Source organism: Enterococcus sp. AZ103 (genome assembly GCF_051714685.1).
GTDB classification, from domain to species: domain Bacteria; phylum Bacillota; class Bacilli; order Lactobacillales; family Enterococcaceae; genus Enterococcus_A; species Enterococcus_A alishanensis.
In genome coordinates, this window is record NZ_JBIOSI010000001.1 from 2,360,963 (window position 1) to 2,476,305 (window position 115,343).

The window sequence follows — 115,343 nt, forward strand, 5'->3', positions numbered from 1 at the left end:
CCAACTGCTTGTGTTTGTTGATTATTCATTTATATCCTCTCCTAACTTGACAGTAGGTGGTTTCACCATCACCACAGCATCTAATATTCTTTTATCTTCGCTGTTGGTAGCTTCAACTGAGATTGTGACAACATCTTTCATTTTGTCGACTTTAATAACTTCAAACTCAAAAGTTAAGGTTTCATAATGATAAACTGGATCAATAAAATTAATTGAAAAATTCACTATATGTGAACCTGGACCTGGCAAATGCTTTGAAATCGCACTAGTAATCAATCCCATAATCATCACTGATGGCACAAGTGGTTTATCATATTCACTTGCTTTTGCATATTCATGTTGAATATATAATGGATTCGCATCATTGGTTAATCCCAAATACAACAATAATTGATTGTCCTCAATCGATTCTGTTAAGGATAACGAGTCCCCTTCCTCAATTTCATCGATCATTTTCCCGACTTTTCGAGTTTTCATATTATACAAAGCTTTTTCCCTCCGTTGATTAATCTAAATATATTTTAGCGAAGTTCTTATTAAAAAACAAGCGAACTCTTTCACTAACGACTGAATCAATTTAATTTAAATTTTTCCTTAATAAAAAATCAGCTACCCAAAAAGAATAGCTGAAATCATTTTATAATACATTTCTTGTAGTAGTGCTTAATAGATTTTCATAGGCCTGCTCAAAACGTTGTACATCACCAGCACCCATGAAAATGACGACACCATTTTCGTAATCCAATAATGGAGACATGTTATCTTCAGAAATAACTTGTCCGCCTTTTTGGATTTTTGCGCCTAAATCTTCAATCTTAACTTCACCAGCTGTTTCTCTAGCGCTAGAAAAAATATCTAATAAATAAACGTGATCTGCCTTATCTAAAGCTTCTGCAAAATCATCTAGCAAAGCAATTGTCCGAGAAAAAGTATGAGGTTGGAAAACCGCAATAAGTTCTTTTTCGGGATATTTTTGGCGGGCTGCATCAATAGTAGCTTTAATTTCAGCAGGATGATGCGCATAATCATCAACGACTATCATATCTGCAACTTGTTTTTCAGTAAAACGGCGTTTGACACCAGAAAAAGTCAACATTTCAGCTTTTACTTTATCCATGTCTAATTTTTCAAAATAGCTGACAGCAATAACTGCTAATGCGTTTAAAATATTGTGTTTACCAAATGATGGTACTGAAAAACGACCGATAAATTGATCTTGATGATAGACATCAAAAGCAGAACCATTTGTTGTGCGGACAATATTTCTAGCTTGAATATCATCATCTTCTGTTAAACCATAATAATAAATCGGTACATCTGCCTTTAATTTACGTAAGTATTCATCATCGCCATAAGCAAAAATTCCTTTTTTTACTTGATTGGTTAAAGTTTGGAATGCTTCAAAAACGTCATCAATGCTTTTGAAATAGTCTGGATGATCAAAATCTATGTTGGTCATAATCGCATAATCAGGCGCATAAGCCAAAAAATGACGCTGGTATTCACAAGCTTCAAATGAAAAGAATTTTGCATCTGGTTCACCATGACCAGTACCGTCACCAATTAAATAGCTAGTTGGCGCAATTCCACTTAACACATGTGAAAGTAAACCAGTCGTACTTGTTTTACCATGAGATCCCGTTACCGCCACACTTGTATAAGGTTGGATAAACTTCCCAATAAAATCATGGTAGCGAATAATTTCTAAGCCTAACTCTTTGGCTTTAGCAATTTCTTCATGGGTATCAGGAAAAGCGTTCCCTTGAATAATCGTCATCCCAGCCTTAATGTTATCCGCGCTGAAAGGTAAAATTTTAATATGGGCTTTTTCTAAATCTCGTTGGGTAAAGAAATATTTCTCTACATCTGATCCTTGCACTTGATAGCCTTTTTCATGAAGAACTAAAGCTAAAGAGCTCATTCCAGAACCTTTAATACCAACAAAATGATATAGCGTTTCTTTATTATTCATTATTTCTCATCCTTATGTACTTTTTAATTGCGATTCACATTATCATATATATTCAAAAAAATAGCAAATGATTATTCATTTTCTAAGCTATTAAGCGAAGTTTCCCATTACATTTGCCGCAAACAAAGCGATTTGTGTCAATTTTTCTTTGGCGGCTGATTTTTTGGCCGCATTTTTTGCAAAGATAAGTTTTTTCTTTACCTGTGCTAACAGTCGGTGCAAAACGGCTGCCATCAACTTTTTTAAGTAATTGCTTAAAGTCTTGATCTTGATGCTTATAACCTCGCTTGGTTAAATGCAAGTGATAATGACAAAGTTCATGTTTAATTACTTTAATAAATTCTGCCAGGCCATGTTGTTCCACAATCAGAGGATTGAAATCTAAATGGTGATCCTTCAAATGATAACGACCACCGGTAGATTTTAAACGGCGATTAAAAATTGCCTGGTGTTTAAAAGGTAAGCGGAAAGAAGTCAACGAGACTTCTTCCACTAATTTTTGCAACTCATTATTTGTCATTTTTCTTAAGCGGAATCATTGATAAACTGATTCGCCCTTTCTGTACATCTACACCATCAACCCAGACGGTTACCACATCACCAACTGAAACAATATCGGTTGGATGTTTAACAAACTTAGTACTTAGTTTCGAAATATGAACCAAACCATCTTGTTTTACACCAATATCTACAAAGGCACCAAAATCGATTACGTTTCGAACGGTTCCTTGTAGTTCCATGCCGGCTTTTAAATCTTCCATCGATAAAACATCTTGACGGAGTAAAGGTGCTGGCATTTCATCTCGCATATCTCGCCCTGGTTGAATTAGTGCTTCCAAAATATCTTGTACCGTTTCTTTACCAATGCCTAATTCTCGACCTAATTCATTTATAGACAAAGCCTTTATTTTTTTCGTTGCTTCTTCGCTACCTAAATCGGTTAAGGATACATCCGCAATTGTTAAAATGCTCTTTGCAGCTTCGTAACTTTCCGGGTGAATACTAGTATTATCTAATACATTCTTTCCTTCAGGAATTCGTAAAAATCCAACTGCTTGCTCAAAAGCTTTTGGTCCTAAGCGAGGTACTTTTTTTAATTGGTTACGAGCAGTATAAGCACCATTTTCATCGCGATAATTCACAACATTTTGAGCTGTAGTTTTATTTAGACCAGACGCATATTGTAACAATTGCGGGCTTGCTGTATTTACATTAACACCTACTTGGTTAACTGCCGTTTCAACAACGAAATCTAATTGCTCAGACAAGCGTTTTTGACTAACATCATGTTGATATTGTCCAACACCAACTGCCTTCGGGTCAATTTTAACTAATTCAGCTAAAGGATCTTGTAATCTACGAGCGATACTGACTGCACTTCGTTCTTCTACTTGTAAATCAGGAAATTCTGTTCTTGCCACATCACTAGCAGAATAAACTGAGGCACCAGCTTCATTAACAATCACATAAAAAACTTGTTCTTTGACTTCTTTTAATTGCTCAGAGACAAATAATTCCGACTCACGACTAGCCGTTCCGTTACCAATCGCTACCATCTCAACTTTGAATTTTTCAATTAATTTTCTAAAAGCTGGTGCTGCTTCTGCTCTTTTTGCTTGTGAAGCTGGCTTATGAGGATAAATGACTTCGATTGCTAAAACTTTTCCAGTTCCATCAACTACTGCAAGCTTACAACCTGTTCGATAAGCTGGATCAAAACCTAAAACTACTTTATTTTTTAACGGTGATTGTAACAATAAGTTACGTAAATTCTCGCCAAAAATATCGATTGCTTGTTCATCCGCCTTCTCGGTTAATTCATTACGAATTTCTCGTTCGATTGCTGGGCCAATAAATCTTTTATAGCTATCTTGATAAGCATCTTTTAAATAAGTTGCGGTAATTGATTGAGGATTCATTTTTAATTGCTTGTCAAAATATTCAAAAATAAATTGTTCATCAACAACTATACTGACTTTTAATATTTCTTCTTTCTCGCCACGATTTGAAGCTAATACACGATGTGAAACCATTTTACTAATCGGCTCGGAAAAATCGTAATACATCTCGTAGACACTTTTTTCGTCTTTGTCAGCATCTTTGACTTTACTTTCATAAAATCCTCTACTTTTAGTATAATCACGAATCCAAGTGCGATAATCCGGATGATCACTAATTTGTTCTGCTAATATTTCGTGAGCACCTTGCAAAGCTGCTTCTGCTGTTTCAATCTTTTCGTTGATATATTTATTTGCTTCTGCAAATACATCACCTTCTAACGGCATTGACCATAAATATTCAGCTAATGGTTCTAAACCATTTTCTTTAGCAATCGTCGCCTTTGTCCGTCGTTTTTGTTTATAAGGACGATATAAATCCTCTACTTTTTGCATCTTAACAGCTGCTTTGATTTCTGCAGCTAAATCATCGGTTAACTTACCTTGTTCTTCAATGATGCGAAGAACTTCACCTTTTCGTTTTTCCAAGTTTTCTAAATAAGTAAAACGTTCTTCAATCTCACGGATTTGAACTTCGTCTAGACTTCCAGTCCGCTCTTTTCTATAACGGGCAATAAAGGGGACGGTATTCCCTTCTTGTAACATAGTTAAAACTATCTCAATCTGACCCTTTCGATAAGGTAATTCCTTATCAACTAATTGGACAATTGCTTGATTTAAATTTTCTGACATATTTGTACTCCATTCTTCCAAAATCTTTTCTATTTTATCACATTTTTATTCCTTTTGGCGCATTTGTCTTGAAGCTGAAATATTGGGCCATTCGGAAAGGAATAATCCTAGTAAAGTCAGACAAATACCAAAAAAGGTTTTCAATGATAAAGGTTCATGTAAAATAATGACCGATGAGATAGTTGTTAACATAGGAATTGAGTAGATATAAATAGATGAACGTACAGGACCCAACATCTTAACTGAAAAATTCCAAGTAACAAAACAAGTTGCTGAGGCACCTAGCCCTAAGAAAATAAGATTCCAAAAATTTTCACCATTGGCTAAGCGCGAAAAATCAAAGTGATCGATTGATAGCAATAAAACAGGCAACATAGTAATTAATCCGTAAAAGAATATTTTCTTGGTCATACCAATCGTACTATAACCGAAGCTACTGATTTTTTTAACAAACAAAGAATAAATTGCCCAAAAGAAAATCGCGATAAAAGTTAAACCATCTCCAATTGGATTAACTTGGATAGCGCCATTCAAACTGATTAATGAAATTCCTATTAATGAAAAAATAAACCCCATAATGAACATCTTGTACAGCTTACCTTGCTTTAGTACAAATCGACTCAACAAAGCAGTCATAAATGGGCTTAATGAACCAATAATCCCAACGTTCATAGCAAAAGTATAAGTCAAAGCTACATTTTCTAAGTAATAATAAAGGAAGACCCCAGAAATTCCTGCACAAATAAAATAAAATTCTTCTTTCCAATTTTTAAAAGGAATGATTTTAGGTGAAACAATCGCTAAAGCAATAAAACCTAATAGAAAGCGAATAAACAATATTTCAATTGGTAAAAAGCTTTTTAGTAAAACTTTAGTCGAAACAAAAGTTGTCGCCCAGATAATGACTGTTACGCCTGCAGCTATATGTCCTTTATATTTTTCCACACCATCACTCCTTATTAAAACTTAAAGACACTAGTAGTTTTCTATAAAACTCACCAGCGCCTTTAAATACTCGGTTGCCAGCCATGACCGGCATTTGAAATTTCAAAATCCTTTACTATTTTTTCTTGATTGAACACAACGCCATGTAGTGAACCGCCAAAAACAGCACCACCATCAATCCCAATTTTCCCATCACTTTGCCATAAATCCGTCGTAGTCATATCCCCATAAAGCATTGGTGTAACCGTATGACCAAAAACAATTGTTTTGCCCGTTTGATTTTTTCCTTTAATAAAAGGTTCTCTTATCCATAAAAAATCATGAGGCGAACTTTTTTTCCAATCTTTTTGTACTAAATCCACTCCTGCGTGAACAAAAATATATTTTTCCCACTCAAAATAAAATGGACGCTCTTGTAAAAAAGTAATCAATTCTCCGTAACGACTTTTAATCATCATAGCCATTTCAGTAGGTGAATATTCTTCAATTGCACCAGGGTGTAAAAGGCTCTCCATCGTTTCCTTGCCACCATTATGAAAATAATTGGGGCCCCAATCCTCTGGCGCTGCTAAAAATTCTAGAAAATATGCTTCATGGTTTCCCATTAAATAGATAACATTTTGTTCCTCCACTAATTTTTTTCCTAGTAACCAACAATCCTTGCTTTTCTTTCCGCGATCATTCAAATCGCCGATTAATATAAGCTGTTGCTGAGTTTGGTAGTTTTGTAACATCTCTTGAAAAAGGTGATATTCGCCGTGAATATCACCGATAGCAAACACTTCAGTTGGATTGTTTAATTTCATTTTCCAGATACCACAAAATAATTGCCTTCAATATCAACAAAATTAAAGACATATTCTCCACCAATTTGTGTTAAATCTCCAAGTTGAACTGCTTTTTCCTGTAAATCTTTATAAAGTGCCATCACATCATCACTACTGAAAATTAATGCTGGGCTTGGTTCGCTTACCTCATCAGAATTATTTTCAATAAATGTCCGATCATAAATCATAAAGTGGACAGCACCATTTGGTACCACAGCAATTTCTGCAACTGGTGAACCATCAATTTCATTTTGACTGATAATGACAAAACCAAGCTTCTCCCAAAATGCTGCATATTTTGCTACATCGTTAGCATATAAAATAATCGTTACTTGTTCATTAAACATATTTTCACCTCGCCTCAGTTTAACAAAAATACATCAGGTATGCATCAAAAAAACCAGTGGTTCATCTGATAAAAATCAGACAATTCACTGGTTATTGTTCGTTTGGCGCAAAATTAATTTTTAATCCTGGTCGATCTAAAGCAATTTCAGTTACTTCATAAATCAAACGTTCAATAATTTTAAAAACTGGAATAGCAATTTCGTTGGCTTCTTTTTTTGATAAATCAGACGGCTTCTTAATTTCCCGATTCATGATGTGGATGACTTGAGAGACACTCCCACCAACAATGAATTCTTCAAAAGGAAAAGTAAAGAAAACTCTGACACCAACAATGCTATTTTCTTGTGGGTAGCTCGGATCAGTTGTATTAAGAATATCAAAATTAACATCTAATTTTTGTTCCACCTCTTGGCCCACTGGTGGTATTCCATAATTAAATGATTCGACTGTTTCTGGCTCACGTTGTAATTCCATGACGCACCTCCTCCATAAAATTATAATCAATAATCTAGAAGATGGAAACTAGTTTTCGTAAATTATTTACAACAAAATTTGCTGGAACCTCTTCAAACTGATCTAAATCATAAAATACTGTGGCAATATCGGCATTTTTTCCGGCTAAAATATCGAGTTTTCGATCACCAATCATAACCGTTTCGTGTCGATCTAGATGAAATTCTTCAATCAATTGATTAATCGCTGTTGGATCTGGTTTACGCGGAAAACCTGATTCAGAGCCAATTATTGCCTCGACATAGTCCGCTAAACCATCACGTTTTAGCAAATCCCAAGTATCATCACTACGTCGATGTGTCAAAATAAAATGTCTGCCGCCTCGTTGTTTTAATTGCTGTAAAGTTTCTCTCGTATCTTCAAAAGGGATGGCTTGATTTAAATAAGATTTTTCTACTCGATGAAAATCTTTGTCAAAATTTGTATCAGTTAATCCTTCTTCTTGAATCAATTGATGGATTGATTCTTTTTTAATGCGAAGATAAACAGTCTCTTTTGACAAATCTTTATGGTAAGCAGTTAATGTTTCCATCAAAGCTTGCATCATCACTGGATAACTATCATAAAGTGTACCATCAAAATCCCAAATATAATTTTTCATAAAAGCCCTCGCTAAGTTTACATAATTTTTTTATGGGTAATCTTCATTTGCTGATCGAAATCATAAATCATAGCTGTCGCATTAGGAATATCAATTTGGTTCACCTCTAGCGGTGGTACTTCTTCAATATAACGAATCAATGACCGCAAACTATTTCCATGACCAACAACTAAAACTGTTTTTCCAGCTTTTAATTCTGGTACAATTTCATCTTGCCATAGAGGGATGACGCGCTGCTCAGTCTGGTGCAGACTTTCTCCTTTTGGAATCAGGCGGGGATCGAGATTATTGTAACGCCGATCAAAATGATTTATTTTGACTTGTGGGGGCACTTCATCATACCCTCTTCGCCATTTTTCCACTTGCTCAGCCCCATACTCAGCAGTCATTTTAGCTTTGTTTTTTCCAACTAAGTCACCATAATGACGTTCGTTAAGCCGCCAAGTTTTAAATTCTGGTACCGCACTAGCATTATTTTGTTCTAAAATGAGTTCTGCTGTCAAAATGGATCTTTTTAAAACTGATTCAAATGCAAGATCAATTTGATAACCTGCCTCAGAAATTTTCTTCCCAGCAAGAATTGCTTGTTCTCGTCCTTTTTCAGTTAAATTAACATCTAACCAACCGGTCCAATAATTTGCAAAGTTTGCTTCACTTTCACCATGACGTATTAAAATTAATGGCATAAAATAACCCTCTTTAAACTTTTTTGATAAATTGATTTTGACAATTTTTACATGTCACTTTAATTTTCCCTTTGCCCCGAGGTGCGCGCATTTCTTGTTTACAATTTGGACATTTAAAATACTTAAATTGGCGCTGACTTTGTAACTTTCTCCACCATTTAATCAATTTCTGATTTTCATTACTCCGAGGATAGATTTTTTTGGAAAAGAAACGATAGAAAATGATCCCTAAAATAAATAATCCTAGTAAATCACCTAAATAAAATGGTATCCAGCGTTTAAAAAGTGATAGTATCAGCCAAATGATTAACAAAGTTTTATTGAGTTGATCAAATCGACCATAGCGTCCTCGCATCATCTGTTGATATTTTTGATTTATTTTCATTAATCTTTGTAGCCAAATATTTCTCATAATTGTCCATCCTTATATTTTTCTTCCAGCATAAATCCTTTCAATGAACTCAAAATGAAATATTTCATGAAAATTAGCTTTTTTTATAAATAAAAAAAACGCCAAACATCTTTATGATTTAGCGTATCTCTTCTTTATTTGTTATATATTTTTGGTCCTTTACGCATATTTTTGCGATCATTTTTTGGTGCCGCCATGTCTTTAGATCTTCCGCCACCTTGTTTCTTTTTGATTAATTCTAACATCTTTTCTTTTTGATTCATTTTTTACACCGCCTTTAAAGGTAGAACTACTATATCATAAAAAACCTTATTAGTTTTAAAAAAAATTTAATCTTAATAATTAAAAAAAGACTGCAGCAGCAGCCTTAATTACTATTTTTCATTTTTGGGGCCCACCAACATTAAGATACCACTAATAATATTGACAAATAATAATGTACATACACCTAACGCTGTTGTGTTTGGACGAACACCTTTATAAGCGCGCCAACTCGTAATAGTCATTGGTATCATCCAAGCTAGAGGAATAAGCAACCAAGCACAACCAATCGTCGTTAAAATATTAAAAATAAATGCAATTAACAACATGGTATCTCCCTCTTGATCAGGATAATTTACTCCTAAAATATCAGAGAATATCTCTTCGTCTTCTGGTTCAGTATAAACTGGTTTTTTTTCAGATAATGTGATGACGGCCCCCTCACCTTCACCGTAAATCTCAACCTCTTCTCCAACGATTGGAACAAAACTAAATTGATGACGCTTAAATTCCATGATGCTTTGATCATCTAACCCGATAAAAATTTTATCCTCTTCAATTTTTATAATTTTTGCCACTTTTCTTCCTCCTACCAAAAAAATATCTGATACCTAATTATTAATAAATTAAATTCCCAAAAAAAATTTAGTTAAAATAAGTATCTTTATAAATGTAATTGTGACACAGTAAACCATCATCTTCAAGTTAGTTTTAAAAAAAGCAGCTAAATATATTAGCTGCCAGAAAAATTATTTTATTTTTTTAATAATGTCACAGATTCCACATGATTTGTTTGTGGAAATAAGTCCACTGGTTGGATACTGGCCGCTTTATAACCTAATGTTGCATAATGTTTCAAATCTCTAGCTAACGTTGCAGGATTACAAGAAATATAAACAATTTTTGCAGGGTTTATTTCAGCTGTTGCATCAATAAAACTTTCAGTTAAACCTTTTCTTGGTGGATCAACGAAAATAACATCTGGTCGGATGCCTTTTTCTACCCATTTATGCATGATATCTTCAGCTTTACCTGTTCGAAAAGTGACATTTTCAAGCTCATTTTTTAGGGCATTGAATTTTGCATCATTAATTGCTTGCTTAACAACTTCTACACCGTAAACATGATGTACCCGATCAGCAAAAGATAAACCAATTGTTCCAATACCACAATAAGCATCAATCACAGTATCTGTTGGCTGTAAATCAGCTAAATCAATGGCTAACTGATATAATTTTTCTGCTTGCTCCGTGTTGACTTGATAAAATGATTGAGCCGAAATGCGATATGTTTTTCCTAATAAATTATCAAAAATATATTCTCGGCCTAGCAATAAGTTTTCTTGACGGCCTAAAATGACATTGGTTTTCTCCGTGTTTACATTTTGAACCACCGACACAACTTCTGGCAAAGCTTTTTGGATTTCAGTTGCTATTTCAACACCTTTAAAGAATTTTTCTTTTCGGGTAACTAAGACAACCATCATTTCATGGGAATAATGTCCTCGTCTAATAACGATATGACGCAAAAATCCTGTGTTCTCCTCTTCATTATAAGGTTTTACATTAAATCGACGTAATATATCTCGGACGACCAAAATAGCTTCGTCGATTTTTGGATCTTGAATAAAGTAATCTTCAATTGGCAATAACTCATGGGAATTTTTGCGATAAAAACCAGTTGCTAGCTCGCCATTGATATTTCTGACAGGAATTTGTGCTTTATTACGATAAGCATAAGGTTTTTCCATCCCGATTGATTCTTTTACTTCAACTTCTGGTAAGTGAGCAATTTTGTCCATCACATGTTTAATTTGATTTTGTTTAAATACCAATTGACTCTCATATTTCATATGGCTCAATGGTGCAATTCCGCTGCGTAATAAATCATGGTTTTCTACAGGGACACGTTCTGGACTTTCTGACAGGCGATTAATTACTTTTCCATAGCCAAATTTTTTACCAGTTTTTACTACTAATAATTCAACTTCTTCACCAGGTAGTGCATTTTCTACAAACAATGCAAAGCCATCAATATGGGCCACACCCATTCCTTCATAAGTTAAATCATCAATCACTGTTGTGTAGGTTTCATTTTTTTTAATCAATATTTTTCTCCTTCGTTGTTGAATGCTTCAATCATTTTAATGAATCTGCCGTCAAATTGCAAGATGAAAAAACGACTCTGTCCAAACAGAGCCGCTAATTGTTATTTTTGATCATCTGGAGTATCTTTATCTTCTTCTTGTAACTTTTCAAACTCTTTAACTAATTCTTGACCTGCCTCTTGCTCTTCAAGTTCATCTTCTCCTTGAATAGCAGCATCAGAAATTTCATCAGTGTTAGCAAAAAATTCAATATGTTGATGCAAATTTTCAAAACGCATCGGTGCGTCACCACCATACTCGCCATCTAAATTAATCATCATTCGTTTATTTTCATCTTCAACAGATGCTTCTAAAAAACTAGTTTTAACATAAAGAACTTTCGGATCATTCACATGTTTCCCACCATTAATTACTAAAGTAATCAAACGGACAATTTCAAATAAATTAGCTGTTTTTACGACAATCAAAGAAAACTTTCCATCATCTAACATTGCATCTGGTGCAATTGTTTCAAAACCACCAATAGAATTTGTCAGTCCCAAGAAAAACATTGAAACATCACCCTGATATTCGCCGCCCTCATATTTCAAATCCACTTTAATGGGTTTGATTCGGGGTAACATTTCCGCACCTTTAGCAATGTAAGCTAAATAACCAAAAATACTTTTTAGCTCTGAAGGCACTTCGTAAGTTAACTCGGTTAAGTAACCAGCAGCTGCAATATTTATAAAGTAAGTATCATTCGCCTTACCAATATCCATTTTGACAGTCTGTTCTTTTTGGATCACTTCAGCTGCGGCTTTTACATTGTTGCGGGGAACTTTTAAAGCTCTAGCGTAATCATTGGTTGTACCGGCTGGTATGATCGCAATTTTAGGACGTTTTTCCAAACCTGCGATACCATTGACAACTTCATTGATTGTGCCATCTCCACCTGCAGCAACAATTAAACTAAATCCTGCTTTGGCAGCTCGAGTCGCTTCATTTTTGGCTGAATCAGGCTCTGCTGTCGTGGCAAAGGCGCTGGTTTCATAACCGGCTTGTTCGATTGCTACTAAAATATCGGCAAGGTTATTCCGTAAAATTTCTTTACCGGATACTGGATTATAAATTAATCGTGCTTTTTTCACAGTTGGGCTCCTTCTAGCGTTTGGCTAATTCTTCTTGCAACAATTTGTTTACCACACCTGGGTTGGCTTTTCCTTTAGTAGCTTTCATGATTTGCCCAACCAAGAAACCAACAGCACGATCTTTACCATTTTTAAAATCATCGACTGATTGTTGGTTGTTATCTAAAACTTCATTAATCATTGGCAACAATTGTGCAGGATCTGAAAGTTGAACTAAGCCTTTCTGTTCAACAACTGTTTTTGCATCGCCGCCATTTTCAATTAATTCCCGGAAAACTTTTTTAGCAATTTTAGAACTGATCGTTCCATCATTGATTAAAGTAATCATACCAGCCAAATTATTTGGTGTTAATTTTGTTTGATTTAATTCTATTTTTTCGCTGTTTAAATAAGCGGAGACTTCGCCCATTAACCAGTTAGAAGCTAATTTAGCATCTGCACCTTCTGTTAAAGTACTTTCGAAGAAATCAGACATTTCTTTACTTTGGGTAAGTACCATTGCATCATATTCTGGTAATTCTAATTCTTCTATATAGCGAACACGACGAGAAGCTGGCATTTCAGGTAATTCTTCCCCTACTTTTTTAATCCATTCATCATCAATGACAAATTTAGGAATATCTGGTTCAGGGAAATAACGGTAATCACTAGAACCTTCTTTAACCCGCATTAAAACAGTTTTGTTGGTTCCTTCATCATAACGGCGTGTTTCTTGCTGAATTGTACCACCAGATAATAAAACTTTGGTTTGACGTTGCACTTCAAAAACTAAACCTTTTTTTACAAAGCTAATTGAGTTTAAATTTTTCAATTCTGTTTTTGTTCCAAATTCTTCTTGTCCATAGGGACGTAAAGAAATGTTAGCGTCACAGCGCATTGAGCCTTCTTCCATTTTAACATCAGAAACACCAGTAAATTGAATGATTGATCGTAAAGCATCTAAATAAGCATACGCTTCTTCTGGCGAACGCATATCGGCTTCAGATACAATTTCAATTAATGGTGTGCCTTGACGGTTCAAATCGACATAAGAATATCCACCGATACCATGCATATTTTTACCAGCATCTTCTTCTAAATGAACTCGTTCGATCCGGATTTTCTTCTTTTTACCATTTACATCAATTTCAATCCAACCATCATGACCGATTGGTTCATCAAATTGAGAAATTTGGTAAGCTTTAGGATTATCGGGATAAAAATAGTTTTTACGGTCAAAATGCATATGTTTTGAAATTTGGCAGTTTAAAGCTAAGGCTGCTTTCATACCAAATTCAATCGCTGCCTTATTCATTACTGGTAAAACGCCAGGATAACCCCAGTCAATAATATCAGTATTAGTATTTGGCTCTGCACCGAAATGAGCTGGTGCTGGAGAAAAGATTTTAGAGTTTGTTTTTAATTCTACATGGACTTCAAGCCCGATGACTGTTTCTAAATTCATTAATCGTTACCCCCTAAAATCACAGGTTTTTGTTTATGGAAATCTGTTGCTTGTTCAAAAGCGTAAGCCGCTTTATACATCGTGTTTTCGTCAAAATGTTTACCAATTAATTGTAACCCAACTGGTAGACCTTCAGAAAATCCTGCTGGAATTGACATTCCTGGTAAACCTGCTAAATTGACTGGAATAGTCAAGATATCGTTCATGTACATAGTAATTGGATCATTGATATTTTCACCGATTCCAAAGGCAACAGTTGGTGCAGTTGGCCCAATGATTAAGTCATAATCTGCAAAAACTTTATTAAAATCTTCTTTTATCAAAGTACGAACTTGACCAGCCTTTTTGAAGTATGCATCGTAATAACCAGCAGATAGTGAGAAAGTCCCTAGCATAATCCGACGTTTCACCTCTTCACCAAAGCCTTCAGTCCGTGAATTGACATATACATCTTCTAAATCTTCTACTTTTTCTGAACGGAAACCGTAACGAATACCATCAAACCGTTGTAAGTTTGAACTTGCTTCAGATGAAGCAATAATATAGTACACTTGTACGCCATATTTTGAATGAGGTAAACTAACTTCTTCAACTGTGGCACCCAATGCTTTAAAAGTTTCAACGGCTTTTTGAATTGATTCTCTGACACCCGCATCAATTCCTTCACCTAAATATTCTTTCGGTAAAGCAATTTTCATTCCTTTAATGTCACCAGTTAAACCAGCTGCAAAATCTGGGACAGAAGCACCAGATGATGTACCATCTTTTTCGTCATAGCCAGAAATAGCATTTAAAACTAACGCATTGTCTTTAACATTACGTGTAAATGGTCCAATTTGATCTAATGATGAAGCAAAAGCAATTAAACCAAAACGAGAAACCCGGCCATAAGTTGGTTTCATGCCGACAATGCCGTTAAATGATGCCGGTTGGCGAATTGAACCACCAGTATCACTACCAAGAGAAGCAGGTACTTGTCCCGCAGCAACAGCAGCTGCTGAACCACCAGAAGAACCACCAGGAACTTTAGAATGATCCCAAGCATTTTTCGTTTTTTTGAAATAAGAGGTCTCAGTTGAACCACCCATCGCAAATTCATCCATATTTAATTTTCCAACTGGGATCAAATCATTTGCATAGATTTTTTCCATTACTGTTGCATCATAAATTGGGTTGAAGTTAGACAATATTTTTGACGCAGCAGTTGTTAAAATATCCTTGGTTACGATATTATCTTTGATTCCAATCGGAATTCCTGCTAATACATTATCTTCGGAAATACCTTTCAGGTCGATAGCTTTCGCTTCTTCCAATGCTTTGTCTTCATTTAAAGTAATAAAAGCTTCAACCTTTTCTTCAGTTGCCTTAATCCGATCAAAGGTTTCTTTTGTCAAATCAGTAGCTGTAATTTCTTTTGAAACTAGCAGGCTGTGTAATTCTTCAATTGATTTATCAAATAATTTTTCCATTATGCGCCTGCCCCTCCATCATCAATAATTGCTGGTACTTTAATGAATCCATCTTCAGATTCTGGTACGTTTTTCATTAGTTCTTTTCGCGACCAACCATCATGGGCCACATCTTCTCTCATTACATTTACTGTTTCGACAACATTTGAAGTTATTTCGACACCTTCAGTATCTACTTCACTTAGTTGTTCTACCATATCAATAATTTTTCCTAATTGATCAGTAAATCCAGTTAATTCATCAGCGGAAAAAGAAAGTTTTGCTAATTTCGCAACATGCTGGACTTGTTCTTCGTTAATTGCCATAATATCCCTACTTTCAATGTGTTTGCTAATATTGACTCATTTTATCATATCTTTTTAAGAATGCGCACTTTTTCTCGTCGAAAAAACGATAGCGAGTCTATGATACTTAATAGTTCTTGCTATCGTCAACTGTCTTTCTGAAAAAAATATGAGTTTTTGTTAAGTTTGTGCATCCTTTAATGCATCAACCAGCTGTGACTCATTCCAAACAGTCACACCTAAATTTTGCGCTTTGGTTAATTTACTACCCGCGTCTTCACCTGCTACAACAACATCAGTTTTCTTCGACACACTCCCAGTGACATTACCACCTAATTGTTCGATTTGTTCTTTTGCTTCTTCTCGAGTAAACTCAGTCAATTTACCAGTTAAAACGATTGTTTTTCCTTTAAATACTGAATCGACTTCTTCTAAATCAGATTGACGAACACCTAGATAAGTTAAATTCACCCCGTATTTTTCTAATTCCGCCATTAATTCATGGACTTCTTGATTTTCAAAATAAGTAATTAAACTATCCGCAATTGTCTCACCTAAAGTATTTAAGGTGATGACTTCTTCCTTACTAGCTTTTGCAATATGAGCTAAATCGCCAAAATGTTCTGCTAAAATACCAGCTGCCTTTGCACCTACATGACGAATACCTAAACCAAACAATAATCGTTCAACTGAATTATTTTTACTTGCCTCGATGGCGTTTAAAATATTTTCAGCAGATTTATCTTTGATCTTATCTAGTGTCAGGAGCCGCTCTTTATCTAAGTTATATAAACCAGCTACATCAGTAACTAAGCCCTTGTCAAACATTTGTGCTAACACTCTTGGTCCCAAGCCATCAATATTCATTGCATTTCGAGAAACAAAATGACTCAAACCTTCTTTAATTTGCGCTGGACACTTTGGGTTAATACAACGTAGAGCAACTTCTTCATCTAAATGAACCAATTCGCTGTTGCAAACCGGACAATGGGTTGGAATCTCATAAGGTTGACTATCATCTGGTCGTTTATCTAAAATCACTTGTGCAACTTCAGGAATAATATCTCCCGCTTTATAAATACGCACCACATCATTGATCCGAATATCTTTTGCTTTAATATAATCACTATTATGAAGACTTGCTCTGGCGACTGTTGTTCCAGCTAAGCGAACCGGCGTCATGATTGCAGTCGGTGTTACTACACCTGTTCGACCAATTGTCCATTCAATATCATTTAAAGTTGTTTCAGCTTCTTCTGGTGGGAATTTATAGGCTGCTGCCCAACGAGGCGCTTTGACGGTAAAGCCTAATTGATCTTGCAAAGAGAATTCATTCACTTTTATTACAATCCCATCAATGTCATACGCTAAATCAGCTCTTTTCTCATGGTAACTTTCAATATAAGCCCAAACTTCATCAATCGTGTTATAAACTTGATGCTCTGGATTGACTTTGAAACCCAAACGACTCATTTCATTCAAAGCATCATCTTGAGTTGTAGCAGCCAGCGGACCAAAATCAGCTAAAGTATAAAGAAAAGTACTTAAATTTCTACTGGCGGCTACTCGAGTATCTAATTGACGTAAGCTTCCAGCTGCCGCATTTCGCGGATTGGCAAAAACTTCCTTGCCTTCCTCTTCTCTTTTCTGATTCAATTTAACAAAAGAAGCTTTCGGCATGTAACATTCTCCACGAACTTCGATTGACAAAGCCTCAGGTAAAGTTAATGGAATAGATTTTACAGTCTTCAAATTCTCAGTAATATTTTCTCCAACAGTACCGTCTCCTCTAGTTGCCCCTTGGACAAAACGGCCATTTTCATATTTTAAAGAAATGGATAAGCCGTCAATTTTTAATTCACAACAATAACTAACTGGATGCCCCACTGCTTTTTGAACTCGTTCATCAAAGGCCACCAATTCTTCTTTATTAAAAACATCGTTCAAACTATAAAGTGGCGTCTCATGGACAACTTTTTCAAATCCAGCTAAGATCACACCGCCTACTCGTTGCGTGGGTGAATCCTCGGTAATTAAGTCAGGATATTGAGTCTCTAAATCTACCAATTCTTGATATTTTTGATCATAAACATAGTCTTCCACTGAAGGTTTATCTTCTACATAGTATTCATGCGCATATTGATTTAATTCTTCTCGCAATACTTTGCTTTTTTCTTCGGCTTGTTGGAAAGTCATTTCAGCCATAGTAACCTCCTGTTATTTTGCTTAAGTAATTTATTGACACATTTTTAATTAAATTTTTTCAATTGGAGCAAAGGCGGCCAATAAACGTTTAATTCCTTGTTGGGGAAATGCAACATCTAATTCTATATCTTGAGCATTTCCACTAACTTTTACGACAGTACCAGTTCCCCATTTTTTATGGGCAACCTTATCACCTAATTGCCAAGCTACATTTTCTCCACCAGAAGCTTGTTTACTTTGAACTGCTGGTTTGGTAGCATGCTGATACTTGGGTTTTTGATAAGATTGGAATGGACTATTTGATTGTGTTGGTTGCGCCTGAATACCCGTTTGGTTTAATAGACTGTCATCAATTTCTGCCACAAAACGAGAGGGAGAATTGTATTGAGTCTTACCATATAAAGTTCGTGAAAAAGCATTAGTCAAGTACAATTGGTTTTCTGCTCGTGTAATCCCAACATAGGCCAAACGACGTTCTTCTTCTAATTGCGCTTCTTCCATTAAAGAACGACTTGATGGAAAAATTTTCTCTTCCATTCCGACTAAAAAGACCACTGGGAATTCTAATCCTTTTGCGGCATGTAGTGTCATTAATGTTACTTGTGCGCTTTCTTCTTGATAATCATCTAAGTCTGAAACCAAAGCTAAATCATTTAAAAAGACGGCTAGTTTTTCTTCTGGTTGATCACCATCCTCAACAGCTTGCTGAGATCGTTTATCAAATTCTTGCGTAACAGATCTAAATTCCTCTAAGTTTTCTAGTCGCGATTCTGCTTCTAAAGTACGCTGATTTTTCAGCTCGGCTAAATAACCGGTTTTTTCTAAAATTTGATCTACTAAATCCGTCACTGGCAAATAAATAATCATTTCTTGGAATTGTCGAATCATTTCTCCAAATTCAGCCAAATTGCGACCAGCTTTACCTGATATATTAGCTAAATCGACATTTTGAGCAGCTTCTACCAAAGACCAGTCATGAATAGCTGCAAACTCCCGTAATTTATCAACTGAGCTTGGACCAATTCCCCGCTTTGGTACATTGACAATTCGCTCAAAACTCACCGCATCTCTTGGATTATTAATAATATTTAAGTAAGCAATAATATCCTTGATTTCTTTGCGATCATAGAACTTGTGACCACCCACCATAGTATAAGGAACATTAGCTTTAACTAAAGTATCTTCAATTACACGAGATTGTGCATTGGTCCGATACAACACTGCAAAATCATTAAAATTACGATTATTTTGATGCATTTGATTACGGATTTCACTAACGATAAACTGTGCTTCATCTCGTTCACTGTCAGCACGATAATAAGTAATTTGTTCCCCTGATTGATTATCAGTCCACAAATCTTTTGGCCGCCGATTAGAATTGTTTTGAATTACTTCATTGGCTGCCTGTAAAATATTTTGTGTAGAGCGATAATTCTGCTCCAATAAAATCACACTGGCATTAGGATAATCTTTTTCAAAATCCAAAATATTTTGCATGTCAGCACCACGCCAACCGTAGATACTTTGATCCGCATCACCAACAACGCATAAATTTTTGAAACGAGCGGATAAAAGATTAACCAAAGTGTATTGAGCATGGTTCGTATCTTGATACTCATCCACATGCAAATAGTGGAATTTATTTTGATAATAAGTTAAGACATTTTCATGTTCAGAAAACAACCGAATTGTATTCATAATCAAATCGTCAAAGTCCATACTTTGATTGTTACGCAAAGCTTTTTGATAAGATTCATAACACCGAGCGACAATTTCTTCAAAAAAAGAGCCTTGCATTTCAGCATATTGATCCGGTGTAATTAACTCATTTTTCGCATTACTGATCGTCCCTAAAATTGAACGGGGATCATATTTTTTTGGATCAATATTAAGATCCTTTAAAATACGTTTCATCAAAGAAAGTTGGTCAGAGCCATCTAAAATTGTGAAATTCCGGTCATAACCAATCGCATCGACATCTCTTCTTAAAATTCGCACACACATGGAGTGAAAAGTTGAAACCCAGACATCTTCCCCACCTTTTCCTAAAATAGCATTGACCCGCTCTTTCATTTCTCGAGCAGCTTTATTGGTAAAAGTGATCGCTAAAATATTCCAAGGATTAACGTCTTTTTCTTCTATTAAGTAGGCAATACGGTGAGTTAAAACCCGCGTCTTCCCACTACCGGCGCCAGCCATAATTAAAAGCGGGCCTTCTGTATGAAGCACCGCTTCTTTTTGCTTTGGATTAAGTCCAGTTAAAAGTTCTTGCTTATTTGGCATGCAAAACTTCCTTTCATCATTTCAATCTCACCTATTATAACATCTAAAAAAGAGGGATAAAACTGACAACCCTTAACTTATGAAATATTCTCTTGAATTTCTGAAAAAACAGAGCTAAATTAAATAAGGCATTAGGAGGAGAAACAAATGAAAGAACACGAAATAAAAAAATTAGATCATACAAAATTAGAATTCATTTTAAAAGGATTAATCATTGGTGGTATTTCTGGGATCATCGTAAGTCTCTTTCGATTATTGATTGAGGTAGCAGGTGAAAAAATTGTTGGGATTTATTTATTTTTGCAAATTCACCGTTGGTACATCATTCTCTGGCTGATTCTCATGATATTTTGTGCACTTTTCGTTGGGAAAATTGTTCAATCGGAGCCAGATATTAAAGGCAGCGGGATTCCGCAAGTTGAAGGAGAACTACAGGGGGAAATCCATCAAAATTGGTTCGCTGTCTTATGGAAAAAATTCTTAACAGGTGTCCTCTCAGTTGGCTCAGGTTTATTTCTAGGTCGAGAAGGTCCGTCTATTCAACTAGGAGCAACAGTTGGCCAAGGATTTGGGCATTTTTTTAAAGCCACCCCAGCTGAAAAGAAAATTTTCATTTCCAGTGGTGCTGCTGCCGGATTATCAGCTGCCTTTAATGCACCCGTGGCTGGACTATTATTTGTTCTCGAAGAAATTCATCATAGCTTTTCACCACTCATGTGGATTACATCCTTAACTGCTGCATTAAGTGCCAATCTTATTTCATTAAATTTTTTTGGTTTAAAACCGGTTCTATTTTTTTCTGAAGTCCCTTCGTTACCTTTAAAATATTATGGACATTTAATTCTTTTAGGTGCCTTACTAGGGATATTTGGCTTCATCTATCAAAAGGTACTATTGTCCTTAGCTAGTTGGTATCAAAAAACACATTTACCAGAATTTTTATACGGATTGATTCCTTTTATCCTAATTATTCCCATTGGAATTTTTTTCCCTCACTATCTTGGTGGTGGGAATCAAATTATTATTTCTTTAGGTCTAAACAACTTCTCGATGCAATTTTTATTAGGCTTATTTCTTTTGCGTTTTGTTTTTTCGATGATTTCTTATGGAGCAAGCTTACCAGGAGGAATATTTTTACCGATTTTGACATTAGGAGCTATTATAGGCGCCATATACGGCACTTTAATTCATCAATTTTTTGGCGTTGAAAGTATCTATATTCGTGATTTTGCAATTTTTGCAATGGCAGCATACTTCACCGCGATTGGAAAAGCACCATTGACCGCCATCATTCTAGTTACAGAAATGGTCGGCAACATAACACATTTGATGCCTTTAGCCGTTTGTTCCTTATGTGCATATATTATGAATGACTGGTTAGGTGGTAACCCGATTTATGAATCTCTGTTGGAACGCTTGGTTAAACACAATAGTCCCAGTATTACTGGTATTAAAACAGTTTTTGAATTTCCTGTTAATGCCGAGAGTAATTTAGATGGTATCTTGGTTCGCGATTTTAATTGGCCACAAGAAATGTTACTAATCTCGATTCTACGTGGATCAAATGAACTTTTAACTCATGGTGATACCGTCATGAAAGCCGGCGATATTTTAATGATTTTAACCGACGAAGGTAATCTATCTAACATCAGAAAATCAATTACAACCTATTCGCAACTAAACCAATGACCGTAATCATTGGTTTTTTTCTTAAAAATGTTTATGGACGTTTTTGAATGTTTTTGATTGATTAGGTCATTTAATTGTGCTATGATGTTTTTGAGGAGGAATGGAAATGCTTACAGAAGAGCGACGAAAAAAAATACTAGAATTATTAGATGAACATAATGTTGTGAAATCTCAAGATTTAATGAATCGTTTACAGGCTTCAGAGTCAACCATTCGTCGTGATTTACAAGAATTAGAAGATGATGGTCATTTAAAGCGAGTTCACGGTGGTGCCACGAAAATGCAATTTTTAGATGATGAGCCTGCCTTCTCTGAAAAATCATTCAAAAACATTCAACAGAAACAAGCAATCGCAAAATTAGCCAGTCAAGAAATTGATGATGGCGATATTATTTATTTAGATGCTGGAACAACAACAATCGAACTTATTCCTTATTTAAAAGATATTGTCGTCACTGTTGTGACCAATTCAGTTGGTCTGGCTGCAAAATTAGTTGAACATCAAATCAACACAATTGTTTTAGGCGGCCGAATCAAATTAAAAACTGATGCTGTTATCGGCTCTCAAGCGATGGCGCAATTAAGTCAATATCGTTTTGATAAAGCATTTGTGGGCACCAATGGTATTTCAGAAAAAACCGGCTACACCACGCCAGATCCTGAAGAAGCAGCACTAAAACGACTAGCTATCCAACAGTCCGAAAAAGCATTTATTTTGGCAGACTATTCTAAATTTAATCAAACAACATTTGTTCAAATTACTAAACTTTCTGAAGCAATCATTCTCACTGATCGATGTCCGACTGAACTTTACACTGACATCGCTAAACAAACTACTATTAAGGAGGTTTCTGTATGATTTATACAGTGACACTAAATCCTTCTATTGACTATATTGTACATGTAGATCAGTTGAAGATTGGCGATATCAATCGCATGAAAAATGATTTTAAATTACCTGGCGGGAAAGGAATTAATGTTTCACGAATTTTGGCAAGGATCAATGTTCCTTCTACTGCCTTAGGTTTCATCGGCGGCTTTACTGGAAGCTTTATTAAAGGTTGGCTAAAAGAAGAGAATGTTCAAACCAATTTTACTGAAGTCAGTGACGATACGCGTATCAATATAAAACTAAAAGCAGTTGAAGAAACTGAAATAAATGGCTTAGGCCCAGATGTTTCAACTGCAGAAATGTTACATCTAAAACAAATTTTAAAAGATGTCACCAAAGATGATGTAGTTGTCTTATCTGGTAGCAAACCAGCCAGTGTGCCAACCGGTTTTTACCAAGAATTAATAGAAGTGATTAAGTCAACTGGTGCTGAATTTGTGATTGATACTACTGGAGCAGATTTAATGGATGCTTTACCAAGCGGTCCACTTTTAGTGAAGCCTAACAATCACGAATTGGCTGAATTATACGAGACAACTTTTGATTCAGTGGAAGATATTTTCCCGTACGGTGCAAAATTGTTAGCTACTGGTGCAAAACACGCACTTGTCTCAATGGCAGGTGATGGTGCTTTACTATTTACTGACGATGCCGTTTACTCAGCTAATGTATTAAAACGTTCAGTAAAAAATTCAGTTGGTGCTGGTGACTCAATGATTGCTGGTTTTGTTGGTGCTTTTGTTAAATCGAAAGACCCAATTGAAGCATTTAAATGGGGCGTCGCTTGCGGCAGTGCAACGACATTTTCAGATGATTTAGCCACAGCTGATTTCATTCAAGAATTATTACCTGAAGTTATTATTACTAAGGTAAAATAGGAGGAGAAAAAATGGATATCAAAGATTTATTAGTAAAAGATGCAATGATCATGGATTTAAAAGCAACTGATAAACAAGGCGCAATTGATGAAATGGTCCAAAAAATGTACGATGCAGGTAGAATTTCTGACGTAGAAATTTACAAAGAAGGTATTCTTAAACGAGAAGCACTCACTTCAACTGGTCTAGGCGATGGTATTGCAATGCCTCATGCTAAAAATAGTGCTGTAAAAGAAGCCACAGTTTTATTTGCTAAAAGTAAAAATGGCGTAGACTACGAAGCTCTTGATGGCCAACCTAGTTATTTGTTCTTCATGATCGCTGCTCCAGAGGGCGCAAATGATACGCATTTACAAGCTTTAGCTTCTCTTTCGAAATTATTAATTGATCCTGATTTTGTCGCACAATTAAAAGAAGCTAACACACCTGAGGAAGTTCAAAATTTATTTGATACTGCAGAAAAAGCTAAAGAAGCAGAAGAAAAAGCTGAAGAAGCGGCAGAAAACGAGTTAAAAGATTTTAATCGTCACTATATCGTTGCTGTTACAGCCTGCCCTACTGGTATCGCCCACACATATATGGCAGAAGACGCTTTAAAGAAAAAAGCGAAAGAAATGGGCGTTGATATTAAAGTTGAAACAAATGGTTCGGAAGGAATCAAACATCGATTAACTGATGAAGAAATCGCTCGTGCTGATGCCGTTATCGTTGCAGCAGACAAAAAAGTAGAAATGAATCGTTTTGCTGGAAAAGAATTAATCAACCGTCCGGTTTCAGATGGCATTCGTAAACCAGAAGAATTAATCAATCTTGCATTAAGTGGTAATGCACCAACTTTTAAAGGCGATGGATCAGAAACCGCGTCTCAATCCACAGAAGAAAGTGGATCAGTTGGACAAAATATTTATAAAGATTTGATGAACGGCGTTTCTCATATGTTGCCATTCGTAATTGGTGGCGGAATTATGATTGCCTTGTCATTCATGATTGATCAATTTATTGGCGTTCCTTCTGCTGAATTAGCAAACTTAGGTAACTATAACCAAGTGGCTAGTTGGTTCAATCAAATTGGACAATCTGCCTTTACCTTCATGTTACCTGTGTTAGCCGGATTTATTGCTTCAAGTATTGCTGACCGTCCTGGTTTAATCGGTGGTTTCGCTGCTGGTTTCTTAGCTAATCAAGGTGGTGCTGGTTTCTTAGGTGCTTTAATTGGTGGTTTCTTAGCTGGTTATGTGATTGTCTTCTTGAAAAAAGTCTTTAAAGGCTTACCAAAATCATTAGACGGTATTAAAACAATCTTATTCTATCCATTCTTTGGATTACTGATTACTGGATTTTTAATGTTGTTAGTCAATGTACCGATGAAAGCTATCAATGATGGTCTAAATGGTTTCTTATCTGGTCTAGGTGGATCAAATGCAATCTTACTTGGCGCTTTATTAGGCGGCATGATGGCAGTCGATTTAGGTGGACCAATTAATAAAGCTGCATATGTATTCGGTACTGCAACGCTTGCTTCAACAGTTGCAACTGGCGGTTCAATCGTCATGGCAGCAGTCATGGCTGGCGGTATGGTTCCTCCTTTAGCAATTTTCGTGGCAACTCGTTTATTCAAAAGTAAATTTGAAAAAAGCCAAATTGATGCTGGTCTAACAAATATCGTAATGGGCTTATCATTTGTAACAGAAGGTGCGATTCCTTTTGCTGCAGCCGATCCAATTCGTGTTATTCCAAGTTTCGTAGTTGGTTCTGCTTTAACTGGTGGACTAGTTGGTGCTTTCGGTATTAAATTATTAGCCCCTCACGGCGGAATCTTCGTTGTTTTATTATTAAGTCATCCAGTACTCTATTTAATCTTTATTGCGATTGGCGCTATCGTCTCTGGTGTGATCTATGGATTAGTTAAAAAACCAGCAGCTTCAGCTGTAACTGAATAATCAAAAAAGCTTGAAAAATGTAGCGACTCTAGTAGTTCAAACTAGGTCGCTACAAAATTCAAGCTTTTTTATATGTCTATAATACGCATCTGCTTTTCCTTAGTTTCAAATTTTTGCGGGATAAACAAGACTTTCAAGTTTTGACTTTCATGTTTAAGTAATAAAGAGATGCCCTCAGCTTTTTGTTTTACTTCTTGAATAGAAATACCTGGAATAGCTTGTTTCAATTCATTCAATGGAAATTTTTCGATTGATAGTCTTGGTACAAAAAATTGCAGTACTGGTAAAAAATCTTTTAATTGTAAATCTGTAATTTTAACATCTAAATAGTCTTCAATATAATACCGATAAGCGCTTACTCCCTGATCAATTGTGAGTTCTGGATAAAGTACTTTAAAGTTCATCATTTGTTTGTTCTCGTTATCAATCCAAGGAAAATAGGCCAGTGCATTCAAACTCCCCTTCATTCTAGTAACAGAATAATCATCCTTTAAATAATCATAGGTTCTTGTTACGAAAAAAGTCGCTTTCTTCTTTTCGATTGGTTGAAATAAATCATTTTGATACTGCACCGTTTGAACGGTTGACTGTTCAAAGGCAAATTCAATAAAGGGTTGTTCTAACACTCCTACCCCATTGGTATAAGAAAGTTGCGCAATACCCAGCTGGTTACGAAACATCTTTTGATAATGGAGATTGCTGACTTCAGCCCAATGTAATGGATTTTTAAAAATTTCGATAAAAATACCTTCACCTAATTTTTCAGCTCGATCAACTTGCTGTATTTCTAAAAGTAATTGTTGCGGAAAAAATTGTTGATATGCTGGTCCAAAGAAAATGCGCCAACAGGAAGTTAAACAAAAGCCTTTATAAAAAACATCGTATCCTGAAAATTGATTACAGTCGATAATTATTTCTCCATCAATTGTCTTCATTTTTGGTAATTTATCAATTTCTTCACTCGCTTGAAAAGCTTGTCGTTTTTGCAGATCACTGACATTATGATATAGAAATTCATCATAAGACCGCATATAGCCAAAGACGCCATAATCCTTTACCCGCCCTTTTAAGTAATCAAAATAGATTAACTCCCAATATTTAAAGACTTGATGCTCTATTAACGTTTTTTCAACTAAACTATGACCTAAAATATGCAACGTCGTCTCTTGTGGTCCGTTTATTAAGCATATCCGACAATCTTCTTTATCATGTAGCAAATCAATCATTTGATGTAAATCCATTAAATCAAAAGGCTGTCTTACGCCATCAACGACCATTTCAACAGGTTCCAGCAATAAGCGAGACATAATTACCCAATCTCTGACAAATTCTTGGAGTTTGCCATCTTCTAAATGATCTAGGTGGTTTACACAATACAATAATTCCGTCTTTTCCATTGCTGATACCTCCTTTTACTACTTATAGTATAGCGTAATTTATTAAAAGTTCCTAAAAAAGTAATGCCCATTTTTTTGGTAGTTGTTTTTTTAAATAAACGTGCTAAACTAATATTGAAATTATGGAGGTGAAATCATGGGCTTAAAATTTGAAAGAACCAATGATTTAGATAAACTTTTTGAAAATTTTGCTGTTGACCCTGAAAAAAAAGTACAGAGCAATAAAGATGTCGAAAAATTTTTAAAACCAGAAGACAAAGATAAAAAAGAAAATAAAAAAAAGTAAGTCAGTTCGACTTACTTTAGTAGAAGACTGGCTAAATGTCAGTCTTTTTATTTTAGATAGCTTTCAATTGCCGTCCAAGCAGCCTCTTTTCCTTCTTTTGTTTCAGAAGAAAAAATAATGAAATCATCATTTCCATCAAAATCTAATTTTTTCTTGATGCTACTTGTGTGCTTATTCCATTTTCCCCGAGGAATCTTATCGGCCTTTGTAGCAACAACGATCACTGGAATATTATAATATTTTAAAAATTGGTACATCTGAATATCTTCAACACTAGGGTCATGACGCATATCCACTAAAGAGACAACTGCCCTCAATTGTTCCCGACTGGTAATATACGTTTCAATCATTTTTCCCCATTTTACTCGCTCTGTTTTTGAAACCTTCGCATAACCATAACCAGGAACATCTACAAAATATAAACTATCTTCAATTAGGTAAAAATTCAATGTTTGAGTTTTGCCAGGTTTACTGGAAGTTCGCGCCAAGTTTTTTCGATTAATCAGTGTATTGATAAATGAAGATTTCCCTACATTTGAACGTCCTGCTAAAGCAATTTCTGGTAGTTGACTTTCAGGATACTGCTTGGGAGCAACGGCACTGATAACAATTTCTGCATTATGAACTTTCATCATTTTCTCCTTTATGCAATGGTATAAATTTCATTTTAACATGGATATTTTCAAAAAAATAGCGTGGCTGGATATAAAATATCTGCCACGCTGTTTTTTTTAACCTGCTTTTTTATTATCGCTATGATATTCAACGATTGGTTTTCCGTTTCCTTCAACAGCATCTTTAGTGATAATCACTTTTTTGATGTTTTCATCAGAAGGAATATCGAACATGATGTCCATCATAATATCTTCAATGATTGAACGTAATCCCCGTGCCCCAGTATTTCGTGCAATGGCCTTATCTGCGATTGCATCCAAGGCTAAAGGTTCAAATTCTAACTCTGTGTCATCGTAAGACAATAGTTTTTGATATTGTTTCACTAAAGCATTTTTTGGTTCCGTTAAAATTCTGACCAAATCTTCAGTCGTTAATTTTTCTAATGCCGTTGTCACAGGCAAACGACCAATAAATTCAGGAATTAAACCAAATTTTAATAAATCTTCAGGAATAATTTGCTGCATCATACTAGCATTTTCATCTAATTTTTTATTGTTGCTACCAAAGCCGATTGTTTTTTCACCTAAACGATTTTTAACAATTGCTTCGATACCATCAAAAGCACCACCAACAATAAATAAAATATTGGTTGTGTCAATTTGAATAAATTCTTGATGAGGATGTTTGCGCCCGCCTTGTGGTGGTACACTAGCAACCGTACCTTCTAAGATTTTTAATAAGGCTTGTTGTACACCTTCACCAGAGACATCTCTAGTGATAGAGACATTTTCACTTTTACGTGTAATTTTATCAATTTCGTCGATATAGATGATGCCTTTTTCAGCTCGTTCAACATTATAGTCAGCCGATTGTAATAACTTAAGCAAGATATTTTCTACGTCTTCACCAACATAACCAGCTTCAGTCAAACTTGTGGCATCAGCAATCGCAAACGGTACATTTAATGAACGTGCCAACGTTTGTGCCAAGAAAGTTTTACCAGAACCAGTTGGTCCAATCAGACAAATATTACTTTTTTGTAATTCAACTTCGTCTTTATTCTCAGTATCCGTATTTACTCTTTTATAGTGATTATATACAGCAACTGATAATGCCCGTTTTGCGCGATCTTGTCCAATTACATATTGATTTAAAATGTCCAATAATTCTTTGGGTTTTGGAACATCAATAAATTCACGAAGCGCTTCTTCATGAAATTCTTCATCAATAATTTCTTTACAAAGATCAATACATTCATTACAAATATAAACGCCAGGACCTGCGACAATTTTTTTTACTTCTTCTTGGGTTTTTCCGCAAAAAGAACAGCGGACTGTTTCACCCGAGTCAGTACTTTCATACATGGCCTTCACCTCTTGATTCGATTACTACAAATAATCTTTGCAGTCTTCCACTATCATAACATAAAGGTGCTAAAAGACAATCATTGCTGATTCTATTTACTCATTTATTAAGAAAAAAACCAAAAGATTATTATTTTAGTAGAATATTTTTTCCTATCTGTTAAAGCTCACTTTTATTCAGAAAAAACCACTTTCAAATTACCCTTAAAATTAATATTTCATAATTCTTTTTCTAATAGATAACGATTGTTTGATTCTCCTATTAAGTGAAATCCACAGGACAATAAAACATTTCTTGAAGCTATATTTGATGGATCAATTTCTGCTGTAATACGTTTTGCATCTTTTAAACGGAAAATTTTTTCTATCAAACAAAAAATCATTTTTTTACCATAGCCTTTTCCTAAAAAAGTCGGATTGCCAATCAAATAATCAATGCCATATGTTCCGTTTAAAGGTATCCTGCCAAAATCTTCATCAAGACTATCATTAGCTTTATAGTATTGGCAGAATCCAAAAGGTTGATTATCTCAAAATACAATCAAATGAGTAAGCCAATTAAACTGCTCTTCTCTTTGCCTAAGTTCCATTGCCAATCGTCAATCGATACATCTAGTTCAGGTATTTCATACCATTTTTTCACGTGTTCGTAATTTAACCACTCTTCTATCATTGCTAAATCTTCATCTTCAACTAATTTAAAAGATATCATTTTATTTTAAACTCCTTTTTCTACAAAAAAACCAGCTTAGAATTGTTAATACCGCAAACAAGAATGCAAAACTTAAAAAGGGCTGATTAATTGCTTTTGATCCGGTAATCAAAGCAATCAACTTTAGTAAATAAGGTGCCGACGATCCCCCTAAATTACATCCGACTAATGCAACTGACATACAGAGTGTCTCTGAACCTGATCGACAAACTTCTGAAACCAAATGAAACATTAAAGAAATCAATAATGGATATGCCGCACCTGCTAAAACTGCACCAACAGTAATAACCATTAAATTATTGGCACTATAGACTAAAAAATGAGCCATGGTCATCATAATTAAACCAAGTGACGCTGTGAAGTAACGAATTGAGATAAAAATACGACCAAAAAAAACACCTAAAATCATTCCCGCTACAGTCATCAATGTCTGTACCCGACTCGCATCAACCATATTCCCAAAGTTAAAACTAGTGACAATACCCGAAATGCGAATAATAATAGCCGTTTGAGCACCTACAATAACAACTAAAAAAACAGCAATCAAAATCACGTAAAAATTGACTGATTGCTTTCTATTATCAATTTCAACATCTGAATCTTTTTTCTTATTATCAGGATAGGAAAACATAAATAGTAACAAAATCGGCAAAGCCAATAAATAAATTAAAAAGACACTTTGCCAATTGAATAAAATTAATTGACCAGCCAAAAAAGTTAAAATGGCTTGCCCACCACTTTCAAATGCGCTACGTAGCCCCATTAGATAGGCACTTTCTTTTCCTTTGAAGTTGATTGAGATTAGACTGACAGCTAAAGAATTAATCAGACCAAGACCCACACCTAAAATAATTCGCGAAAGGAAAACGGCAGAGAAATCATTTAGAAAAAAAGGTAACACTCCCGCCACTAAAACTAGACTTAGTCCCAAAATGACAGTCACTTTTTCACCAATTTTGTTGGAAATAAAACTGCTTAGTAAGACCATAATCATCACTGAAAAAGATGGTACAGTAGTCATCAGTTCAATTGATGAAGCAGAGATATGATCAAAATAACCTTCAATCGCGGGGATCGCTGGGGAAATGGATAAAGACGAAACCAGTATCAGAGAAACTGATAGGATTCCTATTTTCAGTAAAAAGTTTTTCTTTGTTACCATCTACACAACCAACTTCCATTTTAAACTTTTTATATTTCAATTATAACCAAAAAAAGGCAGCCAAAGCCACCTAACTTTTTAAAAACCATATCTTACCGCTAAGATTCGTAAAACTGCTAGCCACAGTATCACTAAAATACTACCAATAACAATCAAAATTTTATTTTGGGCTACATTTATCGTTCCTTCTTTTGTTGAAAAAAGTGGAATAAATACAAAACTTATCGGAATAAAATAGCGCCCCTGTACCCCTTGAATAGCTTTTTTAGTATCTACTGGGTTCCAGATTTGATATAAAGCAAAGAAAGTTAAGAGTGTAAACAAAATTAACGCTACTCCTAGAACAAGCTTTTTAGGCCATCTAAAAAATATTGCTTTTTGATTAGGTAAGAAGGCTGAAACTATCAATAAACTATAATACAGGATTGCCCAATGCCAACCAATAGGTGTGTTCAACCACCCAAAATTACCCATGTAGGATAGTAAAATATAATTACCTTTATTTCCGAAAATAAAATTTTTGATTAAATTGTTAAAGAAAATACCTGGATTACTTAAAAAATGACGTAATTGTAGATTAGGATTAGCAAAATCCCGATAAAGAATCTGTTGATCCACCATCAAAGAATTCCATAAAAGATAAAGCCCTATAGATAAGGCAAGAATAACACTTCCCCAAACAACTTTACGGCGGATATTCATATCTTTGTTAGGTATTAAAAAGAATAACAAACCTAATACTATATTCGTTGGTTTCATAGTGACAGCAATAATTAATAGTAGACCTGCTATCATGATTTTTTTTGATGAAAGCCTATTAGACGATTCTTCTATTTCTTCTGTCAATTGCTTTTTGGCTGCCAATCTTAAAACATAAGCTGAAAATAAAAGCGCAACGCCATTTGTTAAACCATCTCCTGAAGTGGATGCAGCAAGAAAAATAGCCAATGGATTTAATCCAATTATTGCCGCTGCCCATTTAGAAAAAGGAAACAGACTAATTGCAATTGCTATCAAGACAATATAGCATACTAAATTAAATGCCCTTGCCAAATAATATTGCGCTAAAGGAGAAGTGTTAAGTACTTTTCCAAAAAGAATCCCCAATGTTTGAGGAATGAAATTAATAATCGAATAATTTGTTATACCACCTGTTGGTAAAAAAACTTTACCTGAGGAAGGATAATTGTCTTCCTCAGCTTTCTGGTAATCAAATTTATTTTCCGGATAATTTCCTACCGTGAAAGATAGTTTAACAATTTTTTCTACTCCTTTTGAGGCATAAAAACCAAATTCATTCCACGACTTGGCATTTTCATTCTCAACATTATTTTTATTATAAATTACTGGAACCACTTCGTTTCGGGAAAGCGCATCAGCTTTTAAATAATGGCCCAATTCATCTGGTGCCTGTAAAGGAGGAATGAATTTCACAAAAGAACCTCCGAAAATGATTGAGAAAAGAATGAATACGAAAACAGCTATATGAACATTTTTTATTTTCTTTGCGATTTGTCCTAACATAATTAATCGCTCCTTTAGAATCTTTAAATAATAAAAAGATTATACTAGTTTTTATAACACCAACAAATGAAAAACCACCAGCTGAAAACTGATGGTTTACTATTTTTTAATTACCGTACCAACCGATACCTTCATAATTCCAGCCATTTGAAACTAAGTGGTCACGTTCATTTGTATCTAATGTATAATGATGGGCTCCTGCTTTGGCGTTTTTATTATACAGACGATGTAAAGCAGTTTCTCCACCAGAGCGCCAAGAAATCCCTTCATCTTTCCATCCTTGAGCAACTAAATTGTCACGTTCAGCCGCAGACTTTGTATAATGATGATCTCCAGCGTTAGCATTATACAAACGGTACACATTCTCACCTTCATTCGGTGCATTCCAGCCGCGGCCTTCATAATTCCAGCCAGCTAGAATTAAGGAGTTTCTTTCTGCGCCGTTTGAAGTATAGAAATGTTCACCACTGTTAGTATTATACATTCTATACATTGCTGTTGTGCCTTCAGGGCTCTCAAGATCAAGAGGCATACTGTAATCACCAATATAATCTGCAGAAATGTCGAATCTACCGGAAACGTTGGGGAAACCTAATTGAGAAGACCATTGCCATGCACCATATTGCGTATAATAATTTGTTGTAGTCAGAGTATAAGGATACGCAGCTACCCAAATATTTTTCTCACCAATACTTTGACCATTCACACGTCCAGAAGTTAGCCAGTATAAGCCAATATAATGTTTGGTATTGTTAAAGCCTAACTGTTTTAAGCGGTTAGCAAAAGCAATTGAATTGGCCGTATGGTCTCCTTTACCGGCAATATTGGGTTCTTCCATATCATTAATCATTACAGTGCTCTTATCTAAACCTAATTCATTTGCAAATTGCGCATAATAATCTGCTTCTGCGGCAGCAGCAGCATCACTTGTGAACCAGCTATAGTGGTAAGTTGATACAAGTAAACCAGCTGCTTTGGCATTATCAATCTGTGATTTTGCATATGGATTACGATAAGAAGTCGCTTCAGTTAACTTGACAGTTACGCCTGTTACACCGTAAGCCATCATAGAACGATATTGATCCACTGAAATTGTTCCATTATGTGAAGAAACATCAATAAAACTTTTTGATGGTGTATTATTATCAGTCGCAGCAACCGATGGTAAAGTTGCTCGAGTCGTAGCTGAAAGAACTTGTGGAAGCAAATCAGATCGTCCGCTTGGCGCCATGTAAAGACTGCCATCTTCACCAATCAATGAAGCTGGGTTTACTGATTCTTGATTATCTTGATCCTGTTCAGCTGATGCTGTAACAGAATTATTTTCTTCAGATGTACTTACTTCTTCAGCCAAAGCTGGTGAAGCAATGTTTAAAGCCATCATTGACATTAAACTTAAACCTATCCATTTTTTTTTCATTATAATCTCCTTTGGTAAACATTTTAACCTAGTCTCAGTTTACCAAAAAAGACTAATGAAATGAACAAAACTATTTATCTTTATTTTTACAATTTGGTTACATCACTATTTATAACAAAAAAAATCAAAATCCAATGAAGTATCTGGATTTTGATTTTTTTAGTTAACTTACTCGAACCATAATAATATCGCCTTCGATTTTCACTGAATCCTCTTCAGGAAAGACCCCCATATCATTAAAGTCAGGTAAAATTTCTTGATATTCTTCCTCTGAAACTCTTTTAATTGGCGTTCCTGTGATATCAAAGAAGTTTGCTACGCGATGACTCACACCAACGGGACTGTTCACATCCCAATTATAAAAACTATGACCTAATACATCTCCCATCATTAATCCTCTAGAGATAGGAAATTGTTTTTGTCCAAAAATTGCTAGTTTGTAATCTAAATAACTCCCTTTGATATCTAGAGTATTAATTTTACTTCTAAGTTGTTGATTAAACCTTGACGCTTCAGTATAAATGATATTTTCTTGATTCGCCAAATAAGCCGATTGCTTCATTTGCTTAAATGAAATTATGACAATGATAATTGCTACTATAGTTTTTACATATTTTAAATTCAGTTTATTATAAATATAAAAATAGACATAGCCAACAGCCAATGGATAATATGGTACTAAAGATCTGATGGGACCAATCGATCCAAAGATAAAGATACTTGAATGAATGGCGAAATATAATGAACTTAACAATAAGAATAACCAGATCCGATTTTTCTTTGCAAAAAATAAAGCTAAGTAAGATACGATTACAACTAAGACCATTAATTTACCAAAATAAATTGATTGCGCACCACTGTAAAGAGAATAAGTATTATTAATAATACTTGAAAAAATTTCTGAAACTGGCAATTTCCCCCATAAAATAACTGACTCTACATAAGGATTTTTTTGAGTGCCTAATAAAAATAAAGTAAGATTATACATCAGTTGATTCATAATAAATATGACTAAAAAAGACCCTATATATGAGGCAATTAATAATAAACCGTCTTTTAGAGAAATTCTTTTTTCAGAACTATCCACTATTGCGATAATCATAATAATTGTAACAACTACAAACGTAATCCAATTAGATGGATACACTGAAAAAGCACACACACCTAGAATAATATTAATTGCCAAAAATAGTTTCTTTTTCTCTGACATAAATAAGTAGAAAAAATAAACAGATAATATGACACATAGATTTGATAAAGCTACTTCAAAACTTTGCAAAATAAAATTATACTGTTCCAATAAAATAGCCGATGAAACAAATGTTGCGGGAATAATCCAACTTCCTTTTTGACGGCTTTGATATATGCGATCCAAGATGTAAGAAAATAAAATTGACATAAGTCCCAATATTAAATAAGTTAAAATATTAATTAAAAACACATTAATCGTATAACCTGAAATAAAACGTTTAAAAAAATAAAGTCCGTATCGACCCATTTCTGCCCATTGTATGAACCCATTCATAGGTGCCAACAACATAAACTCTTCCGTATCAATTGAAAAATTATAATAAAATATTTTCGCTCCAAAAGACACCAATATCACTAAGTATGTAAGTAAAATTAGCGCTTTATTGTTTTTCCCAAAAGCTTTTAAACGACCCAACTCACTTAGTATCATTTGTTTCCCCCTTAATTATCAATCTGTTCCCTTACATAAAAACAAACAAGTAGTGCATAATAACTGCTCACACTACTTGCTTATTTTTCTTTTAATTAAGAATTATTTTTCAACAGCAGACTCTGTTACTAATTCAACTGCTTTTTTAATTTTAATATCATGTTCTAACATATCTTCAGTTAAAACATTGCGGATTTGATCTTCAGGCATTTGGTACATTTCAGCTAAAGATTTAATTTCTTCATCAAGTTCGCTTTGTTCAACTGTGAAGTTTTCGGCAGCAACAATAGCTTCCATTACTAAGTTTGTTTTCACACGGTTTTCAGCTTCTGCTTCAAATTGTGTGTGTAAATCTGCTTCAGTTGAACCAGTTAGTTGATAATACATTTCTGGAGAAATACCTTGACGTTGCATGTTGTTAAGAAACTCGTCCATTGAACGGTGAACTTCATCGTGAACCATCACGTATGGCAATTCAACGATTTCAGCATTTTCGACAGCTGCTTTAATGGCAGCTTCTTCTTTTGCTTCTTTCGCAGCAGCAGCTTTTTGTTCTGTTAATTCTTCACGATATTTTGTTTTTAATTCGTCTAATGAATTAACTTCTTCATCAACGTCTTTAGCAAAATCATCATCTAGTTCAGGTAATTCTTTGCCTTTTACTTCATGAACAGTTACTTTGAAGACTGCTTCTTTACCAGCTAAGTCTTCTGATTGATAATCTTCTGGGAAAGTAACAGTTACGTCTAGGCTATCATCAGCTTTGTGACCTACTAATTGTTCTTCAAAGCCTGGGATAAATGAACCAGAACCTAATTCAAGACTATAGTTTTCACCTTTCCCGCCATCAAACGCTTCTTCACCAACAAAACCTTCAAAGTCAATGACTACAGTGTCGCCATTTTCAGCAGCGGCATCTTCTTTAATCACTAATTCAGCTTGTGCTTCTTGTTCACGTTTGATACGTGCGTCCACATCATCTTCTGTTACTTCTGTTTCTTGTTTTGGTACTTCTAAGCTTTTGTATTCGCCAAGTTTTACTTCAGGTTTGACAGTTACAGTCGCTTTAATTACCCAATCTTGTCCTTTTTCCATGCTATCCACATCGATATTAGGTTGTGAAACTGGTTCAACACCAGACTCTTTGATTGCTGCTTCATAAGCTACAGGTAAAATATCATTTAACGCATCTTCATAAAGTGCTTCTTCACCATACATTTGGTTGAACATTTGACGAGAAACTTTTCCTTTACGGAAGCCCGGTACGTTTAGATTTTTTTTGACTTTATTAAAAGCATTTGTTAATCCTTTTTCAATTTCTGGTCTCGCGATTGAAAAAGTTACTACACCTTCATTGGTGCCAGTTTTTTCGAAATTTACAGTCACTTGATTTCCCTCCGAATATTAAAATTTGCATACTTGTTAAGTTTACACTACTGAATAAAAATTGTAAATATAAAGCTTAGTTCTCAACTCTTTAACTCTGATAAAAGCTTTGCCATTTTTTTAATTTTTCTCGTATTTTTTTGATTTCTGAGTCATCATTTTTATCTGACGATAAATAGCTGTTTACCCATTCGGCAGTGTCTGAATAAAACACCTGTAAAGGATAAAGTAATGCTTGCTCCACATAAACTTCCTCAATTAAATTTTGTAGCAGGTATGGATCTTGATGCTCCAATTTCTCAGCTAAGCTCGCAATAATATCATTCATTAACTGATCTCTCAGATCAGTACCAATTGTTTTTGGATTTAATTCTATTATTTGATCATTCAAATCGAGATAATCAAAGACTTGATCAACTTCATTTTTCGACAATTCTTCGAATAAATAATTTCTAGCCAACAAAGTAACTTTATCCTCAGATAAAATTTGTTTGCCTAGTTCGATTAAATCAGCCAAAGATAAGTTCTCGCTTTTCTTTATTGTTTCTATTTGAACAAGTACCGGAGCCTTTAATTCTTCCAGCAATTCATCCAAGCTGTATAGTTGATCATCAGTACATTCTTCTGGAAACATTTGAGCTTGCTCATCTATTACATAAGAAAAGTCATTGACTTGCTCTTTAGTAATCAATTGCTGCTTATATCCCTGCCAGACCCAAGCTCGGGCTTTTTCAAATTGATAATTTAATAGTAACAACTGTAAAAAATACTCAAAGCGCTGATAATCAATCAAATAATTATCTAACATTTCCTCTGCATATTGGATGGCAAGTTCAATATTACCTTTTTGAGATGAAATCGTCGATAACATAAAATTTACTAACGGATCTTTATTTATTTTATAAGCCTTTTCAAAAGATGAGAATGCTTGATTCATATCACTATTTTCTAAAGCCAAGTGTCCAGCTTTACAATAAAATTCAAAATTTTTAGGAAATTGTATTTCTGACAACCTACCCTCTCCTTTCATTAATATAAATTCCGAATGATTAAAACTTTTTCAATTGGCCCCTTGGCATTCATTTTTTCAGCTTTTTCTACTAACGAGTGTCCCGTAAAAACTTCATGATTTAAAGGATCTTCTATCTCAAAAATTTTTGTTTCTTCTATACTTAAAGCATTTGGTGAAATTTCTTGTATGCTATCCCAGCCAGTATCTAAAAAAATTTTTGTTTCATCATTTATGCCATCTTTATTTTCTAATTCCGCCAAAAATTTTTTTAGCTCTCCAATGGTTAAATTTTCAATTTCCATGACAACCTCCTATTGATTGATTCATTTTATTTTAACTGATTCCATCGAATAATTGGAGATTTTTCTCTTAAATTTAGTTAATACCTGACATAATTTGGAAAGTTCTTTCACAATCTCATCTATACCAATTAAAAAATAATCAAAATAAGTATTTGACACTTTTATGATTATAGTTTATATTTATCAATGTTTCCGGCAGCAATAAATTAAATCTTTATTAGATAGACCAATAAGATAGCGCCAGGCCTTTACAAGGTGACGAGGAAGAAGCTTATCGAAAGATTCGGCGGATGGCTTCAGGGTTGCTAAGCTCTACAAAATGCGATAAAAACTTTTTAACAGGAAAAGAACAAAGACGCATTTAATTAGCTCGGAAACATATATTGTGATGAAAGTAGGAAAAACATTATGTGTGGAATCGTAGGAATCGTAGGAAATAACAACGCAACTAAAATTTTAGAAAACGGCTTAGAAAAATTAGAATATCGTGGCTATGACTCGGCAGGCATTTTCGTCGCTGATGAGGCAAACGATTATTTAGTAAAATCTCGCGGACGTATTGCTGATTTAGAAGCAAAAATTGGAGAAGACGTTCAAGGTAATATCGGAATTGGGCATACTCGCTGGGCAACACATGGTGAACCAACAGAGTTAAATGCCCATCCTCATACTTCTCAGAGTGGACGTTTTGTCTTGGTTCACAATGGTGTAATTGAAAATTATGATGATTTAAAAGCAAATTTTTTAGCTGAAGACACTTTTTATGGAGAAACAGATACTGAAATTGCTGTTCATCTAGTGGAATACTTTGTTGAACAAGGATTAACTACAAAAGCAGCCTTCCAAAAAGCCTTAAAAGAAATTCATGGTTCCTATGCTTTTGGTTTAGTCGATAAAAATGACCGGGAAACAATATATGTCGCAAAAAATAAAAGTCCTTTACTAATCGGTTTAGCAGATGGTTTTAATGTGGTATGTTCCGATGCAATGGCAATGTTAGAACAGACCAATCAGTTTTTAGAAATCAACGATGGTGAAATGGTCATTGTAACCAAAGATGCTGTATCAATTGAAGATTACGCAGGCAATCAAATTGCACGGGAACCTTATACTGCAAAAATCGATTTAGCAGATATGGAAAAAGGAACTTACCCTTATTACATGTTAAAAGAAATTGATGAACAACCTGCAACAATGCGTCGAATGATTGGTGAATATACTGATGAAAATGGTCAAGTCGTGGTAGAACAAGATTTATTAGATAGTCTACTAGCAAGTGACCGGATTTATATTGTTGCGGCTGGTACAAGTAACAACGCCGGTCATGCCAGCAAACAAGTCATTGAACAATTAACTCGTATCCCGGTAGAAGTTCATTTATCTAGCGAGTTTGGCTACAATATGCCACTACTTTCAGAACGACCTTTCTTCATTTACTTAACACAAAGTGGTGAAACTGCTGATAGTCGTCAAGTTTTAGTTAAAACAAATGAATTAGGTTATCCTTCTCTAACAGTGACCAATGTTCCTGGCTCAACTTTATCACGTGAAGCTGATTACACGATGCTTTTACACGCAGGACCTGAAATTGCTGTTGCTTCAACTAAAGCGTATACCGCTCAAATCGCAGCATTAACTATCTTATCTAAAGCGTTAGGTGAAGCAAAAGAAATTGCTGAAGCACAAGATTTTGATTTGGTGCAAGAATTAGGAATTGCAGCCAATGGTATGGATGTTATGATTTCTGAAAAAGCTATGATTCAAGAAATCGCAGCTGATTACTTAGCTACGACGCGCAATGCTTTTTATATTGGTCGCGCTGAGGATTATTATGTTTCGATGGAAGTTGCTTTAAAACTAAAAGAAATTTCTTATATCCAAGCAGAAGGATTTGCAGCCGGTGAATTAAAACATGGGACAATTGCCTTAGTTGAAGAAGGAACACCGGTTATGGGAATTATTACTGATCCGATAACTGCTCCACATACGCGTGGCAATCTGCGAGAAGTTGAAAGTCGCGGTGCGCACACCTTAGTTATTGTCTCTGAGGAATTAAGTAAATCAGGTGATCAAATTATTTTGCCAGTGGTTCACCCATTATTACGTCCGCTAGTATCAGTTATTCCTGGACAATTAATTGCTTATTACGCAACCTTAGAACGAGGACTTGATGTTGACAAGCCTCGAAACCTTGCTAAGTCAGTAACAGTTGAATAAAATTACAAGCAGCCGACAAAATAAAATGTCGGCTGCTTTTTAAATGTCAGTTAGTATTTGAATTTCTTGACTTAATTTTGCCCAATGATTAGTGGGTCCGTGACCATGTCCAACAAGTATTTGCTGTTCAATTGCGCCATGAATAAAAGCTTTACCAATTTTTATTGCTTCCATTAAATCAGTTCCCTTAGCTAATTCTGCAGCAACACAAGCTGAAAATGTATCTCCCGTACCGTGTGTTCTGATCGTATCAATTCGTGGACTAGTTAGCCAAAACGATTGTCCATCAGCTAATAAGATATAATCAGCCGCTTCACTATTTTGACTATGACCGCCTTTAATAATAACGTTTTGAGCACCGATTTTTTGAATCTTTCTAGCAGCCTGTTTTATTTCTCGATTGGTCACAATTTTTTGTCCAATCATTACCTCAGCTTCTGGTAAATTTGGGGTAACTACTGTGGCAATCGGAATTAAATTTTCTATGATAGTTCCTACCGCTTCGTCTGTAAGTAATGGATGACCTCCTTTAGCAATCATCACAGGATCAACAATTAACGGACCAAAATCTACTTTTTTTAATTGCTTTACTACAGTTAACACTCTTTCTGTATCTCCCAGCATACCTGTTTTCGCTGCGGTTATCTTGAAATCAGCAGCCAAAGATTGAAATTGTTCTTCGATAAATACACTAGGAATCAACATACTATCTTGAACACCATAAGTATTTTGTGCTGTTAACGCAACAATAATGGACATACCAAATGTCTTTCTTGCTTGAAAGGTTTTCAAATCTGCCTGAATACCGGCACCGCCACCTGAATCTGACCCAGCAATCGTTACTACTTGAGGGGTACTATTTTCCATTTACCTGCTCCTTATTATCTTTAAATTTATTTTTCAATGCTAAAACTTTCGCTTCAATATTTGGACTTTGCATAATTTCACTGACTATGGCTACACCATTAATTTTTGAACCTGACAATTCTTCTAAATTATTTTCTTTTATCCCTCCGATTGCTACAACAGGAAGCTGTATGCATCCAGTGATCTCTTTTAAAGTATTGATTGCAACCAATGAGGTGTCCTTTGTTTCTGTTGGAAAGATTGCTCCAACACCAAAATAATCAGCACCTGCATCCTCAGCTTCAGTAGCAGCTTCCAAGCTCTTAACAGAGACACCTAAAATTTTATCTCCAATCAATTGCCGACAAATTTCTACGGGCATTTCATCATCGCCAATATGTAAACCCGCCGCATCAACGGCCAAGCAAATATCTAGGCGATCATTTATGATTAATGGAATTTTGTAGTGATCAGTAATTTGCTTAACTTTTAGGGCACGCTGATAAAAGTCACGCGTGCTTAATTCTTTTTCTCTTAACTGCAGCAAAGTAACTCCACTTTTACAAGCTTGCTCAATTATTCTAAAAAAATCCTTTTCTGTTAAACCAGATGAATCTGTTACTAAATATATGGAATAATCTATCAATTTAATACCTCTCCTTTTATTTTTTCCCACCATTTGCTATCTTCAGATAATAAAGAAAGTTGATTCAATGTTTCTTGACGAAAATTTGCAAGTCCTTGTGTCTTTTGTTTAGCAACTTCTCCAGCAAGATTAAAATAAGTAATTGCCGTTACACTTGCTTTTACTGGTGATAGCCCTTCTCCTAATAATGCACAACATAAAGCTCCAACAATATCGCCAGTTCCAGTAAAACAGTCCAATTCAGCTACACCGTTACTCAATAGAAAACAAGTTCCATTTTGGCATACTAAGTCTTTTTCACCAGTAGCAAAGAAAACTGTCTCAGGGTATTTATCAGTCAATTTTATCATCCCATTTTGCAGTTCCTTTAAACTTTCTAACGTTTGTTCGCTTACATTTACATCAACCCCTCTTGCTTCGGAGCCTAATTCACACAAACTACGCATTTCTGAAATATTTCCTTTAACAACTGTCGGTTGATTTTTTAATAATCTTTTCGTGATTTCAATTCTTAATGGACTAGCAGCCGCCCCTACCAAATCAACAACAATCGGTACATCAATTTCATGAGCATATTCAGCTGCTAATATTATGTTTAGCTCACGAGTTGGTGAAATATGTCCTAGATTTAACAATAAGCCATCACTAACGTTTAAAAACGATTTAAATTCTCGTGGATCATCTGCCATAATCGGTTTTGCGCCAACATATAATAATGCGTTAGCCACCGACTCACAAGTAACCTCATTGGTGATGCATTGAATTAATGGTGCTGATGTTAAAGGAAAAGCTGATTCGACAAATTTTGTAACTTTCAAATTAAATTCCTCCTTTTTTTATTATTATTTAGAAAAAAACTCTCTTTGCAGTTGATAAAGACAAAGAGAGTTTTACAAAAAAATCCCAATCAAAAAATGATTGGGATTGGTTTTGCTATCATTGACATTTCCCTGCACCAGTACTAACTGTCTCAGGTTCAATGGGTATTATCTCAGCCTAGGGCACCCCAAATGTTTCTATTCAATTGTAAAAAATTCTAACATAGCCTTATAAAAATAACTAGTATTTTTTAATCTAAGCCTATTTCCGCACGAACAACTGCCGCAATTTTTTCAACATAATACTCAACTTTTTCAGTCGTTGGCGCTTCTGCCATGATTCTTAATAAAGGTTCGGTACCAGAAGGACGCACTAAAATACGTCCATCTCCATTCATCTCAGCCTCTGTTTCATCGATGACTGTTTTGATTGCTGGAACGTCCATCGCACCGTATTTATCCTTCACTCGAATATTTACTAGTTTTTGCGGATAAATCGTAACTTCATCAGCCAATTCAGACAATTTTTTATCAGACTGTTTCATGATATTCAACAATTGGATCCCTGTTAACATACCATCACCTGTTGTGTTGTAATCTAGAAATAAGACATGGCCTGATTGCTCTCCACCTAGGTTGTAATCATTTTTACGCATTTCTTCAACTACATAGCGATCGCCAACATCAGTAATCACATCTTTCAAACCTAAAGCCTCGATAGCTTTATGGAAACCAAGATTGCTCATAACAGTTGTTACTACAGTATCTTTTTTCAAGCGTTTTCTTTCGGATAAGTATTTGGCACAAATATACATGATTTGATCGCCATCAATAACCCGACCTTTTTCATCCACTGCAATTACTCGATCGCCATCTCCATCAAAAGCTAGACCGACATCAGCTTCTTTTTCTAAAACGAATTCAGCTAATTTTTCTGGATGAGTTGAGCCAACACCATCATTAATATTTAATCCGTTTGGTGAAGTACCCATAGTATAAAAATCAGTTTCTAAATCAGCGAACAAACGGTTAACACTAGTTGAAGTTGCGCCATTTGCAGCATCAATACAAACTGTGATACCTGATAAATCATTTGGTACCGTTTGGACCAAAAATTGAGAATATTTTAATAAACCTTCATGGAATTCATCTAATGTTCCCAAGCCTTCTGCAGAAGGGCGTGGTAATAAATCTTCCTTTGCATCTAGGAGTGCTTCAATTTCAGCCTCCTGATCATCGACTAATTTAAAACCGTCTCCCCCAAAGAATTTAATACCATTGTCTTCGGCAGGATTATGAGAAGCCGAGATCATGACACCAGCTGATGCCTTTTGTGTTCTTGTTAAGTAAGCCACACCTGGAGTAGAAATAACACCTAATTGAAATACTTCAATTCCTACAGATAGTAAACCTGATATTAAAGCCATCTCTAATAATTGACCAGAAATTCTAGTATCTCTACCAACTAAAACTCTCGGTCTGCCTTCTCTTTCTTCATGCTGACTCAAAACGTACCCACCGCAACGTCCTAATTTAAAAGCTAACTCTGGCGTTAGCTCCTTATTAGCGATACCGCGTACCCCATCTGTTCCAAAATATTTTCCCATAATAACCTAAATTCCTCTCTTTTCAATTTGATGATTGGACCGTTTGAGATTGACTCGTTTCGGTACCAGTTTGGTTGCCTGAATCAGATGATTCTGGCTGCTGCTGATTTGGATCTTCATTTTGAACACTGGAAGAGCTCCCCGCGTTCTCTTCTGTATTATCACTAGATTCCGTATTTCGATTTATCGTAATTTGAACACTGACGTTTTTAGGTGAAACACTAAAGCCATCAGTTGGAATATCAACCATTTTCGTTGTATCGTGATCTAAACCATCAATGTTTATTGGCACACCAATTCTAGTCACATTTTCGACTGAGGATTCAGCACCAGTAATGTTGGCCGTCGACCGAGTTAATTGAATATTATAACCATCAATGCCATCTGGTCGCGTACCTTCCTCAATCGGATATAAATCAACTGATTTAGTTATTTGTGCCATATCATATGTGACGCTAACCGTTTGAGGATTTGATTCAATGGGTAAAACTTCACCATTTACATTCAAGGCTTGTACCTGCGCTTCTACTTTATCTCCATCATTTGTTAATTGGCTACCATCAACAGAAGCGACAACACGATCAATCTCTTTCATTGTATCTCGTCCGCTAGTAATTTCAACTTTTCCAGGATCAATCGTTAATTGGTCAACAGTCAGATCAGTTCCCGTTGAATTTGCATTTAAAGAAGGTGTAATTGAAAACTCTTTGGTTTGTCTTCTTTCAATTGTCGCTGAAATAGTTGTTGGATCAATCGTTGCCGTAACAGCGGTTGGTAAGTTTTTAGTCTTTAAACGTACCTCATGCGTTCCCGAACGATAACTTTCTAAGTCTGCTTCAATTGTAAAATCTCTAGTGTCTGCATCAACTTCTTTATTCAGTTGAATACGATTGGCAGAAGTCAATTTTACAGTTACAGTACTAGTATAGCCATGAACAAAATACTCATCATCATCATAAACCAAATTTACTGGTACATTTTGAATCACTTCTTCATACGTATCATCTGAAGAGAAAAAGCGATTAACATTTGAGCTATTCACATTAAAGAAGAGGACTAAGCTAAAGGCTAATGAAATTAATAATATAGGCAAATTTTCTTTTTTAAATTTCAACCGCATTATTTACCTCCTCTCGAAAAACCATCGATAAAGGATTGCAATAAGGTTTTCTTGTCTTTTTCAGCTACTGGAATTAGTTCTCGTTTTAATATTGTTAAATATTCTTCTTGAGACAAATCATGTAATAAATCATTATTTAAGGTAATACTGACTCCGCCTGTTTCTTCAGAAACGATAAAAGTAACCGCATCACTTACTTCACTAATACCGACTGCTGCACGATGTCGGGTCCCAAACTCTTTTGGAATCAGCATACTATCAGACAAGGGTAAATAAGCTGATGCTGCCGCAATTTTTCCGTTCTTAATAATTACAGCACCGTCATGCAATGGTGTATTTGGAATAAAAATATTGATTAGTAATTCACCAGAAATATCGGCATCAAGATCTATTCCCGTTTCAATATAATCATCTAAACCAGTGTTTCTTTGGATAGTTACCAGTGCGCCGATTTTTCTTTTTGACATGTACTGAATTGCTTTATCAAAAGCTATGATCATTCTTTCATCGTCGCGTGCTTCTTTTTTACTTGTTTTAAAAAGTGTCGTCCGACCTAGATGTTCTAACCCCCGTCGAACTTCTGGTTGGAAAATCACGATGGCAGCTATTACACCGTAAGTAATCACATGATTCATCAGCCAAGACAATGTGTGTAAGCCGATTAATTCTGCTACGATCCAGATTCCGATAAATACAGCGACACCTTTAATTAATTGATCTGCTTTTGTTCCGCGAACCAATTGGAACAATTTATATATTAAAAACCATACAACAAGAATGTCCAGTAGGTTTACAAAGATGTTCCAAGTAGAAAGGTTTTCAGAAAAGAAGCTTGTCCAATAATCGGCTGTAAATAATTCAACTAAACTATTTGGCATAAGGAACCTCTCTTTCTATTCAATTTCTTTACAAGTATAACATAGCAAGTAGAATCTTGTAGTGTTTTAAACGCTATCATACTGCCTTTGAGAAAAAAATAATTATTATGGTAAAATAAATTTTTCGTAAGTTTTTAGTACAAAGTTATAGGTTTTTGACGGTATTTTCTGTACACTATGGAGGAAGGAGGGAATATAAATGGATATTTCTGTTATCAAAGGTGAACTAGTCAACGACTTTAATGGAATCAAGATTGGTTCTGATCAAGCACCAAAAAGAATTGTAGAATTTATGAATTTACGTTGCCCCTACTGTAAAAAATGGTTTGATGAATCCAGAGAATTGTTAGATGTAGCGGTAAAAGAAGGAAAAGTCCAACGTATTATTAAATTATTGGATAAAGACAAAGAAAGTTTGCAACGGGGAAACGTGATGCATGAATATATCAAAAATGCACCGGTTGCTCTAGAGCAAATTAGCCAAGCATACGCTACTCAAAATACTTGGGGTGAACTTTCATTGGAAGGTGTTGCAGCTTTTGCTGAGAACACTTTAAAACTAGAGCAACAACCAAATGAAGGAACTCAAAGAGAGATTCGTAATGAGGCCGAACAAGCAAACATCAAATTTGTACCGACTATTTTAGTTGAAGACAAGATTTTTGATGAATCAGTTAGTGAAGCTGAATTACGCGACTATTTAAATCTATAAAAAATTCAGCTATACAATAGAATGTATAGCTGAATTTTTAGCTTATTTTAGTTCTTAATTCTTCTGCAAACTCATTGATTTTTCGAATGCGATGATTGATCCCAGACTTAGATATTGATCCTGAAGGAATCATCTCACCTAATTCCTTTAAACTAACTTCTGGATGTAACAATCTTAACTCTGCGATTTCTTGTAATTTTCCTGGTAAAGCCTGCAAACCAATCGTATTTTCGATAAATTGGATATTGCCAATTTGCTTTGAAGCGGCGTCAATGGTTTTATTCATATTAGCCGTTTCACAATTAACTAAACGATTCACTGAATTTCTCATATCTCGCACAATTCGGATATCTTCAAATTTCAACATAGAATTAGTTGCGCCAATCAGTGTTAAAAAATCAGCAATTTTTTCGGCACCTTTTAAATAAGTAATATACCCATTTCTTCGTGCCAAAGTTCGGGCATTAAGGTCAAAACGATTCAACAAATCACAAATATCTTGATTATGCTCTTCATAAATTGATGAAATCTCTAAATGGTAGCGACTGGTTTCCGGATTATTAACGGATCCAGAAGCCAAAAACGCCCCACGTAAATAAGCGCGAATTTTTTCATTCGTATCGATAATTTCCTTAGCGATATGAGCCTGAAACATATAACCATCCATAATATTCAAATCAGCCAAAATATTTTGTGTGCCATGTTTTAAGCGAACAATATAAACGTTATTCTTTTTTAACTTCATTTTTCGCCGAACCAAAAGCTCACTTTTAACATTATAGTGATCCTTTAATAAAGTATATATTCGGCGCGCAATCGCGGCATTTTCTGTCTGAATGTTTAATACAAATTGATGATTATTTAAACTTAGAGAACCATTCATTCGAATTAATGCGGCCAATTCAGCTTGTGCAACCTCTTTTTGAACGGCTAAGCCCGTCAATTCTTTTTTTACTTCTGCTGCAAATGACATTTCTTAGCCTCCTCACTAAATTTTAGCACCAAAAACGATTCTAAATAGTTCTTCCACCACTTTTTCGCCATCATGAAAAACACCACCATTTCTTAATTTTAAGAAATCAGTGGAAACTACCCGACAGCCTTCTTCTCTTAAACCATTGAAATCATGAACCACCTGAACCAAATATTCATCATAAATTTCTGGATCCATATAATTTTCTGGGACTTTTTCAGTATTAACTAAAACTGTATCGATAAATTTTGCATCTAGATGTTCATGCAGAACGCGCACATGATCAGCATCACTAAAATGTTCCGTTTCACCTCGTTGGGTCATAATATTGCAGATATAGACGACTTCTGCAGCAGTTTCTTTAACCGCATCGCCAATTTCCTTAATGACTAAATTGGGCAAAATACTGGTAAATAAAGAGCCTGGGCCCAAAACAACCATATCGGCTTCTAAAATAGCCTTAACAACTTTACGAGAGGCTTTTTCTGCTGTTTTATTATTTTTATCTGTCACATATACTCGATGAATTGTTTTGCGATCTTTGGCAATTGATGACTCACCAACTGCGGTCGTTCCATCTGTAAACTCAGCGTGTAACACTAAAGGTTCTTCTGACGAAGGATAGACGTGCCCGTCTACATGCATCATATTAGTTAACAGTTGAATAGCTTCATAAGTACTGCCACGCATTTCTGATAAGGCAGCAATCAACAAATTTCCAATCGTATGATTGGCTAAAAATTTATCATCTTGGTTAAATCGATATTGGAATAAATCATTATACAATTTTGGCATATCAGATAGAGCAGCCAAAACATTCCTTAAGTCACCTGGGGGGGCCATATCAATTGAATTTCGTAACTCACCTGAACTGCCACCGTCATCAGCCACCGTCACAACTGCTGATATTTCGGCACTTTCATTTCTCAAACTTTTCAAGATAACCGGTAAGCCAGTGCCACCACCGATTACAACAATTTTAGGTTTACGAATCCGATAAGTTTTTAATTTCATGAACGATTCACCGTCTCTTTGCGCTTATCCTTATCACGGTGAGTAATATTTACTTTGTAATCTAGTGCCCTTAAAGCTTGACCAATTCTCTGGCTCAGAGCAACCGAACGGTGTTGTCCACCTGTACAACCAATGGCAATCGTTAAAGAACTTTTCCCTTCTTTGATATACCCCGGCATAATGTTTTTTAAAAGACGGTAGAAATCCTGGTAGAAAGATTCAGTTTCCGGAAAGCTCATCACATAATCATAGACTGGTTTATCTAACCCTGTTTGCGGCCGTAATTCCGGAATATAATGAGGGTTTGGTAAAAAACGAACATCCATTACAATATCGGCATCAATTGGTAAACCATACTTAAAGCCAAAAGAAACCATTTCAACATGAAACCCTAAATCAGTATTGGTTTTAAATTCAAAATTTATTTTTTCTCTCAATTGTCGCGGCGTTAAATCTGTAGTATCAATTACCATGGTTGCCCGCAATTTTAAATCTTCTAAAATTGCCCGTTCTTTACGAATACCTTCTGTAATTAATCCTTCCATCGCTAGTGGATGGGTTCTGCGGGTTTCTTTATAGCGTGAAACTAATTCAGCATCTGAAGCATCTAAAAATAATGTACTGGTATCAATCATGCCAGTGTTTTCAATTTCAATTAACATATTTTGAATCTCTTCAAAGAAATCCCTGGATCTTAAATCTACAACTAAAGCTATTTTAGTAACTTTGCCACTCTCTTTAATTAATTCCCAAAATTTTGGTATCAAACTAGGGGGCATATTGTCTACACAAAAATAACCCATATCTTCAAAGCTCTGTATCGCAACGGTTTTTCCAGCACCACTCATTCCTGTTATGATGACTAATTTTAAATTATCCGTCATAGCGATCACATCCTTTCATCTCATCTTTAGAAGTATAACATTCCTGGCGTATCATTACTATCTATTTTGATCACTAAAAAACAGATCTCCTAAAGAGAAGATCTGTCTGCCAGTGCCCGCTCAATTGTTCGATCTGCTAAGATACTTTGGGCATCAGTCACTGAGTAGGGGACATCTGCTGTCATTTCTTGTACTAACGACAATTCTGTACAGCCTAGAATAACTTCGTGACAGCCTAAATGATCAAAGACATCAGACAAAATTTCTAAATACAAGGCACTATTGATATAATCATTTTCTTTTACATCTTTGTAAATCAAATGATTAACCTTTTCCTGTAACTGTTTATCTGGTTTCATGACTTCAAAACCTAGATCCGTCAATTCTTTTTGATAAACACCAGCGTACATGGTTCCTTCAGTTGCTAATATTGCGACTTTTCCGCCATTTGGCTGTTTCATTTGTAACGCTTTCGCAGCTTCTCTCGGCATATGAAGTAATGGAATTTCTGTTGCAGCTTGTAATTCTTCATAAAAATAATGAGCTGTATTACAGGTTAAAACAATAAAACTTGGCTGCAATAAATTTTGTTGTCGGATATCATCTAATAAGTTTATCCGCGGATCAGCTTTTTGGTTATCCAGAATGAAAGCCGTTCGATCTGGTACTGTTGCGTGATTAAATAATACATAGTTTAAATAATCTTGGTCTTTATGGGCAGTGATCCGATGGTTAATTAAGCGAACGAAACTTTCAGTCGCCATCGTTCCCATGCCTCCTAAAATACTAAAAAAGTTTTCCAAGTTTATCCTTCTTTCTCTTTAAAGAATTCATCAAAACGCCCTTTATATTTATAAAACATATATTTCATCAGCACCCATCGACGTAGACCCATATCTTCTTTGTAAAAGACAGTAGTTCCCCACCGATTATCTTTTAGTAATTTTTCAGCAAGTTTTTTGTCCTCGTTGTTTTTGGCGTACTTTGTAAACACATCATTTGGTACACCCATCCATAGAACAGCTTTATCTGGTTCCGCCATACCGTAATCAGTATGTTGGAAAGGGATCTCAAAAATGCGATCTTCAGTTACATACTGCGCAAGATTAAATCCATTCAAAACAACAAAAAAACTACTGCGTCCCTGACGTAAATTAATCTCAAATAATTTATATTCCCCGTCACGAGAATCATACTTCATGTCAAAATTAGCAAACCCAGTATAATTTATTTTTTCTAGAAAGCTTTTAATCGTTTGATAAATTTTTTCATTGTACTCCGGTAAAATCGCAACGTAATTCCCGACAGCTTCAGGAGAAGGATCTTCTAACAAAGGATGACCTAAGCACATCATACGAACATTATGATTTTGATCCACATAAGCATTCAACACCCGCATATTGCTGTCATCACCAGGAATAAAATCTTGTGCAATCATTTCACTGGTATAACCATTTTCATAAATTCGTTTCAAAATAACGTCAAATTCATCACGGTTATCAAAAATAAAGGCTTTTTTTCGTCCTTCAAAATCGACTGACAACCATTCAACACTATCTGCTGGTTTTAAAGCCACCGGAAAATCAAATGGCAACGCTTGTGTCAGTAATCCATCTTCTAACATATCTTTGGTAATAATGAAAGTTTTTGGATAAGGCAAATGATATTCCTCGCAAATATCATAGAAACTAACTTTACTCATTAATCGCTCTAATAATGAAAACTCAATGTATGGACAAACATACCACTGGGACAATTCATCTTTGTGTTGAGAAATGAGTTCTGCATAACCATCACCACATGCAATTAACAAATAGCGCGTATTGGAATCATTATATTTTTCTTTTGCTAAACGACGCATTTCTTCAATAAAAACTGGATCTTTTGCGAATCCTGAAATTGTATGAATCGTTACAATTTTGCTATATTTTGTTGGTGCCAATTGTAAGCCAGCATATGCTTCAACATGAATACCATAAGCTTCATGAAATGACCGCGCCATGCCATAAACATTAATGTCACTACCTAATAAAATCGGCACAAATTTTTGTTGTTTATTCATTTGATTACCCCTCTAAACTTAGTCCTTCCAATAATACCACAAAGAAAAATGCAAGCAAAGAAGAGCTGTCCTTCCCGCTTGCATTTTTAAAATTATTTATCTAACACACGATTTAAGTAATAGCCGGTGTAGCTTTCTTTCACTTTAGCAATTTCTTCAGGTGTACCAGTTGCTAAGATAGTTCCCCCACCATCGCCACCTTCAGGACCCAAATCAATCACATAATCAGCTGATTTAATCACGTCTAAATTATGTTCAATCACTAATACCGTATTACCTGCATCAACAAAGCGTTCTAAAACCTTCAACAAACGAGCAATATCATCAGTGTGTAAACCAGTAGTTGGCTCATCCAGAATATAAAAGTTTTTCCCATTAGAATTTTTATGGAGTTCGGAAGCTAATTTCATCCGCTGAGCTTCACCACCTGATAAAGTAGTTGCCGGCTGTCCCATTGTCACATAGCCTAAACCTACGTCAACAATTGTTTTTAGTTTACGATGAATTTTAGGAATATGCTTGAAGAATTCAACTGCATCTTCCACTGTCATCTCTAAAATATCAGCAATATTTTTTCCTTTATAATGGACTTCTAAAGTCTCAGAATTATAACGTTTCCCATGGCAGACTTCGCAAGGCACATAAACATCTGGTAAGAAATGCATTTCGATTTTGATAATGCCATCACCTTTACAAGCTTCGCATCGACCGCCCTTTACGTTAAAACTAAATCGCCCTTTTTTGTAACCACGAATTTTAGCTTCGTTAGTCTTGGCAAACAAATCACGAATATCATCAAACACACTAGTGTAGGTTGCTGGATTACTTCTTGGTGTCCGTCCAATTGGACTTTGATCAATATCGACTAATTTTTCAATTTGATCATAACCAGTAATCTTTTTAAATTTACCAGGTTTGTTAGAATTACGATTTAATTTTTGTGCTAAGGCTTTTTTCAAGATTTGGTTAACTAAAGTAGATTTCCCAGATCCGGAAACACCAGTTACTGCAACGAATTTACCTAAAGGAAAGGCCACATCGATATTTTTTAAGTTATTTTCCGCTGCACCAGTCACCTTGATTTCCTTGCCATTTCCTTCGCGGCGCTCTTTAGGAATTGGTATTGATTTTTTGCCAGATAAATACTGACCAGTTAGAGATTTGGAATTTTTTGCTACTTGTTTCGGTGTTCCAGCAGCCACAATTTCTCCACCTTCATCACCTGCTCCTGGACCAACATCAATTAAATAATCGGCTGCCCGCATCGTATCTTCATCATGCTCCACCACAATTAGTGTATTTCCTAGATCTCTCATTTTTTGTAATGATTGGATCAGACGGTCATTGTCTCGTTGGTGCAAACCAATCGAAGGCTCATCTAAAATATATAAAACGCCTGATAAATTTGAACCAATTTGAGTTGCTAAACGAATTCTCTGCGCTTCACCACCTGATAAAGTTCCAGCTGCTCGACTTAATGTTAGATAATCTAAACCAACATTTTTTAAGAAACTTAAGCGGTCACCAATCTCTTTCAGAATTGGTTGAGCAATCACAGTTTCTTGGTCACTTAGTTTAGCAGCCTCGAAAAATTCTAATGTCTGATTAATCGCACCTTCACTAACTTGACCAATATTTCTTCCGTCTACTTGAACTGACAAAGCTTGTGGATTTAAACGGTAACCACGACAAGCTTGACAAGTTAATTCAGTCATATAAAGTCGCATTTGCTCTCTCGTGAAGTCACTATTTGTTTCGCGATAACGACGATCGATATTTGCGATAATTCCCTCAAATGGAACTTCTACATCACGAACACCGCCAAAATCATTTTCATAGTGAAAATGGAAATTTTCACCTTTAGAACCATTTAATATAATGTCTTTATGTTCTTCCGGTAAATCTTCAAATGGTGTATCCATATCAATACCAAAACTTGTTGCTGCTTGTTCCAACATTTGCGGATAATACTGAGAGCTTATTGGATTCCATGGAATCAAAGCCCCTTGCCGTAAAGTTTTGGTTGTATCAGGAATCACTAAATCTAAATCAACTTCCAATTTTACGCCCAAACCATCACATTCAGGACACGCGCCAAATGGTGCATTGAAAGAAAATAATCTTGGTTCTAATTCGCCAACGGTAAAACCACAATAAGGACAAGCATAATGTTCGCTAAATAACATTTCTTCTTCTCCGATAACATCAACTAAAGCATAGCCGTCTGCTAATCTCAATGCTGCTTCAAAAGAATCAAATAATCGTGAGCGAATACCCTCTTTGATAACAATTCGGTCAATCACAATCGCAATATCATGTTTTTTGTTTTTCTCTAATTCGGGAGCATCGGTTACATCATAGACTTCGCCGTCTACCCGCATTCGAACATATCCTTCCCGTTGAATCATTTCAAAGACTTTTTTATGTTGGCCTTTTTTCTTGTTAATCACTGGAGCTAAGATTTGAATTTTTGTTCGATCAGGTAAGTCTAAAACTTTATCTACCATTTGTTCAACTGATTGGGAAGTAATTTCGATATGATCATTGGGACAAATTGGATGCCCCACGCGTGCAAATAAAAGCCGTAGATAATCATTTATCTCGGTTACTGTACCAACTGTTGAACGTGGATTTTTACTAGTCGTCTTTTGATCAATCGAAATGGCTGGACTTAAGCCATCAATACTATCGACATCAGGTTTATCCATTTGTCCTAAAAATTGACGGGCATAAGCAGATAAACTTTCAACATATCGTCGTTGGCCTTCTGCGTACAAAGTATCGAAAGCCAAAGAACTCTTACCGGAACCAGAAAGACCTGTCACTACCACCATTTTATCTCGTGGGATAGTGACATCAATATTTTTTAAATTATGGGCTCTCGCACCATGGATTACAATCTTATCATTTGCCATAGTTTACTCCTGTTTCTTATAAATTCATTGTTTTATTAAGAATAATCTTTTCAACCGAAAAAAGCTCAATTTTTACTCAGCTGCTTTTAATTCAAGAATTGCATCTCGTAAAGTCGCTGCCGTTTCAAAGTCTAAAGCTTTTGCGGCTTCACGCATTTCATCTTCCATTTTAGCAATAAATTCTTTTTTCTCTGTCTTAGATAATTCGTCAAAAGAAGTTGTGTCATAAGAAATTTCTTGATCTTCAGCAACTTTACTAATACTTATCAGTTCTCGTACTTCTTTGATAATTGTTTTTGGAACCATATTGTGATCTTGATTGTATTTTTCTTGAATTTCCCGACGACGAGAGGTTTCATCCATTGCTTTTTGCATCGAATCAGTGATCTTATCAGCATACATGACAACTTTACCAGATGAATTTCTTGCTGCCCGTCCAATAGTTTGCACTAATGAGCGCTCGCTTCTTAAGAAACCTTCTTTATCAGCATCTAAAATAGCCACTAATGAAACTTCCGGCACATCCAATCCTTCTCTCAACAGGTTAATACCGATTAACGCATCAAATTTTCCCAAACGTAAATCTCGGATAATTTCCGTTCGTTCTAACGTCTTAATATCACTGTGGAGATACTTGACCCGCATCCCTAACTCTTTAAAGTAATCTGTTAAATCTTCAGACATCTTTTTCGTTAAAGTCGTAATAAAGACCCGCTCATTTTTCTCAGCACGTTCATTAATCTCTCCAACTAAGTCATCGATTTGACCCATGATCGGTCGAACTTCTATAACTGGATCTAATAATCCCGTTGGTCGAATAATTTGTTCGATTACGGTATTTGTTTGCTCATATTCATAAGGTCCAGGTGTGGCAGAAACATAAACAATCTGATTCACTCGTTCTTCAAACTCTTCTAAGCGTAGTGGACGATTATCCAACGCAGATGGTAAACGGAATCCATAATCTACCAACATTTGTTTTCTAGCCCGGTCGCCATTATACATTCCGCGAACTTGTGGCATCGTTACGTGAGATTCATCAATTACTAATAAGAAATCATCTGGGAAAAAGTCAATTAAAGTAAACGGTGGCTCTCCTTCAGAACGGCCATCCATATGACGTGAATAATTTTCAATCCCAGAGGTATAACCCATCTCCCGCATCATTTCAATATCATAATTTGTCCGTTGCTCTAAACGTTGGGCCTCAAGTAGTTTATTGTCTGCTTTCAAAACTTCCAATCGTTCATCTAATTCTTTTTGAATGTTGGCAATCGCTTTTTCTAGATGATCCTCGTTTGTTAAAAAGTGAGTAGCTGGGAAGATTGCAACATGCTCTGTCTCACCAACAACCTCACCAGTCAGTGCGTCAACTTCACGAATGCGGTCAATTTCATCACCGAAAAATTCAATCCGCAATGCCCGTTCATCTCTTGAAGCTGGGAATATTTCGACAACATCTCCTCTTACGCGAAAACGCCCCCGTTGGAAATCTATGTCATTTCTTTCAAACTGAATATCAATTAAATTACGCAATAATTGATTCCGGTCCATCTCCATACCAACTCGCAATGAAACAACTTGTTCCTGATATTCCTTTGGTGAACCTAATCCAAATATACAAGAAACTGAAGCAACCACTATCACGTCATTTCGTTCTAATAAAGAACTTGTCGCTGAATGTCGCAATTTGTCGATTTCATCATTAATAGAGGAATCTTTTTCAATATATGTATCACTGGAAGGGACATATGCTTCTGGTTGATAATAATCATAATAACTAACAAAATACTCGACCGCATTATTTGGGAAAAATTCTTTAAATTCCCCATACAACTGTCCAGCTAAAGTTTTATTATGAGCAATGATTAAAGTTGGTTTATTTACTTCTTTTATTACGTTAGAAATTGTATAAGTCTTCCCTGTACCTGTTGCACCTAAAAGGATTTGAGCCTTTTTTCCATCAACAATCCCTTCAGATAATTGGTTAATAGCTGCTGGTTGATCACCAGCCGGCTGATATTTTGAATGCAGATCAAAGGTGTTTTCGGTCTGTCTATCGATCATCATATACGCCCCTTTCAAAATAAAATCTCAACAACAAATTATATCATACCGAACATACTTTCGCTATTTTTTACTCTTGAATAGTTAATATTTTCTTTATTGCCGATAATCTAACATCAGATGTAAGAAGTTTCTGATTATTTTTTATTTTGGGTTCTAATTTACTTGTCATTTATCCTTTTCCTACAATATAATAAGTGAATGCAAAAGATTTAGGAGGAAACATATGAAAAAGAACAAATTTTTAATGTATCTGTTTTTCATGTTGGTAGGGATTCTAACATTGGGATTTGCTTCAACTAATGAAGCAGCAGAAAAAACTTATAAAATTGGAACAGATTTAACTTTTGCTCCATTTGAATTCCAAGATAGTTCTGGTGAATACGTCGGAGTTGATGTTGATCTAATAAATGAAATTGCCAAAGAAGAAGGCTTCAAAATAGATTTACGGCCACTTGGATTCGATCCATCCATCCAAGGTGTGCAATCAAATCAATTAGACGGTATGATTGCTGGCATGAGCGTAACGAAAGAAAGAGAAAAAACTTTCGATTTCTCTGATTCTTATTTTGATGGTGGGATTCAGATGGCCGTTCAAGCGAGCAATAATGACATTCAGTCTTATGATGATTTGTCAGGCAAAACAGTAGCAGCCAAAGTTGGTACGCAAAGTGCTAGCTTTTTAGAAGAAAATCAAGATAAATATGGCTACTCAATCAAAAATTATGATGCTGCCGATGCTATGTATAATGCCCTTAACAATAATAACGTTCAAGCAATATTTGATGATTATCCAGTTCTGGGCTACGCTATCACTAGCGGCCAAGATTTTAAATTAGTAGGTGATCAACAAGAAAGTAATCCTTACGCCTTTGCGGTAAAAAAAGGTGAAAATAGTGAACTTTTGAAAAAATTCAATGCTGGACTTAAAAAATTAAAAGCCAGCGGAAAATATGATGAAATTTTAAATGAATATATTTCAACTGGATCAGATAATGCTACAACTACCTCTAGTTCGATTTCTGAAATGAAAAAAATCACACCATTAAAGGATAGCTACACAGTTGTCAGTGACTCAGCCTTTGCGCCTTTTGAGTATGAAGATGCTGACGGTGTTTATAAAGGAATCGACGTTGATTTACTAACTCGAATTGCTGAATTACAAGGGTTTAATTTAGATATGAAATATATCGGCTTCTCAGCGGCATTGCAATCCTTAGATTCTGGTCAAGGCGATGGCATGATTGCTGGGATGACTATGACTGATGAAAGAAAAGCAAATTATGACTTCTCTGATTCGTATTTTGATAGCGGTATTCAACTTGCTGTTGCTGAAGATAATGATGACATCAAAAACTATGATGATTTAGCTGGAAAAACCGTCGGTGCTAAAGTTGGTACGGAAAGTTCTGACTGGTTACAAAGCCATGCCAAAGAATATGATTTTGACGTCAAAAACTTTGATACTGCCGATCAATTATATGATGCAGTTAAAGTTGGTTCAATTGATGCTATGATGGATGATTATCCTGTTATCGGTTATGCCATTAATCAAGGACAAGCCTTGAAAACGCCAATTGAACGAGAATCTGGCGGACAATACGGTTTTGCCGTTAAAAAAGGTAGTAACCCAGAATTAATCGAAATGTTTAACGAAGGCTTGAAAGAATTAAAACAAACCGGAGAATATGATGAGATTGTCAATACCTATATCGGCAATGAAAGCTCATCAGAAAATAGTAATGCTGACAGTGTAGATGAGTCTACCATTTGGGGTCTAATCAAAAATAATTATCCTGCCTTATTAGAAGGTTTATGGAATACCATTGTTTTAGCTTTGGTTTCATTTGCTTTAGCTTTAATTGTCGGAGTGATTTTTGGTTTGTTCCGAGTATCTCCAATCGGCTGGTTAAGAACAATTGCTGGAATCTATATCGATATCATCCGGGGAATTCCAATGATGGTATTAGCCTTCTTCATTTTCTTTGGCTTGCCCGGAATGACTGGTATTACCATTCCCGATTTTGCCGCAGGAATAATTACCTTAACCCTGAATGCCAGTGCTTATATCGCCGAAATTGTTCGCGGCGGGATTAACGCTGTACCAGTTGGTCAAATGGAAGCCTCCCGTAGTCTCGGGTTAGGCTACAATAAAACGATGCAAAAAATTGTCTTACCTCAAGCAGTCAAAATTATGATTCCTTCTTTTATTAATCAATTTGTTATTAGTTTGAAGGATACAACAATTATCTCGGCCATTGGGGTAGTGGAATTACTACAAACTGGTAAAATTATCGTGGCACGAACGACGCAAAGTTCTTATGTCTACCTAATTATTGCTATTATGTATTTGGTCTTAATCACGATTTTAACAAAATTTGCCAATCGCTTAGATAAGAAGGTGAAATAATGAGTGAAAAAATAGTTGTAAAAAATCTCGTCAAAAAATTTGGCGACAATACCGTTTTAGATGATTTAAATTTAACCATTAAAGAAGGCGAAGTGGTTTGTATTATCGGCCCTTCTGGCTCAGGAAAAAGTACATTTCTTCGTTGTTTAAATCGCTTAGAAGATCCAACTTCTGGGCAAATTTTAGTAGATGGTCAAGATTTAACTTCAAAAGAAACCAATATTAATGCTGTCCGCCAACACATCGGAATGGTGTTTCAACATTTTAATTTGTTTCCTCATCTATCTGTTTTACAAAATATTACTTTGGCACCAATGGATTTAAAAGGCACTTCAAAAGCAGATGCTGACAAACGAGGTGAAGAATTGTTGGCACAAGTTGGACTAGCTGAGAAAAAAGATGTTTATCCTGATAGTTTGTCCGGTGGTCAAAAACAACGTGTAGCGATTGCCCGAGCGTTAGCTATGAATCCTGATATCATGCTGTTTGATGAACCTACTTCTGCTTTGGATCCGGAGATGGTTGGAGATGTACTACAAGTTATGAAAGATTTAGCCTTGCAAGGGATGACAATGGCTATCGTAACCCACGAAATGGGCTTTGCAAAAGAAGTTGCCGATCGAGTTATTTTCACAGACGGTGGTAAAATTTTAGAAGACGGTACTCCAGAACAAGTCTTCGGCAATCCTCATAACGAACGAACCAAAGATTTCTTGAATAAAGTTTTAAATGTATAAAGTAAAAGTACGCCGAGTAAACTCGACGTGCTTTTTTTCATATTAAAAAAAAGAGTACTGCATCTCTGCAATACTCCTTCACTATCAAATTAAGCTTCGATTTCTGAAACAATACCAGAACCAACTGTACGTCCACCTTCACGAATAGAGAAAGTTGTACCTTGTTCAATGGCAACTGGGTGAATCAAATCAACTTCGATTGTCACGTTATCGCCAGGCATTACCATTTCAATTCCTTCTGGAAGCATAATATTACCAGTAACATCAGTTGTCCGGAAGTAAAATTGAGGACGGTAATTATTGAAGAATGGTGTATGACGTCCACCTTCTTCTTTACTCAATACATAAACTTCAGCTTTAAACTTAGTATGTGGTGTAATTGAACCAGGTTTAGCAATAACTTGTCCACGCTCGATTTCATCACGTGTAATACCACGTAATAAGATACCTACGTTGTCCCCTGCTTCACCATAATCTAAAGTTTTACGGAACATTTCTAAACCAGTTACAATTGCTTTTTGAGTTTCTGGTTTAATTCCGACGATTTCAATTTCATCGCCGACAGATACTTTACCACGGTCGATACGACCAGAAGCAACAGTACCACGACCAGTAATTGAGAACACGTCTTCCACAGGTAGTAATAATGGTTTATCAGTGTCACGTTCTGGAGTTGGAATATATTCATCAACAGTATCCATTAATTCCATGATTACTGCTTCTTGTTCAGGATCGCCTTCTAAAGCTTTTAAAGCAGAACCTTTAAGAACAGGAATATCATCACCTGGGAAACCATATTCAGATAATAGTTCACGAACTTCCATTTCAACTAAGTCGATTAATTCTTCGTCATCTACTAAGTCAACTTTGTTTAAGAAGACGATTAAGTATTTAACACCCACTTGGCGTGATAATAAGATATGTTCACGTGTTTGTGGCATAGGACCATCAGTTGCAGATACAACTAGGATTGCGCCATCCATTTGGGCAGCACCAGTAATCATGTTTTTAACATAGTCCGCGTGTCCTGGTGCATCGATATGTGCATAGTGACGTTTTTCAGTTTCATATTCAACATGGGCTGTATTAATAGTAATCCCACGTTCTCTTTCTTCTGGTGCTGCATCAATACTTGCATAGTCTTGAGGATTTGCTAATCCTTTTTTACCTAATACTGTTGTAATTGCTGCTGTTAGTGTTGTTTTACCATGGTCAACGTGTCCAATTGTACCGATGTTAACGTGTGGTTTACTTCTATCATAATGTGCTTTTGCCATAATAATACAGACCTCCTAAGAATTTTAAAAAGTTCTCTCAAACTTCACGGATTCATTATAAATCTTTTTTTTTAAAATGAAAAGATTTACACTCCTTACTTTTTGTAAGAACTATAAACACATAATACATCAAAAATGGTCAAAGTCAAGCAATTGCATCAAAAAATTGCATTGGACGAAATTGACTTTTTAAGTAATAATGAAAATAAAGTATGAAAAGGAGAAAAACATGAAATCATTTCAAGAAAAACTAGCTGAAATTCCTATACATATTAAACAAAGTTTTAGTGTTGGTTTTGTTTATTTCGTTGTTGCTGGAAAATATCAACACTTTCCAGCTCGCCAGTGGTCTGAAAAGCAAATATTAGATTATTTTAAAAACCGATACGATGAACTAGGAGAAATTATTCCTCATGACTCAGATTTACTAAAAGAATTAAAGTTACCGAATCATCCCGAAGTTTTTATCGTGATTCCCTATAGAAAGGACAAAAATAATTGACTCTATTAAAAGTTGAAAATATTTCTTATCGTCTATCAAATGATAAAATCATCTTAAGTGATATAAATTTAAACGTTGATACACAAGATTTTATTACGATCACCGGACCTTCTGGCGGCGGTAAAAGTACCTTATTAAAAATAATTGCTTCATTAGTAACACCAACTGTTGGAAAAATATATCTTGAAGAACAATTACAAACCGATTATCTTTATACCGACTATCGTAAAGAAGTTTCCTATTGTTTCCAACAACCTACATTGTTTGGAGAAACTGTTGGCGACAATCTCCGCTTTCCTTTTGAAGTTCGTAATTTACCTTTTAATCAAAAAGCTGCCGTGGAGAAGTTAAAAGCTGTCGCTTTACCCGCGTCTTATTTAGATAAAAAAATTACTGAACTCTCTGGCGGTGAAAAACAACGAGTTGCTCTAATTCGCAATATATTATTTTCGCCAAAACTGTTACTACTGGACGAAGTAACAACCGGTTTGGATGAAGACAGTAAAAAAATTGTCCATCAACTGATTGATCAACTGCAACAAACTGGGGTCACCATTATCCAAGTGACCCACGACGAAACAGAAATTTACCAAGCAAAAAAAGTGCTTTGGATTAAAGGAGGAAAATTAGCTTATGAACCTAGCCGTGGATAATACATCATTATTTATCGCTTTTGCCCTCGTATTAATTGCTGTATTCATTAGTATGCGAGAAAAACTCGATCTATCAAAAGATATTCTTTTCAGCATCACACGAGCTATTATTCAATTAGTCATTGTTGGCTTTGTTCTTAAATATATTTTCCAAGTTGACAATACCATACTGACATCCCTAATGAGCTTATTTATTGTCCTAAATGCTTCGTGGAATGCCCATAGAAGAAATCCGAATCAGCATAAGAAGTTTTTCCATTCTTTGTTAGCGATTTTTGTTAGTACTTATGTGACCTTGGGTGTTTTATTATTGGCAGGCGCGATTAATTTTATTCCTTCACAAATTGTTCCGATAACTGGGATGATCGCTAGTAATTCAATGATTGCTATTGGTTTATGTTATCGCAATATGCAGGCAAAATTCCAAGATCAACGACAACAAATTTTAGAAAAACTGGCTCTAGGAGCAACCATCAAACAGTCCTCTCAAGATATTTTGAGACATAGCATTAAAACTGCTATGCAGCCTACGATTGATTCTGCCAAAACTGTTGGCTTGGTTAGCCTACCTGGAATGATGTCTGGTTTAATTTTCGCTGGTGTAGATCCCGTGCATGCGATTAAATACCAAATCATGGTTACTTTTATGCTACTTTCAACAACCAGCTTAGGTTCCATTATTGCTGGTTATACAGCTTACACCCATTATTACAATCACAATCATCAATTAAGGGATTAAAAAAATTGCCAGAAGTGACGCGAAGACGTCCTTTCTGGCATTTTTTTAGACTAACAAGCTATACAACATTTTATTTTGACTTAAATCAATGTACTGAGGATCAAATTTTTTCAAATTAGTCAGTAACTTATCTAAATCAGCTGCATTTTGTAATAAAATTCCTAACAAAACTGGACCAGTTCCACGATTGATTTTTTTAGTATATTCAAAACGTGTAATGTCATCTTCAGGGCCTAGAACCGATTGAACAAATTCCTTAGTTGCACCAGGTCTTTGAGGGAAATTCACTACAAAATAATGTTTTAATCCCTCATAAACAAGTGACCGCTCATCAATCTCAGCCATCCGATTAATATCATTGTTTCCACCACTGATGACACAGATAACCGTCTTCCCTTTAATTTCTTCTTTCAACAGCTCCAAAGCTGCTACACTTAAAGCTCCTGCTGGTTCGGCAACAATTGCTTGTTTTCCATATAGTGATAAAATAGTCGAACATACTAAACCTTCATCAACAGCGACTAATTGATCGACTTGTTTTTTTGCATGCTGATAAGTCTGCTGACCAACTTTTTTGACTGCTGCGCCATCGACAAATTTTTCAATTTCAGATAATTCAATTGGTTCACCTTGATCAAAAGCTGCTTGCATAGAAGCTGCCCCAGCAGGTTCCACTCCAATAATTTTTGTAGAAGGTTCGGTATTTTTTACATAAGATGAAACACCACTGATTAATCCTCCGCCACCAATCGCACAGACGACATAATCAGGTTTGAAGCCTTCTTGCAACGCATCTGTCATCATTTCTAAAGCCAAAGTACCTTGACCAGCAATAATTGCCTGATCATCGAAAGGATCAATAAAAGTTTTTCCATTTTCTTCGGTAAATTGTCTTGCAGCTGTAGCAGCTGCATCAAAAGTATCCCCTACTAGGTGGATCGTTACGTCATCCCCACCAAAGAAGCGAACTTGTCCTACCTTTTGTTGAGGTGTAGTGACTGGCATAAAAATATCAGCTTGAGCTTTCAATTCGTGACAAGTAAAGGCCACCCCTTGAGCATGGTTTCCAGCACTAGCACAAACAACTCCTTTCGCTAAATCTTCGGCAGAAAGTCGTTTGATTGCATAATAAGCACCACGTAATTTAAAAGATCGAACTTTTTGTAAATCTTCCCTTTTTAGTAAAACATTGGCTTGATATTTTTCTGATAAATATCGGTCATGTTGCAATGGCGTTCGTGTTACAGCGTGTTTAATTGTTTGAAAGGCTTCACGAACATCTTGATCAGTTACTAAATCCAAAAGCTTCACCTCTAATCTTTTTGAGTAACAAACGGCATCATTTTTCTTAGCTCACTACCAACGGCCTCAATTTGATGTCCAGCATTTTTTTCACGCATTGCTTCAAATTCTTTAAAACCATTTTTATTATCATCGATAAAGCCTTTAGCAAATTTACCGTTTTGGATATCTGTTAAGACAGCTTTCATGTTTTCTTTCGTCGCATCAGTAATTACCCGCGGACCTGAAACATAATCTCCGTATTCAGCAGTGTTAGAGATGGAATGACGCATTTTTTTGAAGCCACCTTCATAAATTAAATCAACAATCAATTTCATTTCATGACAAACTTCAAAGTAAGCCAATTCAGGCTGATACCCTGCTTCAACTAATGTTTCAAATCCAGCTTCTATCATAGAGGTTAAACCACCACACAGAACTGCTTGTTCTCCAAATAAATCTGTTTCAGTTTCTTCTTTAAAGGTTGTTTCTAACACACCAACTCTGGTTGCACCAATTCCCTTAGCATAAGACAAAGCTAATTCAGTTGCTTTTCCAGTAGCATCTTGATAAACCGCAAACAAAGCTGGTACCGCAAATCCTTCTGTAAAAGTACGACGCACTAAATGTCCAGGACCTTTTGGTGCAACTAAAAAGACATCCACATCTTTAGGCGGCGTAATAACTTCAAAATGGATATTAAATCCATGGGCAAAAGCTAGTGCATCACCGGCAGTTAAATTTGGTGCAATCTCATTTTCATATAATCCACCTTGAACTTCATCAGGAGCTAAGATCATCACAACATTTGCTTGTTTTGTTGCTTCAGCAACATTAGCTACTTTAAAACCATCATTACGTGCTGCTTCCGCCGATTTTCCTTCTCTAACAGCAACCACCACGTCATGACCATTATCCCGTAAGTTTTGCGCGTGAGCGTGACCTTGCGAGCCATACCCCACAATTGCTACTGTTTTTCCTGTTAATACATCTTCTGTTACTGCCTCATCATAATAAACTTTTACCATCTACGATTCCTCCATTTTTTGCTTAATATCTATTAAAAGCACTGCTGCTGTTAACCACGTCTAAATCCAGTAATTCCTGTTCTTGCTAATTTTTTAATGCCATAAGGTTGAAGTACTTCAATGCAAGCATTGACTTTTTCTGCCGATCCGGCTACTTGGACGACAATCGTTTTTAATGCCACATCGACAACATCAGCTCGAAAAGGTTCAATTACGGCCTGTACTTCTGAGCGCTGAGTGGCGGGAGCATTAACTTTAATCAATGCCAATTCCCGTTCTAAGTGGGGCTCATCAGTGATATCTGAAACTTTTAAGACTGGAATTTGTTTGTTTAATTGTTTGGTTACTTGCTCAATTTCTGCCAAGTCATCCGCTTGGACTACAAAAGTCATTTGGGAAAAATTTTTTCGTTCAGTTTTACCAACTGAGATACTGTCGATATTGACTTGCCGTCGATTTAATACGCCCGTCATTCTACCTAGTACACCAGACTCATCTTGAACAATTGCTGTAATCATTCTGCGCATTTATTCAACTCCCAACATTTGATCATTTGGTTGACCTGCTGGAACCATTGGTAAAACATGTTCACGATTATCCACTAAAACTTCAATTAAAGCAGGACCTTCACAAGAAAATGCTTCCTGCAATTGTTCCATCAAATTTTCTGGTTCAGTAATTTTGAAGCTTGCTAAATCATAGGCCTCAGCAATTTTGCAGAAGTTTGGTTGATGAGTAAACTCTGATCGTGAACGTCTTTCATTAAAGAAACGTTCTTGCCACTGACGAACCATTCCTAACGAACGATTGTTTAGTAAAACAAATTTAATAGATAAATTATTTTCCACTAAGATCGCCATTTCTTGATTGGTCATTTGAAAGCCACCATCACCTACAAAAACGATCACTTCTTTTTCAGGATGAGCTATTTTCGCACCAATACCTGCTGGAATACCATAACCCATCGTGCCAAGTCCACCACTAGTGATCAATTGTCGCGGGAAATTAAAAGGATAGAATTGGGCTGTCCACATTTGATGCTGACCAACATCGGTGGCGACATAGGCCTGACCATTGGTTATTTCACCTACTAATTCAATCACTTGCTGTGGCTTAATCGATGTTTGACTTAGTTGATAATGATAAGGATGAGCTATTTTATTTGCCAACGTTTTCTCTAACCAAGCTTCCTGTTTTGGCTGATTCATTTCATACGTTAACATTTCTTTTAAAGCTTCTTTAGCGTCAGCCACAATCGGAATATCTACGGCAATAACCTTTCCGATTTCACCAGGATCAATATTAACTTGAGCAATTTTTGCATGAGGGGCAAAATTTTCAGCTGAAGTTGCCAAACGATCATCAAAGCGACTGCCGATATTAATTAACAAGTCAGCTTCCATTAAAGCCATATTAGCTGCATAAGTTCCATGCATACCGCCCATTCCTAGAAATAATTCATGTTTGCTGGGTAGAATCCCTAAACCTAATAAAGTCGCCACCGTGGGTAATTGATATTTCTCAACAAACTGTAAGAATTCTGCTTGTGCCTCAGCGGCTGTTACCCCAGCGCCAACTAAGACAACCGGTTTTTTTGCTTTTTCCAACTGGTTCATCAAACGAGTCAACTGCAATTTAGAAGGCTGCGTATTTGGTTGGTAGCTTTCTAAAAAAACAACATTGTCTTTACTTGGATCACATTTAGCTACTGTCATATCTTTTGGTAAATCAATTACTACCGGTCCTTTTCGACCAGTCGTAGCCACATGAAAGGCTTCATTGACAATTCTAGGGATATCTTCAACTTTTCTCACTTGATAATTGTGTTTGGTAATTGGTAATGTGATGCCTAAAATGTCTGCTTCTTGAAAAGCATCTTTACCAATTCCCGGAGTTCCAACTTGTCCCGTTATGACAACTAAAGGCAACGAATCACTCATAGCATCTGCAATTCCAGTCACTACATTCGTAGCTCCTGGACCACTTGTCACTAATACGACTCCAGGTTTTCCAGTGGCTTTTGCATACCCTTCAGCTGCATGAACAGCACCTTGCTCGTGACGAGTTAAGATATTGGGAATTTTTTCATCATACAAAGTATCATATAAAGGTAATACCGCACCGCCCGGATAACCGAAAATCATTTCTACATTTTGCTTTATTAAAGTATCAATTAAAATCTCTGCACCATTTTGTTTAGCTTCTGGCATGAAAGCTGGATCAATTTTTTCCATTAGCAATCCTCCTACTCTGGTAATTTCATAATGCCGCCTGTATGGGCTGAAGTAACTAAGGCTGAATAACGACCCAGCCAACCAGTCTTCACTTTAGGTACAAATTTTTGTTGCTGGTCTTTTCGTTTGGCTAAAACCTCATCACTCACGTTTAAATTTAAATGACGATTTGTTAAATCAATCGTGATTTCATCTCCATCTTCCACTAAAGCAATCGGACCACCGCTAGCAGCTTCTGGTGAAATATGTCCTACAGCAATTCCACGTGTCGCCCCAGAAAACCGACCGTCTGTAATTAGTGCAACATCTTTTCCTAAACCACGTCCCACAATACTTGACGTTGGCGCCAACATTTCCGGCATTCCCGGACCACCTTTTGGTCCTTCATAGCGAATAACCACCACATGACCAGCTTTAACTGTATGGTCATCAATTGCTGCTACTGCATCATCATGAGAATCAAAACAAATCGCTTCTCCAGTAAAAGTTTTAATGCTGGCATCAACACCACCAACTTTAATTACACTGCCTTCTGGTGCCAAATTACCATATAATATTGATAAACCACCAACCGGACTATACGGATTTTCTTTTGGATGAATGACTTCAGGATTTTGAATTGTCCTTTTAGCAACATTTTCTCGTAATGTTTTTCCTGAAACAGTGATTCGATCCGGATGAATCGCGCCATCAATATCAACCAATTCATGAATAATAGCTGAAACACCACCTGCTTCGTGAACATCATGCATTGAGTAAGCAGAAGATGGAGCAATTTTAGATAAATAAGGAACTTTTTCCGCGATACTATTAACTGCTTCTAGGTCATAATCAATTTCAGCTTCATTGGCAATTGCTAACGTATGAAGAACGGTATTTGTAGAGCCACCCATTGCCATATCCAAAGCAAACGCATCGTCAATTGCCTCTTTTGTTACAATATCTCTCGGTTTGATTTGTTTTTTAACTAAATCCATTAAATGAACAGCTGATTCTTTGACTAATTCTTTGCGTTCTTCCGAGACTGCCAAAATAGTGCCATTTCCAGGTAAAGCAAGACCTAACATTTCTAACAAACAATTCATAGAGTTTGCTGTAAACATTCCGGCACAAGAACCACAAGTCGGACAAGCGTTTTGCTCCATAAATAAAAAGTCTTTTTCATTCATTTTGCCATCTTTAAAGGCACCCACTGCTTCAAACATTGAAGATAAAGTAGTTTGATGGCCAGTCGGATCCACTCCAGCTTTCATGGGACCACCTGAGCAAAAAATTGAAGGCACATTGGTTCTCATAGCTGCCATAATCATTCCAGGAGTTATTTTGTCACAATTAGGAATATAAAAAACGCCATCAAACCAGTGAGCATTAATTACCGTTTCAGCAGAATCTGCAATTAACTCTCGGCTAGGTAGCGAATACCGCATACCAATATGTCCCATCGCTATGCCATCATCCACACCAATCGTATTAAACTCAAAAGGAATCCCACCAGCTTCTCGAATCGCTTCTTTGGCAACATCAGCCAATTCTCTTAAATGGACATGACCAGGAACAATATCAATATAAGAATTACAAATAGCAATAAATGGTTTATTCATCTCCTCGATATTTTTCACTTGACCCGTTGCATAAAGTAAACTTCTAGCTGGTGCTGCATCAATACCTTTTTTAATTTTATCGCTTCTCATCATTCCATCTCCTTCAACAAAAAAAGCATCCCAGATAATAACTGGGATGCTTTTGCAAGAATCCCGATTCTACACGAATAGGACTCAAACAATTCGGAAAACTTCTCCTGAATGTTCTAAGTCCTGCACCTAATTAATAAGACGATTAAAAATTCTCTATTAAGTCTACGCATTGAAATCGGCTCCTTTTTTTAAATAATTGATTTTTTATACTATACCTTTACTAAAATTAAAAGTCAATGAGTTTTTATTTACAAAAACCTTTTTTTCTAATTGTAAGCTAATCAAAACCTCATCCGCTTTCATTCTATCCTCCAATTATCTAAAATTTAAATAATGAATAGTAAAAAAAAATGTACTAATAGATAATCGCGCTCTTTTACATTGCAAAAATATACGGTAATTTCAAGATAATTGATAATTAAGATGGATTAATCCACAAGAAATTTTTTTGCAAAAAATTCTAATATTGAATAAAAAAAGACCCCAACAAAAGTTGAGTCTAACGATGAGTTTATATTAATAAATATCAAATCCATTAAAATCTATATATAAAAAGCCTACTCCAAATTAATTTTTAATTACTCGTAATAAGCTTCTTTTTTTATTCCTGGATAGATTCTAATTTCAAAATTACATCAATAGTTTGGTTAAATTATCAATACCTTTACTTAGTTTTATTTAAGATTTTTTTCAATAAAAAAAGACTCAACAAAAAATTGAGTCTAGAGGGCGAACGATGGGAATCGAACCCACGAGTGCCGGAGCCACAATCCGGTGCGTTAACCACTTCGCCACGATCGCCATGGCATCATTTAAATAATTCAAAGAAAAAAATAAGATATATTGATATCACATCTTCGTCAATACCAGCGGGCGAGTCGAACCGGCACACTCGTGAGGGAACTGAATTTTGAGCTGTTCAATAAATCCAATTTGAACCCCTTATAGCCGAAAAAGATGCATATATCAATATTTTTAACCAGTTTTGATTGGTTTGTTTAATCTGTTATCGAAGACTTCTAGAAAACCATCATAAAACACTGTTTTTAAAGATTTTTTTAACAGGCATGATAGCTATTTATGTGGTGTAAATAGTTATTTTATATGCCTTCTAGATTATCAACTATATTAGAATAGCATTTCTCCTAGTAATTGTCTACAACAAATCCCTAATTTATCGCATATTTAGCTTAGATGTTTGACTACTTCCTATAATTTCCCAATCAGCAAGCAAAGTTTCTATTATTAAGGCATGAATTAAGGTAGATACTCTGAAATTGACATTAAAAGCCACTGAAAGTTGAAGTTAACTATACATAAATACACCATAGATAGTTCAGCTAATTACCATCGTAATTTTTGCTCTAAGATGGGCTAATGCTTATTGGTAATTCCAAATTCAACTAATTATTTCATCAATTAAATTATTGTGACTAACCATTTTATTAAACACAGAAGACTTTTTAAAATGATGAATTAGGTTCCTTTAGAAACGCTAACTCTTCTGGTGTTGAAGAACGATTCAGTACAGCATTCCTATGAGGATATCGTCCAAAGCGTTCAATAATATCGCGGTGGCGTTTTTCAAAATCTAGATTGTTTTCCATGCCAGGTTCTGAGAATAGTGTCAATGCTTGCTGATGAATAGCTAGCGATTCAGAATGCATAAATGGCATATAAACAAACGATCTCTCCTCCACAGTCAACTCGTTTAACTCATCTTTGCCAATTGCTTCTTGGGCTAAGACTAAAGCCATACCATCATAAGCAAAAGATCGAGGATCATCACGGAATAGATTACGGGAAAATTGATCCAAAACCAAAATCTCAGCCAATCTTCCTTGAATAGTATCCCTCCAGAAAGCTTTCTCTCCTTGAGACACCTGTTTGTGTAAAGCTCCAAAACGTTCATTAATTGTTTGATCAAAAACCTCATCTTTTTTAAACCATTGCTCTGTTGTTGACTCTGTAAACCAAAAATCCAATACTGTTTGACTCTCCATCGTTGTTTCCTCCTTTTGAAATAAATATCACTGCTCATTAACTACGAATAATCAATGTGAATAAAACAATTATCCTGTACTTGTACTTACCTTCTATGTAAACTCTTAAAGTTTTACTCCCTAGCATAAATCCTTTAAAGAAACCACATAGCTTATACGAATATATTCTTCCATACTTCAAGATACACCGAATCACTATAAAGTTAACTATTAAAGAAAAATTTTCAAATAATTATTGATCTACTTTATCTTATTTAATAATTTCACGAAATCTTTATGATGGTTTTTATTGCCTAATACTTTGCTTGAGACATTAAACTGAACCACATTGTCCTTCAAATCAGTAATTGAAATACTGTACAGTAGAAAATTTTTCTTAATGATAAAATCAGCAATGTCATCTCGATAGATAACTGAGACATTATCCACTAATTTACCCAATTGATTGACAGGTAATATTTTAATATCCTTTTCACTAATGGCTAACCACGCGCCTTGAACTATATAATTGTCCAAATTCAAATAATTCATTCGTACATATAATGGCTGGGTTGTTTTCAAAGTTACATATATTATTAACTCTTCTCCGCTATAAATCTCTAACTCTTTTAAGAAAGAGATAATTTCATCATGTTGAACTATTAATCCCATGCTAACCTCTTTATCACTTTAGTTAATAACTATTAATAGAATAACAAATATATTTGATAGTAACAAATCAAGCATTTGAAACCCCAGTTCTATCACAATTCACTTTAATGGATCATTAATTACATTAAATGGATCACTTATTTAAAATATAATTCTTCTTAGTAGATGATTCTCAAAATATTATCAACCTTATTCTGGACAATTACATAGAGTGATTGACAGTTTTATTTAACTTCAACAACAAATTAAAATCTTAACCTTACACTCTGATTTAATAAATCATCTTCCTTACTTAACTCCATATTATAATGGCAGAAACGAAGTTAACACTTCTGAAATAATTTCATACAAATTTTTAAAACTAAATACCTTTTTTAGATTTCAACTACGCCAAGATTTTTCAGCTTATCAAAATGAACATGAAACTCCAACTTTGAAATTTCATCAATTTCTCAATGAAACATTCCTCACACTCACATACTTTTTTTCTGAATCCTACCAAAACCTGGGAAAAAAATTATGCCTCCCAAACAGAGTAATCATTCAGTGGTTAATGTCCATTTACGGCAACCATGAGAATAGCGATTTATGAAGACACTAAAAAGCGATGGATTATTCCATCCACCACTGAGTATTATGTTAATTCATCAAACAATTCTATCGAGGCCGATAGGATTTCTAGCAAAACCTATTATGTTTACTAATCATTATGTGGACTTAGTGTTAATAAAGGATTTTATAACTTATTTAATCAGAATTATATAAACTACTATTTAGTGATTCGTAAAAACCTCAGTCAGCATACTAATTACAAAAGTAAGAATACCTCCAGCAAGTACAAATCCTAATATAATAAGAATTTTAGCTCTAATATCCTTTTTTTGATTTCGTTGCAGCCTTATTTCATCCAAATTACTGTGTCCTTCAGTGAAAGAAATAATTTCTTTATACGTTTTTATATCGTATTTCTTTTTAGTTTTCTCAATTCTAAATGCAAATATCATAGCAATTCCCCATAGAGTGACGAAAGGAATAAATCCCCACCAAGAAAAAATTGACATACTAGGCACCCCTATAATTAATGCTAAAACCAAGAAAAGCAACATTTTTTTACTATCTTGATCCATTCTTTTGCTCGCAATGGTATCTTTCATAGTATCCACGTCTCCTTTAACTAATTCATCTAGTGAGATATCAAAAAGAATACTTAAGGCAACTAAATTATGAATATCTGGATAGCTTTTATCATTCTCCCATTTTGAAATAGTTTGTCGAGTAACAAAAATTTTTTCAGCCAGCACTTCTTGAGAAAACTTGTTTATTTCCCGATATTTTTTTAATTGTTTACTAAAGTTCATTTTGTCCTCCTAATGATTTTAGATTAACGTGAAAGCATACTTTTGTCTGTCTATTAATAGTTCCAACGAGTTATATTTAAGTGTACACGTTTGTTTACAGTCATTCAATCGAGGTTTTTAATTCTAATAATGAAATTTCTGTACTTAAGCCAGTTCCTTAACTAGAAAAAAGAACTATATTTATAGTATTAATCATCTCGTAGATGATTAGTCTTATATTTAATGTTTTGTAACTCTTCTTTTAATTGACCGAAAGATAGGCAATCAATTACGTAAAACAAATCGTTTATTCCAAGCTAATCTTTCTTCACAGATTTCTCACATGTTTATAGTTAATTCTCTCTCGACAATCCATGAACCAAACACTATAGAGGCAAGCTTAAAGAGCTAATGAACCAACTTTCAGCTCAGGTCAACTTAGATTGACTGATTTTAGACATTGACAAACAGATCCTGAGCTTAATTTAACCTTACATAAAGTGGCTAACAAATTCTAAAGACAAACTATAGATTTTAAGCACTGGAATATCTGAACAGTTCAATGCATTTTTAACTTTGTTTGAGACAAAGGAAAATATAATTAAAAAACACTTAGGTCATTCTTCTAGTACAATCAACTATGACGTGTATAGTCACCTTTATCTAACAAGTTAAAAAAATGCCGATCATCTGGAAAAATTTATGTAATAGGTAAAACAAAATAAATATCCTCAGCTAACCAGATAAAATCGGTCAAACTGATGATATATTATTTTGGGAAATATAGAAACAATTGGAAATTAAGTTGATTTTCAGCAAAAAAATTAGCTTTAATTCAAATGTAGTAAGTTCTAAAAACAACCCATATACTTAATATCTATTTTGAAGCATCCCCCAAAAGTATCCAATATAGATGATTCCACATAGAAAAATTTTGACCGATCCATATTGCAAAATGTTTATAGGCAAAACAAAAGACCTACTCATTAGATATCAAATGAGTAGGTCTTTTTATACCGGCGGCCAGAGCCACATGATAAAAAATACCATTAAATAGTTTTTAAATCTCTTTTATTTAGCGGTTTTCATAAAATACCTTTAAATACATTTCAATTCCTCGCACCATTTTCGCACCCATGTTTTTCATGATTAAATAACGATTTAAAAAAGTGAGTTCATCAAGCCACGAGTTTTAGACCTAGTTCTCGCATCGTATTCTTGAAAGACATGATAGTATGTTTTTCTAATTTCTTCTGGCATATCACCAACAATTAATGCCACTTCTTCTACAGCATACCCTTGATAAATTAAGAAAGAAACAAATGTATGTCGGCAACAGTGCATAGAAAAGTTTGGCTTATCTATTATGCCACACTCAACAAGAATTTTCTTAATCTCAATATTGGCTTTTCGGTTATTACATATCCCCTCTTGCCAATCAAAGAAAACTTGTTTACGAGGATTGGGAATATTCCTAGCTTGGCATCTTTTTGATTGATACTGCCATAACTCTCTAACAAGCTCAGCCAAATTCTGTGACATTTCTACTTTTCGATAACTATTGGCATTTTTACAAGGAAGCCAATCATTCGAATTTGAAGGAGGTTCAATGTAGTCATAGGTCTTGTTGATGTCTATAAAACCCTGCTCAAAATTCAGATCATCAATGGTAAGTCCAACAATTTCAGAAAAACGACATCCTGTTAACAAAGCAAAGATTATTGCATAGTAGATAGAAGAATCCTTATTTCTATGTTGCACCACATATTGCACAACTTTTTTATACTGAGCATCATCAATATATTTTTGATAGACTGGTTTCTCCTTTGACTTATCCCCTAACCCTCTTAAAGAGCTTCCAGAAGTAAACTCAACAGAGATATGACCTAGAGCAAACGCTTGTTTTACACATGCACGCATGTGAGTGTGAAATTTTTCAAGCGTAGCTGGTGCATAATCTCTCGAGAATCTATTTAATAAATCCACGTACCTATCATTAGTTAAATCAGATAATGAGATTTCTCCAAGATAATCTTTAATGTATCTCTTGCTATCTTGATAATGTCCTTGGGTCTTTCTTGAGCTAGATTCCTTTTTATATTTCTGAAAAAACCATTCAAAGTATTCATAAAAGGGAACAGCAAAAGCCATTTGTCTATCTTTTGAAGAGATTGATTGTGCATACTCTACAGCTTTCATGGCTTCAAACTTAGTTGAAAAGCTACCTAATGCTTTATTTTCATACCCTCCTGTTTCTTTTTTCACACTTATAAAGGCACGCCATTTTGTACCACGCTTGCTAACACCCATTCAAACACCATCTCTTTCTAGATGAGTGTTTAAACAGCTATATATGGTCAATGTTATTATACCTCATTTTTTTCAAAGTTAGTAAAAATTTCTGGAAAATTCTCTTCAATAAAAGTTAATAATTTGCTTTCTAGTATATAATATTTTCCTGAGCTACCACCTTTAGGATATGCGACACATCCATTAGGGTTCTCTTTAATATCTAATGTCTTTTTGAATTTTGGATTTAAAAGAATTAGCTCATTAAACATGGGTCTACTAAGGCAAGTGTGCTTCTTTCTAAAATCCTCTACAGAAACGCAGTTTCCTTTAAACCCTAATTCTTTTAAAGCTTTATATTCATCTTTTTGGATTAGAACAAAATTTTCCGGCAATACGATACGTGCCTGATACTCAATGATTTGTTCCAAATTTATCACCTCCAATTTTTAACCTATCTATACTTACTTTTCTTAGATAACTGTTTCATTTTCTAACTACTTTCAAATCGCTTTAGGTAAAGCACATAGGAATTTCACCTCTCCTCAGTCTACGGGAGCCTTGCGGAAGTATCATTATATTCTGCCACCGTCATTGCAACTTGATTGCCTAAATCAAATCCTGCATTAACTAGATATCGCTCACTAAAGTCTTGGCGTAGCTTTGCTGTAGCTCTGGCAACAGAAAACGTAATTTAAAAGTTCATTATTCAATTTTCAAGGAACGATCGGCATTATTTTTGCCTTCACTAGATAAATAGACAAAGACAGACATTTTGAAACTATAAAATTTCAAAACATCTGTCTTTTTGCTTATTCTTTTAAATATTTATCAATATCAAATGACTGCACCGCCACAATAAATTGAGCGGCTAGTTCTTGATAACAATCCTTATTCACTTGCTTTGAGTATCGTCGCGAATGATTAATAATGGACGGCTCAAAAGAAAGAAATAATTCGAGCAATGCCTCTTCATCTCCATTTTTTGCTCTTTGAAGAAGAGGAACTAAGTTAACTGCCATAATATCTCCACCTTAATCATCAAGTTTATAATTTTAAACTTTTTTCAGGTGGTGATTTATTTCGAGCAACTATTTTTAAAATAGAAAGTATTCTTTTAACTTGGCAAAAGCTTTGCGCTTTTTTTTAGAAATCATTTGGCTGCTTACATGAAGTTTCTTTCCAATTTCCGCATCTGAAAGTCTTTTTGAATACTTCTCACTGAGAATAAAGAGTTCGTCATTAGTTAGACATGAAAGGCTTAAACGAAGCTGTTCATTCTCAAAATTCATTTCAAAAATTTCTTCAGGAGTAAATCCTTTTTCATTGAGACTTCCTGTTTGTTCATTTTGATTAAACTCTGTCAGTTCTTGAGATTCGTGAGAAAATATCTTTCCTTGCTTGTTATAAAAGGCATTTGCCTGACGTTGTAAAGTAACAGTAATATAACGAATAAAAATATAAGTGACGTCCATTTCTGTTTTCATTTAGCAAACGCCTCCTACAATTTTGGCAGGTGATATTGCCAGTAACCACGATAGGCACGCTCAATCGGCAAAGAGCGCTCTTTTAGCATTTTAGGTAAAATGTTACAAGTTAAGTTCTTGTAGGAAATACATAGTTCATATTCTGTATTTATTTTTTTTAATAATTGCTGATTACTCAATGGTACTGGGCTTTGCTTTAAAATAGATAAAATATTTTTAGATACACGATCAAAGGAAACATGATGTTGCGTTTTATTTTTTCTAAATAGTTAGTCTTTACTTTGTGTTTTTTCTTTTTCTAATACTGAAATGTTTTTTTTGTTTCCAGACAATATTTCAGCAGATAACTGCTCTATAGAGTTTAAGTTATCTAAGCGTTGCTTTAGTTCCTCATATTGTTTATTCAGTTCTCTTCTTTCATCAATAAGCTTTCTTAAAAGGTCGTAGATCAATTGCTTTTCTTTTTGAATATCTAACATAAATATCCCTCCTACATAATAAATAGGTGGGAGCCTTTTTTTTGAAACCATAAACTAATATTAATTATCTTAAATACTATAAATATCTAAAACTATTCACCATGGCTAAATATGCATTATGGTAATTTTTGACCCTTAAGTCTATAAAAAAAGTGCAAAAAGATTTTAGACTTTTCGCACTTTAAAAATTAATCAAAAAACTATGACTTGTATTTAGCTAAAAATTCCTCTCTATCAGAACTATAACGATGGTATTTGCCATCTTCATCAACTGACAGTAAAAGTAAGAGCATATCAATAATTGCCATGTGTGCCATTCTAGTAGAACTAATTGCTTCAAAATAAATTTTCTCACTTGTAAAGCTCAAAAGAACTTGATCTACCAAATTAACTAATGGCGATTTTGCATAGCTAGTTATTGCAATTGATGGCGTTTTACGTTCCTTAGCGATTGTAGCGATATCCACAATCATGTTAGTGCTTCCTGAATTAGATATCAATAAACATGCATCTTTTTCAGTCATTTGAAAAGCAGCGTTTGTTTGCATTTCAGGACTTATATCGACATTCGTTCTGATACCATATTGATTAAACTGATAAGCCGCATAAACTGCTAATGGATTCGTATTGCCTGCACCAAATATATAAAGAGTGTCACAACTTTTAATAAGCTCAAGTGATTTTTTTACCATTTCTCTGTCAATGAGTTCATCACATTTCTTTAGCTCTTCACATTTATATTGAAAAATATTTTGAATTGATGTATTGTAATCGTTCAAATTAATTTCAAAATTAGAATCAGTATTTTCTTCTTGAATATTTCTAGCTAATGATATTTTAAAGTGATAAAAACCCTTACAGCCAGCTTTTTTCGACATTCTCATAACAGTTGCTTCACTAACATTTGTTTTCTCCGCTAATTCTGTAACACTCATATTTGTTACTTCATTTGGGTGTTCCATAACAAAATCGGCAGCTTTTTTTTCTTGTTCAAACAAATCATCATAAATATTTTTTAACGATAGTAAGACATTTATATCATTCATAAGCAACCTCCATATTATCTAGTCATTCATTAATTATAAACCATGGAGGCTTTCCAACCAAGCTTAATTAAGTTCTACTGTTGCAACAAGGTCTCCTCTGTGTCCTGTTGAACCACCATCATATTCAAATTCCTTTACATCAATCATATTAGTTACAACAACAATCATCTCATCAGACTTACCTGCTGCTATAATTTTTTCCAAATCAACTTTAGCAATTGGAGTATTTTCTGTTACCTTATCCCCTACTTCAACAAGTATTTCAAATGGTTCTCCTTTTAATGAAACCGTATCGATTCCCATATGAACCAAAACGTCTAATCCATTTTCTGTTCTAATGCCGATAGCATGTTGTGTTTCAAATATTGTACTAATCACTCCAAAAACTGGTGAATACATTGTTGAGTCGGACGGTTTTACAGCATAACCATCACCCATCATTTTCTGTGAGAAAACAGGATCGGATACATCTTCCATGGGAATAACTTGCCCATCACATAATTGAAATAGATCAATTTCTTTGACTGTTTCAGTGACAACAATAGCTTCATCAACCGATGTTTCGGAAGCTTCTACAGCAACACCTGCCGTTTCAGGTTCCCCATCATATTGTCGTTTGTTTTTTAAACTGAATAGATAAGTCATTCCAAATCCTGCAATCGCAGAAAAAGCAATTGTAATTAAACAAAATATGAAATTAGTCATGCTGCCGTCAGGTGAAATATAAACTGGTGAGGTCACTAATCCTGGACCTGCGTATACATATTGTTTTAAATCTACAATTCCTGCAAATACAGAACCTATCGCCGCACCTGTCATTGCGCCTAGTAATGGCGTTCTAAAATTGAGACAGATACCGTACAACGCTGGTTCCGTGATACCAATAATTGCAGTAATACCCGATGATGCTCCGATTGATTTTGTATCTGTATTTCTACTCAAATACCATACTGCTAATGCTGCACCACCAATTGCAGAGTTACCTGCTAAACCACCTGGCAAGAAAATATTGTCGAAACCAACTGAGTTTAAATGTTCCATATTAATAAAGTAAACCGCTTTGTCCATACCTGTAATAATACTTAGAGGTGTAAGGAATCCCCAAATCGCTAAAGCTCCAAGCTTAAAGTGAGCTGCTATCAAATTCAAAAGCCACATTAATTTAGTCCCAGCAATATAACCAATTGGGCCTAAAATTACTAAGGTAACAGGAATCGCAATAACCAACGTTACTAAAGGTAAAAGGAAGTAGCGACCTGCCTGTGGTATTTTATTTTTGAAGAATCTATAAACCATAGCTAAAAAGGCTGTACCAAGAAGCATTGGTAAGAAAGAACCATTGTATTGTACTTGTGTTACTGGAAGTCCAAGAAAATCAAGTCCACCAACATTATTTATATCTGCAGCTAATAAAGTCATTCCTAAAAGTGCTCCTAGCGCTGGATCTGCTTTTAATTTCGCTGCAGCTGACCAGCCTAAAACGATTGGCATAAAGTAAAAGCCAGCTCCTGCTGCAGCATTTAGAATAACTACAGCCCCACTATCAGGGTCTAAACCTAGGAAATTCGTACATATTGTCAAGAAAGCCAGTAACATTCCACAACCAAGATAAATCGGAATTACTGGAGCGACAGTCCCACTAACATATTCTACTACCATAGAACCAAAACCTTTTAAGGTTAACTTTCCTTTTGTGGCTGTTGCACCGCTACCTGTTCCCTTATAGCCAGTAATATCCATAAATTCTTCATAAACATTACTTACATCTGTTCCGATAATGATTTGAATCTCGTTTCCTTCCATTACTCTGACACCCATAACAGCTTTTGTCTTTTTCAATTCAGCTTCATTTAATTTTGTCATATCATTCAACTTAAATCGAAGCCTAGTTGCACAATGACCTGCACTTGTTAGGTTAGAAAGTCCACCAATATTCTCTACGATTCCATTTACTGTAGCTTCATATTTCATATTAAGCTACCTCCTTTTCCCATTATATATCTATCATTTTATAATTTCTGGAAATAAATTTATTCACTTATAATAAGACCATTTACGCTATAAATACCCTGTTAGCAAATTGTAAAAACTTACATCTTCTTTATTAAAATGAATCACTCTTATCTGGAACTATTGTACCAAAGGGTGACTTTTATGACCCTCTATTAAAGATTCAACTATAGGGTATACTTCATCAGCATTCCATTCTAGGTCGAAAGGAAAGCGATTGCAAAAACCATTGAAAATCTATTCTACAACTCTTTTTTGTTTTCTATTTTTCAAAAAATTTATAAGTATCAGTTCTTTTATCTATTTCTTTAGCTTAGTTTAATAGGACACTTATTGTTTTAAAAACATCACTTAGACACTTTTAGTGCCTAAGTGATAACTAAAACTTCCAACTGTAACAGTATGATCAAACTCATTAGTTCAGTTTACTATTATCAACTGATTATAAACTTTTAGCTGCTTCCACGATGTTTGCAACAGTCAAACCGTACATTTCAAATAACTTATCAGGATTACCCGATTTACCAAACTTATCTTGAACACCAACCATTTTAATTTTCTTTGGTTCATTTTGCGAAAGTAATTCGCTCACTGCACTACCTAAACCGCCATGAACATTGTGCTCTTCAACAGTAACGAATCCTTTTACCTCTTTAGCTGTTGATAATAAAAGATTGGCATCTAAAGGCTTAATAGTAGAAATATTAATGACTTTTGCATCAATACCTTCTTGAGCTAATTTTTCTGCTGCTTCTTTGGCTTTTGCAACCATCAAGCCAGTCGCAACAATGGCAATATCCTTACCTTCTCGGATCGTTTCGCCTTTACCAATTTCAAATTTATATTCATCTGAATGTAATGTTGGTGTTGGAACTCGACTCATCCGTAAATAAACTGGACCATCGTACTCTGCAGCTGCTAAAACTGCTTGTCTTGCTTCAACATCATCACAAGGATGAATAACAGTCATATTAGGTAAGCTACGCATTAATGCAATATCTTCAATTGTTTGATGGGTTCCACCATCTTCTCCTACACTAATTCCTGCATGAGTTCCTACAATTTTAACATTTGCATTTGGGTAACACACAGAGTTTCTAATTTGATCGAAAGCTCTTCCTGTAGCAAATACAGCAAATGTACTTGCAAAAGGTATTTTACCACTTAGTGCTAATCCTGCTGCTGTTCCAATCATATCGGCTTCGGCAATTCCTGCATTAAAAAATCGTTCAGGACATTCTTTAGCAAACATCATTGTTTTAGTTGCATGTGCTAAGTCGGCATCTAATACAACTACATCTTCATTTTTAATTAACTCTACTAAGGTCTTTCCAAAAGCTTCTCTAGTCGCTAAATTCATTATTTTTCACCTCTCAATTCATTGATTGCAGCTTCTTTTTGCTCAACATTAGGAGCAACACCGTGCCAATCACCATTGTTTTCCATAAAAGATACACCTTTACCTTTGACTGTTTCAGCAACAATCACTGTCGGTTTTCCTTCAACTTTTTTAGCTTGATCTAATGCAGAAGAAATTTGATCTAAATCATGTCCATCAATTTTAATAACTTCCCAATTAAATGATTCAAACTTTTTATCAATCGGGTTTACAGTCATAACTTCATCATTCGTACCATCGATTTGTAAACCATTGTGATCTACTATAGCAATAACATTATCTAAGTTATAGTGGGCTGAGCTCATTGCAGCTTCCCAAATCTGTCCTTCTTGTAGCTCACCATCACCTAAAATCGTATAGATTGTGTGATCTTGATTATTTAGCTTCGCAGCTAATGCCATACCATTTGCAATACTTAATCCTTGTCCCAAAGAACCAGTAGAAGCATCCACACCTGGAGTTGATTTCATATCTGGATGCCCTTGTAACATTTCACCAGCTTTACGCAATTTCATTAATTCTGCTTTTGGAAAATATCCCTTATTTGCTAAAGTTGTATACAAAGCTGGAGCAACATGTCCTTTTGATAGAACTAAACGATCTCTGTTATCCATTTTAGGATTTTCTGGATCAATATTCATTTTGTCGTAATACAAAACAGTTAGAATGTCAATAATTGATAGGGAGCCACCAGGGTGTCCAGAACCTGCCTCAGTAATCATTTCAATGATATCTATTCTAGCCGAATTAGCAATCTCTTTTAATTCATCTGTCGTCAATGCAGTCATTTTTTAATCCTCCAAGTTATTCTAAATTTGAATGTCTTTTAAACATTTCTTCATTTTCTTTGTCTGATTTTTCCATTAACCCTAGTACAATAGAATCTCCAAGTAATAACACTGATTGCTCATATAGAGATGCCATTGGCTGAACAGAAGTGAAATCACTCTCCTGAACATTTTTGCTTGGTGCAGGAATCACTACTTTCGCATCAGACAATTTGGCTAACGTAGATGTACCATTCCCTGTAAATGCTAAAACTTTCCCACCAAATCCTTGAGCTTTCTCAGCCATTTGTATAAATTGCTTCGTTTCACCTGAACCAGAGGCAATGACCAATAGATCATTTTTTTCAAAGTTTGGTGTAATTGTTTCACCAATTACATATGCTTCTTTCCCCATGTGCATTAAGCGCATTGCAAAAGATTTAATGGCAAAACCTGCTCTTCCTAAAGCTAATACAAAAACTTTTGGGGAGCTTTCAACCAAGTCCAAAGCTTGATCAAACTCATCATTTGAAATTTTTTCTAAAGATTGCGAAATTTCTTTTACGATTTGTTCTTCATACTCATTCAACTTCAAATCAGATTCCTCCTTACGAAATTTTTTTCGTCTTCAAATTGATTATAAGCGCTTAACAGTTTATAGTCAATGATTTTCACGAAAATTATTTCGTCAAAATTCGTTTTTTTTATTAAAAAATACTAAAAAGGAATATTTTTTTCTTTAAAGCGAAATTTTTTTCGTTACAAAAATAGATTACAGAAGTGCTACACTATGAGTTTTAAACTTGTATCATTAGCTTCATTGATCACAAAAAATATTTATTTTCATTAAAAAACACCACTGACAAAACTATTAGTCAATGGTGTTTACTCTTCAAAAATTTGAAATACTGTTTAAAATTCTAATTACTCAACAAAGCTTTTTCTATTTGATTGTGTTTCATTCAGAGATATTATTTTGTACAGCCAATAGATTTTTAACCATGACAGAAGCTTTCTTCAAGTTACTATGAGCATTCAACATAGCTTCTTCCAGAGAAGTTATACTAGAGACAATTGGTACTACAACATCTATACCTGCCTTTTTAAATAATTCTAAATCGCCCTCAAATAGACCTACAAAAGCAATAACTGGTAATTTATGGATTTTTGCTAACTCACTTATACCTACAGGAACCTTTCCTTGTAAACTTTGATTATCCATCTTACCTTCACCAGTTATGACTAAATCAGCAGTTTCTAATTCATTATTGATTCCAGAATATTCCGATAAAAGTTTCAATCCCGACTTTACTTGAGCATTAAGCAAGATGCGTAAACCTAGTCCAAGACCTCCTGCAGCTCCATCACCACGCTGAAAATTCCTATCAAAAACCATCTTTTGTTGATAGTGAAGCATATCCGTCTCATATTGTTCTTTTTCTGCCTCACTAATCCCCTTTTGTCTTCCGAACATTTTAACTGCACCAAACTCTCCAGTTAGATAGCTGTCAATGTCCGTTGCTAAAATGAACTCTACCTTTTTTACCAGAGGATTAATGTTGCTATATGAAATTTTGTCTATTCTTCCTACATTTCCACCGATTGGTTTTAGAACTTCCCCTGTGGCGCCCAAAAATACTACACCTAAAGCTGCCATAGCTCCGATACCACCATCAACTGTTCCAGTACCACCTAAACCAATGATAATTTTTTTAGCACCATTTTTTAAAGCAAGCAGAATTGTTTCTCCCACACCAAATGTACTTGTCTCTCTTGGATGGGTTTCAGCAACATCTCTCAAAAAATGAATACCTGCTGTATCTGCTGATTCAATAACCGCTAATTTTTCATGTTCTATCCATGCATAAGTCGCTTCAAATTTATTTCCGCACATATCATGGACAATTCCACTCTTTTTCTCTCCATTACAATTTTCTAAAAATGCTGCTACTGTTCCTTCACCGCCATCAGCAATAGCAATTTTTTTTACTTCTGTTTTATCGTCTGAAAATACTTGCTCAATAATATTATTTGCTTCTATGCTCGTCATAGAACCTTTCATAGAATCAATTGCAGTAATAATCTTCACAAAACTCCCCCCCAATCTACTAGAGAAATCAACATTCAGAATGCTAAATGATTCTTCTAATACTTATTTATTAAGAATGACTGAATTGCTTCATAAGACTCTGTGGCATGTAATTTTCCAGACACTGTTTTAGACGTAATTTGTTTAAACTCTGAATGCGGGATATACTTATGGAGTAATTCTCCATATTCATATGGATGAAGAGGGTCTAAATGGCTGCCTAGAATTAAGGTTGGAATGTTTAACTTTTTCCATTCATCCCTATCTGAATTAGGACAATCCGTTGGTATGCAAACTAGCTTCAAAGACGTTTCAGTAGCATACGGATAATCAAACTGTCCTAATAATGTTTCTCCAGCATAGCTAGATAGCTGATTCATTGTTTGATAAATTTCTTTTTGTTTATAAGCAGACTTTTTATCAGTTATCGCTGAATCATTTAAAATCTGATAAACCTCTTGAAAAGCTTTTTGAATCATTTCAGGTTGTGGGCAGTCTTCCCATGCAGGTCTAGAAAGAATCAAGCGTTCCATATTTTCTGGATGTCTAAGAGCAAAATTTAAAGAAACTCCAGCTCCTGTAGAAATACCACCCAGATAGAACTTCTCTAATTTCAAAAAATCAATAAGTGCTTTTACATCATCCGCAAATTGGTTAAAGCTAAGCATAGATTTATCACCAAAATACCGAGTTCTTCCATGACCTCTAAAGTCTATCACAATTCTTCTTATACCTGGCGTTGCTTTCATCAAGCCAGCTGTTTGCTCAGTACTTCCACCTAAACCATGTAAAAAAATAAATGGAATCCCTGAATTTGCATCGTCTTCATAATAAAAATCAATGTTGTCATGTTTAAAAAAAGCCATTTTATTCCTCCTATAACTCACCAGAAACAGAATTAACGTAGACTTTTTGTCCTGATTTAACAGATTCTTGAACTGCTTGCATCACCTTCATGGCTTGAATTCCATCATAAACAGTTGCGCCTCTTCCAACAGTACCTGTCAATATTGTTTGAGCAAAATCTTCAATTTGTCGGCGATAGAAATGTCCATCTGCTGCAATCGGACGATGGAAACTATCATCTGCTGATTTAAAGATTTCAACATCACTACTTTTGAAAATCCAAGGATTATATGTTTTCGCTACTATTGAACCATTTTCTCCATATACTTCAAAGCCTTCATGCCAATCCATTCTAACTTGTAAGGTTAAATCAAGCTGTCCAACAAAGCCATTTTCAAATTCTGCTGTAACAAACCAAGAATAAGAACCATACTTTTCTGTTAACCAAGCTGTAACCGCCACAATTTCTCCACCAAGGTATCTGGCAGTATCAAACAAATGGCTACCGTGACCTCTCATGTAGTAGCGACGTTTGTCAGCTTTAGGATCTCCAGCTGGTTTTTTCGCATTTGGTCCCGTTAGAATTACTGGTTGAACGTTATCAGTAGTTGTATAACGATAGGTATTATCACAGTACCAAGCCTTCAATGCTAACATTTCACCCATTTCTGAGTCAATAAAGTCTTTGGCAGCTTCAACGCCTGGATCGAAACGCTTCATATTCCCTACTTGAACATGAACTTTTGATTGGTCAACAATTTTCCCAAGCTTCTCTACTTCTTCAATAGACATTCCTAAAGGTTTTTCAACTAATACATGTTTGCCAGCTTCTATTGCTTTGATTGTCATTGGGACATGGAAATTATCTGCAATACCAATAACAACCGCATCAATCTCAGGATCATTTAACATTTCATCAAAATCTCTATATAATTTTTGAGGATGATAAATGTTGTTCATTTCATTCAATAAAAATTCATCAACATCACAAATTGCATATAACTCTGCATTCTTTGATCTTCTAATTGAATCAAAGTGTGCTGCCTGTGAAATTTGTCCTGCTCCTAAAACGCCAATTTTTACAAGTTTCTCTTCTTTTTTTATGTTTGTCATATTAGTTTCCCTCCACCATATCTAAATAAGATAATGCATATTCAATGTCCGTTTCTTCTAGTCCATGCATGATTATTGGACCTGAGTAAAATTTTGTTAATTCTGTTAAATAATCATTCAAAGGAATCGTTCCTTTTCCAACAGGTGCAAATTTAATTTCTTTTTTTGTTACATAAGCATCTTTACAATGAGCAATAGCGATAACATCTTTTAGCTGTTCAAGACTCGATTTTATTTTACCAAGTTGATTGTCCGCATCTGCCGTAGTTACAATATTTGCTGGATCGTACAAAACTTTTAAATATTCCGAATCAAACATATTAATTAGTCTTAATGAATCTTTAGTAGAACTAACAACATTTGCCTGTTCAGGTTCAAACACAATCGTCACTTGATTTTCTTTAGCAATTTCAAGCATTTCTGTTAGTGACTCATGTAATAATTGCCAAGCCTTTTCTGTGTGATTATCAGGATGTGGGCTCCAAAAATCTGCTTGATTAAAACTTCCTGTGGAGATAGAGACATAGGGAACACCTAACTTATTGCAAGCTTTGACTACTTGTTCAAAGCCTTTCAAGTTCTCTTCTCTTTTGATTTTATTCAATTCTAATGTGTTAAACGTTCCAGAAATCAATGCAATTTCTACACCAGATTTCTTACACAGCTTTTTGATATCTTCAATTACTTGGTTGTCTATAGATTTAGGTAAACTAGATAAACCAACATTTGCAAAATTGAATTGAATGGTGTCAAAACCTGATGCAGAAATCCTTTCTAATGCTTCTTGAAACGGATACTCCAGAAATACTTTTGAAAAAATCCCAAACTTCATATACATTTCCTCCTCATTTATTTCTAACAAAAATTTTGGCTTGCTCTATACATCAAAAGAAAAATGGATTAAAATAGCAGTTGTTAACATATAATCGATTTTTCTATATTCGCATGATACAATAAAATTCGATAACTTTCAATAAAAATCGATTAAAGGAGGTATGAATATGTTGAAAAGTGAACGACACCAATTCATTTTAAATAAAATTGAAACTGAAGGAAAAGTTCTTGTTAATGATTTGACTAAAGAATTACAACTTACAGAAGATACTATTAGAAAAGATTTGCAAGAATTAGCAAAACTTGGGCTTGTCCAACGTGTTCATGGAGGAGCATTGAGGTTAGATAATACCAATCTTCCATTTGAACACCGTATAGACCAGCACTCTACTAGTAAAAAATTATTAGCTAAAGAAGCAGTTAGTCTAATTGCAGGTAAGAAAGTCATTTATATTGATAGTGGTACAACTAACCTATTTTTCGCTGAAAGCATTCCTAACACATATAATGGAATAGTGATTACAAACAGTCCTACCATTGCTTTATCTCTATGCAATCATGAACATGTCACAATCAATTTACTTCCTGGTGAGCTGGATAAACACTCTAAAGTATTAAAGGGATCATCTACTTTAAAATCAATAGAAGAAATCAATATTGAATTATGTCTATTAGGGATTTCTTCAATCGATTCTGATCGAGGAATCACAGTTCCTTCTTTTGAAGAAGCAGCAATAAAAAAACAATTAATTAAGCAAAGTTCTTATACCATTGGAATCATTACTAAAGAAAAATTAGGAACTACCTCTACTTTTCGTGTTGGAGAAGCTAACGATTTAGATACTATCGTAACTGAAAAAGGTATAAGTAAGTCTTTATTGGCACCTTATCGTGATTTAGGTATTGATATTCAACAAGTTTAAGAAAAAACGATTAAAATCAGAATATTGATTTTAATCGTTTTTCTATTTTAGAGATTTCCATACCCCATAATATACGAACTGTTCTTTTCATAATTTCTCTTCGCAATAATATCTCCAGAGTTCCCTTCTATCGTGTAGACAGTATTATTTTCAAATTTTTCTACAATCCCTACATGATCGCTGACACCATCACCATCCCAATCAAAGAAAATGATCGCTCCGCTTTTCGGTTCTATACCTCCATCTTGCCATTGATTATTCGCTTTAAAATTGTTGATTCCAGTTGGGCAATAGGCAAATCGTTCCATCTTGACATTTGCTTTATCAGCCACATAAGAAACGAAGGTAGCACACCATTCCACACAACTGTTAAAGCCATACCAACTCCAGTATTTTTCGCCACCTTCATGAATACCTTCTGCTAGTTCATTTGATGCAATTTTCGCAATCTCGGAATTCCCACTAGTGCCAGTATTACTAGAATTGGAAGAGATATATTGCTTCACAATTTGACTATAAAACATGTTGCCATACGCATAGCGATAGTCATAGCCTAAGCTAATTGCCACTGGATTTGTATAGGTGACTCTCTGTCCATTTGCTTGATTCTTGGAAAATTGTATGGCACTTTCCAGTGAGTAGCTTTTACCAGAATGACTCAAAAAGCCACCTCCGAAATTGTATGCCTGCACAAGATTTAAAACCTCATACTCTTGATGCCCTTTCCACATATCCGCAAAATACTTAACCCCGACTTCTATTGATTCATCGGGGTCTGTTATAGAATTTGGTGGTCTTCCTTGGCTCTCGCTACATTGCATAATATCGGGATATTTTTCAGAATTCCCACCCGACTCTACCATGATAATTCCTAATAAATAAGGCACAGCTTCGGGTATCTCATTTTTAACTGCCTCTTTTGTTACTTTTTCTTTCCAGCGAAGCACCGCTTCTGGAAGGGTTTGTTCCTCTTCTGTTCCAGTAACACTAGTTGAAGAACTGGCTCCCCCGATCAGTAAAATGAAGAGAAGAAAGAACCCCAGTAGAAAAAGTGGTATACTCTTAGATAACTTCATAGGCGGCTTCCTCACTGACTTCTACGTCCTCATAGTTTTCTTGTCTAAGCTCACCCATTTCTTTTGCTAATTGCTTGGCTTCTTCTGGTTCTACAGGTACTGGTTGATGCTGAGGTTCAGAAGTAAAATGAGTCGATTCAAATGACTCTTTGCCCTTTCCTTCAATTTGCTGTGTCTGTTGCTGCTCCACTTCCTCCGAAATAGGTTGCTGGTAAAGAAGCCCACCATCCATTTCTTCCACTGGCAAGACTGTTTCTTGTCCAACTGTTGATGCCACTGAGACTGACTTTATGTCGGATTCACTATAATAAGGTACTTCTTCTTTCTCATCAAGACCACTTGACTCTTTACTATCAGCTGAGTCATCCCTTGATTCAATCGTAGGCTCTGCTGATGCCGTATCGAATGAAACAGGCTCAGGAGAAGTAGCGTCATTTCCAGCTTGAACCAATAAATTATCTTGGAAATCATTCTGTCGGTAAGCATGATCTAGCTCTACGCCTGACCGAAGATAATCATTTTCTGCGGTTTGTGTCTTATACGCTTGCTCAGCCAGTCGGTTTTGTTGATCTTCACGCTGCTCCATCTGTTGTTGCCGATTATTGACAGCTCTTTTAGGAAAGCTAAAACCTCGTAGTTCTGTTTTCCCTTTCGTTAATGACCGAACAATCTGTCCTTTATTCTTCCAAACAAATAGCCCTAATAAGACTTTGATAAATAGTCCCGCTAACATGGTGACAATGTTTGTAACGACAAAGAAAGAATCCAATAGATTGATAATGGAAAAGAGCAACCCAAAACCAAACCCTATTCCAACCTTTGAAGCAAACAATGTTCCTAGCATCATAAAGCCATTTTTTAACAAATGATGCATATTGGGAATCAGTGCTAAAAAGAGCAGGGATGGAAAGAGAAAAATGATCCCGTAAATCAATAGCTGAACCAAAATATTGGCAACTCCTATTAGTAACACCGCAATCCCTATCACGAGTAACATCACAAATGTATTCAATAATACAGCGACTTTTTCCGTCATACGATCCGAAGTTAGGTAAGAGTTTTTTTCAGAATCCTGTTTGATTTTTTTCTCAATTTCTTTCGTTTTCGCTTTGTCAAAGGGTTCTCCTTTTTTGACTAAATACAGCTCAAATTGTTCTTTTGTAATGTCTGTTTTTCCGAAATTGAGTAGCGCATAAGGCTTAATAATAAATTCATCAAAAATCAGGTTACGAATATTGCTGGTACCATCTAGTTGCTGCCCGCCACCAATCAACTTTTCTGTTGTAGATTGATTGCTGCTGTTTAAGCTACCACTCGTTAAATCTACTAGCTGCCCTTGGACGTTCTGCGAAATCGTATTGACCTCTTGCACTTTGGCGGCACCGTCTGAAAAGAATGCCATGCTGCCTGCATAAATCAATGTAAAGATACCAAATCGTATCAAGGCTTTACTAATCCCTTTTTCAAAGAAATCTTTAACAGAAATGACAATCACAAAGGTGAAAAGTAAGATACCTAGCACGCTAAATAATTGGTTATAGATAGAACCAGCTGTAGAAAATAAATCTGGCAATATCCCTTCCAAAAGATTTAAACTAAACAATTTATCAATGACGTAATCAAGCGCAAGAACCATGTATTTAATCAGTCCAAAAGCAAGGTTAATTAAGGCATTTAGAACACTTTGTAAATTCTCATTGATACTAAACCAGCCGCCCTTTTCAAAGAAGGACTGGAATGAATCAATATCGAATAAATCTTTTAACAATAGGCTCGCTCCCTTCTATGCATTAAAGGCAGTTTCCAAATCTGCACTTGAATTTTTCTTTACGGTTTGTAACATTTGATGCAATTCTTCATATGGACAATAGACCAACATTTTCCCAACACGTCCCCGTAAGTCTAAATAAAGACAATGGTACTTAGGTAAATTCTTTAACCACTCAATGTTTTCCTCACTTACTTCTAACCCTAAATGACGAAGAATTTCTTCTCGTTCGTCCTTATCGTCATAGGCAAAGATACGCCCAAAATTCCCTGTGTCGTCTTCTTCTGCGGTATCTTTTACAGACTGTGTCACAATAATCAAGGTATTATTAAAGCTTCGACCAACTCGGCGCATAGATTTAATAATCGCTCGTCCATTTTTTGACGTGTTAAAAATCCAGCTCTCGTCAAAAAGTACCACTGTGCTTTCTTCTCGATCTCGCAAGCCAAACAATTCACAGAACTTCCCAATACACATCATTAACATGATTGATTTTCTTTGGGTAGCACTATAATCACTACTTGGTGTTTCTGCTCTTGGCATTTCTAATCCTAACACTTCCAGTACAGTCACTTTGTTATGAAGATTTAAGCCTTCATTTTCACCATAACTAAATGCCAATTCTAAAATAGATCCTTGAACGGATTTTTTGATCAAATTAGCAGTATCTCGTACTTCTTCATTATCATTTTCTAACATGAAATCAACCACATGAAGAAGACCCACTTGTTCTCCACTATCTCGTTTCTTCAAGACAACTTCAATGCCTTCTAACATGGCTAGACGAGATTTTTTTTCTCTAGAACTCGTAAAGTCATACAGTTCTTCAAATAAATCTTGTGCCATATCTTTTGCTGCAACTCGGTTTGGAATAAAACAAATAGGATCTAGAACGCCTTTATTACTCTCTTTGTCTGGATCAAGTCGTACTTGATGAAAATGCTGCTGAACAAAGGTACATGTTTCAGGATACTTTTTCTGATACATTGGGTCATTGATCACTTCCATGATCCAATCAAAGAATTCGGATTTTGGGTCAACATAGAGCCCTTTTCCATTCATCAACACAGAGAGAAAGAACACAAACTTAGCCAAATAAGATTTTCCATTTCCTGTGGGCCCTGTAATAGCAATGTGCGGACTATTTGCTTTCTTATCAGCGATATCACTTTGATTGCCAATAGAAGGATTAAAGAATACTGGTTTACGACTAGTTTTCGCAATTTCTTTAGGTGTTAAATTCCGTGTGTTTTTCAATTCTGAAACCATGCCAATTGGAATGCCTACATTGTCCCCAATTCTATTTTCTACCCCTAGCATCAATTCACTGATTCCCTCTACTGTGGTATAATGAATCCAATTTTTTTCGGGTCCTAGTTTATTTCCAGACAAGAATTGATGAAACAGAAAGACTTGATCTGCTAATCCTTTCACAATATCCACATTACGAGACTGACACAAAGAGAGTACTGTACGAATTCGGCTTCGACACTCTTCTGGTGTTTGTCCAAAGACACCAAAAAGCCCCAACCATTTAATGACTGGGACTCGTAAATCAATTTTATTGTTTAAATCAGTCAAGGCATACCGATTGAATCGACTGGATTTCATTTCAGCATCCCCCATCGATAGGGTTTCTTTGGCACTATTCTTTAAGCGTTTGGATGCCCTTGAAGATTTCCCTTTTAAGCCCTTGCCGCCTTTCAAAGGCTCAAAATGTGCCTTTAATCGGAACTCTACTGGAAAAGGCAGGCTTTGAACAAGTTCTGCCACATGGTTAAATGCCAAATTTGGCGCAAATTTATGAATTGGTAATAGCGCAATATAACTGGTTCCTTCTAAACTTCGTAATTTTAATAAACCCTGCTCCTCTGTAGGATCAAGAATCGTATCAGTTAAGGAGTACCCTTCTTTTTCAATAAAATCACTATCAAAAGAAGTGTCCATCCCACGAACATAAGGATAGCGACAAACTTGTAATACTTCTTTTTCAGTTAATCTTCGACCATTAATTGCCCCGACTAGCTGAAAGACTTCGGCTTCAATGATACGATAACGTGCCAAAAAATCCTCGTCAACGGTCATGTGATACTGCGTAATCGCTAAGAGTTTGCCTGCATAATAATCCACCAGTTCCATTGCTTTTCCTTTAAGAGACGTAGCAGACGACAGACTAGACAGTTTCACACCAATATAAAATTTCTCTGTTGTAATCACTCGTAACTGACTTTCTAATTCAGACAACGTGCGATCAATTAAGGCATCGCCCATGTTTTGGGCTTGTTCATCAAAACTTTTAGAAAAAGCAGACAATCGTTCATTGAGATTATATGAATGAGGATTAAGAAATAATTCAAAATCTTCAAAGCGCCGCAAACTTTGAAGAAACTGCTGCCATTTTCGCTTATGTTTTTCTTGCACCTCTTTGTTTTGACCAATGACATACTCACTTGGACATGTAAAATATGCCCACACCTCATTTTCTGTCGTAATCAACACATTGCGGTACACTTTATGAAAGGGTTGTTTTAATCTCATACTTTTCCTCCTTTTACAATAATCGAGTAATACGTTTGCGTATGGATTGCTTGATTAATGGTTGGTATTGGTCTTTCAACTTGGACACCTCTGTCAGTGGAAGGAATCCATCTGTATAATGCCGATGAAGGGTCTTTTTCATAAGCAATACCTCATCATCTGTTTCAAATAATTCATAGAATCCTTCTTCTCTAGCCTGTATCGACTCAAATTCATGGATGAGTTCTGGAACAATGGCTTCTTTTATTTCTTGTTTCACTTGATCAACGGTTACGGTACTCATAAAGTTAGGTTCCTCCTTTATCAATAGTTGTTTCACTGGACAGCGGTGATAAATAACTTTTTCTTGTTTTATTGTTTGAAGCTGCTCATGGTATAACACCTGATGCTTCGTGACATACGTCACTAAATAACTCAGGTAATCTTTTAAGAATATGTCGGCTCGTTTGCCATCTGGTTCCACACGATTAAACAATTGAACTAGCCCGTAAGAAATCGCAATAGAGACCATAATTACTAATTGATTCATTCCAAATAAGAGCAATAAGCTACTGAATACCAGCGCAAAGCTCACAGTAGCGACAGTAAAATCTTGCGCATAGACCACGAACGGTAAATTGACATTTTTCGCAATTTCTCGAATCATATAGGGGGCATTAAACGGCTCACGATAATCCAAAATCTGTTTTTCTCTGTTCATGGCTATAACCCGAAATAACTTTTTAGATTAGACAATGAATTTAGAACACTAGCTGGGTCTTTAATCACGGCATAAATAATGCCACCAAAAAACAGAATCGCAAAACCTTGTATCCACTTTGAATTCATAAATTCTTTAATGACTAAATAAACAACAACGACACCAAAAATTGGGGCAATCCAGTCATTTAAAATATAATTACTAGCTTCTTTTGCACTCGCGTCTGCATAAGCTAAGGATGAGGTTGAAAAAAACAGGAAAATTGCATTACAAAGAACAGAGAGTTTCATTGTTAGACATTGCTTTTTAGAATAGGGTTGGTTCATTTAAATTCCTCCTAGATAGTGCTGTAATTTTTCAATAAAGTACGTGTTGTCTCGGTGTTTCAGTCCTAATGTCATCGTTTCTATATGACTACTTTTGGTCTGTCCATCCACTATTTTGAACGTAACAAAGACGACAATCTGTTTCTCTTTTATCAAGGGTTCAATCGCTGCATCTGTAATTTGATAATCACCAGTCAATAACTCTGGTTCTTTCATCAAAAAGCTCATGTCTTCTATCGAATCTGAAACATATTTTTCAAGAAAAGCTTGCACAAAACTGGTAACTGCCTTTTCTTCTTTATTCTCTAATCTTTGGTACTGAGATCGATCAATTGTTGATTGAAGTGCCTTTCCAGATGTTAAAGAAGGTTCCATTGAAAAATAAGGATACGCAGTGACTTTAAACGATTGATTGCCTAATTGAACAAAAGGAATATTGAGTAACGTTTTTACTTCACTTTTCTCGTAATCGATGTATTTTTCTTTGCCCGTTACTTCTTTGTCTCCTTCTTTTTTCTTCACTTCTCGTTCTTTTGTGATGGGCGTTACAATTTCATAAGCAATCCTGTATTTTGCGATCGTTTGTCCCTGCTCACTCACTAAATCATAAAAATCAGAAGATAGTAATTTCCTTTCAAGCCCTGTATTTTTCTCTTCTTCCAGCTCAAAGTTGAAATACGTGTCTTGTAACGTATTAAGCCTCTCCTCAAACGCTTTTTGATCAGTTGGAAGTGAGATATAGGTAGTGATAAAGGGATGTAAGAACTGCTTGTATAATTCAGATGCAACAGGTGTACTCGTATTTTTCGACAGTTCTTCTTGGATGATTTTGGTTAATGCTGCTTGTTCTTTTTTTATCCTTCCTTGCATCTTGAAAGACTGAACCAACGCAATTGGACCACTTATCACTAAAAAAAGTGTCAGAATCAGAACACTCAAACGAACCGTTCGGATACTCGCTGCTTTTTCTTCTTTTGGGACAACTGGTTTCGGTTGTTTTTTCTCTTTTATAAAGTTCATAGAGTCACTCCTTGTTTTTTAATGTAAAAAAGAGAACCGCTTTACTAAATAAAGAAGTTCTCTTGTAGAAAGCTGGGTCCCATAAATTTTCAAACGACTAGGTTGGGAGCTAAACAGATAGGTTGCTTTGTAGAAATCGTAGGAAAAACCACGATAGACACCAGTCTCACTCAAACGCTCCAGTCCTTCAATATAGAGACTCGTATTCTTTGACAACATTCGTTCAAAGCAAAGCTCCCTTTTAGGCTGAAACACTAAATTCTCTCGTTGTGTCAATTTCTTAACGGTAAGAAATTGTCGGGCTTGTCGCTCAGGGATTTCCCCTTCCAAGCAAATAAATCCATAATGCTTCAATTCCTCGGTTAATTGTTTCTGGTTCATGTCATAACCTCAATAATGGTATTGTCACTTGCTTGATAGAGCCTCCCGTCCTGACGTAAATCCTCTCCAATCCCTTCATAGTCAATATTCCATTTGATAATATCTGGTACGCCAGAAAGATAGCCAAGATCATCCATTAGCTGTTCGGCATAATCTTTGTAAGAATAACAATCAGAGTAGACTTGAATTTCATCAATCTGTTCAAAAGCATCTAAAATATCATTGAAAAATCCATAGTCAACAAGTTCACCTAAATAGTTAATTGCAGGGTGCCCATTATGTTCATCTAGTTGTTCTGCAACTTCATTCATTTCGTTAAAATTTTCATAATGAGAAATTGTAAAGGGTGCCATATAGTCCGTTATTAAATGTTCTTGCCCATCATCTAAGTCGATTTTCTCTTTCACTTCTTCCCAGCCAATGGGTAATTCAAACCATCGTCCTTTATTAGCATGAATATTTTCAATATATAATTCAATCATTTCATTCACCTCTTATTCAAATAAAAATTGAGCTAGCAGTTGTTCCACTTCTTGTTGTGTAACAGATATGGTTTTAGAGGATACTGCTTCTTCCTCTTCTTGTATTAACAACTCTTTAATCGTTGTGGTTAGCTTTGCCAATTCCTCTTGGTCCTTTTCTTTCAATTCTGCTTGTTTAATACGAGTCATTAATTCATCCGTACCAAACGTTTGATCCATAATCCAAATTTTCTTTAGCGTTGGGGCAAGATAATTGGAGAGCCAACGTAATGATTTTTCATAGTTAGGTTTCTCTCCTTTCATGGTCAGCTTCAATTCTTGCATACTTTCAATGACCATTCGCCAGTTGGCGCTGTATTGAGTACGCATCCCAGCTTCGTCACAGTCATAAACTTTGATAGCAGTATCAATTAGTTCTTTGACGACCCATTCCAGTGTTTCACCAGTAGATAATAAATATTCAACAAAGAGATAGGCTTTTTCATCTGCTAATCGAATCTCATACCGATTCTTAATTCCATATTTTTGCCGAGCCATTTCAACAGATATCTCTTCTTTTTTCGCTAGTTCGTAATCCTTTTGATAGAAATTCAAATAGAATGGAGACTGGCGTGAGCCAAAATATAAAGACAGTCCCTTATTTAAGCGTTGCCCATTTTTCACAACAATTCCGCCAGTAAAATCAAAATTACGAAACGTTGTGTCAACTAATCCTTGCTCGTATTTTTCTTTTAGTTCAAATAAATCATAGTTTGGGTATAGCAATGAAACCTGTTCATCCAATGCCAAATCAATTCTAGTAATCTTTGTATCAATCATTAGGCGATCACCAAAGAGATTCGTTTCATACAGTCGCCAAAAAAACTCTGTCCATGTTTCTTGCTGCTCTTCCAACACTAGCTCATACTCACGACACCCTCGACCTCGTAATTCAATCATGACACCCATGTCTAAGTTTTCAGGATTAGCGAACACAAATATCTCACCAAAACAATAGGTTTCTGTGTAATGATTAAACCCATAATTTTTATAAATAAATACGTCTGGATTCATTCGTAATACCTTTTCAATGACTTGGTCTGGGGAATGAATCTTAAATCGAATCCGAAGAAAATCAATTTTTGCCTCCATTGGAAGAAGCCCACCTTCTACACAAAATATTTGATTGATTCGTTCAATAGCAGTTTTGGTGATGGTGCGTTTCCCTGTTTCAATCATTGATAAATAAGATTTACTCCAGTGAAGTTTGTCTGCAAATTGCTGTTGGGATAACCCTAGTCGATTGCGTAATTGTCTGATTTCTTGATTGGTCATTTTTAGCCTCTTACCTTTCTTGTACGTTCACAAAATCAATCCAAATCGTTCACACGTTTAAATGTCTATTCAAGCTAGGAGATATAAGGATTTCTGACGATTCTGTGTTCTCATTTTTAAAAAGTTACCCCCATGTTATTAAGCGGGGGATAACAGGTTAGAGCGAGCGTTGCTCGCCCTAACCGCTACACAGTCACAGACAGGATACCTGCCTGTTCCTTTTCGTTCTACCGCCACCCGTTATGACGTGTGGCTTTCACAAAGAAACCTTGTTCATAGACGAAGTAGTGTATATCAGCTCCTTCCATCCGCTGAGGCAACGAAAAAAGGAAAACGAAACACACTTCTTTTCCTTTCCCTTTTTTCATTGAAATGAGTTGATTTCCCATATACTTTATTAGTTACTGTTTCTCATCATACTTTTAGGTAGCTACTCTGATTTCTTTACCTCAAAGGCTTCTTGCGCTTCTTCAATCTCCTCCTCAGTTGGATCAACCTCTCTGGTATCTAATAGTTTCATCGTTTCAATCTTTTCAAACTCTTTTAAAAAGTTATAGCCTTTAGGAACAAATGGCGTATAGAATTCTCTTGGTACAGCTGAGCCATCATCCACATACCCTCTTCCTTTGATTGACTTATTGATGAATGCCTTATTTTTTTGATCCGATCCAAAAGTCATATAATAGCCCTGTTCTTGAAGCTTTCCAACACTCACTCGAAACAAGATATTATCTCGAATCCCTCCACCAAAGTTCTCTGCATCAGGGCGTTGTGTCGCAATAATTAAGAAAACACCTGCTTGACGAGCCTTCAATACCAATTCTTTGACATACCCTAGAATTTCATCCTGTTCTTTATAATTCAAGGTGCCAAAAAAAGCCGCCCACTCGTCTATGATGATGAAATAAGGCGGAATATCGTAATATGCAAAGTTCTTCCCTGTTGTATAGGTTGGAAGGAGTTTCATATAGACATAGCGGCGATTCATTTCTGCCACAGCATTTTTTAAGCAACGAGTAATCCATTTTGTTCCAGTAAAGACATGTCCTTTGAATAGTTTAAGGTCTTGTAAATCCTTTAAATCCGCTTCTTTTGGGTCGCAAATATCAACGGTTCCCACCTTTACTAATGCTTGAATCAATGTCAAAATCAGGTAGGTTTTTCCTCCTCCGGTGCCACCTGTAATCAACATATGTGGCACTTCTGCATAATCCCAAACCACGCCATCCATTAGTTTTACTTGACCATTTGTGACAACACAATCTGAAATAGCAATCCGTTTACTAATGACATCGATCATCAAAGAATAGGTTGTAAAGCCCATTTCTTTCTGTACATTGATAAAATCGGCAATATACATTTCTTCAAAGGTTTTCGCAATCTTTTCAAATCGATCATGCCACTTCATCCCGTCTGTCGGAACCGTTAAATAAAGAATTTCCTTTGTATTTCGATAATAGACTTTAGGGAAAATCATCTTTTCTGTGGTTCGCTCATTTGATTTTCGTTCTTTCTTATCATACAAGCCATTACTTTTTAACATCCGTGCTAACATTTGACGTTGATAGGCACGATAAAAGAAACCACCTTTGAGAAAAGATTGTCTTCTCCCCCATAAACAGATGAACAACGGAAGTAAGAGCAATAAAAAAAGCCCTCCAACTGGAAGAAGGAGAGCAGCATAATCTACTGATTTTTTTTCAGAAAATTTAGTTACTAATGGATATAGTACGAAATAGCCATATACAGCACTAGCAAGGAGCGCTGGAGACCACGTACCGAACAAGTAATGACGATAGAGATTCAAGTGATACGGGCGAATTCTGGTACCTCTGTAGTTTAAAAATTCCATCTCTTATTACCCTTTACCCTTGTGTCGTTCCAGTTGGTTTTTGTTTTTCAGGTTTCTGATGAAGTGCTGTTACCTTTTTAATTCCACCAGCTCGGATTTTAAAGGCTTGTTCGGATTGAATGGAATCATTGTACCCTGCGTAAGAAGAGAGCCATGCTAACGCAGTCACTTCACCTGTCAGTTCAATTTCATCATCATAAGAAAATGAAGCTAAATCCGTTGTTTCTGGCAATGCAACATCAATTTGATCATTTTTTGCTTCGGAATAGACTGTTACACGCTGTTCCCTTACCATTTCTGTTCGGTTCCCTTCGCTATCGTTTTCATAGATCGATTGATTACTTAAATAATAACAAGTGCCAAATGTTTTCTTGATATCAAAATCCTTAATAGTGTTTTCTTCAAATTTTAAACTCATTTATTTTTCCTCTTTTCTAGTTTAGTGTAATTAGCTGTTTAGCAAAGACTTGCAATTCTAACGTCCGGCTAGCCGTTCCAATGTTGTTTCGTTTAGCACTAGGAACTAGTGTAGCATCCTTCAATTCCACTTCTTTTCTCCCATCAAAGCGTTGTGAATTTCTCAGATTTGGCACAATGATTTCAAAATCTGGATGTAGTGCAGATGAAGCAGTGAAAATGCGACAAGGAACTCGTTTTCCTTCAACATAAATTTCTCGTTCCTCTTTCACCGTAGCTTTGATTTTAGCACCAAGCTGTTGATCCTTTAAGGCAATACTTGTGACACGATTTGACATAATTGATTCCTTCTTTCATTTTTTATTTTGTTTTATTTCCTTGTTTTTTCTTTGCATAAAAGTAGCTAGCAACGCCCATCAGTAACAAGCTTCCAAGCGCAATTTCTAAAATAGATGTTGTTTCACCTGTTTGCGGCAAATTTCCTTTTTCAGTTGGCGTAAGTTGATTGGTCATGGTACATTTGACGATCTCGCCATCTTCCTTGATTTCAAATTGAATCGGTGTTTCGTCTAATTGATAACCTGATGGGGCATCAAATTCTTGGAAATAGTACACACCTTTTGGTAATTTTTCAAAGGTAAATTGACCTTGGTTGTCTGTTTTCCCTTCAATCACTACTTTTTTATCTTTATCAAGAATACGAATGCCAGTATTTGGCAGAGTTTTTCCATTCGAAACGTCTGTTTTTGTTAATTCTGCATTCCCTTTAACCAAATGGTTTTTAATCTCTAGTAACACGATTGGTTCATCTTTTTTAGGCTCCTTAGAATCAGGCTCTTCGGTCTGATCGATACTTTCCTCTTCTTCTCTTGTTTCTTCATTCATTGTTTCACCAAGAAGCTGACCTTTACTATCATAGACTTGAACGCCTTTTAGTGTAGAGATAATTCGATAGGTTTCAGAAGAACCTACATAATCCTCAGAAGATGGTTGCTTCTCTTTCAAATAGAACGTTCCGACAGGTACATTCGTGAACGTAGCCAAAGAATTCTTATTAACTGTGACTGTTTGAATTACTTCTTTGTCTTCCGTTTCTAGGGTGAAAATAGCACCCTCGCCATTTCCAGTGAAGGTAAACTCATAGCCATTTTTTTCTTCTAACGTTGCTTCTTCATTTATTTTCTTTAATGAAAACTGATTAAAATGAAGTTTATTTAATAATGGTAGCGATTCATCCTCTTGATTGTCTTTAGGTGCATAGAGTTCAATAACTTTTTCTGTCTCATGATCCGTTGCTTTAAACTCAAATTCATGATGGGTCAAATCAATATCATGGTTTTCTCCAGCATCCAATTCTTGAATGTAGTACTTTCCTTCCATTAATTTTAGATTTGGAAAGACAAGTTCCCCTTCATTAACTGTTCCAAACGCTAATAAAGCATCAGCTGGCACAGTCGTGTTGTCGGTCATTGGATATTCTTGGTTCGTAAATAAGCCAAATACTTTGTCATTTGCTTTCACCTCTTCTAGTACTGGCACATTTTCCTTCCATTCCCGAATCTGTTCTTCATTTTTATGAACAGTGATCTTTAGCTGTTGAAAGTCATTCTTTGCTTCAAGTGATTGAGAAACCAGCTCAACATTTTGTCCTTCATAGGTAAACTCAAACGGCAGAGGTGTCGTATTCATTAGGTATCCAGCAGGAGCCGCTGTTTCAATGGCTTCATATTTTCCTAGATATAGCTTAGGCATATTAATTAATTCGCCATTTGCATCTGTTTTTACAGTCGCAACAACACTTCCTTTTTTGGCATGAACATAATCACCTACTTTAATGTCTTCACGAGCTTTAATAGTAAACGTCACATCAGCTAGAGGAACATAATCAAAGGTGATATCATGTAGCTTTCCATAGTCAGAATCCGTTATGGTAACTGTGGTCGCTTTTTGACCTGTCTTTTTCAATTTTAGTAATCCTTGTTGGGCTTTGTTTCCAAACACTACTTCAATTGTTTTATTTGGTTCAATCGTGATTTCTTTTGATTCTCCTTTATTCACAAACCCATTACTAGCAGTTACCTCCGTAATTTTGACCTTCGTACCTGCTTTTAACCCATCGATTTGAGCAAGACCATTCGTGTCAGTCACAATTTCTTTTGTTTGTCCGTTATACTCAAATTTCATTTTCGTATTGGGTAAAGCTTTCCCAGTATCTTCATCTACTTTTTTCAATTTTATATTACCATTGAGGTTCACTTTGATTGCTAGATTCATTTCTCCAGCATTGGATAATTTAAATGTGGCTACAGTCTGCTCACCAGGTTTCTTATAGATGAAACTTTGCCCTACTTTGTCTTTTGGAACCATACTGTATTGGAGCTCTCCAGACTCTTTTGAATTAGTCGTAGCAGTTAATTTTAGGATGTTTCCGTTTTTTTCAATTTTTAGATTTGCGGAATTTTCTAAGAGATTGTCATATTTTGATAAAACATTGTTTGTATCTGTCAGTGTGATAGAATCTCCAACATTCAAGGTAATGTTCTGATTCGCAAAACTTGGCTTAATTTTATGATTGGCTACTTTTTTTAGAATTTCATTTTTACGATTGGTGTAGTTTGGAAGCTGTGTGCTTAACAATGTATCTCCGAACTCTTCCCAAATAATGTTTTGAGTGATTCCATAATTTTCCATTGTAGGGCTAATTTGGTAGCCGTAATATGAAATCAAAGATAGCCGTTCTTTTTCTGCACTATTTAGTTCTGATGGTGTAAATCCTGAACCGCCGTTCAGTAAAACACCATGTTCAATACAAAAAGCAGGTTGATTATCAGCTTTAATCATATGCACACCATTGTCCGTCCAGTGTAAGCCCCCTAGTGAAGCAATATGCCAAGTAGAAACATAATCTCCAATTTTTTCATAATTGACCGAAGCTGCAAGAGCCGTAATTGGGGTAATAAAAAAAGCAATCATCACTGTGAGAACACCCACTAGCGAGATTGCTTGACGTTTTTTCTTATTCATTTATTTTCTCCTTTTTTTTATTAAAAAAATCTAATAAAAAATAGGTGTACACTGAGATACACCTACTTTTTATTTAAAGAATAATATTGTATCTATATAGATTAAGTCTCAATAGATACTTCAACAGATTGCTCAATTTCTATTTGTGTTACGATTGGTGTATAAAGATCAGTACCTACCTCGGGTGTCTCTATTGAGACTATTAGTGAATACCTTATTTTTTCATTGGACTTTCCTAAATAACCGCGCTCTCTCCACCAACCAATTATAGGATATACAGCCACATAATTAGTATCACAAAAATTTATCGCCACATCTTCACAAAAATCTGAATGAATTGATCCGACATCTCTATTTCCAGGTCCCAAATACCAATTTCTTTTAGTACCATCACCACTATCTTTTCTATCATCTCCACGCATTTTAACATTCACTCTTTTTTTGAAATCTTCTAATGTTTCATCACTATTAATAACATCAAATCTTAATCCACAAGATGGATAACGATATTTATCTTTCCAGCCAATCTCACCTGGTCCAGGTTCGATAAAATATGATAATGTCACTTTAAGCTTAACATCGATTTCGCCTAATGATTGAAGAACATCTTTAGGCCAAGGGATTTTATGAATATGCATATCATTCATTTTTCCAGACTTAAACGGCTGTAATTCAGATTGAATGATAAGATTTACGGAATTATTAGCACATTCAATTGCTTTTTCTAAATTAGGAATTCCATACCCACATGTACGTAATAACTGCTTTATTCCAACTGTCTTTTTATCATCAGTTCGGAATTGATTAATCATTTTATTAGTCCAATTTGCAGAATGTACTATTAAGGCACGAGTAGTTTCTGGCCAAATATCAGGATACTCATTATGAATTTGACTTGCCATCCACGAAGCTTGTGCAGTAGCTGAACTTGTTCCCCAAGTAGTAGTTAACGGTTTAGTCAGAAAATCTTTACTAGTCGTCAAAAGGGATAAATCTTCACACTCTGAAAAATCAGTCCCATTAGTTACCATATTTCCACCATCTAATAATATCTCTGGTTTGATTGGCCATTTATCATTCCATAATTTAGATGTAGAACTGTATGGGGATAATTCTCCCACATCTGCAATTGCTTCACAGCCATTATAGTCAGAAGAAGATATTCTAACATCATTAGAATATGCACCTACAGTGATAGCATTCCATGATTGACCTGGATTTTCTATGCTATGAAGAATGTTGACATCTGGATATGGCGAGCTATTTAATTCTTTCGGATGTACATTTCCACCACTAATGAAGAATAAACGTTTCTCTCCATCTCCATTCACTCCAGATGTTATACTATCAATAGCAGCTGACCAAGATGTAGGGCTACCATCATCAGTATTATAGTTGGGGGCTGTTACAGCCATGCATAATGTTCTGATTGCCTTAGGATTCGTGATTTCCGAAAGAAAAACTGCCTGTTCAGTAATAGCACCATATAAATCAGGAGAATTTTCTCCTCTAGGAGGTAAAATTTTTACAGATTCTATTTTATGATTGATTGTAACTTGATTACTACCACTCATTTTTTCTTTAAGATTATAGTACAAAGCGACTCCAGCCATTTCTGTTCCATGACCATCGTGGTCAGAAGAATTCCAAGCACTATTGACCGCCTGAATTGAAGTGGAATCGACAATTGCCGGAAATAAAAGTGGATGTTCTGAATTTAGACCTGTGTCTAGTAAACAAACTGTTATGTTTTGATCTGTAAAATTTGTTCGTGTTAATAATTCATCAATCCAATCTTGTTGATCTACCCCTGATAAATCATCAAAAAAACTTGTTTGTTCAGGAGCTCTACGAAATTCAGCTATATATTCGCAAATATTAATTAAATTTACGAGTTGTGATTTTTTAGCAAAAATCAGTTTAACGATTCTTTCTGGAAAAATTAGAATTCGCTCATTAACTTCAATTCCTAATTCTTCACAGCATTGTATCAAGCTGGTAATAGCTAAATCTTTATTCAGTTTATTTTGAGCTGATTTCGAATTTTTAACATCGTATCTAATCCAAACTTCACACCATTTTGCTTCATCATCAGGTATATCTTCTATTTTCCCAGTCCAAAATGAATCAAGCATTGCTAGAGAAATATCTTCAATACTTCTTATTAAATCATTATGTTTGGGATTTCCACTCTTTTCAGATACCTCAGTGCCATATGCTTTAACTTTATTTAAAAAATGAACTTCTTTTCCATCAGGTACATAAACGATTGCTTTCACCTGTTTTGTTTCCATATTTTCTTTCACGTTTAAAAGACGTATACCTTGTCTTCTATCTTCAAGACTCTTTACGGACATTTCATGACCAATAGAACCTGAGAATTCCAGATATACGCCATTTTTATATCTTATTGCAGCTGCTTGCTTCTGATTTTTTGATCGTTCATAACTATCATTTAGTTTACTTTGAATAAAGTTTGCATGCGCATTAACATCTTTTCTTACTGGATAGTTGGGCTTTATTGGAATAGAGCGCCCTGAATAACCTAAAGATGTTTCAGTATTACGTAAAAAAATATTTCGTTTATCAACAGTCAAAAACTACGCCTCCTTGTCAGAATAAATAACTAACCGTTCTTTAATTAAATTGAGTAATTCAGATTGAGTGATTATATTATCGTTTAAAATGGAACTTTTAATAGCATCTTCACAAACACGAATTAATTCTGCTTGACTCAATGAAAGGGACTTAGTTATCAATTCATCTGATGGTTTAAATCCTTTTTGAAAAACAGATAATTTATACTCATATATTTTCCTTATTTCACTTTCAGAAGGAGTTTTATAATGTAGCACATCATCAAATCTTCTAAATAAGGCTTGGTCTAATAAATGATGATTATTTGTTGCAGCAATAATAATGCTGTCAGAAGAATCTTGTTCAATAAATTGTAAAAAAGAGTTCAAAATTCTCCTCATTTCGCCAACTTCATTATCAAGGCTTCTATCCGCTCCAATTGCATCAAATTCGTCAAAGAAATAAACTCCAATATTGTTCTCAACCGATTCAAATATTTGACGTAATTTAGTACTCGTTTCACCCATGAACTTTGTAACTAATTTATCAATTTGAACAGAGTATAACGGAAGATTTAATTCTGATGCAATAACAGAAGCAGTGAACGTCTTACCTGTTCCAGGTGGACCCTCAATTAATATTTTTCTGCGATTGTCCATTCCATATTGCTTTAACTTATTACTATTTTTATACTCAGAAAGAATCCTCAGGATTCTTTCATGAATTTCATCAGAAACAATTAAGTCATGTAGCTTTTCATTTGGCAAGGACATTTGTAACATGGGATTACTTTGAGTTATTGGTATAATACTAGCTCTAGAAATACGTGGTTTATCAATTAACTTTTTTAGATCTTGAGCAAGATTCACATGGTTTTTCTTTGCTTCATATGCAGCTATTTGTAATACAACCGTTTTAAATTTTTCATCATTTCCATCTAGATGAGCTTTTATTAAACTTTTTATTTGGTCTGCAGTAGCCATAAAAACACCTCCCACGTGTCATACTTAAAATAAGCCTTATTTTAATTGTATGCTCCATAGATGATAAAGTCAATCTATACATTTTAACTTTTAACTTGAATTAAATGATCCTGATTAATCATAGGATTTACTTCTAGCTTACAATAAATCCATTCCACTAAATTATTCAATTACTATCTAATGATAAATACTCTATACCAAAGCAAGTTGATTATGTGCACACTATCATCAGTCTAGTATAATACCTCAGAATTGTAGGTTCACGTATTTTCACAAATTCACTCCAATTAAAAAAGGTACTAAAAAATTTCAGTACCTTGACCATATTTGATAACTGTTCACTTCACTCAACTAATTATTAAATAACTAAATTTTTTTCTAAAAAACATTCAAAATTTAACATTCGCACCATTTTCGCACCACAACGCAAAAAAAGACTGTCAAATCAACGATTTAACAGTCTTTTCTATACCGGCGGCCGGGGTCGAACCGGCACGCCCGTGAGGGCACTGGATTTTGAGTCCAGCGCGTCTGCCAATTCCGCCACGCCGGCATGTAATAAAATTAGTACTAAGGCGGTAACCGGATTTGAACCGGTGATGAAGGTTTTGCAGACCTCTGCCTTACCACTTGGCTATACCGCCATTATACTATTAATATCTGCAAAATAAAACAGATAACTGGGGTAGCTGGATTCGAACCAACGCATGAGGGAGTCAAAGTCCCTTGCCTTACCGCTTGGCTATACCCCAATAAAGAGGGCGAACGATGGGAATCGAACCCACGAGTGCCGGAGCCACAATCCGGTGCGTTAACCACTTCGCCACGATCGCCATAATAATAAAAAACAGGGGCAGCAGGAATTGAACCCACACTAACGGTTTTGGAGACCGCTGTTCTACCTTTAAACTATGCCCCTAAATGGAGGAGAGTGGATTCGAACCACTGAACCCTAAGGAACGGATTTACAGTCCGTCGCGTTTAGCCACTTCGCTACTCCTCCATGGTGGCGCGGGACAGAATCGAACTGCCGACACACGGAGCTTCAATCCGTTGCTCTACCAACTGAGCTACCGCGCCAAAAAATATTAATACGGTCCCGACGGGATTTGAACCCGCGATCTCCTGCGTGACAGGCAGGCATGTTAACCCCTACACCACGGAACCGAATGGAGGTTAACGGGTTCGAACCGCTGACCCTCTGCTTGTAAGGCAGATGCTCTCCCAGCTGAGCTAAACCTCCAAATGTTACTTTAAAACAAAAAATGACCCGTACGGGACTCGAACCCGTGTTACCGCCGTGAAAGGGCGGTGTCTTAACCGCTTGACCAACGGGCCATAAAATTTATAACGGAGAGTAAGGGATTCGAACCCTTGAGACAGGGAAACCCGCCTACATGATTTCCAATCATGCTCCTTCGGCCTCTCGGACAACTCTCCAAGAATAAGCACAAAGCCCAAACTCTTAATTTCTCATATTTGTAAAAGAGAACTCCGGCAGTAGGACTCGAACCTACGACATCATGATTAACAGTCATGCGCTACTACCAACTGAGCTATGCCGGAATAAATTACGCGTGGCGACGTCCTACTCTCACAAGGGGCAACCCCTCACTACGATCGGCGCTAAAAAGCTTAACTTCTGTGTTCGACATGGGAACAGGTGTATCCTTCTTGCTATCGCCACCACACTATTTAATTGAGTAAACTTCGCTCACTCAAAACTAGATCAAAAAACATTCCTTACTTTAAAACTACCAAGTCCATTTTGTTTTGGTTAAGTCCTCGATCGATTAGTATCAGTCCGCTCCGTACATCACTGCACTTCCACTTCTGACCTATCTACCTGATCTTCTCTCAGGGATCTTACTTTCTTTAAGAAATGGGAAATCTCATCTTGAGGTGGGCTTCACACTTAGATGCTTTCAGCGTTTATCCCTTCCCTACATAGCTACCCAGCGATGCCTTTGGCAAGACAACTGGTACACCAGCGGTAAGTCCATCCCGGTCCTCTCGTACTAAGGACAGATCCTCTCAAATTTCCAACGCCCGCGACGGATAGGGACCGAACTGTCTCACGACGTTCTGAACCCAGCTCGCGTGCCGCTTTAATGGGCGAACAGCCCAACCCTTGGGACCGACTACAGCCCCAGGATGCGACGAGCCGACATCGAGGTGCCAAACCTCCCCGTCGATGTGGACTCTTGGGGGAGATAAGCCTGTTATCCCCAGGGTAGCTTTTATCCGTTGAGCGATGGCCCTTCCATGCGGAACCACCGGATCACTAAGCCCGACTTTCGTCCCTGCTCGACTTGTAGGTCTCGCAGTCAAGCTCCCTTGTGCCTTTACACTCTGCGAATGATTTCCAACCATTCTGAGGGAACCTTTGGGCGCCTCCGTTACTCTTTAGGAGGCGACCGCCCCAGTCAAACTGCCCATCTGACACTGTCTCCCATCACGATTAGTGATGCGGGTTAGAGTGGCCATAACACAAGGGTAGTATCCCACCATTGCCTCCGTCGAAACTAGCGTCCCGACTTCTACGGCTCCTACCTATCCTGTACATGTGGTACAGACACTCAATATCAAACTGCAGTAAAGCTCCATGGGGTCTTTCCGTCCTGTCGCGGGTAACCTGCATCTTCACAGGTACTAAAATTTCACCGAGTCTCTCGTTGAGACAGTGCCCAAATCGTTACGCCTTTCGTGCGGGTCGGAACTTACCCGACAAGGAATTTCGCTACCTTAGGACCGTTATAGTTACGGCCGCCGTTTACTGGGGCTTCAATTCGTACCTTCGCTTACGCTAAGCACTCCTCTTAACCTTCCAGCACCGGGCAGGCGTCAGCCCCTATACTTCATCTTTCGATTTTGCAGAGACCTGTGTTTTTGATAAACAGTCGCTTGGGCCTATTCACTGCGGCTGATCGTTAGATCAGCACCCCTTCTCCCGAAGTTACGGGGTCATTTTGCCGAGTTCCTTAACGAGAGTTCGCTCGCTCACCTTAGGATACTCTCCTCGACTACCTGTGTCGGTTTACGGTACGGGTCATTGTTTTCTCACTAGAAGCTTTTCTTGGCAGTGTGACATCAGAAACTTCGGTACTTGTATTTCCCTCCCCATCACAACTTGTCCTTAGAAAGATAAGCATTTGACTCATCTTAAGACTCATTGCTTAGACAGACATTTCCAATCGTCTGATTTCTTAGCCTACTGCGTCCCTCCATTGCTCAAACAAAAACAACGAGTACAGGAATATCAACCTGTTATCCATCGCCTACGCCTTTCGGCCTCGGCTTAGGTCCCGACTAACCCTGGGCGGACGAGCCTTCCCCAGGAAACCTTAGTCATACGGTGGACAGGATTCTCACCTGTCTTTCGCTACTCATACCGGCATTCTCACTTCTAAGCGCTCCAGCAGTCCTCACGGTCTACCTTCAACGCCCTTAGAACGCTCTCCTACCATTACACCCTAAGGTGTAATCCACAGCTTCGGTAATATGTTTAGCCCCGGTACATTTTCGGCGCAGGGTCACTCGACTAGTGAGCTATTACGCACTCTTTAAATGGTGGCTGCTTCTAAGCCAACATCCTAGTTGTCTGTGCAACCCCACATCCTTTTCCACTTAACATATATTTTGGGACCTTAGCTGGTGGTCTGGGCTGTTTCCCTTTCGACTATGGATCTTATCACTCACAGTCTGACTCCCAGAGATAAATGTATGGCATTCGGAGTTTATCTGAATTCGGTAACCCGAGATGGGCCCCTAGTCCAAACAGTGCTCTACCTCCATCATTCTTACTCTGAGGCTAGCCCTAAAGCTATTTCGGAGAGAACCAGCTATCTCCAAGTTCGTTTGGAATTTCTCCGCTACCCACACCTCATCCCCGCACTTTTCAACGTACGTGGGTTCGGTCCTCCAGTGCGTTTTACCGCACCTTCAACCTGGACATGGGTAGATCACATGGTTTCGGGTCTACGACCACATACTCATTCGCCCTATTCAGACTCGCTTTCGCTACGGCTCCGTCTCTTCGACTTAACCTCGCATGGGATCGTAACTCGCCGGTTCATTCTACAAAAGGCACGCCATCACCCATTAACGGGCTTTGACTTGTTGTAGGCACACGGTTTCAGGATCTATTTCACTCCCCTTCCGGGGTGCTTTTCACCTTTCCCTCACGGTACTGGTTCACTATCGGTCACTAGGGAGTATTTAGCCTTGGGAGATGGTCCTCCCGGATTCCGACGGAATTCCTCGTGTTCCGCCGTACTCAGGATCCTCCTAGGTGTGATTCAAATTTCATCTACGGGGCTTTTACCCTGTCTCGCAGACCTTTCCAGGTCCTTCGATTATTTCAATCAACTACCATATCGGAGTCCTACAACCCCAAGAGGCAAGCCTCTTGGTTTGGGCTTTTCCCGTTTCGCTCGCCGCTACTCAGGGAATCGATTTTTCTTTCTCTTCCTGCAGGTACTTAGATGTTTCAGTTCTCTGCGTCTACCTCCATTCAGCTATGTATTCACTGAACAGTAACATCCTGTTAAAGATGTTGGGTTTCCCCATTCGGAAATCTCCGGATCAAAGCTTACTTACAGCTCCCCGAAGCATATCGGTGTTAGTCCCGTCCTTCATCGGCTCCTAGTGCCAAGGCATCCACCGTGCGCCCTTATTCACTTAACCTTATCAACCTTACGGTTGGGTCTTTATCTTCCCTCTAGCGATAGAGTTCCAATAAATAAAAAATAAGCAATTGAACTATTAAAAAACTCATTCAACGCGGTGTTCTCGGTTTGTTTTAAAAATTTTTGGTTTGTTTTTTGTATCCAGTTTTCAATGAACGAATATGATGACCAATGTCATCAATGGAGCCTAGCGGGATCGAACCGCTGACCTCCTGCGTGCAAAGCAGGCGCTCTCCCAGCTGAGCTAAGGCCCCAAAAGTATCTAATTTTTAAATAGACCTCTCAAAACTGAACGAATAAAGATAAACTTGTGTAGTCTCCGTAATTTTCCTTAGAAAGGAGGTGATCCAGCCGCACCTTCCGATACGGCTACCTTGTTACGACTTCACCCCAATCATCTATCCCACCTTAGGCGGCTGGCTCCATAAAGGTTACCTCACCGACTTCGGGTGTTACAAACTCTCGTGGTGTGACGGGCGGTGTGTACAAGGCCCGGGAACGTATTCACCGCGGCGTGCTGATCCGCGATTACTAGCGATTCCGGCTTCATGTAGGCGAGTTGCAGCCTACAATCCGAACTGAGAGAAGCTTTAAGAGATTAGCTTAGCCTTGCGACTTCGCGACTCGTTGTACTTCCCATTGTAGCACGTGTGTAGCCCAGGTCATAAGGGGCATGATGATTTGACGTCATCCCCACCTTCCTCCGGTTTGTCACCGGCAGTCTCGCTAGAGTGCCCAACTAAATGATGGCAACTAACAATAAGGGTTGCGCTCGTTGCGGGACTTAACCCAACATCTCACGACACGAGCTGACGACAACCATGCACCACCTGTCACTTTGCCCCCGAAGGGGAAGCTCTATCTCTAGAGTGGTCAAAGGATGTCAAGACCTGGTAAGGTTCTTCGCGTTGCTTCGAATTAAACCACATGCTCCACCGCTTGTGCGGGCCCCCGTCAATTCCTTTGAGTTTCAACCTTGCGGTCGTACTCCCCAGGCGGAGTGCTTAATGCGTTAGCTGCAGCACTGAAGGGCGGAAACCCTCCAACACTTAGCACTCATCGTTTACGGCGTGGACTACCAGGGTATCTAATCCTGTTTGCTCCCCACGCTTTCGAGCCTCAGCGTCAGTTACAGACCAGAGAGCCGCCTTCGCCACTGGTGTTCCTCCATATATCTACGCATTTCACCGCTACACATGGAATTCCACTCTCCTCTTCTGCACTCAAGTCTCCCAGTTTCCAATGACCCTCCCCGGTTGAGCCGGGGGCTTTCACATCAGACTTAAGAGACCGCCTGCGCTCGCTTTACGCCCAATAAATCCGGACAACGCTTGCCACCTACGTATTACCGCGGCTGCTGGCACGTAGTTAGCCGTGGCTTTCTGGTCAGATACCGTCAAGGGATAAACTTTCCACTCTTATCCTTATTCTTCTCTGACAACAGAGTTTTACGATCCGAAAACCTTCTTCACTCACGCGGCGTTGCTCGGTCAGACTTTCGTCCATTGCCGAAGATTCCCTACTGCTGCCTCCCGTAGGAGTTTGGGCCGTGTCTCAGTCCCAATGTGGCCGATCACCCTCTCAGGTCGGCTATGCATCGTTGCCTTGGTGAACCGTTACCTCACCAACTAGCTAATGCACCGCGGGTCCATCCTCCAGTGACGCAATTGCGCCTTTCAAAAGAAAACCAGGCGGTTTTCTCTGTTATGCGGTATTAGCACCTGTTTCCAAGTGTTATCCCCCGCTGGAGGGTAGGTTACCCACGTGTTACTCACCCGTTCGCCACTCCTTTTCTTTCGGTGGAGCAAGCTCCGGTGAAAGAAAAAGCGTTCGACTTGCATGTATTAGGCACGCCGCCAGCGTTCGTCCTGAGCCAGGATCAAACTCTCATTAAAAAGTTTGCACAATCTTGCGACTGTTAGCTCAATTGTATTAATTGACTTGTTACTAGCATATTGCTTGCTTTGTATTGTTTGTTCCTATTAATAGGAACGCCCTACACATTTGGTTCGTCTTATTCGTTCAGTTTTCAAAGGTCTATTTCTGTTGCACCAGCAACTTTTATATCTTATCAGATTTCAAAATTAAAGTCAAACACTTTTTTGAAATATTTTTAAGATAAAAAAACAAATTTGCTGGATTAAATCAACAACTTTTATAAGTTACCATAAGCGAAACCATCCGTCAACACTTGATTTCAAGAAGTTTCTTCCCTCATGGGACATATAATAATATAGCAATCTTCCCTTCTTAATGCAACCAAAAAAGTAATATTTTTTTACATTTTTTATTAACCGAACGAAAACTAAAAGTTCTATTATTTTGTTCGATTAATATTCATGAATAACATCCATTGCAAACAATTTCGTAATTCATCTTTCGTTTCTACTATAAAATAAAAAGCCTCAGATTTTACTCTGAAGCTAATTTTGTGTTTCATCATCTATTTTTATTTCTTGAATTGGGATGTAAATTCTAAAAATTGTCCCTTTTCCTAATGAACTTTCTACTGTAATTCTTCCTTTATAGCTTTCCAAAAGTTTATGAGCTATCGACAAGCCTAAACCATTACCACCTTTTGTTCTTGCCCGTGCCTTATCAACACGATAAAAACGATTGAATACTTTGTCTACGTCTTCATTCGGGATACCTTCACCAAAATCTTGAATGGCAATTTCAAAATCATTAAATGTTGAAGATATAGAAAGATGTACTTCTTTACGCTCTGTTGAATACTTCACCGCATTATCTAACACAATGATTAAAATTTGCTCAAAGTGGTTTCGATAAATTTTTAGAACCTTTTCATGAACCAAATCATCGTCTAAGGTAAATGTAAATTCTGGATATAGTAATTTAAAATTATTAAATACTTGGTAAGTCACTTCTTTAGCATTAGAAACCTCATTACTATAATAGACATCTACTTGCTCAGCTCGTGACAAATCTAACATTTCTTGAACAAGACTCTTCATCCGATTGATTTCTTGTAAACTCGCAGCAATTGATTCTTCTAATATCTCAGGATCATCTTTTCCCCAACGATTTAACATGTTCAAATGACCTTCAATTACAGCAACCGGCGTTCTCAATTCATGGGAAACATCCTCAACGAAACGTTCTTGCTGTTCTACATACATTCTGATCCGATCAATCATATCATTAAACATAGA

Annotated in this window: 97 protein-coding genes, 14 tRNA genes, 3 rRNA genes, 1 pseudogene and 1 riboswitch (2 of these 116 running past the window's edge); of the genes and pseudogenes, 13 read left to right on the forward strand and 102 right to left on the reverse strand. The window is 36.0% G+C overall.

The window, feature by feature from the left end; genetic code table 11:
* From ID741_RS11810 to pcrA, 21 genes are all read right to left on the reverse strand, one after another.
* A protein-coding gene (locus ID741_RS11810; RefSeq protein ID WP_438720102.1) for a Bax inhibitor-1/YccA family protein crosses the window boundary here: on the reverse strand, window positions 1-29 show its 5' portion. Its footprint begins 655 nt before the window's first position; 29 of the gene's 684 nt are visible here — the first part of the coding sequence; its start codon is at window positions 27-29; the stop codon falls past the left edge of the window.
* Entirely contained in the window at window positions 22-477 is a 456-nt protein-coding gene (locus ID741_RS11815; RefSeq protein WP_218325457.1) for a MaoC family dehydratase, read from the reverse strand. The genes ID741_RS11810 and ID741_RS11815 overlap by 8 nt, the downstream gene beginning before the upstream one ends.
* A 160-nt stretch (window positions 478-637) precedes the next feature.
* On the reverse strand, window positions 638-1,972 hold the full coding sequence (gene murC / locus ID741_RS11820) for a UDP-N-acetylmuramate--L-alanine ligase (protein WP_218325373.1): 1,335 nt from the start codon (window positions 1,970-1,972) through the stop codon (window positions 638-640).
* A gap of 82 nt (window positions 1,973-2,054) precedes the next feature.
* Window positions 2,055-2,492 (reverse strand): SprT family protein, encoded by a 438-nt coding sequence (locus ID741_RS11825; RefSeq protein ID WP_438720103.1) that lies wholly within the window; start codon window positions 2,490-2,492, stop codon window positions 2,055-2,057.
* Entirely contained in the window at window positions 2,482-4,662 is a 2,181-nt protein-coding gene (locus ID741_RS11830; RefSeq protein ID WP_438720104.1) for a Tex family protein, read from the reverse strand. Before ID741_RS11830 ends, ID741_RS11825 begins: the two co-directional genes overlap by 11 nt.
* Window positions 4,663-4,707: 45 nt before the next feature.
* On the reverse strand, window positions 4,708-5,607 hold the full coding sequence (locus tag ID741_RS11835; RefSeq protein WP_438720105.1) for a DMT family transporter: 900 nt from the start codon (window positions 5,605-5,607) through the stop codon (window positions 4,708-4,710).
* Window positions 5,608-5,669: 62 nt separating this feature from the next.
* Window positions 5,670-6,413: a metallophosphoesterase family protein gene (locus tag ID741_RS11840; RefSeq protein WP_438720106.1), complete on the reverse strand. Its 744-nt coding sequence runs from the start codon at window positions 6,411-6,413 to the stop codon at window positions 5,670-5,672.
* Window positions 6,410-6,781: a VOC family protein gene (locus ID741_RS11845; protein WP_438720107.1), complete on the reverse strand. Its 372-nt coding sequence runs from the start codon at window positions 6,779-6,781 to the stop codon at window positions 6,410-6,412. Before ID741_RS11845 ends, ID741_RS11840 begins: the two co-directional genes overlap by 4 nt.
* A gap of 91 nt (window positions 6,782-6,872) precedes the next feature.
* Entirely contained in the window at window positions 6,873-7,256 is a 384-nt protein-coding gene (locus ID741_RS11850; protein WP_218325379.1) for a DUF1149 family protein, read from the reverse strand.
* 34 nt (window positions 7,257-7,290) lie between these two features.
* Window positions 7,291-7,896, reverse strand: a complete 606-nt coding sequence (locus tag ID741_RS11855) for an HAD-IA family hydrolase (RefSeq protein WP_438720108.1) — start codon at window positions 7,894-7,896, stop codon at window positions 7,291-7,293.
* 17 nt (window positions 7,897-7,913) lie between these two features.
* Window positions 7,914-8,582 carry a 2,3-bisphosphoglycerate-dependent phosphoglycerate mutase gene (locus tag ID741_RS11860; RefSeq protein WP_438720109.1) on the reverse strand — a complete coding sequence of 223 codons (669 nt, stop codon included), beginning with the start codon at window positions 8,580-8,582 and terminating at the stop codon, window positions 7,914-7,916.
* Between the two features lie 13 nt (window positions 8,583-8,595).
* A complete protein-coding gene (locus ID741_RS11865) occupies window positions 8,596-8,994 on the reverse strand; it encodes a hypothetical protein (protein ID WP_438720110.1) in 399 nt (132 codons plus the stop codon).
* A gap of 134 nt (window positions 8,995-9,128) precedes the next feature.
* Complete coding sequence (locus tag ID741_RS11870; RefSeq protein WP_281419010.1) at window positions 9,129-9,257, reverse strand: hypothetical protein; 129 nt, start codon at window positions 9,255-9,257, stop codon at window positions 9,129-9,131.
* Between the two features lie 111 nt (window positions 9,258-9,368).
* Window positions 9,369-9,833, reverse strand: coding sequence for a hypothetical protein (locus ID741_RS11875; RefSeq protein WP_218325383.1), 465 nt, complete (start codon window positions 9,831-9,833; stop codon window positions 9,369-9,371).
* 176 nt (window positions 9,834-10,009) lie between these two features.
* Window positions 10,010-11,365, reverse strand: a complete 1,356-nt coding sequence (gene rlmD / locus ID741_RS11880; protein ID WP_438720467.1) for a 23S rRNA (uracil(1939)-C(5))-methyltransferase RlmD — start codon at window positions 11,363-11,365, stop codon at window positions 10,010-10,012.
* Window positions 11,366-11,463: 98 nt separating this feature from the next.
* Window positions 11,464-12,492: a diacylglycerol kinase gene (locus tag ID741_RS11885; protein ID WP_218325384.1), complete on the reverse strand. Its 1,029-nt coding sequence runs from the start codon at window positions 12,490-12,492 to the stop codon at window positions 11,464-11,466.
* A gap of 13 nt (window positions 12,493-12,505) precedes the next feature.
* Window positions 12,506-13,936, reverse strand: coding sequence for an Asp-tRNA(Asn)/Glu-tRNA(Gln) amidotransferase subunit GatB (gene gatB / locus ID741_RS11890; RefSeq protein ID WP_438720111.1), 1,431 nt, complete (start codon window positions 13,934-13,936; stop codon window positions 12,506-12,508).
* The gene (gatA, locus tag ID741_RS11895) at window positions 13,936-15,405 is read right to left on the reverse strand and encodes an Asp-tRNA(Asn)/Glu-tRNA(Gln) amidotransferase subunit GatA (RefSeq protein WP_438720112.1); all 1,470 of its coding nucleotides are present in this window, start codon (window positions 15,403-15,405) and stop codon (window positions 13,936-13,938) included. Before gatA ends, gatB begins: the two co-directional genes overlap by 1 nt.
* The gene (gene gatC / locus ID741_RS11900) at window positions 15,405-15,710 is read right to left on the reverse strand and encodes an Asp-tRNA(Asn)/Glu-tRNA(Gln) amidotransferase subunit GatC (RefSeq protein WP_218325387.1); all 306 of its coding nucleotides are present in this window, start codon (window positions 15,708-15,710) and stop codon (window positions 15,405-15,407) included. Before gatC ends, gatA begins: the two co-directional genes overlap by 1 nt.
* 159 nt (window positions 15,711-15,869) lie before the next feature.
* Entirely contained in the window at window positions 15,870-17,894 is a 2,025-nt protein-coding gene (gene ligA, locus ID741_RS11905; protein ID WP_218325388.1) for an NAD-dependent DNA ligase LigA, read from the reverse strand.
* A gap of 48 nt (window positions 17,895-17,942) precedes the next feature.
* Window positions 17,943-20,177: a DNA helicase PcrA gene (gene pcrA, locus ID741_RS11910; protein ID WP_438720113.1), complete on the reverse strand. Its 2,235-nt coding sequence runs from the start codon at window positions 20,175-20,177 to the stop codon at window positions 17,943-17,945.
* A 147-nt stretch (window positions 20,178-20,324) separates the two neighbouring features.
* On the opposite strand from pcrA, the gene ID741_RS11915 reads away from it, so the two are divergent.
* The 4 genes from ID741_RS11915 to ID741_RS11930 all read left to right on the forward strand — a co-directional run bounded on the left by ID741_RS11915 (window position 20,325) and on the right by ID741_RS11930 (window position 25,576).
* Window positions 20,325-21,866, forward strand: a complete 1,542-nt coding sequence (locus ID741_RS11915) for a ClC family H(+)/Cl(-) exchange transporter (protein ID WP_438720114.1) — start codon at window positions 20,325-20,327, stop codon at window positions 21,864-21,866.
* Window positions 21,867-21,972: 106 nt separating this feature from the next.
* The gene (locus ID741_RS11920) at window positions 21,973-22,725 is read left to right on the forward strand and encodes a DeoR/GlpR family DNA-binding transcription regulator (RefSeq protein ID WP_438720115.1); all 753 of its coding nucleotides are present in this window, start codon (window positions 21,973-21,975) and stop codon (window positions 22,723-22,725) included.
* A complete protein-coding gene (gene pfkB / locus ID741_RS11925) occupies window positions 22,722-23,636 on the forward strand; it encodes a 1-phosphofructokinase (protein ID WP_218325391.1) in 915 nt (304 codons plus the stop codon). Before ID741_RS11920 ends, pfkB begins: the two co-directional genes overlap by 4 nt.
* An 11-nt stretch (window positions 23,637-23,647) precedes the next feature.
* Window positions 23,648-25,576: a PTS fructose transporter subunit IIABC gene (locus ID741_RS11930; RefSeq protein WP_438720116.1), complete on the forward strand. Its 1,929-nt coding sequence runs from the start codon at window positions 23,648-23,650 to the stop codon at window positions 25,574-25,576.
* Between the two features lie 68 nt (window positions 25,577-25,644).
* Here the strand turns inward: ID741_RS11930 and ID741_RS11935 are convergent, their stop codons facing one another.
* Window positions 25,645-26,973: a hypothetical protein gene (locus ID741_RS11935; protein WP_438720117.1), complete on the reverse strand. Its 1,329-nt coding sequence runs from the start codon at window positions 26,971-26,973 to the stop codon at window positions 25,645-25,647.
* A gap of 136 nt (window positions 26,974-27,109) precedes the next feature.
* On the opposite strand from ID741_RS11935, the gene ID741_RS11940 reads away from it, so the two are divergent.
* On the forward strand, window positions 27,110-27,259 hold the full coding sequence (locus ID741_RS11940) for an SPJ_0845 family protein (protein ID WP_438720118.1): 150 nt from the start codon (window positions 27,110-27,112) through the stop codon (window positions 27,257-27,259).
* Window positions 27,260-27,306: 47 nt separating this feature from the next.
* Here ID741_RS11940 and yihA read toward each other — a convergent pair whose 3' ends face one another.
* The 11 genes and pseudogenes from yihA to ID741_RS11995 form a co-directional block, all read right to left on the reverse strand.
* Complete coding sequence (gene yihA / locus ID741_RS11945; protein ID WP_438720119.1) at window positions 27,307-27,891, reverse strand: ribosome biogenesis GTP-binding protein YihA/YsxC; 585 nt, start codon at window positions 27,889-27,891, stop codon at window positions 27,307-27,309.
* A gap of 99 nt (window positions 27,892-27,990) precedes the next feature.
* Window positions 27,991-29,238, reverse strand: coding sequence for an ATP-dependent Clp protease ATP-binding subunit ClpX (gene clpX / locus ID741_RS11950; protein WP_218325396.1), 1,248 nt, complete (start codon window positions 29,236-29,238; stop codon window positions 27,991-27,993).
* A 218-nt stretch (window positions 29,239-29,456) separates the two neighbouring features.
* Window positions 29,457-29,756 (reverse strand): annotated as a pseudogene (locus ID741_RS11955) (GNAT family N-acetyltransferase); the annotation flags it as partial.
* Between the two features lie 23 nt (window positions 29,757-29,779).
* Window positions 29,780-29,950 carry a hypothetical protein gene (locus ID741_RS11960; protein ID WP_438720120.1) on the reverse strand — a complete coding sequence of 57 codons (171 nt, stop codon included), beginning with the start codon at window positions 29,948-29,950 and terminating at the stop codon, window positions 29,780-29,782.
* A gap of 1 nt (window position 29,951) precedes the next feature.
* On the reverse strand, window positions 29,952-31,112 hold the full coding sequence (locus ID741_RS11965; protein ID WP_438720121.1) for an MFS transporter: 1,161 nt from the start codon (window positions 31,110-31,112) through the stop codon (window positions 29,952-29,954).
* Window positions 31,113-31,190: 78 nt separating this feature from the next.
* A complete protein-coding gene (locus tag ID741_RS11970) occupies window positions 31,191-32,636 on the reverse strand; it encodes a DUF2142 domain-containing protein (protein WP_438720122.1) in 1,446 nt (481 codons plus the stop codon).
* A 106-nt stretch (window positions 32,637-32,742) separates the two neighbouring features.
* Window positions 32,743-34,056: a GH25 family lysozyme gene (locus ID741_RS11975; RefSeq protein ID WP_218325400.1), complete on the reverse strand. Its 1,314-nt coding sequence runs from the start codon at window positions 34,054-34,056 to the stop codon at window positions 32,743-32,745.
* A 163-nt stretch (window positions 34,057-34,219) separates the two neighbouring features.
* Window positions 34,220-35,737 carry a glucosyltransferase domain-containing protein gene (locus ID741_RS11980; RefSeq protein WP_438720123.1) on the reverse strand — a complete coding sequence of 506 codons (1,518 nt, stop codon included), beginning with the start codon at window positions 35,735-35,737 and terminating at the stop codon, window positions 34,220-34,222.
* A 102-nt stretch (window positions 35,738-35,839) separates the two neighbouring features.
* Window positions 35,840-37,123: a trigger factor gene (tig, locus tag ID741_RS11985; protein ID WP_218325402.1), complete on the reverse strand. Its 1,284-nt coding sequence runs from the start codon at window positions 37,121-37,123 to the stop codon at window positions 35,840-35,842.
* Between the two features lie 91 nt (window positions 37,124-37,214).
* Window positions 37,215-38,135, reverse strand: a complete 921-nt coding sequence (locus tag ID741_RS11990; protein WP_218325403.1) for a tetratricopeptide repeat protein — start codon at window positions 38,133-38,135, stop codon at window positions 37,215-37,217.
* A 17-nt stretch (window positions 38,136-38,152) separates the two neighbouring features.
* Window positions 38,153-38,437, reverse strand: a complete 285-nt coding sequence (locus ID741_RS11995; RefSeq protein ID WP_218325404.1) for a hypothetical protein — start codon at window positions 38,435-38,437, stop codon at window positions 38,153-38,155.
* A 408-nt stretch (window positions 38,438-38,845) separates the two neighbouring features.
* On the opposite strand from ID741_RS11995, the gene glmS reads away from it, so the two are divergent.
* On the forward strand, window positions 38,846-40,654 hold the full coding sequence (gene glmS / locus ID741_RS12000) for a glutamine--fructose-6-phosphate transaminase (isomerizing) (protein WP_218325405.1): 1,809 nt from the start codon (window positions 38,846-38,848) through the stop codon (window positions 40,652-40,654).
* A 39-nt stretch (window positions 40,655-40,693) separates the two neighbouring features.
* Here glmS and thiD read toward each other — a convergent pair whose 3' ends face one another.
* From thiD to cdaA, 6 genes are all read right to left on the reverse strand, one after another.
* The gene (thiD, locus tag ID741_RS12005) at window positions 40,694-41,521 is read right to left on the reverse strand and encodes a bifunctional hydroxymethylpyrimidine kinase/phosphomethylpyrimidine kinase (RefSeq protein WP_438720124.1); all 828 of its coding nucleotides are present in this window, start codon (window positions 41,519-41,521) and stop codon (window positions 40,694-40,696) included.
* Entirely contained in the window at window positions 41,511-42,179 is a 669-nt protein-coding gene (thiE, locus tag ID741_RS12010) for a thiamine phosphate synthase (protein WP_438720125.1), read from the reverse strand. Before thiE ends, thiD begins: the two co-directional genes overlap by 11 nt.
* The gene (locus tag ID741_RS12015) at window positions 42,143-42,964 is read right to left on the reverse strand and encodes a hydroxyethylthiazole kinase (RefSeq protein ID WP_438720126.1); all 822 of its coding nucleotides are present in this window, start codon (window positions 42,962-42,964) and stop codon (window positions 42,143-42,145) included. Before ID741_RS12015 ends, thiE begins: the two co-directional genes overlap by 37 nt.
* A gap of 112 nt (window positions 42,965-43,076) precedes the next feature.
* A riboswitch (TPP riboswitch) is annotated at window positions 43,077-43,165 on the reverse strand.
* A gap of 50 nt (window positions 43,166-43,215) precedes the next feature.
* Window positions 43,216-44,571 carry a phosphoglucosamine mutase gene (glmM, locus tag ID741_RS12020; RefSeq protein ID WP_438720127.1) on the reverse strand — a complete coding sequence of 452 codons (1,356 nt, stop codon included), beginning with the start codon at window positions 44,569-44,571 and terminating at the stop codon, window positions 43,216-43,218.
* Between the two features lie 22 nt (window positions 44,572-44,593).
* Window positions 44,594-45,691, reverse strand: a complete 1,098-nt coding sequence (locus ID741_RS12025; RefSeq protein WP_438720128.1) for a CdaR family protein — start codon at window positions 45,689-45,691, stop codon at window positions 44,594-44,596.
* Window positions 45,691-46,569, reverse strand: a complete 879-nt coding sequence (gene cdaA / locus ID741_RS12030) for a diadenylate cyclase CdaA (protein WP_218325410.1) — start codon at window positions 46,567-46,569, stop codon at window positions 45,691-45,693. The genes ID741_RS12025 and cdaA overlap by 1 nt, the downstream gene beginning before the upstream one ends.
* Before the next feature lie 199 nt (window positions 46,570-46,768).
* On the opposite strand from cdaA, the gene ID741_RS12035 reads away from it, so the two are divergent.
* The gene (locus tag ID741_RS12035; protein WP_438720129.1) at window positions 46,769-47,281 is read left to right on the forward strand and encodes a thioredoxin domain-containing protein; all 513 of its coding nucleotides are present in this window, start codon (window positions 46,769-46,771) and stop codon (window positions 47,279-47,281) included.
* Between the two features lie 37 nt (window positions 47,282-47,318).
* On the opposite strand, the gene whiA is transcribed toward ID741_RS12035, so the two are convergent.
* The 7 genes from whiA to uvrB form a co-directional block, all read right to left on the reverse strand.
* Complete coding sequence (gene whiA / locus ID741_RS12040; RefSeq protein ID WP_438720130.1) at window positions 47,319-48,254, reverse strand: DNA-binding protein WhiA; 936 nt, start codon at window positions 48,252-48,254, stop codon at window positions 47,319-47,321.
* A 15-nt stretch (window positions 48,255-48,269) separates the two neighbouring features.
* On the reverse strand, window positions 48,270-49,268 hold the full coding sequence (locus ID741_RS12045; protein WP_218325413.1) for a gluconeogenesis factor YvcK family protein: 999 nt from the start codon (window positions 49,266-49,268) through the stop codon (window positions 48,270-48,272).
* Window positions 49,265-50,152, reverse strand: a complete 888-nt coding sequence (gene rapZ, locus ID741_RS12050) for an RNase adapter RapZ (protein WP_218325414.1) — start codon at window positions 50,150-50,152, stop codon at window positions 49,265-49,267. Before rapZ ends, ID741_RS12045 begins: the two co-directional genes overlap by 4 nt.
* 89 nt (window positions 50,153-50,241) lie before the next feature.
* Window positions 50,242-50,955 carry an amino acid racemase gene (locus ID741_RS12055; protein WP_438720131.1) on the reverse strand — a complete coding sequence of 238 codons (714 nt, stop codon included), beginning with the start codon at window positions 50,953-50,955 and terminating at the stop codon, window positions 50,242-50,244.
* A gap of 2 nt (window positions 50,956-50,957) precedes the next feature.
* Window positions 50,958-52,214, reverse strand: coding sequence for a carboxylate--amine ligase (locus tag ID741_RS12060; protein ID WP_438720132.1), 1,257 nt, complete (start codon window positions 52,212-52,214; stop codon window positions 50,958-50,960).
* A 92-nt stretch (window positions 52,215-52,306) separates the two neighbouring features.
* Window positions 52,307-55,129 (reverse strand): excinuclease ABC subunit UvrA, encoded by a 2,823-nt coding sequence (gene uvrA, locus ID741_RS12065; protein ID WP_218325417.1) that lies wholly within the window; start codon window positions 55,127-55,129, stop codon window positions 52,307-52,309.
* A 72-nt stretch (window positions 55,130-55,201) separates the two neighbouring features.
* Window positions 55,202-57,196, reverse strand: a complete 1,995-nt coding sequence (gene uvrB, locus ID741_RS12070) for an excinuclease ABC subunit UvrB (protein ID WP_218325418.1) — start codon at window positions 57,194-57,196, stop codon at window positions 55,202-55,204.
* A gap of 226 nt (window positions 57,197-57,422) precedes the next feature.
* On the opposite strand from uvrB, the gene ID741_RS12075 reads away from it, so the two are divergent.
* Together ID741_RS12075 and ID741_RS12080 are read left to right on the forward strand one after the other, a co-directional pair.
* Entirely contained in the window at window positions 57,423-59,606 is a 2,184-nt protein-coding gene (locus ID741_RS12075) for an amino acid ABC transporter substrate-binding protein/permease (RefSeq protein WP_438720133.1), read from the forward strand.
* Complete coding sequence (locus tag ID741_RS12080; RefSeq protein WP_438720134.1) at window positions 59,606-60,343, forward strand: amino acid ABC transporter ATP-binding protein; 738 nt, start codon at window positions 59,606-59,608, stop codon at window positions 60,341-60,343. The genes ID741_RS12075 and ID741_RS12080 overlap by 1 nt, the downstream gene beginning before the upstream one ends.
* An 89-nt stretch (window positions 60,344-60,432) precedes the next feature.
* Here the strand turns inward: ID741_RS12080 and tuf are convergent, their stop codons facing one another.
* Window positions 60,433-61,620 carry an elongation factor Tu gene (tuf, locus tag ID741_RS12085; protein ID WP_218325421.1) on the reverse strand — a complete coding sequence of 396 codons (1,188 nt, stop codon included), beginning with the start codon at window positions 61,618-61,620 and terminating at the stop codon, window positions 60,433-60,435.
* Between the two features lie 229 nt (window positions 61,621-61,849).
* On the opposite strand from tuf, the gene ID741_RS12090 reads away from it, so the two are divergent.
* The 3 genes from ID741_RS12090 to ID741_RS12100 are packed head-to-tail and all read left to right on the forward strand — an operon-like array spanning window position 61,850 to window position 63,514.
* On the forward strand, window positions 61,850-62,122 hold the full coding sequence (locus tag ID741_RS12090) for a hypothetical protein (protein WP_218325422.1): 273 nt from the start codon (window positions 61,850-61,852) through the stop codon (window positions 62,120-62,122).
* Window positions 62,119-62,775: an ABC transporter ATP-binding protein gene (locus ID741_RS12095; protein WP_218325423.1), complete on the forward strand. Its 657-nt coding sequence runs from the start codon at window positions 62,119-62,121 to the stop codon at window positions 62,773-62,775. The genes ID741_RS12090 and ID741_RS12095 overlap by 4 nt, the downstream gene beginning before the upstream one ends.
* Entirely contained in the window at window positions 62,756-63,514 is a 759-nt protein-coding gene (locus ID741_RS12100; RefSeq protein WP_218325424.1) for an ABC transporter permease, read from the forward strand. Before ID741_RS12095 ends, ID741_RS12100 begins: the two co-directional genes overlap by 20 nt.
* Window positions 63,515-63,559: 45 nt before the next feature.
* Here ID741_RS12100 and ilvA read toward each other — a convergent pair whose 3' ends face one another.
* The 23 genes from ilvA to ID741_RS12215 all read right to left on the reverse strand — a co-directional run bounded on the left by ilvA (window position 63,560) and on the right by ID741_RS12215 (window position 88,099).
* Window positions 63,560-64,816, reverse strand: coding sequence for a threonine ammonia-lyase IlvA (ilvA, locus tag ID741_RS12105; protein WP_438720135.1), 1,257 nt, complete (start codon window positions 64,814-64,816; stop codon window positions 63,560-63,562).
* Between the two features lie 11 nt (window positions 64,817-64,827).
* The gene (gene ilvC, locus ID741_RS12110; RefSeq protein WP_218325426.1) at window positions 64,828-65,823 is read right to left on the reverse strand and encodes a ketol-acid reductoisomerase; all 996 of its coding nucleotides are present in this window, start codon (window positions 65,821-65,823) and stop codon (window positions 64,828-64,830) included.
* Between the two features lie 50 nt (window positions 65,824-65,873).
* On the reverse strand, window positions 65,874-66,350 hold the full coding sequence (ilvN, locus tag ID741_RS12115) for an acetolactate synthase small subunit (protein WP_218325427.1): 477 nt from the start codon (window positions 66,348-66,350) through the stop codon (window positions 65,874-65,876).
* Window positions 66,351-68,057, reverse strand: a complete 1,707-nt coding sequence (gene ilvB, locus ID741_RS12120; RefSeq protein ID WP_246601410.1) for a biosynthetic-type acetolactate synthase large subunit — start codon at window positions 68,055-68,057, stop codon at window positions 66,351-66,353. It abuts the gene before it with no gap.
* 11 nt (window positions 68,058-68,068) lie between these two features.
* Window positions 68,069-69,748, reverse strand: coding sequence for a dihydroxy-acid dehydratase (gene ilvD / locus ID741_RS12125; RefSeq protein ID WP_218325461.1), 1,680 nt, complete (start codon window positions 69,746-69,748; stop codon window positions 68,069-68,071).
* Between the two features lie 731 nt (window positions 69,749-70,479).
* A tRNA-His gene (locus tag ID741_RS12130) sits at window positions 70,480-70,552 on the reverse strand.
* A 662-nt stretch (window positions 70,553-71,214) separates the two neighbouring features.
* Window positions 71,215-71,754, reverse strand: coding sequence for a DUF924 family protein (locus ID741_RS12135; protein WP_218325428.1), 540 nt, complete (start codon window positions 71,752-71,754; stop codon window positions 71,215-71,217).
* A 240-nt stretch (window positions 71,755-71,994) separates the two neighbouring features.
* A complete protein-coding gene (locus tag ID741_RS12140; RefSeq protein ID WP_218325429.1) occupies window positions 71,995-72,405 on the reverse strand; it encodes a hypothetical protein in 411 nt (136 codons plus the stop codon).
* Window positions 72,406-73,178: 773 nt separating this feature from the next.
* Window positions 73,179-73,763 carry a helix-turn-helix domain-containing protein gene (locus tag ID741_RS12145; RefSeq protein ID WP_218325430.1) on the reverse strand — a complete coding sequence of 195 codons (585 nt, stop codon included), beginning with the start codon at window positions 73,761-73,763 and terminating at the stop codon, window positions 73,179-73,181.
* 1,140 nt (window positions 73,764-74,903) lie between these two features.
* On the reverse strand, window positions 74,904-76,052 hold the full coding sequence (locus tag ID741_RS12150) for a tyrosine-type recombinase/integrase (protein ID WP_438720136.1): 1,149 nt from the start codon (window positions 76,050-76,052) through the stop codon (window positions 74,904-74,906).
* A gap of 56 nt (window positions 76,053-76,108) precedes the next feature.
* Window positions 76,109-76,471 carry a DUF771 domain-containing protein gene (locus ID741_RS12155; RefSeq protein WP_438709676.1) on the reverse strand — a complete coding sequence of 121 codons (363 nt, stop codon included), beginning with the start codon at window positions 76,469-76,471 and terminating at the stop codon, window positions 76,109-76,111.
* A gap of 372 nt (window positions 76,472-76,843) precedes the next feature.
* The gene (locus ID741_RS12160; RefSeq protein ID WP_438709675.1) at window positions 76,844-77,053 is read right to left on the reverse strand and encodes a helix-turn-helix domain-containing protein; all 210 of its coding nucleotides are present in this window, start codon (window positions 77,051-77,053) and stop codon (window positions 76,844-76,846) included.
* A gap of 75 nt (window positions 77,054-77,128) precedes the next feature.
* Window positions 77,129-77,518, reverse strand: coding sequence for a sigma factor-like helix-turn-helix DNA-binding protein (locus tag ID741_RS12165; protein WP_438709674.1), 390 nt, complete (start codon window positions 77,516-77,518; stop codon window positions 77,129-77,131).
* A gap of 269 nt (window positions 77,519-77,787) precedes the next feature.
* Window positions 77,788-77,997: a hypothetical protein gene (locus ID741_RS12170; protein ID WP_438720137.1), complete on the reverse strand. Its 210-nt coding sequence runs from the start codon at window positions 77,995-77,997 to the stop codon at window positions 77,788-77,790.
* A gap of 200 nt (window positions 77,998-78,197) precedes the next feature.
* On the reverse strand, window positions 78,198-79,043 hold the full coding sequence (locus ID741_RS12175; protein WP_438709672.1) for a MurR/RpiR family transcriptional regulator: 846 nt from the start codon (window positions 79,041-79,043) through the stop codon (window positions 78,198-78,200).
* 63 nt (window positions 79,044-79,106) lie between these two features.
* The gene (locus ID741_RS12180; protein WP_438709671.1) at window positions 79,107-81,014 is read right to left on the reverse strand and encodes a glucose PTS transporter subunit IIA; all 1,908 of its coding nucleotides are present in this window, start codon (window positions 81,012-81,014) and stop codon (window positions 79,107-79,109) included.
* A gap of 481 nt (window positions 81,015-81,495) precedes the next feature.
* Entirely contained in the window at window positions 81,496-82,413 is a 918-nt protein-coding gene (locus tag ID741_RS12185; RefSeq protein ID WP_438720138.1) for a transketolase family protein, read from the reverse strand.
* Window positions 82,413-83,240, reverse strand: a complete 828-nt coding sequence (locus ID741_RS12190) for a transketolase (RefSeq protein ID WP_438720139.1) — start codon at window positions 83,238-83,240, stop codon at window positions 82,413-82,415. The genes ID741_RS12185 and ID741_RS12190 overlap by 1 nt, the downstream gene beginning before the upstream one ends.
* 16 nt (window positions 83,241-83,256) lie before the next feature.
* On the reverse strand, window positions 83,257-83,808 hold the full coding sequence (gene hxlB, locus ID741_RS12195) for a 6-phospho-3-hexuloisomerase (RefSeq protein ID WP_438720140.1): 552 nt from the start codon (window positions 83,806-83,808) through the stop codon (window positions 83,257-83,259).
* A 369-nt stretch (window positions 83,809-84,177) separates the two neighbouring features.
* Window positions 84,178-85,308: a glycerate kinase family protein gene (locus ID741_RS12200; protein WP_438709667.1), complete on the reverse strand. Its 1,131-nt coding sequence runs from the start codon at window positions 85,306-85,308 to the stop codon at window positions 84,178-84,180.
* A 56-nt stretch (window positions 85,309-85,364) separates the two neighbouring features.
* On the reverse strand, window positions 85,365-86,174 hold the full coding sequence (locus ID741_RS12205) for an alpha/beta fold hydrolase (RefSeq protein WP_438720141.1): 810 nt from the start codon (window positions 86,172-86,174) through the stop codon (window positions 85,365-85,367).
* Between the two features lie 10 nt (window positions 86,175-86,184).
* Complete coding sequence (locus ID741_RS12210) at window positions 86,185-87,267, reverse strand: Gfo/Idh/MocA family protein (RefSeq protein WP_438709665.1); 1,083 nt, start codon at window positions 87,265-87,267, stop codon at window positions 86,185-86,187.
* 1 nt (window position 87,268) lies between these two features.
* Window positions 87,269-88,099: a sugar phosphate isomerase/epimerase family protein gene (locus ID741_RS12215; protein ID WP_438720142.1), complete on the reverse strand. Its 831-nt coding sequence runs from the start codon at window positions 88,097-88,099 to the stop codon at window positions 87,269-87,271.
* Between the two features lie 169 nt (window positions 88,100-88,268).
* On the opposite strand from ID741_RS12215, the gene ID741_RS12220 reads away from it, so the two are divergent.
* Window positions 88,269-89,024: a DeoR/GlpR family DNA-binding transcription regulator gene (locus tag ID741_RS12220; RefSeq protein ID WP_438720143.1), complete on the forward strand. Its 756-nt coding sequence runs from the start codon at window positions 88,269-88,271 to the stop codon at window positions 89,022-89,024.
* A 47-nt stretch (window positions 89,025-89,071) separates the two neighbouring features.
* Here ID741_RS12220 and ID741_RS12225 read toward each other — a convergent pair whose 3' ends face one another.
* The 32 genes from ID741_RS12225 to ID741_RS12380 form a co-directional block, all read right to left on the reverse strand.
* Window positions 89,072-90,100 (reverse strand): lysozyme family protein, encoded by a 1,029-nt coding sequence (locus tag ID741_RS12225; protein WP_438720468.1) that lies wholly within the window; start codon window positions 90,098-90,100, stop codon window positions 89,072-89,074.
* Window positions 90,087-91,868 (reverse strand): CD3337/EF1877 family mobilome membrane protein, encoded by a 1,782-nt coding sequence (locus ID741_RS12230; RefSeq protein WP_438720144.1) that lies wholly within the window; start codon window positions 91,866-91,868, stop codon window positions 90,087-90,089. The genes ID741_RS12225 and ID741_RS12230 overlap by 14 nt, the downstream gene beginning before the upstream one ends.
* Before the next feature lie 15 nt (window positions 91,869-91,883).
* Window positions 91,884-94,406: an ATP-binding protein gene (locus tag ID741_RS12235; protein ID WP_438720145.1), complete on the reverse strand. Its 2,523-nt coding sequence runs from the start codon at window positions 94,404-94,406 to the stop codon at window positions 91,884-91,886.
* 13 nt (window positions 94,407-94,419) lie between these two features.
* Window positions 94,420-95,106 (reverse strand): TcpE family conjugal transfer membrane protein, encoded by a 687-nt coding sequence (locus tag ID741_RS12240; RefSeq protein ID WP_438720146.1) that lies wholly within the window; start codon window positions 95,104-95,106, stop codon window positions 94,420-94,422.
* A gap of 2 nt (window positions 95,107-95,108) precedes the next feature.
* A complete protein-coding gene (locus tag ID741_RS12245; protein ID WP_438709658.1) occupies window positions 95,109-95,432 on the reverse strand; it encodes a TcpD family membrane protein in 324 nt (107 codons plus the stop codon).
* The gene (locus tag ID741_RS12250) at window positions 95,433-96,452 is read right to left on the reverse strand and encodes a conjugal transfer protein (RefSeq protein ID WP_438720147.1); all 1,020 of its coding nucleotides are present in this window, start codon (window positions 96,450-96,452) and stop codon (window positions 95,433-95,435) included.
* Between the two features lie 18 nt (window positions 96,453-96,470).
* Entirely contained in the window at window positions 96,471-96,833 is a 363-nt protein-coding gene (locus tag ID741_RS12255; RefSeq protein WP_438720148.1) for a hypothetical protein, read from the reverse strand.
* Window positions 96,830-97,315, reverse strand: coding sequence for an antirestriction protein ArdA (locus tag ID741_RS12260; RefSeq protein WP_438720149.1), 486 nt, complete (start codon window positions 97,313-97,315; stop codon window positions 96,830-96,832). Before ID741_RS12260 ends, ID741_RS12255 begins: the two co-directional genes overlap by 4 nt.
* A 12-nt stretch (window positions 97,316-97,327) precedes the next feature.
* Window positions 97,328-98,629, reverse strand: a complete 1,302-nt coding sequence (locus tag ID741_RS12265; RefSeq protein WP_438720150.1) for a replication initiation factor domain-containing protein — start codon at window positions 98,627-98,629, stop codon at window positions 97,328-97,330.
* Between the two features lie 430 nt (window positions 98,630-99,059).
* The gene (locus ID741_RS12270) at window positions 99,060-100,481 is read right to left on the reverse strand and encodes an FtsK/SpoIIIE domain-containing protein (RefSeq protein WP_438720151.1); all 1,422 of its coding nucleotides are present in this window, start codon (window positions 100,479-100,481) and stop codon (window positions 99,060-99,062) included.
* A 13-nt stretch (window positions 100,482-100,494) separates the two neighbouring features.
* On the reverse strand, window positions 100,495-100,899 hold the full coding sequence (locus tag ID741_RS12275; protein WP_438709652.1) for a DUF961 family protein: 405 nt from the start codon (window positions 100,897-100,899) through the stop codon (window positions 100,495-100,497).
* Window positions 100,900-100,915: 16 nt separating this feature from the next.
* Window positions 100,916-101,236, reverse strand: a complete 321-nt coding sequence (locus ID741_RS12280) for a hypothetical protein (RefSeq protein WP_438709651.1) — start codon at window positions 101,234-101,236, stop codon at window positions 100,916-100,918.
* A gap of 22 nt (window positions 101,237-101,258) precedes the next feature.
* Entirely contained in the window at window positions 101,259-103,922 is a 2,664-nt protein-coding gene (locus tag ID741_RS12285; protein WP_438720152.1) for a SpaA isopeptide-forming pilin-related protein, read from the reverse strand.
* A gap of 101 nt (window positions 103,923-104,023) precedes the next feature.
* A complete protein-coding gene (locus tag ID741_RS12290; RefSeq protein ID WP_438720153.1) occupies window positions 104,024-106,519 on the reverse strand; it encodes a S8 family peptidase in 2,496 nt (831 codons plus the stop codon).
* A gap of 3 nt (window positions 106,520-106,522) precedes the next feature.
* Window positions 106,523-107,482, reverse strand: a complete 960-nt coding sequence (locus ID741_RS12295; protein WP_438720154.1) for an AAA family ATPase — start codon at window positions 107,480-107,482, stop codon at window positions 106,523-106,525.
* A gap of 469 nt (window positions 107,483-107,951) precedes the next feature.
* Window positions 107,952-108,035, reverse strand: a tRNA-Leu gene (locus ID741_RS12300).
* A 20-nt stretch (window positions 108,036-108,055) separates the two neighbouring features.
* Window positions 108,056-108,126, reverse strand: a tRNA-Cys gene (locus tag ID741_RS12305).
* A gap of 36 nt (window positions 108,127-108,162) precedes the next feature.
* Window positions 108,163-108,234 (reverse strand) — tRNA-Gln (locus ID741_RS12310).
* A gap of 8 nt (window positions 108,235-108,242) precedes the next feature.
* Window positions 108,243-108,315: transfer RNA gene (locus tag ID741_RS12315), tRNA-His, on the reverse strand.
* A 15-nt stretch (window positions 108,316-108,330) separates the two neighbouring features.
* Window positions 108,331-108,401: transfer RNA gene (locus tag ID741_RS12320), tRNA-Trp, on the reverse strand.
* A gap of 3 nt (window positions 108,402-108,404) precedes the next feature.
* Window positions 108,405-108,485: transfer RNA gene (locus ID741_RS12325), tRNA-Tyr, on the reverse strand.
* A 1-nt stretch (window position 108,486) separates the two neighbouring features.
* A tRNA-Phe gene (locus ID741_RS12330) sits at window positions 108,487-108,562 on the reverse strand.
* Between the two features lie 14 nt (window positions 108,563-108,576).
* Window positions 108,577-108,649: transfer RNA gene (locus ID741_RS12335), tRNA-Asp, on the reverse strand.
* Between the two features lie 3 nt (window positions 108,650-108,652).
* Window positions 108,653-108,725: transfer RNA gene (locus ID741_RS12340), tRNA-Val, on the reverse strand.
* A 23-nt stretch (window positions 108,726-108,748) separates the two neighbouring features.
* Window positions 108,749-108,820: transfer RNA gene (locus tag ID741_RS12345), tRNA-Glu, on the reverse strand.
* A 13-nt stretch (window positions 108,821-108,833) separates the two neighbouring features.
* Window positions 108,834-108,922: transfer RNA gene (locus ID741_RS12350), tRNA-Ser, on the reverse strand.
* A 52-nt stretch (window positions 108,923-108,974) separates the two neighbouring features.
* Window positions 108,975-109,048 (reverse strand) — tRNA-Asn (locus tag ID741_RS12355).
* A gap of 9 nt (window positions 109,049-109,057) precedes the next feature.
* Window positions 109,058-109,173 (reverse strand): 5S ribosomal RNA (gene rrf / locus ID741_RS12360).
* A gap of 82 nt (window positions 109,174-109,255) precedes the next feature.
* Window positions 109,256-112,168: ribosomal RNA gene (locus ID741_RS12365) — 23S ribosomal RNA — on the reverse strand.
* Window positions 112,169-112,351: 183 nt separating this feature from the next.
* Window positions 112,352-112,424 (reverse strand) — tRNA-Ala (locus ID741_RS12370).
* An 81-nt stretch (window positions 112,425-112,505) separates the two neighbouring features.
* Window positions 112,506-114,065, reverse strand: a 16S ribosomal RNA gene (locus tag ID741_RS12375).
* The 16S, 23S and 5S rRNA genes sit together here with 13 tRNA genes alongside, the layout of an rRNA operon.
* A gap of 528 nt (window positions 114,066-114,593) precedes the next feature.
* Window positions 114,594-115,343: the final stretch of a HAMP domain-containing sensor histidine kinase gene (locus tag ID741_RS12380; RefSeq protein WP_218327676.1), read on the reverse strand. Its footprint extends 768 nt past the window's final position; only the last 750 of its 1,518 coding nucleotides appear in the window; its start codon lies off the right edge, out of view; its stop codon occupies window positions 114,594-114,596.

Coding starts and splice junctions, on each gene's coding strand:
- ID741_RS11845 (WP_438720107.1), bottom strand. CDS start 6,781: ATGTTTAATGAACAAGTAACGATTATTTTATATGCTAACGATGTAGCA.
- ID741_RS11915 (WP_438720114.1), top strand. CDS start 20,325: ATGAAAGAACACGAAATAAAAAAATTAGATCATACAAAATTAGAATTC.
- tuf (WP_218325421.1), bottom strand. CDS start 61,620: ATGGCAAAAGCACATTATGATAGAAGTAAACCACACGTTAACATCGGT.
- ID741_RS12245 (WP_438709658.1), bottom strand. CDS start 95,432: ATGAACCAACCCTATTCTAAAAAGCAATGTCTAACAATGAAACTCTCT.
- ID741_RS11965 (WP_438720121.1), bottom strand. CDS start 31,112: ATGGTAACAAAGAAAAACTTTTTACTGAAAATAGGAATCCTATCAGTT.
- gatB (WP_438720111.1), bottom strand. CDS start 13,936: ATGAATTTAGAAACAGTCATCGGGCTTGAAGTCCATGTAGAATTAAAA.
- ID741_RS11815 (WP_218325457.1), bottom strand. CDS start 477: ATGAAAACTCGAAAAGTCGGGAAAATGATCGATGAAATTGAGGAAGGG.
- ID741_RS12160 (WP_438709675.1), bottom strand. CDS start 77,053: ATGGCAGTTAACTTAGTTCCTCTTCTTCAAAGAGCAAAAAATGGAGAT.
- ID741_RS11840 (WP_438720106.1), bottom strand. CDS start 6,413: ATGAAATTAAACAATCCAACTGAAGTGTTTGCTATCGGTGATATTCAC.
- ID741_RS11935 (WP_438720117.1), bottom strand. CDS start 26,973: ATGGAAAAGACGGAATTATTGTATTGTGTAAACCACCTAGATCATTTA.
- ID741_RS11975 (WP_218325400.1), bottom strand. CDS start 34,056: ATGAAAAAAAAATGGATAGGTTTAAGTTTAATGTCAATGATGGCTTTA.
- ilvC (WP_218325426.1), bottom strand. CDS start 65,823: ATGGTAAAAGTTTATTATGATGAGGCAGTAACAGAAGATGTATTAACA.
- cdaA (WP_218325410.1), bottom strand. CDS start 46,569: ATGCCAAATAGTTTAGTTGAATTATTTACAGCCGATTATTGGACAAGC.
- ID741_RS12275 (WP_438709652.1), bottom strand. CDS start 100,899: ATGAGTTTAAAATTTGAAGAAAACACTATTAAGGATTTTGATATCAAG.
- uvrB (WP_218325418.1), bottom strand. CDS start 57,196: ATGATCGATAGACAGACCGAAAACACCTTTGATCTGCATTCAAAATAT.
- ID741_RS12080 (WP_438720134.1), top strand. CDS start 59,606: ATGAGTGAAAAAATAGTTGTAAAAAATCTCGTCAAAAAATTTGGCGAC.
- ID741_RS11995 (WP_218325404.1), bottom strand. CDS start 38,437: ATGGAAATTGAAAATTTAACCATTGGAGAGCTAAAAAAATTTTTGGCG.
- ID741_RS11860 (WP_438720109.1), bottom strand. CDS start 8,582: ATGCCATTAATTTTAATACGTCATGGTGAAAGTGAAGCAAACTTTGCA.
- ID741_RS12035 (WP_438720129.1), top strand. CDS start 46,769: ATGGATATTTCTGTTATCAAAGGTGAACTAGTCAACGACTTTAATGGA.
- thiE (WP_438720125.1), bottom strand. CDS start 42,179: ATGGTGGGAAAAAATAAAAGGAGAGGTATTAAATTGATAGATTATTCC.
- ID741_RS12210 (WP_438709665.1), bottom strand. CDS start 87,267: ATGACAAACATAAAAAAAGAAGAGAAACTTGTAAAAATTGGCGTTTTA.
- ID741_RS12185 (WP_438720138.1), bottom strand. CDS start 82,413: ATGAATTTAGCGACTAGAGAAGCTTTTGGAAAGACCTTAGTAGAGTTA.
- gatA (WP_438720112.1), bottom strand. CDS start 15,405: ATGGAAAAATTATTTGATAAATCAATTGAAGAATTACACAGCCTGCTA.
- ID741_RS11930 (WP_438720116.1), top strand. CDS start 23,648: ATGGATATCAAAGATTTATTAGTAAAAGATGCAATGATCATGGATTTA.
- gatC (WP_218325387.1), bottom strand. CDS start 15,710: ATGGCAATTAACGAAGAACAAGTCCAGCATGTTGCGAAATTAGCAAAA.
- ID741_RS12250 (WP_438720147.1), bottom strand. CDS start 96,452: ATGAACTTTATAAAAGAGAAAAAACAACCGAAACCAGTTGTCCCAAAA.
- ilvD (WP_218325461.1), bottom strand. CDS start 69,748: ATGAGAAGCGATAAAATTAAAAAAGGTATTGATGCAGCACCAGCTAGA.
- ID741_RS11940 (WP_438720118.1), top strand. CDS start 27,110: ATGGGCTTAAAATTTGAAAGAACCAATGATTTAGATAAACTTTTTGAA.
- ilvN (WP_218325427.1), bottom strand. CDS start 66,350: ATGCGCAGAATGATTACAGCAATTGTTCAAGATGAGTCTGGTGTACTA.
- ID741_RS12100 (WP_218325424.1), top strand. CDS start 62,756: ATGAACCTAGCCGTGGATAATACATCATTATTTATCGCTTTTGCCCTC.
- rapZ (WP_218325414.1), bottom strand. CDS start 50,152: ATGACGGATAATTTAAAATTAGTCATCATAACAGGAATGAGTGGTGCT.
- ID741_RS12190 (WP_438720139.1), bottom strand. CDS start 83,240: ATGACTGCATTGACGACAGATGAATTAAAAGAGATTGCTAATTCGGCT.
- glmS (WP_218325405.1), top strand. CDS start 38,846: ATGTGTGGAATCGTAGGAATCGTAGGAAATAACAACGCAACTAAAATT.
- ID741_RS12265 (WP_438720150.1), bottom strand. CDS start 98,629: ATGACCAATCAAGAAATCAGACAATTACGCAATCGACTAGGGTTATCC.
- ID741_RS12140 (WP_218325429.1), bottom strand. CDS start 72,405: ATGGGATTAATAGTTCAACATGATGAAATTATCTCTTTCTTAAAAGAG.
- ID741_RS12060 (WP_438720132.1), bottom strand. CDS start 52,214: ATGAATAAACAACAAAAATTTGTGCCGATTTTATTAGGTAGTGACATT.
- glmM (WP_438720127.1), bottom strand. CDS start 44,571: ATGGGAAAATATTTTGGAACAGATGGGGTACGCGGTATCGCTAATAAG.
- ID741_RS12165 (WP_438709674.1), bottom strand. CDS start 77,518: ATGAAAACAGAAATGGACGTCACTTATATTTTTATTCGTTATATTACT.
- clpX (WP_218325396.1), bottom strand. CDS start 29,238: ATGTATGAAAGTACTGACTCGGGTGAAACAGTCCGCTGTTCTTTTTGC.
- ID741_RS12235 (WP_438720145.1), bottom strand. CDS start 94,406: ATGAGATTAAAACAACCCTTTCATAAAGTGTACCGCAATGTGTTGATT.
- ID741_RS12225 (WP_438720468.1), bottom strand. CDS start 90,100: ATGAAGTTATCTAAGAGTATACCACTTTTTCTACTGGGGTTCTTTCTT.
- thiD (WP_438720124.1), bottom strand. CDS start 41,521: ATGGAAAATAGTACCCCTCAAGTAGTAACGATTGCTGGGTCAGATTCA.
- ID741_RS12295 (WP_438720154.1), bottom strand. CDS start 107,482: ATGGCTACTGCAGACCAAATAAAAAGTTTAATAAAAGCTCATCTAGAT.
- ID741_RS12090 (WP_218325422.1), top strand. CDS start 61,850: ATGAAATCATTTCAAGAAAAACTAGCTGAAATTCCTATACATATTAAA.
- ID741_RS12170 (WP_438720137.1), bottom strand. CDS start 77,997: ATGTTAGATATTCAAAAAGAAAAGCAATTGATCTACGACCTTTTAAGA.
- ID741_RS11865 (WP_438720110.1), bottom strand. CDS start 8,994: ATGAGAAATATTTGGCTACAAAGATTAATGAAAATAAATCAAAAATAT.
- ID741_RS12180 (WP_438709671.1), bottom strand. CDS start 81,014: ATGAAATATGAAGCTACAGTAAATGGAATCGTAGAGAATATTGGTGGA.
- ID741_RS12215 (WP_438720142.1), bottom strand. CDS start 88,099: ATGAAGTTTGGGATTTTTTCAAAAGTATTTCTGGAGTATCCGTTTCAA.
- ID741_RS11970 (WP_438720122.1), bottom strand. CDS start 32,636: ATGTTAGGACAAATCGCAAAGAAAATAAAAAATGTTCATATAGCTGTT.
- pcrA (WP_438720113.1), bottom strand. CDS start 20,177: ATGCCAAATAAGCAAGAACTTTTAACTGGACTTAATCCAAAGCAAAAA.
- ID741_RS12205 (WP_438720141.1), bottom strand. CDS start 86,174: ATGGCTTTTTTTAAACATGACAACATTGATTTTTATTATGAAGACGAT.
- ID741_RS12150 (WP_438720136.1), bottom strand. CDS start 76,052: ATGGGTGTTAGCAAGCGTGGTACAAAATGGCGTGCCTTTATAAGTGTG.
- whiA (WP_438720130.1), bottom strand. CDS start 48,254: ATGTCATTTGCAGCAGAAGTAAAAAAAGAATTGACGGGCTTAGCCGTT.
- ID741_RS12270 (WP_438720151.1), bottom strand. CDS start 100,481: ATGGAATTTTTAAACTACAGAGGTACCAGAATTCGCCCGTATCACTTG.
- ID741_RS12280 (WP_438709651.1), bottom strand. CDS start 101,236: ATGTCAAATCGTGTCACAAGTATTGCCTTAAAGGATCAACAGCTTGGT.
- ID741_RS12260 (WP_438720149.1), bottom strand. CDS start 97,315: ATGATTGAATTATATATTGAAAATATTCATGCTAATAAAGGACGATGG.
- ID741_RS11855 (WP_438720108.1), bottom strand. CDS start 7,896: ATGAAAAATTATATTTGGGATTTTGATGGTACACTTTATGATAGTTAT.
- ID741_RS11850 (WP_218325379.1), bottom strand. CDS start 7,256: ATGGAATTACAACGTGAGCCAGAAACAGTCGAATCATTTAATTATGGA.
- murC (WP_218325373.1), bottom strand. CDS start 1,972: ATGAATAATAAAGAAACGCTATATCATTTTGTTGGTATTAAAGGTTCT.
- ID741_RS12240 (WP_438720146.1), bottom strand. CDS start 95,106: ATGAACAGAGAAAAACAGATTTTGGATTATCGTGAGCCGTTTAATGCC.
- ID741_RS11825 (WP_438720103.1), bottom strand. CDS start 2,492: ATGACAAATAATGAGTTGCAAAAATTAGTGGAAGAAGTCTCGTTGACT.
- ID741_RS12220 (WP_438720143.1), top strand. CDS start 88,269: ATGTTGAAAAGTGAACGACACCAATTCATTTTAAATAAAATTGAAACT.
- ilvB (WP_246601410.1), bottom strand. CDS start 68,057: ATGGAAAAAATTGATCCAGCTTTCATGCCAGAAGCTAAACAAAATGGT.
- ID741_RS11830 (WP_438720104.1), bottom strand. CDS start 4,662: ATGTCAGAAAATTTAAATCAAGCAATTGTCCAATTAGTTGATAAGGAA.
- ID741_RS12135 (WP_218325428.1), bottom strand. CDS start 71,754: ATGGAGAGTCAAACAGTATTGGATTTTTGGTTTACAGAGTCAACAACA.
- ligA (WP_218325388.1), bottom strand. CDS start 17,894: ATGGCTGAAATGACTTTCCAACAAGCCGAAGAAAAAAGCAAAGTATTG.
- yihA (WP_438720119.1), bottom strand. CDS start 27,891: ATGAAAGTTCATAATGCAGAAATTGTTATCAGTGCCGTTGCTCCCAAG.
- uvrA (WP_218325417.1), bottom strand. CDS start 55,129: ATGGCAAATGATAAGATTGTAATCCATGGTGCGAGAGCCCATAATTTA.
- pfkB (WP_218325391.1), top strand. CDS start 22,722: ATGATTTATACAGTGACACTAAATCCTTCTATTGACTATATTGTACAT.
- ID741_RS11870 (WP_281419010.1), bottom strand. CDS start 9,257: ATGAATCAAAAAGAAAAGATGTTAGAATTAATCAAAAAGAAACAAGGT.
- ID741_RS12285 (WP_438720152.1), bottom strand. CDS start 103,922: ATGAATAAGAAAAAACGTCAAGCAATCTCGCTAGTGGGTGTTCTCACA.
- ID741_RS11960 (WP_438720120.1), bottom strand. CDS start 29,950: ATGATATCTTTTAAATTAGTTGAAGATGAAGATTTAGCAATGATAGAA.
- ID741_RS12045 (WP_218325413.1), bottom strand. CDS start 49,268: ATGAAATTAAAAACTTATCGGATTCGTAAACCTAAAATTGTTGTAATC.
- ID741_RS12075 (WP_438720133.1), top strand. CDS start 57,423: ATGAAAAAGAACAAATTTTTAATGTATCTGTTTTTCATGTTGGTAGGG.
- ID741_RS12025 (WP_438720128.1), bottom strand. CDS start 45,691: ATGCGGTTGAAATTTAAAAAAGAAAATTTGCCTATATTATTAATTTCA.
- ID741_RS11980 (WP_438720123.1), bottom strand. CDS start 35,737: ATGATACTAAGTGAGTTGGGTCGTTTAAAAGCTTTTGGGAAAAACAAT.
- ID741_RS12175 (WP_438709672.1), bottom strand. CDS start 79,043: ATGAATGATATAAATGTCTTACTATCGTTAAAAAATATTTATGATGAT.
- ID741_RS12255 (WP_438720148.1), bottom strand. CDS start 96,833: ATGAACCAGAAACAATTAACCGAGGAATTGAAGCATTATGGATTTATT.
- ID741_RS11920 (WP_438720115.1), top strand. CDS start 21,973: ATGCTTACAGAAGAGCGACGAAAAAAAATACTAGAATTATTAGATGAA.
- ID741_RS12145 (WP_218325430.1), bottom strand. CDS start 73,763: ATGAACTTTAGTAAACAATTAAAAAAATATCGGGAAATAAACAAGTTT.